Consider the following 111,347-nt stretch of genomic DNA (forward strand, 5'->3'; position numbering starts at 1 on the left):
ATCAAACCAACCAGATGAGCCAAACTTTCTCTTAGTTTAGGCTGCCTTTGGACCCAAAAACTCTGCCGACGCACAGTAACTTGCGAAGACATCGAACAATCCGTCGCCTTCTATGGCGGCGGATTGGGCATGGGAATTGTTCGCCTCGATGATGGACGTGTGGAAGTCATGTTTGGGGCGTGTAAACTTAACCTGCAACCTAAAGGCAAGAGGTATGGACCACTAAAAAATGCAGGCCGCAGATGGTCTGCAAATATTTGCTTTCTCGTAAAACAGGGTATTTCTGATGTAGAAGAGCTATTAATAGCGAGAGGTCTCCGTATAGAAGATGGACCGGTAGAACGGCGCGGTGCGCTTGGGTCCATAACATCCCTGTATTTATACGACCCGGACGACAATCTCGTTGAGATAAGTGAGTACCGGACCAATGCGGAAAAAATTTGACCTTGTGACTCTTGAACTGTTTGTGGCTGTCGCGACATTCAAGAGCATTGCACAAGCAGCGGCTTCAGAGAACATAGCAGCCTCGGCGATCAGCAAGCGGATATCAGATTTTGAAACCCAAGTCGGCACAGCTCTCTTTTATCGTCAACAAAAGGGTGTTGAGCTTACGCCTGCAGGCGAGGAAATGCTGCGGCATGCAAAGGATTTGCAACGTCTGTTAGATCGCATAGACAATCATATGGGGGACTTCGCTGCGGGTCTTCGTGGCACGGTCCGCATCGCGGCAAACACATCGGCAATTACCCAGTTCTTACCCGAAGATCTTGCTCTATTCGTCAGAGAACACCCGGATATGCGTATCGATCTGACGGAACAAACATCCGACGATATCGTTGCTGCCGTTCGCGATGGTATTGCCGATGTGGGGATATTTTCTGGATTGATTCCTGACCCTGAGCTCGATGTCTTTGTTTATCGTCGGGATACACTTGTTGTTGTGACACCCTATGGCCATGCATTGGGACGCGACGGCCCAGTCGCCTTTAGCGAATTTTCAAATCACGATCTTGTTGGCCTTCAAAAAGGCAGTTCGTTGCAAGCCTTCCTAGAGAAACGCGCGGCGGAACAGGGGCTAGAACTTAAAACCAGAGTAGAAGTGCTGAGTTTTGATGGGGTGCGACGCATGGTCGAAGCTGGACTGGGCATTGCCATCCTCCCGTTGGGAGCGGTTGAACCCTATCTTACGCCCGCCAACTTACGCATGGTTCCCGTATCAGATTCCTGGTCAGAGAGAACATTGAAGGTTGCTGTTCGAGATGTGGCCGGACTGGCAAAACCCATAAAAACGCTATTGGCGCACCTCGCCAGTGAATTCTCGGGCGCCATTTAAACAGACATAGGTAATCGCGATGGGCCCCGTCGCCAATCATCATTTGTTCCTCAAATGATCTATCATCTATCCTGACAAAAATTCAGGAGCTTATCACATGAAAATTGATCGAGTGGATCATTTCGTTCTTACCGTTGCCTCCATCGAGGCAACCTGCGATTTCTATTCAAGAGTTTTGGGAATGAAAATTGACGAGTTTGCGGGTGGCAGGAAAGCTCTAACTTTCGGGGCGCAGAAAATTAACTTGCACCAGCGGGGAAAAGAGTTCGAACCGCGGGCACTTTCTCCCACACCGGGCAGCAGCGATTTCTGCCTGATTTCGTCTGTCCCAATTGATGAGGTTGTTGCCCACCTTGAAGTATGTTGCGTTGAAATCGAAGATGGTATTGTACCCCGCACCGGGGCTACCGGACCAATCAAATCGATCTACCTTCGTGATCCGGACCAAAACCTCGTCGAAATTTCTGTCTATGGTTAGTAAGCGTTGCAAAATCACGGCTGGACTCAATCAGTATCATCCAAAATCAAACCCAAGGAGCGTAGGCAGGCCTCTGCCGTGAACGATGCTTTACGTCACATGTTGAGTGGTGACGGCAATCATTTCAAATCAAATACCGCGATTTGGACCCATAAGTGCTGACGTCAGACAAAAGGTTGATCAAGCTGGGCGTCGAGCCGTAACCATCATCAGCACGAGGCGACCTTCAGAAACGGCTTGCATGGAGTTGTTACAGCGCACCGGAATGTCATCAACCATGACCATGAAGCGTTCGAAACAAAGGGCGGGTTCCGGACCTTCGCTGCGGTTAGCTCCAACGGCAACAATGCGCAAGTTGTGTACTTTGCAATGTCGCGGCCATCACCACTGGCAACGGGTGCGACCGGCACATACCTGCCGATCATAACCATTGCGCCAAAGGGCCGGATCGAGCTTATCCAACGTTTTTGGCTTATTCACCTCAGCCAATCCACCGTAGTCATCTAGATCAAATGTTGTGTACTGCTCAGCTTCGCGATCATCGATATGCGCACCCCGCCTTCGCCCTTCCAACGAGGCACCGGAGAACTCGTCTAATCAGTGTCAACGCATCACAAATGGGTTGGCCATAGGGGTATCAGAGGTGCTGATCCAGGTTGTTTTGGTCCTGGTGTAATCTAGAACAGCCTCTATTCCAGCTTCGCGCCCATACCCCGATTGGTTGACGCCGCCAAAAGGAGCGATCGGAGAGACGGCCCGATAGGTGTTGATCCAACAAATACCAGCCTTGAGGCGGGAGGACACGCGGTGGGCGCGGGCAAGGTTTTGAGTGAAAACACCGGAGCCGAGACCAAAAGGGGTACCATTTGCGATTGCGATGGCCTCTTCCTCAGTATCAAAGGGGATCAGCGACATCACCGGGCCAAACATCTCAACCTTGAGCGTTTCGGTCTCCAGATCAGTGCATTCCACAAGGGTCGGGGCCATGTAGTTCCCCGGTTGGTCTAGCGGGGCGCCGCCAAAACGGATACGTGCGCCCTGTGCAACCGCGGTTTCAAGGGTTTCCTCGATCCGGGTGATCTGCGCGGTGGTGCATAATGGCCCGACATGGGTGTCTGCGGCCAGTGGATCGCCGACGGTGATCTGGGCCGCTTTGTCTGCAATCTTTTGGACCAGGTCTTCAAAAACCGGGCGGTGGATCAGGCCACGAGAACCGGCCACGCAGCTTTGCCCAGAGGCGCCAAAATTTCCGGCAATCAAGCCGTTTGCTGCGCCGTCGAGGTCGGCATCCTCAAACACCAGAATTGGCGATTTGCCACCCAGCTCCAGTGTTGTGACAGCAAAGTTTTCTGCCGAATTGCGGACCACGTGGCGTGCTGTGTCTGGCCCGCCGGTAAAGGCAATCCGGTCAACGACTGGATGGCGGGTGAGGGGGATCGCACAGTTTTCGGCGTCTCCGGTGATGACCGAAACCACACCGGGTGGAAATCCAGCCTGCTCACAAAGACGGGCAAACTCAAACATCGGTGCAGGCGCAATTTCTGACGCTTTCAGAACCACTGAACAGCCCGCCGCAAGCGCCGGTCCCAATTTGGTGGCCGTCAGGAACATCTGGGCATTCCACGGAACAATCGCGACAACGACGCCGATGGGTTCGCGTTTGGTAAAAACATGCATGTCCGGTTTGTCGATCGGCAAAACTGCGCCCTCGATTTTGTCTGCAAGCCCACCGTAATAGCGGTAGTAATCCGCGACATAGCGTGTTTGGCCAGAGGTTTCAGCCAGCAGCTTGCCACTGTCGGTGGTTTCAATCCGTCCTATATGCTCGGCATTCTCTTCGATGAGATCCGCCAGCCGGTACAGCAATTTACCGCGTTGGGTTTGGGTCATATCCCGCCAGGTGGGTTCATCCAGAACCCGCCGGGCCGCAGAAATCGCACGTTCGACATCCGCAGGTGCGGCACAGGCAAAGGTTGCCCAGCCGTCCCCGGTTGCAGGATTGTAAGTGGTCATGACCTGACCTGTGCTGCCCTCGGACCATGCACCGTCGATGAAGAGCTGGTAATGTGGATTTTGTTCCATTTTGTCCCTCACTTAAACGCAGGCATGACGTCATTGATGAAGCGCGCCAGTGACTCTCGTTTGCGCTCAAAACTCATGCCGCTGTCGATCCAAAAGGAAAACTCGTCATAGCCCAGGTCCTCGTACCGTTTGATCCGGTCAATGACCTCGGCTGCGGTACCTATGTTCAGATCGCGGCGCATATTGTCCGGTGCCATCATGGTGTTGGCGGCAATTTCTTCGTCTGACAGCGGTTCGATCAGCCCCTGTTTCACCGGGCGTTTGTTCTGGAACCAGGCCCCAAAATAGGAATAGAAGCGCGAAAATTCCTGTGCTGCCTGTGCTACGTCAGCTTCGTCAGCTCCAACAAAAGTGTGTTGCAGCAACATGATCTTCGGGCGTTTTCCACTGTGCGTTTCGCAGGCAGTGTTGAACCTCTGCATCAGAGTTTCAACCTCGGCCATGCCTTGCCACATCGGCGTAACCTGGATGTTGAAGCCGTTTTGCACACCAAATTCGTGGCTGTTGGGGTCTCGTGCGGCAAGCCAAATGGGCGGCCCGTTTTCTTGAAGTGGTTTGGGGGCCGAGGTGGTAGAAGGAAAGCTATAGAACTCTCCATCGTGCGCGCAATCACCGGCCCATAGCTTTTGCAGTAATGGCGTGGATTCACGCATACGCTGCCCAGCTTCCCAGGCATCCATCCCCGGCATCAAGCGTTCATACTCATAGGAATAAGCACCACGTGCGATCCCCAGTTCGATCCGTCCGCCCGTCATCACGTCTGCGGCAGCCGTTTCGCCGGCCAGCTTGATCGGATGCCAGAATGGCGCAATCACCGTTCCTGTGCCCAGTTGTATGTTTTTGGTGTGATGCGCCAGATCAACCAGTGTGAGCAACGGGTTCGGGGCTATGGTAAATTCCATTCCATGGTGTTCGCCGGTCCAAACCGCCCGCATTCCCCCTTCATCCGCCATTTTGCACAGGCTGATGAATTCATTGTGCAGCACATCATGGGGCTGATCCGGGGTGAGGCGTTCCATATGGGCAAAGAGTGAAAACTCCATGGGTCAGATCCTTTCAGAAGAGGGGTGAATGTCGCCGCGCTGTGCGTCGCCGAGGTACAGGGCAAAGCCTCCGGTGCGTGCCTCTAGGGCGAACCGCGCCATCATCTGCGCAATGGCGGGTGAGCTGTAGGCCAGGCCAGGCAGGTCTTGGATAGGCACGACTTGCAGCGTGTCGCCCGACGGGGCAGAGGTACTGGTTGCAAGGAAATAGGCGAAGTGCGTACCTGACTGCCGGTCGTCAAACACTGAATAAGCCTGCTCCAGCCGGAGCTCTATGCCGCGCGCTTCGAGCTCTTCGCATAGATGTCGACGGATCTGGCCCCGATCCGTGCTGGTAATTTGCGGAGGGCGGAACCCCTGCGGTGTCTGTTCCAGCAACACGTGGCCAGCGTCTTTGATAATTGCGCCACAGACTGCTGTTTCCAGCGTATCGTCCAACGCGGCGCGTTCCACTCCAAGGCTGAAATATTGCCCGCCAACGTAGCCAAGTCCGGGTGCGCCCGTGTGGGTATAGCCCTGAACCTGACCAATCAGGATACAGTGATCCCCAGCGGGCAGAATTTGGTGAGTAGTGCAGGAAAACTGAGCAATTGCACCATCTATCAGCGGGACACCATTTGGATCAAGGTGGTGGGCCACCTGTGCAAAACGATCCCCCTTGAAGCTGGAAAACGTGTTCGAGACCTCTTCCTGTCCCTCTGCCAGAACGTTGACTGCAAAATGCGTGCAATTGGCAAAGCTGTCATAGCTCGACAAAAACTTGCCCGGACAGACCAGCAGCAACGGCGGGTCCAGCGAGACCGAGGCAAAGGAATTGGCGGCAAAACCAACAGGTGTCCCGTCTGCGCTGCGCGCGGTCACAACCGTGACCCCGGTCATGAAGCTGCCAAAGGCGGTTCGCAGGGCGCGTGGATCTATTGTGCTCATTGTAAAACCTCCCGTGCAAACTCTTGAAGGGCTGTATTCACCTGTCGTGCGTGGGTCATCGGCATCATGTGGGCCGCGCCGTCGACCACGATGGCTCGGCCACGCGGAGCAAGTGCCGCCATGCTGCGCGACATACACGGGGTTGAGTTTGGTTCTTCGCTGCCGGTGACAAAAAGCGCAGGGCAGGGCAGGGACCTGAGGTGTGCTTCGCTTGGGCCGTCCTCGCTGGCGAAGACCCGATAGGCCATTGCGTACCCAGCAGGGTCGACATCTTGCAGCCAGCTACGGCAGGCTTCCCGTTCAGGTGTCAGCGCAGCCCCGAACCAGCGTTCAAGAGTTGCGCTGGAATCGGGTGTTGCCTGCCCATCAAGGCTTGCCGCCCGTGCCATTACCGCATCCCGCGCAGCAGCTGAGCGCTTGTAAATCGCATTCAGCGCGGCCAAACCGCGTACCCGATCTGGGAAGCGGGACGCCATATCGAGCGCTATCATGGCTCCCATCGAATGGCCGACAACCAGTGCCGCCTCAGGCAGGGCTGAGGCGATGGCATTGCTATAGTCGGCCAATGTCATGTCAGCGTCGGGCACCGGGCTGGCGCCATGTCCGGGCATATCGATGGCCATCACTGTGAATTCGGTTGAAAGGGCGTCGATCTGTCCGCACCAGGCGTCGGCCTGCAAGCCGACCCCGTGGATGAGCACAACCAGCGGGCCGTTGCCCGAGGTGACATAAGACAGATCATCCAGATCAAACCGCTGCTGGGTTGTCGACATCATGTCCCAAATCCTTCAGATCCTGATACCGGTCGCCAATGCGGTGATGCGGGCGGCCTCCTGTTGCGGCACCAAGCACAACAACGATTTCATCGTCGCGTGGCGCGTCAGGGATCGAAAACTGGATCGTCAGGTAATGTGAGCGACGGCCTGCATCATTTTTGTCCATCAGGGGCACCATGATTGGCGCGTTGGCCGGGCCACGGGTGTTGGTGAAGGCCAGATAGGATTTCGCGCTTACCGCTTCGCGATAGTGATTGCCAAACCGAAGTGTATGGATCAGTCCCGAGGCATGCTCAACTTCGCCATTCAACCCCACAACCGCGGCTTTGCCATAGGCTTCGATAGCGTCGCCACCACCTGCCAGACGGATCATCCGGTCGGTCATCATCTCGCCCAGAACCGGTCCATAGGCCTGAATTTCTGGCTTCAGGTCTTCGACAAACCGTCCCGCCCACGGGTTTCGGACCACGGCTGCAACCGCAAACATGCGCCACGGCGTGTCGGTTTTGCGAAAACCTTCAACCAAAACCTCTTCGTCATAGGTCACGATTTTTCGGATGTCGGGGTGCATTATCATTCTCCTGTTCGCTGCTGCGCGACTATCGGATCAGCTTGTTTTTGAGACAAACAAATGATTTATGTGCTAAGGTATTAGCAAGACTAATGGGTGACTTGATCAATGGCCAAATCCCTTCCGCCGCTCACGTGGTTCCGTGCCTTTGAAGCCGCTGCGCGCAACCTGAGTTTTACCGCCGCCGCAGAAGAAATTGGCCTGACGCAATCGGCCGTGAGCCAGCAGGTGAAATCATTGGAAGTTCGGCTTCGTGTTGCGCTGTTTATCCGGCAGGCGCGGGGATTGTCGTTGACCGATGATGGGCGAAGGTTGTTGCCGCAGGTCGCCGCTGCGCTGGACTCGCTTGCCGCTGCAACAGATCCATTTGATGTGGGGACACCAGAAAACTTCCTGACCGTTGCAACATCGGTCAGCATGGCCCAATGGGTCATCGCGCCCTATTTGCCAGATTTCTCCAAGCGACACCCGGACATACATCTGCGGATTCAAAGTGCCACTTGGCCAGACGATTTTCATTCAGCCCAGGCTGATGTGGAAATCCGGTTTGGATCACAAAAACAAGGCGGTAAGAATGCTGAGCTTTTGACACCAAACAGGTTGATTGCCCTCAAGTCGCCCGCGCTTCACGGAGATATCGAGGATCTTCCCCTGATCGAGGCCGTTGGGACATCTGGTGGCTGGAAGGCCTGGGCCGAAACCCATGGTGGTGGGCATCCCCCATCGTTTTTTGTGGACTCTTATGGCATGGCACTGAACCTGGCCGTTCAAGGCAATGGTGTTGCACTCGTCAGCGAACTTCTAGCCGATCATGCTATTCGCACGAACCAACTTGCACGAGCGCATGCAGCTTCAATCCCGGGCAAAGAAGGCTATTACCTGTCGATCGGAGAGGCCTCTCGGCCTGCGGTGTTGTTTCGGGATTGGCTGCTGGAACAGCTTTCTATTTAGGCTCGCCCGATACTAAATTCCCATATTGGTCAATGAATATTTACACTGTTGGCGGCGAATGACCACTCCTCGCCTTTCTTTCTTCAGACGTCTTCCTTGCTGCCCCGCGCACCAATGTCGTAGAAGGGCTGGGAGCCACCACTAGACGAAAACGCACCAAGGTCGGCTGTGGGCCATTCACGTCCCATCTGAGTGAGTTGCGGTCAGGCTTTGCAAATGTCGCTATCGGTGCTTTTCTACCGTTGGGGCTGACCGCAGCGAAGGACCGGTGCCAACGAGCCCATCAAGAGCCAGGGAGTCCGAAGAAAACTAAGGCAATCTCCAGCTTCGACAGTGCTCGGAAATTGCATTGACAGATTGGAGAGCAGAGCTGGCCTAAATAAGGCATTCGTTACGGCTAGTTCAGATAGAGCGGTCTATGCATCCGATGGTCTCAAAAGCACAGGTTAGTCGCTTTGCACAATGCTAATACTGGACACAGCAAGGTCTCCTCAGTGAAGGCTTTTGGCTTTTCGCCTACTGCCTGATGATCTGTCTAGATTGGCAGACCTGCCAACCGGGCGATCAGCTCCAGCGAATTGCGCGCCTCGAATTTTTCCAACAACCGTGCTCGGTGCACTTCGACAGTGCGTGGAGAAATGTCCAAATCTCTTGCGATCTCTTTGCTGGTCAGGCCCTCTGCCATCATCTTAGCGACTTGCCGTTCCCGTGCGGTCATATCTGCTATTGGTCGATGGTCCGAAATATCCGCGAAACTCCATACCGACCGTGCAAAAGGTGTTTGCGGATCCATCGACTGTCCGCGCACCCGGCACCAGAAATGCGCCCCGTCACGGCGACTCATGATCCGTTCGTCTTGATATTCACCAGAGCCATGCATCTTGCGTAGGCCCAGATTGCCAATGCGTTCATATTCTTCGATTGAAGGATAAAGCTTAGATAGGGAATGCCCGTCCAACTCGCCATTCCGATAGCCAAACATCTGAGCGAACCGTGGATTGCTCCGGCGGATCACACGGTTTTCAGCATAGATCAATCCAACTGGTGAATGATCAAAGACAAGAGTTTCGAGATCGTCTTTCATGGAAACCTACGTATTTTCACGGATCATCTTGTCGCACATGCCCCGCTACCCTGCAATCAAAGTAGTGGAGGGATCTATGGACGCAAAGATTGTTGGTTGGGGGCACACCCCCTTTGGCGCGCTGGATATGGGGTTCGAAGAGCTCATACAGACCGCAGCGGCAGAAGCGATAGAGAAAGCCGGAATAGATCCCGCTGAGATCGACGGAATCTGGCTGGGGCATTTCAACAGCGGCATGGTGCCGGATGCCTTTGCCTCCTCTCTGGTTCTGGGCTTGGATGATCGTCTGCGCTTCACCCCCGCAACCCGTGTTGAAAACGCATGTGCCTCTGGCTCGGCAGCGGTCTACGCAGCACGGGATGCAATCCGGGCGGGGTCCGCGCGGACAGTGCTTGTAATCGGTGTGGAAAAGATGACAACGCAGGATACCAAAGGCGTGACCAAAGCGCTCGCTGGGGCCTCTTATCAGGGTGAAGAGGCAGGCGTCAGCTTTCCCCAGATCTTTGGCCGTATTGCCGATGGGTATTTTCAGGCCTTTGGCGATCAATCCGAAACACTGGCCCGGATTGCGGTTAAGAACCACACCAATGCGCTGTCAAACCCGCTGGCGCAGATGCGTCGCGAGGTGAGTTTTGACTTCTGCAACACCCCAAGTGACAAGAACCCCTTGATCGCACCACCACTGCGTCTGACAGATTGCTCGCTAATCTCTGACGGGGCTGCCGCTCTGGTGATGGTGGCAGAGGATCGCGATGGCTTCGAGCATGCTGCAGGGTTTCGTGCGGCCCGTCAGGTCAATGATGTGCTGCCCATGTCTCGCCGTGACATGACGCAATTGGCTGGTGCGGCCCGAGCCTTTGAGCTGGCCTATGAAGAGGCCGGGATCACTGTGAATGACCTTGATCTGGCCGAGGTGCATGACTGTTTCACCATTGCCGAGCTGATGATTTACGAGGCCATGGGTCTGACCCCTGCGGGCCAAGGTTCCAAAGCCGTTACAGCTGGGACAGTGATGGCAGATGGCGCCTTGCCTGTGAACCTCTCTGGCGGGCTGAAAGCCAAGGGGCACCCTGTCGGCGCAACGGGGGTGTCCATGCATGTATTAGCGGCACAGCAAGTGACGGGACAGGCCGGAGCATTGCAAAAACTTGGTGCTGAATTAGCGGCTGTGTTTAATATGGGCGGCTCTGGTGTTGCGAATTACTGTTCGATCTTGGAGCCCCACTCATGAACCCAGCTGAATGGCTGCACCGCACTGCACGGGCGAAAAGGGACAGCCCCGCGCTGTTAACGGGTGAAACGCTCGACTTGGACTACGCCCAATTTCGCGACGCCGCAGCACGCCTTGGTGCGGGTTTGGCGGCGCGTGGCGTGTCCAAAGGCGACAGGGTTGCGATTTATATGGGCAACCGGATTGAGTATCTGATTGCTATGTATGGGGTATGGTTTGCAGGTGCTGCGGCCATTCCGATCAATGCCAAACTGCACCCGAAAGAAGCGGATTGGATCCTTGAAAACGCAGAGGCTACGCTGTGTTTGAGCGACGACAAACTTGGGCCTGACCTCACGACACAGGCGATATGCGTGGACGATCAGGACTGGGCTGCGCTTTTGGCCTCTGATCCGATGACGCGCCCTGTGCCACTCGACAGCAATGACATGATCTGGCTGTTCTACACCTCCGGCACCACCGGTAAGCCCAAGGGTGTGATGATGACTTGTGGCAATGTCGCATCGATGACTTATGGGTATTTCACCGATGTGGATGAAGTCTTTGCCGAGGATGCCATCCTCTATGCCGCGCCTATGTCGCATGGCGCAGGGATCTATAACTTCATGCATGTGATCCGTGGCGCGCGCCATGTGGTCCCTGAAAGTGGTGGGTTTGAACCAGATGAGATCCTGTCATTGGGCAAATCCATTGGCCGCATCTCAATGTTTGCCGCGCCAACCATGGTGCGCCGCCTGGTGGACCACGCCAAAGCGACAGGGCAAATCGGTGAAGGGTTGCGCACTATCAGCTACGCTGGTGGCCCGATGTATGAGGCCGATATCCTTGACGCGGTCGAAACAATGGGCGCGCGATTTGTGCAGATCTATGGTCAAGGCGAATGTCCGATGGGCATCACGGCCCTTACCCGCCATGATGTGGCCGACCGATCCCATCCTCGGTGGCGCGAACGGCTTAACTCCGTAGGCACGGCCCAAAGCGCGGTTCTGGTGCGCATTTTTGATGAAACCGGTCTAGAACTTCCGCCTGGTGAAACTGGCGAGATTGTGGTGCGCGGCGCCACCGTGATGAAGGGCTACTGGCAAAATCCAAAAGCTACGCTGAACACTATCCGTGATAGTTGGTTGTGGACGGGCGACATGGGATCAAAAGACGCAGATGGCTATATCACCCTGCAAGACCGCTCCAAAGATATGATCATCTCAGGTGGGTCAAACATCTATCCCCGCGAGGTGGAGGAGGTGCTGCTCTCGCACCCCGATGTAGCCGAAGTTGCGGTGGTTGGTCGCCCACACGCCGATTGGGGCGAAGAGGTTGTGGCCTTTGTGGTTGGCACGGCCGCTTCCTCCGCGCTCGACCAATTGTGCCTTGACCAGATCGCGCGGTTCAAACGACCCAAAGAGTATATCTATGTGCCGCAATTGCCGAAAAACAATTACGGCAAAGTACTCAAAGTAGACCTTCGTGCTCGTCTACAAGAAGGGACCACCACATGACAAACCTGACAGGGCACACAGCATTGGTCCCCGGTTCCCTTCGAGGGACCGGCTTCGCCATAGCGCTTGCAGGCGCCGGGTCGCGTGTGACGGTTCATTGTTTGGGATCCACCTAGGCCTTCCTGTTTAAATCCAGTTCCGTCCAGAGCCAAGGCTTGACGTTGCTCGCAGCTGTTTGGAACCGTGCCGCTTTTGCCATCCATATCCCAAGGTCGGTGCCAAAATCAGCAAGCCGCTAATTCGGCTGTTTGTTACAGATCAACATGACAACAAACTGTAGCACGGTTACTGCGCCCAGAATGGTTTGGGCGAGAGATATCATTACCGCGATTTGTCTGACGTCAGCACCTATGGGGCCAGATAGCGACATTTAAAAAAGGAGTGTTTCTGGCTCATCGTAACTACCGCGGAGTGGATGATGAGAAAGACAGCAGTACCAATAGAGTGTCCCCGCCCAAAGTAGAGTGTCCCCGCCCAAAGTGTACGCTTAAGAAGTTACCGCATGCAGAGCGGTAGGTTCCAAAAAACTGTCTTTGAGTGGGGAATGAAACCACCGAAATCCCGATTGACATCCAGCTTACCTTCATGCCACAACTTGCCGCGATGGTTCCCGGGCGTACAGCGCATTCCGGGATGAAAAGGGAATATGGTGAGGTGTAGCCAACAGGCGCCAAATCCGTAACTGCCCCCGCAACTGTAAGCGGTGTGCGTCCTCCGTAAGCCACTGGGCCAAAGGTCTGGGAAGGTGGGGAACGCCAACAGCCGCGAGTCAGGAGACCTGCCATCTTGAACGTTAACTCAACCCGGGCGGGGTGTCCCGGATAGGAGGCCAAGATGGCTTTTACGGCATTTGAATGCCCTACATTTAGGTTGACCTGTGCGTACCCCGCGACTTCGCGGAGGGCGATATGCACCGGACTACCACACATAGAATTACCGTCTGCACATCCTGCAAACATACTGGAGAGATCTGTCGTCCCGGCTATGCGTTGATTGACCGGCTGCGTGCCGCAATCGAAGCTGCCGGGGATAGTATTGCCGAAGATTTTGAGATTGCAGGGACAGCCTGTATGGCAGGATGCAGTCGGCCTTGTACCGTGGCGTATCACGCCACACGCAAAGCGTCTTATCTGTTTGGCGACATTGAGCCGGATGAAGATATCGGTGATCTCGTTGAATTTGCCCGTCAATACGCCGTGTTACATGACGGTTGGTGTAGTTCCGTAGACCGACCCGGAAAACTGCGCAAGACGACTCTGGCGCGGATACCCGCAGCTTTAATGGCGATCGAAGCGACGGACCAGGCAGTCTCATGAGCGCAACATCGTTAACACTAGAAGCCGTCACATGGGCGCCGCGTAAACGCGCACCACTGCTGCTAAACGAAATCTCCGTTGCCCTAGAGGCAGGAGAGGTGCTGGGAATTGTAGGCCCTAATGGAGCAGGCAAAACCACGCTTCTGCGGCTTATCTATGGGTTTAATCGGCCGATGAGTGGCAGAATCCTGATTGGTGAGCAGCCGATATCAACTATGCCGCCCCGCGCCCTGGCGCGCAAAGTGGCTGCTGTTTTGCAGGAACAACCGACTGATTTGACACTCTCTGTGCGTGAAATCGTTGCCTTGGGACGTATCCCCCACCGTATGGGGTTCTCTACGTCCGGCCCACGCGATGCAGAGCTGGTCGACGCTGCAATTGATCGTATGGAACTGCATGACTTGGCAGACCGCAGCCTATCAACCCTGTCTGGCGGCGAACGTCAGCGTGTCATGGTTGCCCGGGCACTGGCGCAGGATCCTCAGATATTGGTGCTGGATGAACCCACTAACCATTTGGATATCCGGCATCAACTGGAAGTTTTGCAACTGATCCGCGATCTCGACCTGACGATCGTGACATCCTTGCATGATCTGAACCTGGCGTCTGAGGTCTGTGACCGTGTCCTGGTCCTGAAAAATGGCACTCAGCAAAGCTTTGGCACGCCACAAGAAGCACTGACCGAACAGTTAGTATCTCAGACCTTTGCGGTATTTGCCCAACGAGATGAACTGACCCTGAGCCGCAAGACACACCTAACCTTTCAACTTCCCAACTAAAATCTTGAGGACATTATGAAATACACAACTCTGGCCCTAGGGCTGAGCCTGATCGCGAGTGCAAGCAGTGCAGAAACCACAGTCGATAGCTGCAACCGCCAGGTCACATTTGACACCCCGCCCAAGGCCGCCATATCCAACGATGTGAACCTGACCGAAATGATGCTGGCGCTGGGTTTGGCGGACCGAATGGTCGGCTACACCGGCATCTCTGGCTGGAAAACACTGGACGAAGAGATGCGCGCCGGTGTCGAGGCTTTGCCTGAACTGTCGGCCAAATACCCAACCAAAGAGGTGCTGATCGGCGCTGACGCGGATTTCTACTTTGCCGGCTGGAACTATGGCATGAAGGTCGGCGGCGAAGTGACGCCTGAAACTCTCGCCCCATTCGGAATTGATGTCTATGAGCTGACCGAAAGCTGTATTCACATCGGCGAGAAGCCCAAGGTCAGCATGGACGACATGTACAATGACCTGTTGAACCTTGGTAAGATCTTTGATGTCAAAGCCAAGGCCCAAACCCTCGTTGACGGGTATCAGGCTGAGTTGAGCGCCTTCACCAACGGTCTGGAAACCGGTGATCCACTGCGGGTGTTTGTCTATGACAGCGGCGAAGACACTCCGTTTACAGCCGGTCGTTATGCGATGCCAACCGCGCTGATCGAGGCTGCCGGTGGTCAGAACATTATGGATGACTTTGAGAAAAGCTGGGCTACTGTGACCTGGGAAGCTGTTGTCGAGCGTAACCCCGAAGTGGTGGTCATCGTGAACTACGGCAATGTCACCGCCGAAGAAAAACGTGCATTCATGATGAACAACCCAGCTTTTGCTGAAATGGATGCGGTGAAGAACGACCGTTTCGTCGTGCTGGAGTATGTCGAGGCCACCCCTGGGCCACGCAACATCAAAGCGGTTCAGAAACTGGCTGCTGGGTTCTGGGGCAACTAATATGGGCCAAGGGCAACGCCACACATTTCCGTTGGGACTGACCATCGTTCTGAGCCTTTTGGCGCTTGCGTTGTCCTTGTCCGTTGCAATCTCGGTGGGCGCGGTGTCTGTGCCCATCGAAACCGTCTGGGGTATTTTTTTCGACAAGATTGGAATGGGGTGGAGCGAGCCTAATTGGTCCAAAGGCCGCGCTGCCATCGTCTGGGACATCCGATTTCCGCGCGCATTATTGGCGGTTCTGGTTGGCGCGGGGCTTGCTATGGTTGGGGCGTCGTTGCAAGCAGTCACGCGCAACCCACTGGCTGATCCCCATCTTTTGGGCATTTCTTCGGGTGCAGCCTTTGGTGCAATCTTGGCACTGTTGCACACAGGATTGTTTTTGGGACTGCTGACGGTACCAGTTCTCGCCTTTCTGGGGGCGCTTGCAGCGACTGCCTTAGTATTGGTCGTGTCGCGTTTTGCTGACGCCACCAGCGCCGACCGCCTGGTTCTAACCGGCGTCGCTGTGTCTTTTGTCATTATGGCTGGTGCAAATGTTCTTATTTTCCTAGGCGATCCACGGGCTACGCATACGGTGATTTTTTGGATGCTAGGCGGACTGGGCTTGGCCCAATGGTCCCATCTGATCTATCCGCTAGCCGTTTTGCTGCCTTGTGCGCTTTGGCTGCTGGCCCAAGCGACGAGGCTCAATGCTATGACCATCGGTGACGAAACAGCTGCGACGTTAGGAATTCCCGTGACCCGGTTCCGACTTGCTACCTTTGTGATCGGCGCATCGATTACTGGCGTGATGGTCGCCTTTTCCGGCATGATTGGATTTGTGGGCCTTATGGTGCCGCACATCGTGCGCCTGATTACCGGCGGCGACTATTTGCGAGTTCTGCCGGTTTCGGCCTTGTTCGGAGGCATATTCCTATTGTGGGCTGATATTGCTGCACGCACCTTGATGGCCCCAGAGGACATGCCTATTGGCATCGTAACAGGGCTTGTCGGAGGAATGTTCTTTATCGCGATACTAGGGCGCAAGTGACGCGAAGACGAGCTATGTAGCGACGATGGTGAGTGACGGTGTTAGTTAAGAACTTGGACTCAGCTGTAATTGAGACTGTTTTCGCCTCCCAACCGCTGCTGTTTATGGTCGGGAGCACAGCGTCGGTGTTCGATTGGGGGAGGCTCAGCGGTTCAAGGTCGAATGCACCATTTGGCACACACATGTCAAAGACCGAAATGTTCTTCATAGCGGCTGTTGAGGATCGCTAAGTGGACACGTCCCAGCAAAGTTCACAAACACCATTTTCGCGACCGTGGCGCTAAATGCGCATCTTTCCCGATAGGCGGAGACTGATCATTAACGGCAGTTTGCATGAGCTGCGGGTATGCGTTGGTAGCAGAATCTGTAAAGCCGTGGACCACGCATGGTTGGCTGAGATGAAACGGCCAAGTGTGAATTTTGACTGCTACATTTCACTAAAGAATTGCCACCCACCTAAGGAAAAACTCACCGCAACAGAATTTGGAACGAGCGGGCCACTACAGCCCACCCGGATGCTTTGATTACTCGGCGGGTGCCGTAACTGCGGCGCTGTGTTTATCTCGCAGCCCGTCTCGATAAAGGGCTTTGGCAAGTGACACGCACATCAGGCCCATAACCATAGTGAAGGGCAGTGCACCGATGATCATCGCACTTTTTAACGCCTCCATCGGATCTGATCCGCCATTTGTTTTACCAGCGATCAGCAAAGTACCAATCACCAGCGTCAGGATCACGCCCCAAACAATACGGTGCTTGTGGCCTGTTTCCTGTTCGCCGCCGGACATAATGGTGTTCATAACCAAAATTCCTGAGTCTGCTGATGTTACCAGGAAGGTCAGGATAAGAACCACGCACATCACGGTAATCGCCGACAAGAAGCCACCTGACAGCATCTCGCTGAGGGTAACAAACAGCTTTGCTGTGTTCGACGCGCCGATGATCGCACCATCTGCGCCACCGCTCAATTCAAGGTCGATCGCGGTCCCACCCAATATTGCCATCCAGGCAAAACAGACCAGGGTTGGTGCAAAAACACAGCCAACAATGAATTCCCGCACTGACCGGCCTTTGGAAATTCGTGCAAGGAACAGGCCGACGAAGGGGGAGAACGCGATCCACCAAGCCCAATAGAACGTGGTCCAACCGGCCTGCCAGCCAAACTGACGTCCAGCGTTGCCTGCTTCGTAGACAGCTGCCAGTGTTGCCTCGGGCAGTTCTGCGGCGGCACCTTCAAGTCCCGATTTGAACCCGTCAAAGGATCCCCAGGCGTTGGTTGCACCCGCCATCAGATCACCAGAAAGGGGTTTGGCTGCTTCAGGTAGGGCCGCAGCAAAGGCATCCGCAGATTGTGGCCCATATGCGCCAAAGCTGAGCGAGACAAAGTGCAGGATGTAATCGACCAGTGCGGTTGCATAGGTGGTCATTGCGAACAGGAATGAGCCAAAAATCACAAAGGTCAGCAGCAAGATGATCGAAAGGACCAGGTTCAGGTTCGAAAGGTATTTCACCCCGCGGCCAACCCCGGACACTGCCGAGATGATCGACAGACCCATGATGACAACCAGCCCTGAGACCAGTCCTACAGTGCCCGGTGCCGGAGCATCTCCAGACATGTCCATCATCCACTCCATACCTGTGATTGCATAGAGCCCGTCAATGAACTGGCTGACACCAAATCCGATGGTCACTGATACGCCCAGAATCGTCGCAACGACACCCAGCACATCAACAATGTGACCAAACAAGCCGTTCACATATTTGCCGAACAGTGGCGTCAGCGCCGACCGGATCGTCAATGGCATGTCCCGTGTGTAGGCGTAGTAGGCCAGTGACAAGCCGGTCACCACGTAGATAGCCCAAGCATGGATGCCGTAGTGCAAGAAGGTGTAGCGGTAGCCCGATTGCAGCGCCTCTTCGGTATTGCCCGCAACTTCGCCAGCCACAACCACAGGGTTCGATCCCCAAAGGCCCATTGGTTCAGCGGTGGCAAAGACCATAAGCCCAACACCCAACCCGGCACCAAACATCATTGAGAACCATGAAAAATTAGAGAATTCAGGCGCTTCTCCTGCTCGGCCCATAATCCGTTTCCCAGTTTGTGGCAGGGCCGCGACGATAAACAGAAAGAAGGCAAATGCACCGACAATCACGATATAGAAGGCGTTGAAATCACCTAAAATACGCCAGTTCAGGCTGCCCAAGGCACTGTTGGCGTTGGCGGGCCACACAAGGGCCCAAATAACCAGCAAAGCCATGCTGATCTTACTGATGAGCGCAATCGGCAGACTGTATCCTTCATAGAATCCAGACCCCGCCTTCTTGATCTCCAGCTCCGTAAATGGAGGCTTGATTGACATTGGAACTCTCCCTTCCACTGTTGGCTCATTCGAGCATTTGGAACAGGCCTTATTCTGACCTGCCCAATTTGCCTGCCTCCCCCGGCAGGCATTCCCTTAACCGAGCAGTTGCTCGATCCGGGCAAGGGTTGCGGAGTTGACCGCAACGCCCTGTGTCTGCGCCAAAGCGCGTTTTTCACTGCGCCCGTCCCCTGGTAGATGGGCGCCTTCTTGCTCGTGCACCGCGTTAGCCAGATCCGTGATCCGTGAGGTGAACAGGCCGCCTGATGTTGCTTCCGGATCTATGGCCAAGAAGAACTGCCCTGTCTTTGGAGAGCCGCCTGCAGTTCCGGAAAATGGAGACGCATGGATGCCTAAAGAGGCACCGCTGAGAGCGGCTGCCATCATCTCGACCAGCAATGCGACTCCGACGCCCTTGTATCCACCCGAGGGAGCCATCGAACCTTTGAGCCCGACGTTCGGATCTGTTGTTGGGTTACCGTCGCTATCCAATGCCCAACCAACGGGTATGGGTTTTCCTTCGCGCGCATGTTTCATCACCTCACTCTTGGCGATGGTGCTGGCACTCTGGTCGATCAATATCGTCGGTTTTCCATCAATTCCCGGCGCGGCAATCGAAAATGGGTTGGTCCCAACGACGGGTTTGTATCCTCCCGATGGCGCAATCGAGGCTGGAGCATTTGTAAACCCAAGCCCAACCAGCCCCGCAGCAGCCAGCCGGTTGGTGTGGTATCCCAGAACACCGCAGTTATAGGAGTTGTGGATCGACAGTGCCGCTACGCCTTGCTCACGTGCCAGCGGAACTAATTTTTCAAACCCTTTGTCGATGGCAGAGTGGGCAAAACCCGTTGCCGCATCCACGGTGATTATTCCTGGGCGGGGATTTTCCAGTTTGGGAACAGCCTGGCCATCAACTTTCCCGCACTGCACATGCTCGGCATAGATCGGGATATAGGCCAGGCCGTGACTAGCCACGCCATCAGCTTCTGTAGCTGCAGTCGCAACCGCGAGCGGCCGCGCATTTTCGGGGGAGGTGCCTGCAGCAACAAGCGCGGCAAAGGATAACTCTTCGATTTCTGCAAGGCTGAGGGTTCGGGTATTAATCATACGTCCTCCAAATCAGTCATTATCGGATTGCCCTGCACCCGCCCCAAACCGACGTGATGCTTCGGTTGCGGGGGCGTAGGTCAGCGCGGCAAGTGAATTGAGTTTGTCTAAGACCAAGCTGTCGGAGTGGGCACGGACAGCCTTACGACCTGATTGGGGTGGCGACGGTGCCAAGGTGATTTCGACGTGTTCAACCTGTTCAGCATAAACGTTGCTGCCTGTTGAAACCGTGAGATCAGCGTAGTTCCCATTTGTCGTGACGGTTACGCCAGCCCAGTGCATTTGCAGATTGGAATTGGTCTTGCGCGCCGCTGCGGCGACGAAGGGAAGCACCAACAGTGGATGAGACAGATTGCGGATTTTGGCCCCATCCGTGCCGACCTGAGTTGCGCACTCTGACAGTGCAGCTCCAGTTCGCACCGGGCAAAGACTGCCGGTTGCTGCGTGCCATTCTCCATCTAGTGATTGTGGGCCGCCAGTGACGAGAGGTGCTGTCAGCAGGTTAGCCAACACGCGACAACCATCCAAACCTTGCGCGCAAAGCCAACGGGTTGCCTTGGCTGCCTCTTCGGCAAGACCCCAGTCCAGCCCAGCTCCTCGAGCAGAACGTTTGCTTAGGGCTTCAACCTCGTTCAAAGAGTAGCTCATGGAGTGTCCTCCACGTTGGGGTAAACCCAGAGGTCAGCATTCTCTTTGGTCAGATCCTGTGGGTAGGGCGCGCCCTGGAACATGCAAATGCGCACCCAGCGATCAGAGCGCGGATCAAAATGGGTGGCGCCAAAAAATGACAGTTTGGCGCGCAGCATGTCGATCGGCAGAATGCCTTCACCGATCGTGTTGTCCTGAATCTCGCTATAGGGCGCATTGGCACTGATTTGGCTGCGCCTGACAGTGTGGCGGTGTTCAGGGTGATGCAGCAAGAATTCTGAAACCGTCTTGTCGTGTTCCCATTCTCTTAGCGTGTCAAAGGCCCGTGCCGCATCACGTGCTGGCGCCAGGGGTTGTTCATAGGCGCTGATTGGTTCCTCAAATCGGGATCCGATACGGGGTTCCAGTTTTTCGGCAGAAACATACCAAGCCCGTTCACAGTTTTCAGGCGCAGACCAATCCAGGCTCAGAGCCCAGCCAAAACTGCTTTGGATCAACTCCGTTAAGGAACCGACTGTCATGTCGCCGTCGATCAGAAATGCATCTGAATTGTCATCCGACAACCCCCTCGACAGCTCATCCACAAGGTAACCATAGGGTTCCATGATGACCGAGTTCAAAAGCTCCTGGCCTTCTTCGCTTAGTGTGTCTTCGGACCAGCGAACCAGCTGATCCCAGAGGTAATCAGTTGAGAGGTCTAGCGTCGAAAGATGGCTGAACAAGGCGTCCAGATCGTTGCGGAGGGTATTGAGTTTTTCGACTTGGACAGGGTGTTCAGAGTGCCACTGGGCGACGGACTGAGAGCTCCGCTCCAGTATTTCCTTGAACTGATTGATCTCAACCTCTGCCGCGGTCTCGACTTTTCGGACACGCAACAAAGCCTCTTCGCGCACCATGATCCAGTTGTTGAACAGCACGGGATGGTTGACGATAAACGGTGCCATCCCAAGCCCGGTTGAATTGCCGATACCAAGCTTTCTCGCGATCTCGGGGTCTAGCTGAACTGCTGATTTACCCCCCTTTAGCTGAGCCGCATGTTCAACCAAATCGCGAACAAACGCGCGGGTCAGAAACACCGAAAGCATCTCCGCTTGGAAGGGCACAGAGAATTCGGGCCTGTCCGCAATCAGCTCGCGATCCGCTGCTCCAAATTTGCCAGACCCGTAGACTGCGGTTGTGCGCATCAGGTATCCGACTTTGGCGAGTTGATCGGCCTCGGGTTGCCGACCGCTGGCTAGCGCATCAACCACATGCTCCCACAGGCGCACTGATCGATTGGCACGCGACAGCGACAACTCGCTTTCGCTTATACGTCCGGCTTCTTGCAGGGGAACATTCTTTGACAATCGTGAAATGTCGTCAGCGGTTGGAACGCCGTCAAACAATGTGAACGTCGCATCCCAAGCCTCGGCGATAACCCGGTCTGACCGTAGTTCCGATGGCAAATCATGAGCAAAGGCTACCAGAGAGTAAGTGTGTTCTGGACCTTTTGCACAATAGACAGCGTGGCCTGTCCCATCAGCTGCGATGTCGAATACGGGGCAGGTGAATTCCCAAGCCTCCTCGGCCAAGCGCCGGGTCAGGATCCGCATAAAGCTGAGGCGGCACTGGTGAAGAGACCCTAAGCGCTTTAGTCGCATGACCTGGCTTGGGTCCCGACGGGTAAGGGGCTTAGAGGTCCGGCCAGCCATCACGTTACACCTGTGGGGTGAAGTTTGTGGCAAAGAACCGATGCCAGTTGTCACCAAGGATCCCAGAGATTTCAGCGCCGGACATTCCGACGTTGCGCAATCCGTTCTCTAGATTCCCGAAATCTCGGTTGTCTCGAAACCATCCAGGCATGTCCGGGAAACCTGGCTTGTCTGCCGAGCCTTCGCCATAGTCAATGTCTTTGGTCCATCGCCCAACCCGCATCCACTCTACAACAGAATCCGGTTGATCCTGACACAAGTCGCTGCCAATACCCAAATGATCGATACCAAAATTGTCAGCACAACGGGCGATCATTTCGCAAAAATCCTGCAACGAACAGGCCGACTTATTCTTCAGATGATGGGGATAGAGAGAAAAGCCAAACATGCCGCCGTTCTCGGTCACGGCTCTGATCACGTCTTTTTTCTTGTTTCGCAGCGCTGGCGCCCAATCATACGGGTTGGCGTGAGTGATGGCGATTGGGCGCCCGGATAGATCGGCCGCCTGTATGGTCGACCGATCGGCGGAATGGCTCATGTCGATAACAAGGCCGACCCGGTTCATCTCTTTGATGACCTGCCGACCCATACGGGTAACGCCTGTGTCTTCGCTCTCGTAGCACCCTGACGCCAGCAGCGACTGGTTGTTGTAGGTGAGCTGCATAAAGCGAGCACCAAGGCTGTGCAGGATTTCTATCAACCCAATGTCGTCTTCTATTGGGCTGGGGTTCTGAAAGCCAAAGAAAATCGCGGTGCGGTTGGTTTCGCGTGCCTTATCGACATCGCTGGCCCATTGCCCCTTCATGATCAGGTCAGGGTGCTGCTCGAACCAGCGGTTCCACTTCTCAAAGTTCAGCACCGTTTCCCGAAAGTTCTCGTGGTAGGCGACGGTAACATGTACCGCGTCCACGCCGCCCTCGCGCAGTTGCCGAAAGATCTTTTCCGACCAGTTGGCGTATTGCAGCCCGTCGATCCGCATCAGCTTGGTGACCCCGCGCTGATATAGGCCGTTTTGACGGTGGTGTAGAATTCAGCCGCTGATTTTCCCTGCTCGCGAGGACCGTAGGAACTGTCACCGCGTCCACCAAAGGGCACGTGGTAATCGGTGCCTGCGGTTGGCAGGTTCACGGTCACAACACCTGTGCGCGCGTTGCGGCGGAAATGCGTGGCTCGGGCCAGATTTTGGGTCACGATGCCTGAGGTCAGGCCAAAACGGGTGCCGTTGACGACACTCAGAGCTTCTTCATAGCTGTCCACTTTGATAACCGAGGTCAGCGGGGCAAACATCTCCTCACGGTTGATACGCATGTTGTTGGTGGTGTTCAGAAATACGCCCGGCGACATGTAAAACCCATCGTGCGGCATGTCCAAACGGGTACCACCGCAAGCCAGTTCAGCGCCCTCGGATTGCCCCAGATCAACATAAGCCAGATTTTCATTGAGCTGCTGCTGACTCACAACGGGCCCAAGTTGTGTTCCTTCTTCCAGCGCGTGACCCACCTTCATCGATTTGGTGCCAGCGATCAGTTTCTCGACGAAACTGTCGTGCACGGCGTGGTGGACCACAAGCCGGGAGGAAGCTGTGCATTTCTGACCAGTGCCGCCAAACGCGCCGCCCAGGGCGAGCGAGACAGCCAGATCCAGATCTGCGTCATCCATCACCGCCAAGGCGTTTTTGGATCCCATCTCCATCTGTACCTTGGTCAGGTTCTGGATCGCTGCGGTGGCAATGCCTTTGCCCACTGGGACCGAACCGGTAAAGGAAATTGCGTTTACCTTGGGGCTTTCGACCAGCTGTTGACCAATCGAGCGCCCAGAGCCCATCACAAGGCTGAACAAGCCCTTGGGAATGTCTTGTTTTGCGATGATTTCTGCCAACGCCACGGCCGAGGCCGGGGTGATATTGGCAGGTTTCCAAACCACTGCGTTGCCATAGCAGAGCGCCGGAGCAATTTTCCACGAAGCGGTGGCGGTTGGAAAGTTCCATGGGGAGATGATGGCAACAACCCCCACCGCTTCTCGGCGCACGTCGATTTCGACCCCTGCGCGCACCGAATCTGCATTTTCGCCAAGCTGGCGCAGGCACTCAGCTGCGTAATAAGTGAAAAACTGTCCGGCGCGATAAACTTCACCTTTGCCTTCGGCGAGGGGTTTGCCTTCTTCACGACTAAGCAAGGTCCCTAGTTCTTCGGCCCGCGCCATCAGCTCGTTGCCGATATTCATCAACACCGATTGCTTGCGTTCAATACCATAAGCCGCCCATTCGGCCTGCGCGACCTGCGCCTGATCCAAAGTGTCTTCCAACTGCTGGATGCTTGCCTGGGCAAACATACCGATCAAATCGCTCAGATCAGAAGGATTGCGATTTTCAACTTCGCTCTCTCCGGCAGTCCAGTTTCCAGCGATCAGGTTCAGTTTGGTCTCGGACATCAGTTTTCCTACATTTTGACTTGGGAAAAGCATGGACGTGTCGGATGATATCAGTCAAATTTAATTAACTTAATCAAATTTCAGGAATTTTGAAGTTATGGCGATCAAGATTGAAATGTTACGCTGTTTCAGTGCAGTAGCCGAGGCCGGGAACCTGTCAGATGCCGCAATCCGGTTAGGGAGAACCCAGCCAGCAATCTCGATGATGCTTAAACAGCTGGAAGAACATCTGAATCAGCGGTTGTTTGTGAGTGACAGAAAGAGCCAACTGACGCCTGTCGGGCATCAGATTTTTGAACTGGCCCGCACCGAACTACGCCAATTTGATGACACCATCAAAGCCATTCAGACGGCAGCGGTCTCACCTCAGGGGCTGGTTCGTGTGGCGTCGGTTCCGTCGGTTGCAGGGCTGGTCTTCCCGTCTATGGTCCAAAAATTTCAAAGTGTCTGCCCCGGTACACGAATTGAGTTGCGCGACACTGATTCACAGCAAGTCATTGATGCGCTGAGCCGGGGTAAAGCAGATATCGGTATTGCCTCTAATGACCACACCCTGAATGGAATTCAGCAGACTAAACTGTTTTCGGATCGTTTCGGCCTCGTCTGTTCTCCCCGGCACCGGCTTGCACTTGCGAAAGGGCCAGTCGAGTTGGCAGATGTGGTTACTGGTCAGTTCATCAGGAATGATCTGTGCTTATCGATTAAGTCTGCGACTTTTCAAAAGCTGACGTCTCACACAGATCTATCCGCGCGAAATACCCTGTCACTTATCGCGATGGTTCGTTCTGACAATTGGGTGACTATACTGCCCAAGGCCGTGTTGCATATTGCCCCTTCGGATCTTGTGTTCAGAGAGATCTCTGATCTGACCGCTTGGCGTGAGGTGAACTTGTTGTTGCGAGAAAAATCACCATTTCAGGAGTATGCTGAAAAGCTGAAGAACGTCATTCTTTCCGTAAACTGGGAAATGACAATGAACTCAGTTTGACAATCTGGGTAATGCAAACTGGATGCGTGCGCACCGTTTGTATTTCCTGCGCATGCCTTTACCCAAAGTAGTTCAGTCGGCCGTAATTTATGACAAACTTTTCGGGCTAGGGGCCCCTAATTGCATCTCCGGAATTCCGCTTTCCTAGTCATAAGGTAGCCCTTTTCAATAGGGGAGGCTCAACGCCGGATCAGGGAGACGGATATCATCAGTATGCGAGCTTGGGTCTATAGGTTTTTGCTCAACAACGGTTCTGCTTAGTAGCGAAACACTTGTTTGTTCGATCAATTTAAAGCCGGATGAGGGGCGCAAACGCTGCAGCTAGAAAAGTGACGGGCCGGGTTCTATGTGGACCGCTGTAAAAAAACTTACGTTAACTTCAAAAGAAAACGCAGCCGGGCTTGACCTCCATTTTTCTTTGAAATAGGACGTGCCTCAGTTGAGCGGGCGTTGTGTAGTGGTAAGACCTTAGCCTTCCAAGCTAATGACGCGGGTTCGATTCCCGCCGCCCGCTCCAACTATCTCCCAAAATTTCCGCTGAGTATAGATGGTGTTAGCTGTTGCTGTTTGATCGGCGAGGTCACCCCAACCCTTGCTGCAGTTTGTCTTTTTTGAGCTGAGTAGGAAGGGGAAGCGGCGAATTCTATCCCTCTAACTAAGGAGGCAATGTCGGCTATCCGGATCATGCTGCAGCTCGCTGCAGGTGCGACCTGGGTGCTCTCGCGCGTTAGCAATGCGCAGGAAGTTGGCTTTGCCCAATCATACTGGCGCTGCCAGAACAACAGGCCGCAGGCGACCCGCTGCGGACCTTCAGGTGCTGCGCTGCTTACGGCTGGTCAGAGCACTTGCCCTACCCGAGTTCACGTAACGACACTTGGCAGGGAGTTTATTGTTAACTTCGTGAATGTTGGTCCCATAAAAGATGACAGTGGGCGTGCGCAGTCCGTAATAACGCCACTAATTGCTCATAGGTAACCGTAGACCATTAACCCAAACATTGGAGAAAACAACGCGAGCATTCCAAGGGCTGGCCATCCAAACTTGGAATTCCGTTGCAGGCTTGCAGGATGGCTTTGGTTCAACTTGTTGACATGGGCCACGGCCGGCAGCCAAGCGAGCATAGACGCCATGGACAACAGAAACAGCCAATCAGGCGCCTCAGGTGTGTTGTTGTAGAAATAGTCGATCGTTTCTCCCAGCAAGAGAATAACAGCAAGTGGTATTCCTGCGTAGCTAAACCAATCATTTCCACCTGGTTTGCTGGCCATTCGTGGAAATAGGCTGAAATTGGTTAAGGACATAAAGAATGTGCGCCAGCCTGGTGAAATATCCTCTGAGCCAACCTGTTTAACCCAGCGCCAGTTCATGTAGGTCCAGAACAAAGGGTAAATTCCTAGTGTTATTGTGGCCATGACAGAAAATTTTGTAATTGAAACCGGATAGTAGATTTGCTCGGCCAGAGTGGCATCTTGACGCTGAGCTAATTTGAGCGCGACGATCAGCGACAAAAAGAATGCCCCAAAATACCAGAGAAGAATTGTCGTCTCGAGATCCTCATCCTCAGGGAGCCAAGTATCGACGGGATTGGCTTGGATACTGTTGTCAATGTTCAGCGATACGCCGACCAGGTTTCTGGCTTCCCGTATGGCAGCCATCGTTTCGCTGAAATCTTCAGCAGCAATTTCATTTGACCGGGTCTCGTAAGTGACAGCCATCGTGTAAATATTGTTGGTAAAATCGTCGGTCCGAGAAAACTTGAATGCAGGCTTACTGATGAGTTCAAATTCGTTGTCTATGGCCCAAGTGTCATCCAGTATATACTTCAGTGTTTGCCTGGTGCGTATCGGATGCGGAAATTTGTAAGGCTCTTTACGGGTTGCACCGATAAATGTTGGGATGTCCTGCAGCGCATCATCGGCTTGAGTATAGAAGAACTCAGTGTCAGGGGCATCCCCACTCTGCCAGGCATCTGGAATGCGATACTTAACCGTGAAAGCAACTTCACTGGTAACCTCATCTACTTCCAGCTTGAGTTTCCCCAATTGTTCGAGTTGAGGGAACGAATTCTGAAAATACTCCAAGAAGGATTTTTGAACAGCGGCCGCCCCATCACGAGAATGCCATGCCAGCATCCGATCGGCCTGACCCATACGGTATTTTGAAACACTGGTCAGCAATACGGCATCCGGCTCGCTGACAACATCGTAAGTGTCAGTGATATCCTTCCAAAATTCGGGCATTGGTACAGGTGCATCAATCAAACCAGGTCCGTGTTCGGCAACGACAACGCCCTTGCCGAAATCACCCTGTTGCAGATGGTCGAGATCGCCAAGCTGTACGCCACGCGTCGGATCAAGAATGTAGGTCCGTCCGTTCAGTGATGCGGAGACTACGATATGGTCAAAAGCACCGTGAGAGGGAATTACGGCATCAATCGCATCGGTGTTTTCTATATTGACAAGAAACGGGACCGCTTTGATGTCTAATTCAGCGAGAAGGGCAATCAAGAGAAGCGTCATGTCCTTGCAATCGCCAAATCGGTTGCGCAGCACCTCGTCGGGTTGGCGTGGAATGTACCCACCCTCGCCAAGTTCGATTCCAAGATAGCGAATTTCGCGCTGTACAAATGCTAATGCTGAGCGCAGTTGCGCCGCCGGATCTTTATGCTCCAACCGGATGTCAGAGGCGATTTTCTGGAGCTCTACCGAGTTCAGATTGGTAACGTCATAGAAAGGTGCAAAATAAGTGCCAACCGCCTGCCAGCTGTCGAAGGTGCTGAACAGCGTTGTAGGAAAAGAAAAATGTGATGGCGGAGTGTCGGATTCAGCCGACACAGACGCAACATTTTTTTGATCCCAGGCATATTCCGTCATTTGGCCAATTTGTGAAATACTGGGCGGCTCCGGTTCACCCAGTGTTTTGACGTGGATCTCATTTTCACTCGGAAACAGCACGCGTTGAAAATGATGTTGGACGGGAACTCCAAAACTATGTTGAAGGCCGCGCACATAGTGGGGCCCGATTGCTGGGTTCTTACCGCTCACCGTAAAGGAATAGTCTAGGATATCGCCCACTCTCACATCTGGAATCAGATAGGATAACTGCAGCGTCCCATTGTAAATGAGCTTTTCCCGGTCGGTCTCGATACGAAAGATGTCAAACCTAGAAGGATCAAGGATATCAGCTTCTACGCCGTCCCGAACGCGAAGCAGGCGGTGGAAGGTTACCGTTTGATAGTCAGGGTCAAAATCGACCGATATGGTCGAACTCCGTTCAACACCGTTAGGGGTCAATAGTTGATCGGCATAATGAGCGTATTTTTCCGCTTCTGTGTCACTGTACCTGGACTGCCTATCGACGAGTAGGTAATTTATATCTCTGTCACCACCCAACTCAAAATCTTGCGTCGGACGGTCGATCAATCTAACCCAATCCGCGCTTGGTCCAATGGCGAGATATTCGTTGATTTCCTGTGCCGTTGCCGACGACAAAAAAGTAATAGCGACGCTGAACGCCGCAATAATAAAATTGCGCAAATTCATTCCTCAAAAAGTGCTTGATCGCATCAATGCCAGATTCCCAATCACCAATCAATTCTCATATTCAGCGATCTCTTGATGGGAACTAGAGCTTCAATTGCAAGCACATAGCTTCCCGCCAGGCCGACGGCCGCGAACGTCAGTTCATTGTCCAAGCCGCTTCGCCTGCACTTTATCCCTACATAGATTACTTGGTTTCCGACCAAGAAAGCGATAATTTGTGTGCTATCATCTCGGGTTTTCACGGGCTGTTGGGGCTAGTCCAACAGCACAGGACCGCTGCGGCACATCAATAAATGCCCCGCAGCCCTGATCTGTCATGCCGAACGCAATGTGGCTTCCTGTACAATGCTGTGATGTAGAGCTTCTGAGATATTGCCAGCTGAAATGATCTGCCCATACTTGCGCACAACCTGGTCAATCCCGGCATCCAGATCATCCAAACTGCGACGCTCACCGCTTGTCCTTACCTGTTAAGACCTTTCATTGGCGGTTTGGTTCTCAATGCTTGGGACAACGAGCAGCACGGTAAACATTGCGCATCAATTGCATGCAAGCAATGAAATCTGGGGACCTGGCCGGAAGCCAGATGGTCAATTTATGTGGCACTTCGTGGGCTTGCTACTCGCCTCAATGTGGCAGGGGAAGCTAAAAATACAGACCTTTCATTCCGGCCAGTTTGAATGTGGGTCTACCATTAATTAATAGACAACAGCTTGCGCCGGCTTGTGGTTTTAAGCCGCGCAACGCCGTTTAGCAGGCGAAGTTTCCAGGCACGGAAGCCGGGCGCGGCACTTGGCCGCTTGACCTGCATCAATTGCAGGGTCATGAACCAATGCCATATGCAAGGCACGGCCAGCATGCCGACAAGATTGACTAAAGGATCCCAAATGGCGCGATCGCAAACCGCACCCAATGCCCAAGAAGAGCGGGAAGGTTCCAAGAAAATTGGCGTTCTGAGCGCCCTGTGGCCCTTCATGAAGCCGTATCGGCTGCTGATGACCCTGGCGACCTGTGCCCTGGTGCTAACCGCCAGCCTGTCGCTGACGCTGCCATTGGCTGTGCGCCGGGTGGTCGACAACTTCCGCCTTTCCGACACCGAGGTTCTGAACCAGTATTTCCTGGCGGCTTTGGCTATCGCTGCCTTACTGGCGGTGGGCACCGGGCTGCGCTATGCGCTGGTGACCCGACTGGGGGAACGCGTAGTGGCTGATATCCGCATGGCGGTGTTTGACCGCGTCATCGGCATGAGCCCCGAATTCTTTGAAAAGATCATGACTGGCGAAGTGCTCAGCCGGATCACCACCGACACCACGCTCATTCAGTCCGTTCTGGGCTCGTCGGTGTCGATTGCCTTGCGCAATATGCTCTTGTTCATGGGCGGTATGGTGTTGATGTTGCTGACCTCGGCCAAACTGACCGGTTTGGTGCTGTTGATCGTACCCGCGGTAATTGTGCCCATTCTGGTTTTGGGTCGTCGCCTGCGGGTGATCAGCCGTGAAAATCAGGACTGGATCGCCGCCTCGTCGGGCAATGCCGGCGAGGCTCTGACAGCTGTGCAAACTGTGCAGTCCTTCACTCATGAAACCGCCAGCCGTACCCAGTTTGCCGAGATGACCGAGACTGCGTATCAGGTGTCACAGCGCCGGATCAAAACCCGCGCTTATCTGACCGTGATCGTGATCTTCCTGGTGTTTTCCGGCGTTGTTGGCGTGCTTTGGATGGGCGCAAATGATGTCCGCGCCGGGCTGATGAGTGAAGGCACCTTGATCCAGTTTGTAATCTACGCGGTCTTGGTTGCAGGCTCGGTTGCCGCCCTGTCAGAAATCTGGAGCGAGCTGCAGCGCGCAGCGGGGGCGACGGACCGGTTGATCGAGCTGTTGAATGCCAAGGACAATGTCAAAGACCCAGCCACCCCCAAACCGCTTTCACATCCGGTACGCGGCGAGATCATTTTTGACGATGTGTCGTTCCACTATCCCTCACGCCCCGAAACCTCGGCACTGCAGGATGTCTCGCTTACCGTGAAGCCCGGTGAAACCGTGGCCTTTGTTGGCCCGTCAGGGGCTGGCAAAACCACCATCATTCAGATGATCCAGCGGTTCTATGATCCCATCCAAGGCGCAGTTAAACTAGACGGCATTGCCCTGCCAGATCTGCAGCGGGACGACTTCCGCAAAGCGATGTCGATGGTGCCCCAAGACCCAGTGATTTTTGCTGCATCCGCCAGTGACAATATCCGCTTTGGCCGACCAGACGCGACCGATGCCGAGGTCGAAGCCGCCGCCAAGGCCGCTGCGGCACATGACTTCATCACCGCACTGCCCGATGGCTATGACAGCTTTGTTGGCGAACGCGGCGTGATGTTGTCGGGTGGGCAGAAACAGCGCATCGCCATCGCCCGTGCCATTTTGCGGGACGCGCCGGTTCTGCTGCTGGACGAGGCCACCTCGGCACTGGATGCCGAAAGCGAACGTTTGGTGCAGGCCGCGGTTGAGAACCTGTGCCAGGGACGGACCACATTGATCGTGGCACACCGTCTGGCCACGGTGAAAAAGGCCGACCGGATTGTCGTGCTGGAAGAGGGCAGGGTTGCTGCCACGGGCACTCATGATCAACTGGTTGCCGAAGGTGGCCTTTATGCCCGTCTGGCCCGGTTGCAGTTTACCGAAGGTCTGGCGGCTGAATAGCCCAACGGACATGTGAAATTACCCAAGGCCCCGGAGTGATCCGGGGCTTTTTTGTTGACTGCTGGCAAATTGCGCAGCGTCACATCCCAGCTTCCTTTAGGTGAACTTCGCCCTATGCTTGCGCCTTTGTGCGTTTCCCCCCATCTTAGGCGCATAACGGACAGGCCCGCATAGACGGGCGCAGGGGAGGGACAACATGGCATTTGCCGGGTTTGAGGATCGCAACGCGATAGAAAGTGAAATGCCATTTACTGATCGGAACATGCCGGTCTCGTTATATGGCCTGTTGTCACGGACTGCTGGGAAGTACCCCAACAACAAGGCCGTCAGCTATCAAATCACCTCTGGCCCGACTGACAAAGCCGAAACGCTGACCTGGAGCCAGGTCAAGGACAAGGCAACCCAAGCCGCAAACCTGTTCCGCTCGCTGGGAGTCGGCGAGAAAGACGTGGTCGCCTATGTGCTGCCCAACTGTCACGAGACCATCCACACCCTGTTGGGCGGCGCGGTGGCCGGCATCGTCAACCCGATCAACCCACTGCTGGAGCCGGAACAGATCGCGTCGATCCTGCGCGAAACCAAGGCCAAGGTGGTGGTCACACTCAGACCCTTCCCAAAAACCGAAGTGGCACAAAAGGTGGCCGAGGCCGTGCGCCATGCGCCGGGCGTCAACACCGTGCTTGAGGTCGACCTGAACCGCTATCTGACCCCGCCCAAGTCCTGGATCGTACCGCTGATCCGGCCCAAGATGGACGACCGCGAACGCGCAGCCCATGCGGATTACAAGAACTTCAACAAGGAACTAGCCAAACAGCCCACCTCGCTCAGCTTTGCCGACAGCACCGAGGACCGGGTGGCCTGTTACTTCCACACCGGCGGCACCACTGGCATGCCCAAGGTGGCACAGCACAAGTATTCCGGCATGATGTACAACGGCTGGCTTGGCAACAAGCTGCTGTTTAACGAAAGCGACAACATCATGTGTCCGCTGCCGTTGTTCCACGTCTTTGCCTGCCACGTCATCCTGATGCCCACCATTGCCTCGGGCGCGCATGTTGTCTTCCCCACACCGCAAGGCTACCGCGGCGAGGGCGTGTTCGACAATTTCTGGAAACTGGTCGAGCGCTGGAAAATCACCTTTATCATAACCGTTCCCACCGCCATTTCGGCCAAGATGCAACGTCCAGTCGATGCGGATGTCTCCACTGTTAAAACTGCCTTTTCCGGTTCGGCCCCCTTACCGGTTGAGCTGTTTCACCGGTTTGAGAAGGCAACAGGCATTGGCATCGTCGAAGGTTACGGCCTGACCGAAGCCACCTGTCTGGTGTCGTGTAACCCGCCAGAAGGCGAGAAGAAAATCGGCTCGATTGGTATTCCGTTCCCCTATACGGATGTCAAAATTGTCAAAGGTACAGCGGATGGCCCCGTTGAGTCGGCAAAGGACGAGATTGGCGAAATCTGTGTGTCCAATCCCGGTGTATTCGCAGGCAACACCTATACCGAAGCCGCCAAGAACGCAGATCTGTACTACTTCGACAAATACCTGCGCACCGGCGATCTGGGGCGTATCGACGAAGATGGCTATCTGTGGATCACCGGCCGCGCCAAAGACCTGATTATCCGGGGTGGTCACAATATCGACCCCGCCGAGATCGAAGAGGCGCTGCTGGGCCATGAGGCGGTGGCCTTTGCCGGTGCCATCGGCCAGCCAGATGCCCACGCAGGCGAGCTGCCCTGTGCCTTTGTTGAATTGGTCGCAGGGGCCTCTGTCACGCCCGAAGAGCTGATGGAGTATTGCCAAAAACACGTGCATGAACGCGCCGCAATCCCCAAGCACATGACCATATTGGATGAGCTGCCCAAAACCGCCGTGGGCAAGGTGTTCAAACCGGATCTGCGCCGCAACGCCATCACCCGTGTCTACAACGAGGCCCTGTTGAAGGCCGGGCTGCCAACGCGGGTTGAAAGCGTTATCGACGATAAGAAACGTGGTCTGGTGGCCCAGGTCGCGGCCAACGGTGCTGATGACACCAAGATCGCATCGGTACTGGGCAGCTTCACCCGTCCGTGGGAGCATCTGCCTGCGGAATAGGCCAATCTACAGGGGTGTTGCGCACCCAGCGTACGCCCCTGTAACGCGAAATTCGCATTTGTATGGCAAAAACCCGTCATTCGCGAATACCGCCGGGCCTATCAACCCCGGCACTTGGAACAGGGTCCCATCATCACCGGGGCGCGCAGAGACAACGTTTAGCACGCGGGGTTTGATCCCCGTCCGTATCCGCTTGGCGGTACCGCCATTCTTAACTCTGACCAGACGACATATTATCTACACTGATCATCAACAACGATGACAACCGACAGGCAGCGGCCTTGTCGGTGTGAACCCACGTGCTTTGCCATGTGGGGATTTCTTTGCTTGGGGTTTGGGGCGGTTTTGATCTAGGCTCAGTCAAACTCGGTTTAGAGGTCTGGGATGGATTACGAAAAACTGATTGATGCCGAAACCTGGGCCTTTATTCGCAGGACCTGCGAAAGCTACCCGGATGACGCGGTTGATCTGAGCATCGACGAGCAACGCGTGGTCTATGACGCCATGTGCCGCGACTTTCATGCTGCACACCCAGCCGGGGTGGAAACCGAAGACCTGTCAGCAAACGGCGTTCCGGTGCGTCATTACTGGGCAGGTGATCCCACCCGGACAATTATGTATTTTCATGGCGGCGGCCTGGTCGTTGGCGGATTGGAGAGCCACGATGATGTCTGCGCTGAAATTTGTGCGCAGACCGGTTATCGCGTGATCTCGGTTGATTACCGGTTGGTTCCCGAACACAAACACCCGGCCAACTTTAATGACTCCTGGACTGCAACCCAGTGGGCGCAGGATCGGTTTGAACAGGGCCTTGTTCTGGTTGGCGACAGTGGCGGCGGGAATTTGGCCGCAGCAGTTGCCCATCACGCACGTGGAAAACTCCAGCGGGTGATGGGAATGGTGCTGATTTATCCGGGATTGGGAAGTGACTGTAACACTGGATCCTTCATCGAGCATTCGCATGCTCCAATGCTGACCCGCGAAGAATGTCTGTATTACCATGAACTGAGATTTGAGGGCTCACCACCGGAAGCAGACCCAACCAGCGCGCCGTTGAAGGATCGCGATTTCTCAGATCTCCCACCCACGGTGCTGGTCACCGCCGACTGCGACCCGGTACGTGATGATTCAAAGGTCTATGCCGAGAAGATTCACGAGGCCGGAGGTCAGGCGCACTGGATCAATGAACCCGGATTGGTGCATGGCTATCTGCGCGCGCGTCACACGGTGACCCGTGCCAGAAACAGCTTTGAACGGATTTCGGTCGCAATCGAGGCGCTGGGGCAGGAGCTGTGGCCCTACGACTAACCGCTACTGATAATAGCTCTGCAGCCGTTTAAACACCACGGTCTGACCGTTTCGGGTATCGGTGCTGGTCAGCGGCCAGCCGTAAGGGTCATCGGTTCTGTAGGTCTGTGAAATCAGCGCACCATCATCGGTATATGTGGTGATTTGATAGCCTTGGTCCTGAGCCTGCATGCTCTGCACACGGTCTTCGCGTCGCCCATCCGAATAGACCACTGTATAGCTGCATTGCCCCATCACGTTGGTACAGCCATGAGGCTTGTACTTTTGACTTCCACCATTCGCCTTGGTGGCCTTGATCAACTGGCCATCGCGATTGAACTGAAACCGGGCAAACTCGGTTTTCTGCCCGTCGGCAACTTCGAACACCGTCACGATGTTCTTGCCCAACCGGCCCTTGCTGAACACATGTTCCAGCACCAGCCCGGTATCGCTGCCAACCACCACAAAGGATCCCGGCGCAATACTGTCAAAGCGGTAACCCGGTTCCTGAGCCTGCACCATCGAGGCACAGCCCAGCAAAAGGAGGGGAAGGCAATACTTCATGAAACGGCTCCGCACTGATGACAGCTAAGAGCAGGCTAGGGCGCGCTCACCCTCAGGTCCAGCAACGATTGAAAAGCAGACCCCTAGCGTTGGGGCCTGTTGTTCGCTGGTTTCACCACAAAAACGGCTCAGCCTTCATGGTATCGGCAATTGGCGCGCCCATTCGCGACAGGATAGTGGGGGCCAGTTGCAGCTGGTTGATCACGGTATCCGCATCCGGGCCTTCTGCCGCGCCAAAGTAATACAGCGCGGTTTCCTGCTGCAGCGGGCTGCGCCCGCCGTGGTGGCCGCGTTCGTCCTGACCGTGGTCGGCGGTGACAATCACCTCATACCCCATCTGCCGCCAGCGCGGAATAAACGGCGCCAGCATCTCGTCCATCACAAAACAGGCGTGATCCATTTCCTCGCAGTCGTGGTAGAACCGGTGCCCCATGCTGTCGAGCGTGCAGGTGTGCAGCATGCCATAATCCAGCCCATGTCGCAGGCACAGGTTGGTCAGACTGGCAAACAGATCCACATCCGATGGCGTCATCTGGTTGACCTTGCCATAGCCGGTCATGCTGTGGAACCGACCGTGGTTGATGGTGGCGCTGTCCGGCTCGTCATATTCCACATCGCGCACATGGTCGAAGGGGGAGCGGTTGAAGAATTCCGACCAGAAGCTGTGCGCCACACCACCGGTCACGCCGCCGCCCTTGCGGACTTGGCTGAACACGTCATCCTCTTTCAGCCGAAACACATTGGCATTGCCAGTGCAGCCATGTTCTTGCGGCGTCACGCCGGTGTGGATCGAGGCATAACAGCTGGCCGAGGTCGAGGGCAGCACGGCGCGGTGTTTCCACACCCGTGCCTCACCACTGTCGACCCAGCCTTCCAGATTGCCGAACAGGCGGCGGAAATTGCGATACGGTACGCCGTCCAGAATGATGAGGAGAAGTTTACGGTCCATCGCGAGCTCCATTTTTCGCGGTCATGGTTTTGGCCCAACCTAGGGGTTGGCAGCAAGTAGGCTGGTCAGTTTGCGGCCAAGATGTAAGAAACCCGACAGGAATACGCCTGCGGAATAAAAGCGTCCTAACTAGGCGGTCTGAAATTACAGCGATCTCTTGCTTCCCGGTGCCGAGCCTGAAAGATTGCGCGTAAATTCCGGCCGTTACAATGCCAAGCTGGGCTGGACCATAAGGGGCAGGGCATGAGCGATCAGAAAATGAAGTGGAAGCTGGGCGGTACCACCTATCTGCGTGAGGTGCCCGATGGTCAGGTGAAACGCGATGCCTGCCTGTATGTGATGTATACTAATTCTATAGAGGGGTTTATCGGGCCAAAAAAAGTAACCAAGACTAAAATGTTTGGCGCTGGCCGAACTGGCTGGGCGCAAGACGGAGCGTTTCGGAAACGCCAAGACATGCCGGAAATCCCGTTTTGGCACTACGAGCATTTTGACTGTGATGCCAATGGTGCGTCTGAAATGCTGACGGACTATTTGATCACCGATGAGCGTGCCGATTGGATGACCGATATTTTTGCATGGAATCCCTTTAGCATCGTGCGGGAGAAGGTGCGGGATTTTCTGGAGGACACGGATCCGGGTGGGAACCTGTTTTTTCCAGTCCAGTTGATCGCTGAGACTTCGGGCAAAAAACTACCCGGAACATTTTATCGCTGGCTATCAAAGCGACGGTTATTTTTGTCACTGGATTTCCCGACAGATCATCAGAAAGAACGGGCATGGACCCCCTTTAGCCTAGAATTCGGCACCCGTAATGTCACTGCGGAATTCACCCATAACCAGCGCCTTCGTGAGTTTGCAGGTAGCCTGCCTTCGTTTGGATTGATTTTTGGTTTTCAAACAGCCTTTAACCCGGCCATGTTCCGGGCGCTGAAGGCTGAAAAATTCACAGGATTGGTTGAGCGGGAACACTATGAGCAGTTCAAGAAAGACAACAAGAACTGGAACGTCGGACATTTTGCATAGGGCAGGCGGGCGACCGCACGAGCGCTATTTTCAGATGGGCTGAGAAATGAAAATCCCGACCTTGATCACGAAGATCGAGGCCGGGATGAAGAGTGTCTCGATCAGCCAATCTTGGGGCCGGTCGAAAGGCCGGGCCGCGCCTGACCTTCCCCCCGGGAAGGCGCATTCGCACCTCCCCAAGGTCAGGCGCGACCCTTGTTTGTATTAGGCGAAGATCAGTTCCCCGCGCTCTCCATTTTGCGGTGGGCGATCACCTCTTCCAGCCAGCCCAGTTTCATCTCGGGGACCGAGCTGAGCAGCAGGTCGGTGTAGTCGTCAAACGGCGGGGTCAACACCTCGGTCTTGCCGCCATAACGCTGCACCTTGCCCTGATACATCACCGCTATATTGTCCGAGATCGCTTTGACTGTGGCCAGATCGTGGGTGATGAACAGATAGGCCACATCCTCGATTTTTTGCAGATCCAGCAGCAGCTTCAGAATGCCATCCGCCACCAATGGGTCCAGCGCCGAGGTGACCTCGTCGCAGATGATCAGCTTTGGCTTAGCGGCCAGCGAGCGGGCAATACAAACACGCTGTTTTTGACCACCGGACAGTTCCGCCGGATAGCGATCCAGGAACTCTGGTCCCAGCTCGATTTCCTCTAGCAGTTCCAGAATACGCTTACGCTTCTCAGCGCCGCGCATACCAAAATAGAACTCCAGTGGGCGACCGATGATAGTACCAACGGTCTGACGTGGATTCATCGCTACATCTGCCATCTGATAGATCATCTGCAACTCGCGCAGATCCTCTAACGAGCGGCCATCTAGATCAGATGACAGCTTGCGCCCAGCAAAGGTGATCTCACCCTCACGTGGAGGCAGCAACCCGGTGATGACGCGGGCGAGGGTGGATTTGCCCGAGCCGGACTCGCCTACTACGGCCAGCGTTTGACCGGGGTACAGATCGACGCTCACGTCATGCAGAACATCAAATTTGGTGCCCTTGTAGCGAGCGGTGATGTTCTTGACGCTGAGCACTGGTTCAGCTGTAGGGGCCTTCTCCTCGTGCTCGATCGAGCGCACCGAAACTAGCGCCTTGGTGTAGTCTTCCTGCGGGTTGTTGATGATCTGGTCGACATTGCCGTATTCCACGGTGTCGCCCATCCGCAGCACCATGATGTCATCACTGACCTGTGCCACAACGGCCAGATCGTGGGTGATATACAGGGCTGCGACACCGGTGTCTTGAATGGCCTCTTTGATGGCTTTCAGAACGTCGATTTGCGTGGTCACATCCAGCGCGGTGGTCGGCTCGTCAAACACCACCAGATCCGGTTCAGGACACAGGGCCAGCGCTGTCATGCAGCGTTGCAACTGACCGCCCGACACCTGGTGCGGATAGCGTTCACCAATATTGTCCGGATCGGGCAGACCCAGCTTGGCAAACAATTCACGCGCGCGGGCCTCGGCCTCTTTGCGCGAGAATTTACCCTGCACAATGGCGGCTTCGGTCACCTGCTCCATGATCTTCTTGGCCGGGTTGAACGATGCGGCGGCGGATTGCGAGACATATGTCACCTCGCCACCGCGCAGCTTGCGCACATCACCAAGGCCAGACTTCAGGATATCGCGCCCGTTGATCCAGACCTCGCCACCGGTGATCCTGACACCACCGCGGCCATAGGCCATCGCGGCCAGACCGATGGTCGACTTACCAGCCCCGGATTCACCAATCAGACCCAGCACCTTGCCAGCCGCCAGATCAAAGCTGATCCCATGTACAATCTCGATGTCATGGGGCTTTTCACCGGGCGGATAGACGGTTGCGCCGATCTTGAGGTCGCGGACTTTTACAAGTGTCTCAGACATTATCCACGTCCTCCTTTCAGGCTGGTGGTGCGGTTCAACACCCAGTCAGCAACCAGGTTCACCGAGATCGCCAGCGTGGCGATGGCAAAGGCCGGGATCAGCGCGGCAGGGATGCCATAGATGATACCATCCTTGTTCTCTTTCACGATGCCACCCCAGTCAGCCTCGGGCGGTTGCACGCCTAGGCCCAGGAAGGACAGGGTCGAGACAAACAGCACCGCAAAGATAAACCGCAGGCCCATCTCGGCGACCAGTGGCGACAGCGCGTTGGGCAGGATTTCGCGGAACACGATCCAGGCAAGTTTTTCACCGCGAAGGCGGGCAGCCTCGACATAGTCCATCACCGAGATATCAACAGCAACGGCACGGGCGAGGCGATAAACCCGGGTTGAATCCAACAGACCCATAACCAGGATCAGGGTTGGGATTGTCACCGGCATCACCGACAAAACCACAAGGGCAAAGATCAGCGTTGGGATCGACATGATCAGATCAACAAACCGCGACATCACCTGATCAAACCAGCCACCCAGTACAGCGGCGACAAAGCCCAGGATCGAACCGGTTGTGAAGGAAATGATCGTCGCAGCGGTGGCGATAAAGATGGTGGTACGCCCACCATAGATCATCCGGCTTAGCAGATCGCGGCCGATATTGTCGGTGCCAAGCCAGTAGTCAGACTCGGTAAAACCTTCTGGCGCGATCCCAAGCATGATTTCAATCTTGGACGGCTCCCAGACATCACCGACAACTTCGGCCATGCCATAGGGGGCGAGCAACGGCGCAAACAGCGCGGTGAGGAAATACAGGGCAGTGAAGAACAGCCCGATCATTGCAGCAAGGGGAATGTTCTTCATTTTGGATGCCTCAGACGCGGATTGGCCAGAATGGCAATGATGTCAGCGGTCATGTTCAAGCCGATATAGACGGCGGCAAAGATCAAACCACAGGCCTGCACCACTGGCACGTCACGTTTGACCACGTGGTCCACCAGATATTGGCCCATGCCTGGATAAACAAACACCACCTCGACCACTACAACGCCGACAACCAGATAGGCCAGGTTCAGCATCACCACATTGACGATGGGCGAAATGGCATTGGGAAAGGCGTGTTTGCGGATCACGGTAAAGGTGCTCAGGCCCTTTAGCTCAGCCGTTTCGATATAGGCCGATTGCATCACGTTCAAGATTGCCGCACGGGTCATCCGCATCATGTGGGCGAGCACCACCAAGGTCAGCACGATAATGGGCAGGGCGATTGAGTGCAGTTTCTCCAACAGGGTCATCGAGTCTGAAATCATCGCAACGGATGGGAACCAGCCCAGTTTCACCGCCACAACATACATCAGCACATAGCCGATCAGAAATTCAGGGATCGAGATCGAGGCAAGGCTGACGGCCGAGATCATTTTGTCGGGCCAGCGGTCTTTGTAGCGGACTGATAACAGCCCAAGGAAAATAGAAAGGGGGACAGCGACCACTGCGGCCCAGAACGCCAGGAACAGGGTGTTGCCTAGTCGGCCCTTCAGGCTGTCGGCGATATCGCGGCCATTGGTCAGGGCAGTGCCCAGATCGCCTTGCAAGGCGTTGAACAGCCAGCTGAAATAGCGTTGAAGCGCGGGTTCGTTCAGGCCCAGCTCTTCTCGTAGGTTGGCAAGGTTCTCAGGCGTCGCAGCTTGGCCAAGAAGGGATTGTGCTACATCGCCGGGGAGGATCATGGTGCCTGCAAAGATCAAGCCCGAAGCGGCGAACAGCAGGAGGATGCCCAGCGCAAAGCGCTGAGCAACAAGTTTAACAATAGGGTGCATCTATGCTGCCCCTATGCGTCCAGCCAGCAACGTACGCCGGCCATGCAGTTCATCAAGGTCAGGTTTGGATCTTCGACCCAGCCACCAACACTCTTCGACACACCTTCGACAGAGTCGTTGAACATTGGACAGATCAGGCCGCCTTCGTCACGCAGGATATTGGCCATCTGCGAGTAGATCGCCTTGCGATTGCCTTGGTCCAGCTCGTCACGGCCCGCGTACAGCAGCTCGTCGAACTTCTCGTTCTTGAAGCGGGTGTCGTTCCAGTCTGCAGTCGACAGGTACGCTGTGGTGTACATCTGATCCTGAACAGGACGGCCACTCCAGTAGGACGCACAGAACGGCTGCTTGTTCCAGACTTCCGACCAGTAACCATCGTTTGGCTCACGCTTGATTTCCAGTGGAATGCCAGCCGCCTGGGCCGACTGCTGGAACAGCGCTGCTGCATCAACCGCACCTGGGAAGGCGCCATCTGCAACGCGCAGAATGATCGGGCTGCCGTCGTGGCCAGACTTCTTGTAGTACTCGGCAGCCATAGCGGCGTCATACTCACGCTGAGGAATGGTCTCGTCAAACAGCGGGTAGGCTTTGTTGATTGGGAAGTCGTTGCCAACCGAACCATAGCCACGCAGGATTTTTTCGACCATTTCCGAACGGTTGATCGACAGTTTCAGCGCCATGCGCAGATCGTTGTTGTCGAACGGGCCGGTGTCGGCGTGCATGATGAACACGTAGTGGCCGGGGCCAGATACGGTTTTGACGTCCAGGTTGGGCGCGCGTGCTAGCAGTTTGGCGATCTTTGGCTCAACACGGTCGATCATGTGCACCTGACCGGACTGCAGCGCAGCGGTACGTGCTGTGGAATCGTTCAGCGCAATCACTTCGATCTCATCGGCGTGGCCGCGCGAGTCATCCCAGTAGTTGGCAAACTTCTTGAAACCGTGGCGGATGCCAGGCTCGTTGACTTCTACAGTATAGGCACCTGTACCGATACCCGCTGCCGGATCGTCAAAGCCACCATCGGGCTGGATCTGCAGGTGATAGTCAGCCATCAGGTATGGAAGGTCAGCGTTGCCGCCTTTCAGAGTGACCGAGAAGTAATCGCCATCAACCTTCATCGACTCGATGCCCTGCATGATGCCCAGGGCACCCGAGGTTGCATCTTCGTTCGAGTGACGCTGCATGGTTTTTAGCACGTCTTCTGGTGTCAGCGATTTGCCGTTGTGGAATTCAACGCCTTTGCGGATCTTGAAGTTCCAGGTCTTGGCGTCAGCCGAGGCTTCAACGCTTTCCGCCAGGCGGTGCTCGATGCTGCCATCGGCGCCCACGTTGACCAGACAGTCACCATAGTTACGCAGGTTGACGGTTGGAACGGTCGATGCCGCCAGTGCCGGATCCAGCGAGTTGGTGCTTTCGCCGCCCTGAACACCCATCTTCAGCGTGCCACCTTTGACTGGGCCCGATGCGCGAGCCGCATCGGCAAACATGCTGCTGGCGACAACGGCGCTGACACCCAGTGCCGCGGCCTTGCCCATAAATTCGCGGCGGGTCATCTTGCCGGCCGTCACACGGCTGGTCATGTGATCAAGTTGGTTATTCATAAAGGTCTCCCAGTTGAGTGAAACGCTGTGCGCGTCTTATTTTTTTGTTTGATGGTACAAGATTTGCGTATTTCTGGCACCCGGGCAAGAAATTTCGAAGACAGGCCCAGCGTTGTTTCAGACGCTAACACGTACTCTATCGGTTTAAGAGTCGTGTTCGTGAGGTATGGAGTCGTTTTTTAAGCGCAAACCGGGGTTTAGGACGGTGGATACGACCTGTTTATCCACTATCTGATACTCAACTTTTTTCTGAGCCGACCGAAATTGCTAAGCTGAAAGACAGCAAACTGTCTGCTTTTGCCCAAAAAAGCAGCAGATCATGTGAATCGTCTGACATTTAATGCCATTGGACTTAACTGATGATCGGTCGAGCTGATTCAGCTTCCGCAGCGTTGCCTTCGAGGGTTTAAAAGCGACATCATGACAAGCTCGTGGTGGCTTGGATCAGCTGTCTTCGGTATCCATCCAGATGGTCACCGGGCCATCATTCAACAGTCGCACCTTCATATCCGCGCCAAATTGTCCGGTGGCGACTGGCAGCTCCAATGCACCCAGTTTGGCTGCGAAATACTGATAGAGTTCCTCGCCAAGCGCGGGGCTGGCTGCGGTGGAAAATCCTGGTCGATTGCCGCGCCGGGTGTCGGCCGCCAGCGTGAACTGGCTAACCACCAGCACGCTGCCGCCAATATCCGCGACCGAGCGGTTCATCTTGTCATTGTCATCCTTGAAGATCCGCAGCTTTGCGATCTTGGCAGCCAGGTAATCGGCTTTCGCTTCGGTATCACCCTCCATAGCGCAGATCAGCACTAACAGGCCGGCCTCAATCTCACCAAATAACTGTCCATCCACGGTGACCGAAGCTTCGCTGACCCGTTGAACCAATGCGCGCATTTTGAAGGCATCCCTGTTTGATGATAAATTGCTTTAGGAGCTAAAGCACTTATGGGCCTGCTGGGCAATGGCGCACGAACTTGCCGGGATAGGCCCAAGCTACGTGAGGCAGCTCGGGCCTTGGGGGTTATGCCGGGGTCAGAACCTTTTCCCAGCTTTTGATATGGTCCTCGACCGAGGTCAGCGTCACGCCAAAGGTCTCTTCGATCTTGGCCAGATCGATCACCATATCGTCGTCTCCCATCTGGGCCAGGGCCCCATACAGGTCGCTTAAAGCAAAACCCGCGCCGGGGTTGTGGATGGCCTGCGCCACACGGTCGCCAAAATCAGTTGGCGACATCGGCTGGTATGTGACCAGCTTGCCAACCCAGCCCGACAAGAGCTCTGCCAGTTCATCGCCTGTCAGCGCTGCCGGGGTGCCGATCTCATAGCTGTTGCCAGCCAGATCAGGGCGCGACAGGGCGGCAACGGCCACCTTGGCTTGATCCAGATGTGAGGTCCAGGTGACCTTGATCGAGTTTGGCAGCGGCGGATAGTCTAGAATCCCGTCACTCTTCAACTGCGGCAGGAACAGATCCGGCTGCAGGTTTTCCAGATAGACGGTTGGCTGCAACACGATGGATGGAATGCCGCTGCCCAGCACCGCCTGCATCCCGGCGGTAGACCCGTCAATCATCGCAGATGAGGGGTAGCGTGACCCGGCGGTGCCGCTGGTGGAATAGACCAGCAAGGGCAGGGACACCTTGTGTGCGGCTGTAAACAGGGCTGTCATCCACTTTTGCGGGTCGTCTGGCGACTGCGGCATGGGCAAGTGGACAAAGGCAGCCTCAACCCCGTTCAGCGCAGAAATCAGTGCGTCTTGATCGTCGAGAGTGGCCGCAACGGCTTGCGCCTCGGGGTGCATCGCTTGGATCTTGGCGGCATCGCGCGCCACGGCGCGTACGGTCAGCCCCTTGGCAATGGCTTCGCGGACAACGGGGGCGCCCTGTGCGCCGGTGGCTCCAAAAATGGCTACTGTCTGGCTCATCGTGGTTCCTCATGATATGATGGTTACTGTTAGGAACCACACATAGGAGACCTGCTTTGACCGCAAAAGGAGGCATGATTTCATCTGATGGGCACACCGAAGTAACCACCTGCTCGGTGGATCAGGTCATTGATGGCGCTAATCAGTGGATCAAGAACGAGTTCAGCGGACCATGCCCGGTGCGCGATGTGTTGGACCGGGTTGGCGACAAATGGAGCGCCCTGGTGGTGCTGCGGCTGGGCCGACAGCCCGAACGATTCCGCGCCTTGCTACGCGCCGTCGAAGGCATCTCGCAGCGTATGCTCACCGTGACCTTGCGTGGGCTGGAACGCGACGGGCTGGTGCACCGCGAGGTGTTTGGCACAAGACCGCCATCGGTTGAATACAGTCTGACACCACTGGGTGTTTCCTTGTTGGATCACATCTCGGGGTTGGCGCATTGGGCGATGGCACACACAGATGAGATCAAGATCGCGCAGGCCGATTATGAGCAGAGGAACGGACAGCGTTAGCTTGATGTACGTGGCCCGCCTTGGGCCTGTAATATGACCTGTTGTTCTATTAAATAAGACCTGTTCGGAGCAGGTCTTGCGTCAGATCAAGGCGCAAATTGCCAGTCTATCCTATAATCAAGCCTGTAACGAAAGGAGGATAGACCATGGTAGAAAAAACCGAAACCGGAGGCTTCTGGCCATCTCTCTACGATCCGTTTCGCGGGTTTGGTTCCCGACTGGCGGATTGGCTCAGCCCGGCGACCGAAGCTTCGTCAGGTGAGGAATCCTATGACATTGCGATGGAGTTGCCAGGGGTCGGGCAGGAGGATATCGACCTGTCAGTGGACAACGGCGTGTTGACCATTCGCGGCGAGAAAAAGACCCAGTCCGAGAAGTCAGGCGATACATGGTTCTTTAGCGAACGCCAGTATGGCGCTTTTCGGCGGTCGTTCCGCCTGCCGGACGACGCAGATGGAGCAGCGGCATCGGCGCAGATGACCGAGGGAGTTCTGCATGTGATGGTTCCCAAAAAGGCGCTTGAGACACCGGAAACAGCCAAGAAAATCGAAATCGCGCAGAACTAGGCCTTGAAGATCAAGGTTCGGTAGAGTGGCCCGTGTTTGCCTGCACGGGCCGTTTCTTATTGTTGCGCCGCCAGATAGCCGATGCCTGCGGCAACAATCAGCCCCACAACCACAGCCCCTGCAATCTTCCATGCGGAATAGGGGCGTTCCCCCTGCACCCGTCCAGATTGGCCGTTGACCACAAACCGATAGGTCTTGCCGCGGTATTTGTAGGCCGCCAGCCAGACCGGAAGCAGCACATGCTTGAACGTCACATCGGTCACCGTAGTGCTGATGTCATGAATGCGCTGTCGGTCTCCGCCGATGTCAAATCGCACATCCCGTTCGATTACCCTGTCCATCTTGGAGCGGGCCTCGGTGTATCCGTCCTCTAGCTCCACCGCATAGGCCTCGGCCCGGAACCCGGCCAGATACTGTGGCTGATAGGGTTCCATTGACGACAGATCCCAGGGCTCCAGCGCTTCGGTGTATTTTTTGGGCAGGCTTTTAGAAGCCAGCACCAGCACATCATCAAACCAGCGCTTCACCCGGCCTGAGGCGGGCGTCCAGCGCACCTTGGCGACCTGCTGGCTGACGGTCTTGCCATCCACCTGCCGGGTTTCGGTGACGTAATAGACGGTACCACGTTGGCCCGAGTAACTGGATTTTGTATCAGCATCAAAGGTCCAGTAGGGCACATAGATGCCCTGCATCTTGCGGCCCTTGCGCGCATATTCCTTTAGTCCGTTCGGGGCGAACCACAACCGCCCCAACCAACTGGCCATTTCTTTATGGGCGCTGCGTTCATCGACGCCAAAGGGCAGCACGCCTTTGGGTTTGATATGCCGGTTTTCACCAGTGTCCACCACTACAGGCGTCGCGCAGAACGGACATTCCTTGGCGTGGGTTTGCGGGTCAAACTCTACCTGTGCTGCACAGCTGGGACAGGCCGAAACTCTTGTAACTTCGATCTCAGCCTCAGGCAGCTGGTGGGCAATGGCCGCCTCGAAATCCAGCTCACGCAGGCCTGCGCCTTCCCACGGCCCGCCCCCAATCTGATCCGTATGCCCACAATGATCGCAGGTCAGAGTGCGGTTTTGGGGGTCATACCGGTAGTCGCTGCCGCACTGCTCGCAAGGGAAAAGATGCCGCTCATCCGGAGCGGCGGGGCTGTCTGGTGATGCGGGTGGCGGTGGAGGTGTGGTCACGGCAGGTCTCGGATTTGCAAAGGTTCAAAAAATGAGGGTCACCCGCCGCCAAATGGACGTCGGGTGCTGACGTGGTGTTATCCAGCCGGGGGGGGCGGAGGTGGTGGCATGATGGTGAACAGCTGCGCCAGTTCGGCGACATCACCAGCGCGTTTCCAACCGTCCTGACCGGGGGTCCAGACATGGGTTTCGCGGGTCAATCCACCCTCAACAGCCATACGCCCAAGCCGGGCTTTGGAAAACGGTCCGGTGGTCTGGCCGTTTTCTGCTAGGTGCCAGACATGTTCCACGGGAGGTGGTGGTGGGGCAATTGGCGCAGCCGCAGGTGCCGGTTGCGCTGCCGGTGCGGCAGCAGCTGGGGCAGAGCGGGCGCCCCATGGACCAGCGGCCTGACCCGCTGCCATCTGTTGCGCCATGCCCATACCCATGCCCATGCCAAGACCGGCACCCATGCCACCATTTGGGTTTTGCGCTGCGGCGGTCATCGCCTCGGCGGCTGAAAATTGCGTGTAGCGGCCCAGGTCGCCAACAATGCCCATCTGGGTGCGCTTATCCATCGCTGCCTCAACCGCAGGTGGCAGCGAGATATTTTCGATATACAGCTCGGGGATCGACAGCCCGTACTCGCTGATGGTGCTGGAAATCTCGGCGGCAACCAGCTTGCCCAGATCTGCGGTATTCGCAGCCATGTCCAGCACTGGTAGGCCAGAGCCCGCCACCACGCGTGAAAATTCCTGCACGATGATATTGCGCACCTGGAACGAGATTTCATCCATGGTGAACTCACCATCGGTGCCAACAATCTCGGTCAGGAAGCGGGCGGCGTCGGCCACCTTGACCGAATAGGTGCCAAAGGCACGCAGGCGGATCGGGCCAAACTCGGGGTCGCGGCAGATGATCGGGTTCTTGGTGCCCCATTTCAGATCATTAAACCGGGTGGTGTTGACGTAATAGATCTCGGATTTGAACGGTGACTGAAACCCGTGATCCCAGTGCTGCAGCGTGGTCATCACCGGCATATTGTTGGTCTCGAGCATATAGAGACCGGGGGTGAAGACATCGGCCAACTGACCTTCGTGGACAAACACAGCGGCCTGACCTTCGCGCACGGTTAGTTTGGCACCATATTTGATTTCATGGTCTTCGCGTTCAAACCGCCAGACCATGGTGTCGCGGGTGTCGTCGGTCCAATGGATGACGTCGATGAATTCACCGGTCAGAAAATCAAAAATTCCCATAGTCAGGTCCTCTTATTAATAGGCACGGGGCATCGCTTCTGCGGGCACCCCCATCAATTCATTTGCAATGATACGGGCGATTGGGCGGGCCTGCTCGGCGCTCATCCCCGGTTGCAGCCGTCTGTCATATAACATGGATAGCAGTTTTTCGTCATGGCTGGTCAGCAGCGCAAATTCGTCGTCGTCGTTAAAGATAGACGGACGCGCGCGCGGGCTGTCATTACGCAGGCCCAGCCCCTGCGCCACTTCCTCGTGCACGCAGCTTTGCCGGACCAGATCCGGGTGCTCATCCCGGATCAGCGCCACCCCACGGGTATAGGACAGTGGATCTTGTTGCGGACCACCAGCCAGCACCAGACAGTAAAAACTGCGTGGCGGATTGGCAAAGACCTCAAGGTTCTCGGCACTGATGTTGGGCAAAATTTCCCGCACCCGCTTGCGGATGAATTCACCGTCATCCTTGCCCGCATAGATAACGTGGAAATTGCCGCGGGTTGATGAGGTGCTGACCGAATGCTCGGTAATCCGTGCTAGGCGTGCGGCGTAATTGGTCAGGAACTCGCGGTCTTGTTGTCGTCGATCTGCGGCAACCGACGGCCCGAATTCTGCCTGCAGCCGCACCGGCCCCGGCCAGCGGCTTAGCCCACCTGCGCCACCACTGCCACTGCCGGCGTATTCGTCATAAAAGGCGATGGCCTCAAAATTGCGAACCAGCTTGTCAGAGTCATAAGGCGTATCCGGCCCGCCGCCATCAGTACGCAACAAGCCGCGGGTCAGTAGATCGCGTTGCAGCACAGAATAGTAGCTCACCAATTGCTCGCTCTCAGCCGAACGCGGCGGTGGTGCCAAATCCTCAGGCCGCTCGCGCGGTGTAAGTGGCGGATTGTCTTGGGGAAAGAACGGCGTGCAGGCCACCAGAGCTGTCAGTCCGATCAGACTAACAGCACTACGTGGCAGATTGCGCAGCGTATCCAGCCCCCCGGCCTTCATTGCTTAAGCAGGCACCGAAGAAGAAGCAGTATCGCCGACACCATCCTTGCGGGCCTTGGCCGAGGCCAAGGTGTCGCGCAGCTCGCTCTCCATCTTCTTCAGTTCTTCTTCGGCAGCCGCACGTTTGGCTTTGCCTTCGTCGGCGATGGCCAGACTGTCTTGGATGGTGCCAATCAGATCAGCATTGGCCTGTTTCACCGCTTCGATGTCGAACACACCGCGTTCCATTTCTTCGCGCACCATTTTGTTGCTGGACCGCAGGTTGGCGGCATTGGCGGTCAGCAGCTCGTTGGTCAGGTCGTTGGCTTCGCGCACGGCTTTGGCTGCCTCGGCGCTGCGCTGGATGGTCACCGCCTGGGCCAGCTGGGTTTCCCACAGCGGCACGGTATTCACCAGAGTCGAGTTGATCTTGGTGACCAGCGACTTGTCGTTTTCCTGCACCAAACGGATCGAGGGCAGCGACTGCATGGTGACCTGACGGGTCAGTTTCAGATCATGCATCCGGCGTTCCAGATCATCGCGAGCAGCGCGGATGTCGCGCAGTTCCTGCGCCTGCATCACCTGCTCGCCTTCTGGTGCGGCGTTTACTTCGGCCTCTTTGGCGGGGATGGTGGTGCCATCCAGCTCAGTAAGCTTTTCCTGACCAGCGGCAATATACAGGCCCAGCTCGTCATAGAATTCCAGCGTTTTGGCATAGAGCACATCCAGCGATTTGATGTCCTTTAGCAGCGTGTGTTCATGACCCAGCAGGTTGTCGGTGATCTTGTCGATCTGGCCCTGTACGGTTTCAAAGCGGGCAGTGAACTTGGCAAATGGGGCAGCCTTGCCAAGGATACGCTCCCAAAAACTTGGCTTGCGGCGCACATCCAGTTCCGAGACAGAAAAGCCGCGAATGGTGGTGACAATATCGCGCAAGCTATCGCCCGCAGGGCCCACATCCTTGTTGCGCACATCTGCCAGCATCGCCTGCGAGATAACCTGCAGCTCTGCCTGAGCAGCTGATCCGAACTCGATGATCGAGTTGGTGTCTGCCATGTTCAGCTGATCCATGCGAACACGGATTGCTTCGCTTTGTGGCGCGTCAGCCTGTTCCAGCGTCTGGATCTCGGCCACGGGCTCAGGCAGTACAATCGCGGTGGTTTCCTTGACCAGAGTTTCTGCTTCGACGGCTTTCTGTTTTACAATCTCGGACATAAAGTCATTCCTTATATTAATCAGGTCAGATCCAGATGGACCCCTTCGCGCTGCAAACGATCGCGCAGCACGTCAATTTCAATGGTCAGATCGCTGCGATCTTCGAGCAGCATCTTGCGGTTGCGGGCGGCAAAGTTCTGTTCCAGATCATCCAGCAGTGACAGATAGTCGGTACGGGCCTGAGCGTCACCGCTGCGGCCATAGATATCGGCAAATTTCACCGTCGCATCACGCGCACCCTGCAAATACACGGTCATGTACTTGCGCGCGGCGGTCAGGTCACGCGGGTCTTCCTCAACCGTACGGAACAGGTCGCGGGCGACGGATTGGAATTGCTCAATGCGGGCCTCGACCTGACGGTCCTGGGCGCGCAGGGCGGCGTCCTTCATTTCAGCCAGATACTCTTCGGCATCATCCACCACACGGGCCACGCGGGATTGCTGAAAATCGTCAATGCCCTCAACACCTTTGTCTTGCATTGGGTCCAGACCAAACGACGCCATATGCAAACCCAGAGCCGCAGCTCCATAGGTGGCGGCGATCAAAATGCCGGGTTCGGCTTTCCAGGCGGCAATTGCGCCGCCAAGTCCGGTTAGGACGGAGGCGATGATCTTACGCGGCAGGGCCGGGCGTTTGGCCACGCGTCGGGCGTTATAGGCCGTTTCGGCACGCAGGCCTTCGCGCAACATCCAGGCAGCGGCGGTCCAGACGCCAGCGCCAACCAAACCTAACGCAAGGCCGCTGGCCCCATCCAGCAGGGAAAACAGCAGCAACACCGCAGGTGGCACAAACATCAGATTTGAGCGCAGGCCAATTGGGTCTGTTTGCGCATTTTTATAAGAGTTCTGCACAGGTGAATTCGCCTCGGCAGAGGTTCCATCGGGGCTGAATTGTCCGCCAAATCGTTTGGCCATGTGATTAAGCTCCCACAATCCAGCCGGTGCTCAGACCGAACATCAAGATCAATAGGGCCACAAAGGCAATTTTCCGCACGCGGGTTCTCCCGAAGACACTGTTCTGCCAAAGAAACTAAGGGATAGCAGGTCGTGTTGCTAGGGGGAACTCGCGCGCAATGCGATCATCTGCGGGGATTCTTGCCGACGGGTGTTGTTCATTGGCTGCAAAGAAGCAGCAGCAAAAATGCTAGATGTCTTCGTGCCGAAGGCACGGAAAAGCGATGCTAAGCCCGTGTTGGTTTGGGTATCGCTCCACCAAGTGGTCACACTCCGCCAAAGACGTTTCGGCAGGGAGGCAGACTGAAAGAAGAAAATATTTGCGTAGCCCTTCGAAGGTGCAGCTGAGGTTGGTCAACTGTTTCGAAAGGCTGTCAAATGCAGCATCATCTTTTACAGCCATCCAAATTGTCGTGTTTCCTGAGTGGCTAACAGGGGTGTGTCCGACAACTTCGCCATCAGCACTTTTCTGCAATTTCACGGCATCCGAGATGGCAGCCCCTTTTATGAAAAAGGGCGATGACAGAACACGAAAGACATTTTCTGTGCCGGTGCTTTCAACCCAAACATGTTCAATGTTGATGGGAGGCCAGCCCTCATCAACATCCAGAAGAGACGGAATTTGCAGCACAGAAACGTCCTTGAATGGGGCCGATCAGCGCGTACGGGGATTCTTGCCAACGGGCTTGCCACCTGAGCGCCCGCCAGAACGCCCATCGGGGCGTCGGCCGGGTTTACCCGTAGGCTTTCCACCGGATCGGCCACTGGGTTTTCCGCCGTCAGACCGACCCTGACCCTTGTTGGCAAAACGACGACCATAGGGCCGTTCATCCTCTTCGGGTGGCTTGGGTCGGCCAGGTCTGCCTGCCATGGTGCTGGGCTTCTTGCGCACCACGCGTCTGGCGTTCTTGGGCTTTTCCGGTTCCGGCTCAGCCTCAAGCCCCAGTTGGTCGCGCATCACTTTGCGGCGGATTTCTTCAACCGCGCCCAGTTTCAGCTGGCCCAGCTGGAACGGACCATAAGACACCCGCAACAGCCGGTTCACGGTAAAGCCGATGTCTTCGATGGCGCGGCGGATCTCGCGGTTTTTGCCTTCGCGGATACCGATGGTCAGCCAAGCGTTCGCACCTTGCTGACGGTCTAGCGCCACTTCCATCGGCTGGAAGCGTTCTCCGTCAATCACCATGCCCTTTCGCAGCGGCTCGAAGTCTTTTTCTTGCGGGCGACCATTGATCCGCACCCGATACTTGCGCAACCACCCGGTTGAGGGCAGTTCCAGCTGGCGCTTGATGCCGCCATCGTTGGTCAGCAATAGCAGGCCTTCGGAATTCAAATCCAACCGGCCCACCGTCATCACCCGTGGCAGATCCTCGGGTAGCTCGTCAAAAATGGTTCGCCGACCTTTTTCGTCGCTGTTGGTTGTCACCAGACCCGAAGGCTTGTGATACAACCACAGCCGCGCTGGTTCCGGATCACCCACGGGTTTGCCGTCGACGGTGATTTTATCCTGAGGCGTGACGTTCAGCGCTGGGCTATCGATCTGCTTGCCATTGACGGTCACAAGGCCAGCATTGATCATGCGTTCCGCCTCACGGCGTGAGGCAATACCGGCACGGGCCAGCACTTTGGCGATACGATCACCAGTTGGGGTGGCGCCGGCGGGAGGGGTCTGAGATTGGGTCATAACCCGCCCTTAGACCATTCTGAGCGGTTGCGAAAGCATACTTTCCAAGGCAATTAGAGGCATGGTTTTCAAATCTCATATGGAACAGGCGCTTAGCGAGGCGCGCGCGGCGGCGGATCGGGGGGAAGTTCCGGTGGGGGCGGTGCTGATCGACCCGCAGGGGCAGGTGGTGGCCGTGGCGGGTAATCGGACCCGTGAGCACTGTGATCCCACCGCCCATGCCGAAATTCTAAGCATCCGCGAAGCTTGCGCTGCTACTGGCTCGGAAAGACTGACGGGCTATGACCTGTATGTGACGCTAGAGCCCTGCGCTATGTGCGCCGCCGCCATTGCCGCCGCGCGAATTGGGCGGGTGTATTACGGTGCGTCTGATCCCAAGTCTGGTGGCGTGGCCCATGGGGCGCGGGTGTTCTCACACCCGCAAGCACATCACTCTCCTGAAGTTTATGACGGCATTGCTGAAGATGAAGCAGAGAAAATGCTGAAGGATTTCTTTGCTGCCAAGCGCTGAATTGCCCCTTTTCTGATAAGCCTAAATCTAAGTCGAGATGCGCATTAGGTCGATTGTCCTAATTTTGCCTTTTCATGTTAGGTCAATTGTCCTAGTTTGCGTGGAATCACTTTGGAGGGACATCTGGTGCCCAAGACCAGTACGCGGGATAAAATCGTCGAAGCTGCCGACCTGCTGTTTTATCAGCGCGGGTTTGAGCATACATCATTTGCTGACATTTCTGGCTCGGTTGGGATTTCGCGGGGCAACTTTTATCACCACTTCAAAACCAAGGATGAGATCCTGACGGCGGTGATTGATCTGCGGTTGGCCAAGACGCGCGCGATGCTGCGGGACTGGCAAGCAGAGGGGCAGGGCCCGGCAGAGCGCATCGGCTGTTTTATCCAAATCCTGATTGCCAATCAGGCCAAGATTGTCTTGTACGGCTGCCCGGTTGGCACGTTGGTGTCCGAGCTGGCCAAGCTGGATCATGCCTCGCAAGATCACGCAAACGCCGTGTTCACCTTGTTTCGGGACTGGCTACGAGCGCAGTTTACGCAACTGGGGCAGGGCGAAGAGGCTGATGCCTTGGCGATGCAGCTCTTGGCACGCAGCCAAGGCGTTGCCACTATGGCGACGGCCTTTCGGGATGCCGACTTTATCGAAGCAGAAGTCAGCCAGATGCGGGGCTGGGTACAGTCTTTGGCTGCGGCATAGATCTACAGAACAACAAAAATATAAGGAGTGCACCGATGTTCATCGTGCTGTTGAGATTCTCAAACAACAAAGACCGCGCCAGCGAATTGATGGAGGGGCATAAGGCCTGGATCCAGCGTGGGTTTGAGGCCGGGGTGTTTTTGCTGGTCGGCAGCATGAAGCCCATGGCGGGTGGCGGTGTGCTGGCACATAACATCTCGCTGGAAGAGCTACAGGTTCTGGTTGCCGAAGATCCCTTTGTTGTTGAGGGTGTGGTAACGTCTGAGATCATCGAGATCTCACCAGCGCGCGCTGACGAGCGCCTGAAGTTTTTGATGGATTAAGCAGGGAAAGCGCATTTTATGAGCAATATTACCACAGGCCCCGATGGTCTGGATCGTTGCAGTTGGAGCGGTTCGGTGCCGGAGTTTCTGCCGTATCACGACAATGAATGGGGCTATCCGGTTAGCGACAATATCCGTTTGTTTGAGAAGGTGTGTCTGGAGAGTTTTCAGTCGGGCCTCAGCTGGCGGACAATCCTGAACAAGCGCGAGAATTTTCGCGCGGCGTTTGATGGGTTTGACTACGGCAAGGTGGCGAAATACACCGAGGATGACGTGGAGCGGTTGTTGCAAGATGCGGGCATCATCCGCCATCGCGGCAAAATCAATGCCGTGGTCAACAATGCCAAACGCGCGCTGGAGCTGGAGGCCGAGGCCGGTTCATTGGCGGCGTTTTTCTGGAGCTTTGAGCCGGATCCCAAAGATTTGCCAGAGCCACAGACCCAGACCACCAGCCCCGAATCTGTGTCGCTGTCGAAAGCACTGAAAAAACGCGGCTGGAAATTTGTCGGCCCCACCACCGCCTTTGCTTTCATGCAGGCGATGGGGCTTGTGAATGATCACGCCCGGGGTTGTGTGTGTCGAAATAAGGCCCAGAAGGCGCGGCAGGCGTTTGTGCGGCCTGAGTGAAATGAACTAGTTATCATTGATGATTTTCAATGCCTGTTCGTGAGCCTTTTCAGTCAGCTCATATGGGAATAGGCATTCGCTGAGAGCATCAATGATCTCTTTTTACGTGGTGGCCAGCCCGGCATCTTTTATGTCCTTGGCGGCGAGGATGGCGGGGAAGAGTGGTTCAAGCTCCCAGCGTTCGGGTTCCTTGAAGCGATTGAAGACGGATTTTACACCGGGATCAGTTACTGGGGCCTCAAGGCAATGTTTGATTACTTTGTTGATTACTTCTATCCCGCAGAGGTCTCGTGACTTCTCAGATTGAAATTTCGCAGTAAGTAAAGTTGAAACGAGTTGCCATCGTTCCAAGTCGTTCAATTCAAGCATTTTATCACTCTATTTGTGCTGAGGGCAGCATTTGTTTGTGTCTCAATCGTTCGGGCAATTGGCCCGGACCGCGCCTGAACTTCGCCCCGGGAAGGCGCTTTGCACCTCCCAAAGGTCAGGCGCGGTCCTGCTCTTTAGATCTCGATCGCTTGCATCACTTCTGGCTCGATCACGTCAACATCTGGCAGGGCTTTGGTAAGAGTCTCGGCGCTTTGCTCCAGAATGGGGAAGCTTTTGTAATGGCAGGGGATCACGGTTTTGAAGTTGAAATACTTCTTGGCGGCAAAGGCTGCGCCGCGCATATCCATGGTGAAATGACCGCCGGCACATAGGATGCCAATATCGGGCTGATAGTATTCGCCCATCCAATCCATATCCGCCATGATGTCGGTGTCACCTGAGACATAGATCATGTGCCCCTCGGCGGCGATCATATAGCCGCATTCGCTGCCGCCAGCGCGAGGACCGTCTTCGGTTGCAAAGGTAGATGAGTGTGTGGCGTTGACCATCGAAACCTTAACCCCACCCAGATCAACCGTGCCGCCCTTGTTGAAGCCAATTGTTTTGATCTCTTGGGTTTCGGACCAATAGCCAATCAGGTCGTACTGACCGACCACTGTAAGACCCAGCTTCTTGGCCAGCGGCAGAACATCCACCACATGGTCAAAATGCACATGGGTCAGCAGGATATGCGTAGCCCCTTCGATGGCCTTGTCATGGGCGACCTCGGGTAGCACCGGGTTACCGGTGAGCCAGGGGTCGATCAACAGCACCTTGTCGCCGGTCTCAATTCGGAAAGAGCCATGGCCGAGCCAGATGATTTTCATGTCTAATTCTCCCGTTCACCGCTCTGGGTGGTTTTGTCCCAAACAACTGAGTGTGTTTGAGATCAAAGTGACCGCAGATCCGGCTTCCCGACAAGCCATTTTTGCTCAAAGGTCGATATCCGTTCGACCTAGGCTTGCAGCAGCGCGCCCAGAGCGGTAAATGCCAAGGCAACGTATATGAGGTTCCCATGTCGATTGACCAAAGCACCGCCGCCAAAGTGGCCAAACTGGCCCGGATTAAGGTAGAAGATGACGCGCTGCCTGCGCTGGCAGACGAGTTCAACACCATCCTTGGCTTTATCGAGCAACTGAACGAAGTTGACGTCGAAGGCGTTGAGCCGATGACTTCGGTCACGCCGCAGCGTCTGAAACGCCGCGAGGATGTGGTCAACGATGGCAATCAACAGCCCAAAGTGCTGGCCAATGCCCCCGACGCCCGCGAGGGTTTCTTTGCTGTGCCTAAGGTAATGGAATAAGAGCATGACTGATCTGAACAAACTGGGCCTGGCCGAGGCCCGCGACCTGCTGCGTAAAGGCGAAACCACTTCTGTTGAGCTGACCCAGTCCTGCCTGACGGCCATTGATGCTGCTGGCGCACTGAATGCTTTTGTCCACAAAACACCTGAGCTGGCACTGGAACGCGCTAGAGCAGCAGATGAACGCCTGAAGGGCGACGATGCGCCTGCCATGTGTGGCCTGCCGATTGGCATCAAAGATCTGTTCTGCACCAAAGGTGTCGACACCCAGGCTGGCAGTCGCATTCTTGAAGGTTTCAAGCCCGAGTATGAATCGACTGTATCGCAGAACCTGATCGACAATGGCGCGGTGATGCTGGGCAAGCTGAACATGGACGAATTCGCCATGGGCTCGTCTAACGAGACCTCAGTTTACGGCAATGCTGTCAGCCCCTGGCGTCGTGACGGCAGTGAATCTGAGCTGACACCGGGTGGTTCATCCGGTGGGTCTGCTTCGGCTGTGGCCGCTGATTTGTGTTTGGCCGCAACCGGCACCGACACTGGTGGCTCGATCCGCCAGCCTGCAGCCTTCACCGGCACTGTTGGCATCAAACCCACCTATGGTCGTTGCTCGCGCTGGGGCACTGTTGCCTTTGCCTCGTCGCTGGATCAGGCTGGCCCGATGACCAAGTCGGTGCGTGATGCTGCCATCATGTTGGAAGCCATGTGTGGCCATGACGCCAAGGATTCGACTTCGGCTGATCTGGCGGTGCCGAATTTTGAGGCGATGCTGACTGGCGACATTAAGGGCAAGAAAATCGGTATCCCCAAGGAATACCGCATGGACGGTATGCCCGGTGAAATCGAACAGCTCTGGGCCGATGGCACCGCGATGCTGAAAGCTGCTGGCGCCGAGATCGTTGATATCTCGCTGCCGCACACCAAATACGCGTTGCCTGCCTATTATGTGATTGCGCCAGCTGAGGCCTCGTCCAATCTGGCCCGTTATGACGGCGTGCGCTATGGCCACCGTGCCACGCTTGAGGCGGGTGACGGCATTACCGAGATGTACGAGAAAACCCGCGCCGAGGGCTTTGGCCACGAGGTGCAGCGCCGGGTGATGATCGGGACTTATGTTCTGTCGGCTGGTTTCTATGACGCCTATTACAACCGCGCCCGTCGCGTGCGTACGCTGATCAAGAAAGATTTTGAGGATGTCTTTGCTGCGGGTGTGGATGCGATCCTGACCCCTGCGACACCTTCGGCGGCCTTTGGTCTGGGTGAGATGACAGATGCGGATCCGGTACAGATGTATCTGAACGATGTCTTCACCGTGACTGTGAACCTGGCAGGTCTGCCGGGGATCTCGGTTCCGACTGGTCTGGATGCGCAGGGTCTGCCGCTTGGTCTGCAGCTGATTGGTAAGCCATGGGACGAGGGTGATTTGCTGAACACCGCCTATGCGCTAGAGAACGCAGCCGGGTTTGTAGCCAAACCGGGCAAATGGTGGTAAGCATCCGCGCAAACACGAGCAGAACCGGCAGGTAATAAATATGCGTAACTTTGTATCCCTCATCACTGTGGGCAGTGTACTGGCCTTGGCTGCCTGTACGCCGCCTATTCCCGATAGCGGGGCCGAAGCCGGTTTTGACACCAGTCCCTTTGACGCGCCGCTGCCAGCGGGGAGCACCATCACGGGTGAACCGTTGGTGCCGCCGATCAAGGTGGACAGCACACCGCTGACCACACCCACGGCTGCACCACGTAGCCCAGCCACAACAACTTCGGCTGGTACTCTTAGCGGTGCGGATATCGCCAACGAAACCGCAGCGGCGCTGTCGGCTGCGCAATCCAATTCCGGTCAGGCTCCGGTTGAGGCCAGCCCATCAAATCCGGCGCCAGTTGTGGTCGGCAATGCTGGCATTTCGGATGAAAATAGTTTTGACGCTGTTTCAGCTCGGCAAACCATTGAAAGTGATGCCGACAGGATTGAGCAAAACCGTTCACAGTATCAAGTGATCGAACCGACACCGGTTCCTGTTCGTCAGGGCACTGCTGGCCCCAACGTTGTAAGTTACGCGCTGAGTGCGACCAATCCGCTGGGCAATCGTATTTATACGCGTGCGGGTATCAATCTGCGGACCAAGGCCGAGCGCAATTGTGCCGGTTATCGGTCAGCCGACATGGCGCAACAGGCGTTTCTTGAAAATGGCGGCCCGCGCCGGGATCGTCTGACCCTTGATCCCGATGGCGATGGCTATGCTTGTGGCTGGGATCCATTGTTGTTCCAGCACGCGGTGCAGAACTGAGCGGCGCGGCAGATACCGCTGCAGCTTGCTGGCATCCAAGTCCGAATTTCGGGCCGCGCCGCGATGGGCTGACGCCCAAACTGATCGTGATCCACTATACTGCGATGGACAGCGCCGAGGCGGCGTTGCAACGGCTGTGCGCCCCTTCTGTCGAGGTCTCGGCCCATTATCTGATTGGTGCTGACGGGACTTGCTGGCAGATGGTGGCCGAAGATCAGCGCGCCTGGCACGCCGGTGCCGGGGAGTGGTGTAGGCTGGACGACATTAACTCTCGCTCCATTGGCATTGAGTTGGACAATCGCGGCGATCATCCCTTTGCCGAGCCGCAGATGGCAATGCTGGAACAGCTGCTGTCAGAGATCATGACACGCTGGGCGATCCCAAGCCAGAATGTGATTGGTCATTCCGACATGGCACCGGGGCGCAAGTTTGATCCGGGGGCTCGGTTTGACTGGTCTCGGCTGGCGCGTCGCGGTCTGGCACGACCAACACCAGCTGGCATTTCCGGGGCAGACCTGCCGTTTGTAGATTTGGCTTTGGCAGCTGGATATAGCTGCGCAGCCAGCGAAACAGAGCTATTGCGTGCTATTCGTGATCGTTACCGGCCCTGGGCCAAAGGGGAACCGTGTGAGGCGGATAAGTCGCTGGCACGTGCGCTGGCCCTTGACCCGCCCATCACTTCGACCTAACCACGCCCTGCGCAGAGGGCTGGATGGCCGCGGGGGGCGTAAGCCCCGCGAGGAAAGTCCGGACTCCATAAGGCATTGGTGCCGGGTAACGCCCGGGCAGGGCAACCTGACGGATAGCGCCACAGAAAACAGACCGCCGCGGCGTGTCAGAGGTTCGCCTTTGGCAAAACGCGGTAAGGGTGAAACGGTGGAGTAAGAGACCACCGCGCTGCTGGCAACAGGAGCGGCACGGCAAGCCCCACCAGGAGCAATGCCAAATAGGACCCCCGCGTGGGCTGATCCCGGCAACGGGATATCGCCGCTAGGTACGCTTTAACCGAGAGGGGTCGGGTTGGCAGCTTGAGGTTCGCAGCAATGCGCGCCCTAGAGGAATGGTCATCGAAGGGGGTAACCCCGGAACAAAATCCGGCTTATAGGCCCTCTGCGCAAATATCCCCACCGAATCCTATTGACTTGGGGGCTGGGGAGGGTACAAGCCGACCTCGAATAGAGATTTACCGGAAGGCCCCTGCCTTTTCGGACGCAGGAGAAGCACAATGGCGAAGCCTACCACAATCAAAATCCGCCTGAACTCGACCGCGGGCACCGGCCACTTCTATGTGACCAAGAAGAACGCACGGACAATGACCGAGAAAATGGTCATCCGTAAGTATGACCCGGTTGTACGCAAGCACGTCGAGTACAAAGAAGGCAAAATCAAGTAAGCCTTTTTTGTCAGGATTGACAGACAACAGGGTCTCGCAATTGCGGGGCCCTGTTTCGTTTTGCAGGAGCCCATCATGAGTTTTACCGTTCGTGCCTCGACCAGAGCCGATTTTGCTGCGGTTGATGCGCTATTGGCCCGTAGCTATCCGATCCTTCTTAAGCCAGACTATCCACCATCGGTGCTGGTAACGGCGTTGCCTATCATTAGCCGGGCCCGGCCCGAGCTGATTGAATGTGGCAGCTATTACGTTGCCGTGGAGGACAGTGATATTCTGGGGGCTGGCGGATGGACTCGGGATCGCCAGAGGGCGGACAAGGGGCATATTCGCCATGTGGTAACCGATGACCGGGCGCTGCGCCGCGGGGTAGGACGTGCGATCCTTGGGCATAGTATCAAAACGGCGCGTCAGTCGGGGTTGCAAGAGTTGGAATGTGCTTCGACGCTGACCGCGGTTGCGTTTTACCAGTCGGTGGGATTTGAGGTTGAAAAGCAAATTGATATTCAACTAGCCCCTGGTATTCATTTTCCTGCCGTTACGATGCGGCAGTTCCTTAGCTGAGCCAATTGCCCCACTCATGCCCCATTTGTCGCGTAGGCCTGCTGCATATGCTTGCTGCCAAACAGGATCGCCATGACACGTATATTTGCTCTGACTTCGCTAACTGTTCTTGTTCTGACATCTTGCGGCCCGGCGCCGCAGGGGGCAGGATTTACCGGGATTGGCAGTGAACCTGTTGGTCTGTCCTCTTCTGCGCCAAGTGCTGACGCGCGGCTGATGGCCTCGCAGTCCGGCTCTGCATCGACGTCGCTACCGCGCTACCAGGTTAGCAGTTCCTCGTATAATCAGGCTGAGCTGGCAAATCTGGCGATGGCTGCAGGGGGGGGCAGTGCCTCGTCTGCCAATTCGGTGCAACTTGCCGGGCACAAAATTATGGTTAGCATTGCCGAAGTTGGAGGTGAAGCCTTTCTGGTGGGGCGTGGGCCAAGATCTCTGGGGGCGGATGTGCTGGAGCCGGGTGCTGACAAAGCCCTGCTGGGCGGCGTGACACAGCTGACCGGCTGTCACCATCAGGGCAAGGTCTATCGCACGGGCCGGTCACAGGTCCAGCCCGAGGCCTTGGCGATCCCTCTGTCCTGCGGTTAAGCAGAAACACGGTCCTGACTAGAGTCAATTCCAGCTAAATTGCTGATAGAAACAGCGTTACCGTTAAAAGAATGGCATGGTCTTGCCGCAATCATCGCACAGCCTATCCTTGAGATGGAGGTGCGAGATGCAAGTTTGTTTGCGAGTGATGCGTGTATTGGGGCTGGCGATGCTGGCCCTGGTGATTGGCGCAATGCGATTTGATCCGGCCAATGCGCCCCAGCATGTAAGCGCCCCGCCTGCTGTGATCACACAGGACTTGGGGCCGCAGGGGTAATTGGCTGAGCTGGCGACCTTGTCAGGCGCGCCATTCCGCTATGGTCAGAATCGGGGCAAGCCCCATGCCTGCCATCAGCGCTGCTGAGGCTGCGTTGAAGGGCGCATAGGTGGTGGCAATGATCTCGATCCCCTTAGCTCGGACCTGGGCTTTCATCTCTGTCATCAACGCTTTGCCCACACCCATGCGCTGCCAGGGGGCCTGTACACTAATTTGATGCAACATGGCCCGTGTCTCGGCGGCCCGTACGGGCAGGGCGGGGCGGTGTTCAACTTGATAGATCAGATATCCAAGCAGGGCGCCAGTGGGGCTTTCAGCACCAAGCGCATATGTCTCATCGCTGCTGAGCCGGTCCTGCAGCCAGCTTGCCAGTTCTGGGTCGCTGGGATTGGCAGCAAAGCGGTTGGGCTGGTGTTCCACGTGCAGGGAATGCACGTCTTGCAGCAAGGGCACCAGACGCGCGGCTTCGGTTGCGGGGATATCGATGATCTTCATGACAGGTCTCACTGGTTCTAAAACGAGAAGGGGCGGATCACTGTGATCCGCCCCTTGCTAAACTTGGTATGGGTGGTGCGGTTATTCGCGGTTACCAAACAGCTGGAGCAGGAACATGAACATGTTGATGAAGTCCAGATAGAGGTTCAACGCGCCCATGATCGCGGCCTTGCCCAACCACTCCTGATCTCCTGAGTGGGCCATCTGCAGGTAAGTGGTTTTGATTTTTTGGGTGTCATAGGCGGTCAGGCCAGCAAAGATCAGCACGCCGATCGCCGAGATGGCAAACATCACGGCTGTAGATTGCAAGAAGATGTTTACGATCATTGCAACGATCAGACCAATTAAACCCATGATCAAGAAAGTGCCCATAGCGGACAGGTCTTTCTTGGTTGTGTAGCCATACAGGGACAGGCCCGCAAAAGCGATTGAGGTGATCAGGAATACCTGAGCAATAGAGAAACCGGTGAAGGCGACAAAAATCCAGCTAAGTGACAGGCCCATTACCGAGGCGAATACATAGAAGAACGTTTGAGCGCCTGCCGCGGACAATTTATTGATCATGCCGCTAAACAGGAAGATCATGCCAAGGGGGGCAAACATCACGATATAACCCAGGATATTGGGCTGCAGCGTCATAGGATCGCGGAAGATGCTCAACAGCTGAGGGTTGGAGCCAACAGCCCAAGCAACCGCAAAGGTGATCAGCATGCCGACGGACATGGTGCCGTAGACTTTGTTCATGTGGGCGCGAAGGCCCGCGTCGATCTCGGCAGCGCGGGAACCCGCGGCGGATCGGATAGTGTCAAATTGTGACATTTGTCTTGGTCTCCGTTAAAATCACTTGCATCGCCACGAATGGCTGCGCTCCCGCTAAATATCGGGTGAACGCAGTATATATTCAAGTATTTCGTAGTCAATTTGACGGAAAAACGCGAAAGGACGGGGCCATTCTGGGCTCCCGTCCTTTTCATCATGTATTTAGGCGGTGTTTTACCGGCTTAGCAGCGCCATGTCTGTGGTGCATCCCAGAAGGCACGGCGGGCTTCAGTGTTGGCTTCGCGGCGAGTCAGGCCGATGTCTTCCAGCGCGCTGTCATCCAGAGCTTTCAGGGCACGACGCTGTTTCCAAGCGTCCAAACGCGCAGTCAGGCCTGAGATCAGGGATGGGCGAGTTGCTGTCGGGGCGCAGGTGTTTGTGATATAGGTCATTGTCTTTGTCCTTTCCGGCGATTTTGATGTTTAGCGATCTGTTGATCAATTCTGTTGATGTATATGGCGGAATGTGATTGATATTGGAAACGAATGTTTTTGAACTGACTCATCAAGGATTGTGATCATGCGGAATCTCGACATCACCACCCTGCGATCTTTTGTAGCCGTGGCCGACAATGGCGGTGTGACACGTGCAGCTGGATTTCTGCATTTGACCCAATCGGCGGTGTCGATGCAGCTGAAGCGGCTTGAGGAACTGCTGGGGCTACAGCTGCTGGATCGCTCGGGCCGGACCATTGCGCTGACGGCCTCGGGCGAGCAGTTGCTGGCCTATGCGCGCCGTATGGTAGCGCTGAATGACGAGGTGATTGGACGGCTGACCGACCAGGTCTATGAGGGGGAGATCGTGCTGGGGGTACCGTATGACATCGTCTATCCGGCGATCCCCAAGGTGCTGCAACGGTTCAATGCCGCCTATCCCCGCGTGCGGGTGCAGATGGTCGCCAGCAATACCCGGCAGCTGAAAGAGCAGTTTGCCAAGGGGGAGTGTGACCTGATCCTGACCACCGAAAGTACCAGCAATGATGAAAGCGAAACCCTGGCCGAGCGTCCGCTGCGCTGGATTGGCGCGCCCGGTGGGGCAGCCTGGCGACAGCGCCCACTGCCGATGGCGTTTTGCCGCTATTGCACCTTTCGCCCCAAGGCGGTGGAACGGCTGGATAAGGCGGGGATCTCGTGGGATATGGTTGTCGAGACCGAGAGCGACCGCACCATTGAGGTGACCGTTGCAGCGGATCTGGCGGTGCAAACGATGATTGATGGCACCGAACCACAGCACCTGGTGCAGATCGACCATGGTGGCAGCCTGCCGGACCTGCCGGTACAAAAGATCAACCTGTACGGCGCCGAAGTAACCGGTTCTCATATCGTGGGTGAGATGTCTGAGTTCCTGCGGCAGGCCTTTAGCAGTGTGTCTACGCCACTTGCGCCTGCCCAGTGGCATGCGGCCTAGGGGTGATGGTCACGGCTGGTAGAAAAGCTCTGATGATCAGGGGCTGTGTTGAATAGTTGATTATTGGTGAGGTTATCTAACGCGTGCATACAACGGCAGCATTTCGGACTTTGCTGATATTTGGATTTGTTATTCAGAGGTCCGTTTTTCGTCGGCATTTCAATTTTCAAGAATACAAACTGGTGGATCCCGGAGTACCTTGACTAAGTCAAATACCGGGCTTCTTTTAAGCCGTTTTTGATGTACAAAACTACAAGCCAGCTAAGTGCCGAATGGAAGCCAAACAGATCTTCGCTCCTCTCTATTTCGTCGTCGCTTAGCCAAACACCAAAGCGCCAGCGGTTTGCGAACCATCCTTCTAAGGAAAGTGATCCGCTTTTTAGGCTGGCTAGAACATGATTTTGGTCGGCTTGGGAAGCTGTTCGCCAAGTGTCTTCTGCAACCTCTTCCAAAAACGCCTTCACTTCGATGGATGGCTCGTTGGTCTCCCGATCAAAAAAGTGCCATCTATCGATTGCATCAAGAAGTAAGGGCCTAGTAGGCATACCATCTGAATCAAGCAACTCCAATTCTCGGAGAATGGGTTCTAGCCTCGGATCAAAGACCATTGGATCAGATAGTGTTTTGCGCCAATTCCGTGGAAATGGTTGTTCATACTAAGTGCCACATCCAAGAAGACTTCGATGGAAGGAAGCGAGGTCAAACTCATTACATCTATCGCATGCTGGGCTTGAGAACACGTCACTGTTGGGCTGTAGCCCAACTCTGTCTTGCCTTGCGGATCGAAATGCAAAAGAAATTGGCATGCATGTTCCCACGTCGAGTCGAAATGATGGTTTAACGTACCCGAGCTTTCTACCGCTTTGGAATGAATGTAGCCAAAAAGACTGTTCATCGACCTGCGTTCTTCGGTTTCGGTAAGTCGAAATAGGGCCACTTGGAAATCTCACATAGTTTTTTTGGGGCGTACAAAGAGCAAGGGTGGTATCCCTCACCTCAAAGTTCAACCAGTTAGAATGGACACTAGCTACGGCGCAGCGTGGGTGACTTTGGGCGCCAAGCAGACATTGGCCAGTTTTGGAGGTTGATGAGCATGAGCGCAATACAGCCCCGCTCGCCAACACTAAACCAAACCCACTATCCCCCCATCGTAATCACCACCTTGCCAGTCGATTTGCGGCTGCGCAGCAGCTCCATGCCCTGTTCTACCTGTTCCAATGGCAGGGAATGACTGATGTGAGGGGTGATCCGGCCCTGAGTATACCAATCGAGTAAGGTGCTCATAGATTTGTGCACCACGGCGGGGTGGGACTTCAGATAGCCGCCCAGATAGAAGCCGATCACCGACAGGTTTTTAACCAACAGATGATTGGCCGGGATTTTGGGGACTTCGCCACCGGCAAATCCAATGGGCAGCAACCGGCCGCCGGGATTGGTGGCGCGAAAGGCGGATTTCCAGACGTCCCCACCAATCACGTCATAGACCACATCCGCCCCACCTAGCGCCTTGACCGTCTCGCGGAGATCTTCGCTGGCGTCCACCAGATGATCCGCCCCGGCAGCCTGCGCGACCTCGAGTTTTTCCGGGCCGCGGGCCTGGGCAATGACCCGTGCCCCCATCAACTTGCCAATTTCAACCGCCGTAAGACCCACACCGCCAGCGGCGCCGGTGACCAAGAGGGTCTCGCCGGGTTGCAGCCTGGCGCAGTGATCCAGTGCCAAGTGGGCGGTGCCGTAGGTAATCTGAAAGGCGGCGGCATGCTCAAAACTCATGTGATCGGGGATTTTCATCACGCGGGCGACGTCAAAACAGCCGAACTCAGCCAGGCCACCTTGGCCGCCAAAAACAGCGACACGATCACCAACAGCGAAGGTCGAAACCTGCTCGCCCAGAGCGGTGACCACCCCGGCCGGTTCCATTCCGAGCGTAAAGGGAAGGGGCGGTGTGTCTTGGTAGGTCATATTTTGCATTAGTAGATCTGCAAAGTTCAATCCACAGGCGAGTATCTTTATCTGAATTTGCCCCTTCTGCGGGTCACTGCAATTAATTTTAGCAAGCTGGGCTGGAGAACCTGAGGCAGGCATATGATAGGCAAGCATATTATAAATCCATATTTTTTCTTAGTTAGGGGGAATTTAGCGTTTCCTGTCAAATGAGAATCACGCTAATTCTGCCCTCGCTATTTTTGGGGAGGAGCGAATGCGCCGAATCTCGCCAGAAACGTGAAAAAAAAGACTGTTCAAATCAGTTATTTGGAATATTGGCACCGGAAACCGGGTGGTCTTGGGCTTGAATTCAACCTCGAAGAGCGTAGAGTTAAGAACAGTGGTTGGGTTCGGTTGATTGGATGGGGATGAAGCAGAGACAGAACGGTTTAGAATAGACCGGTTTTTGTTTCGATTTGGTCTCCCGAACACAAGACCCATTGATTATTATAAGGAGAGAAGCATGGCTCATCCCGTGGACGTGCATGTGGGAAAGCGGATAAGACACCGCCGTTGGTTGACTGGCATGACGCAGCAGCAGCTCGCCGAGCAGGTTGGCATCAAGTTCCAGCAAATTCAGAAATATGAGACCGGTGCGAACCGTGTCAGCGCTTCTCGGTTGTGGGATATCGCCGACTCGTTAACAGTTCCGGTGAGTTTCTTCTTTGAAGGCCTGGATGGCGAAGACAAGGACAGCGCTGAGGCTTCGGCGGTTCCAGCTGATCTGATGGGTGACAAAGAAGCACTCGATCTGGTTCGGTCTTACTACGCAATTCCGGAAAACCAGCGCCGTCGCCTGTTTGAACTGGCACGCGTGCTGAGTGACGTCGCCTGATACGCGACCTGCCTTAGGGCTTGCAATAAGCGCGGTTGAGTGGCAACCGATGGGGATGACCTTAACCGCGTTTACTGATCTTGAGATTGCCCACAAGCTGGCGGATGCCGCCCGTAGTGCAATCCTGCCCCATTTCCGCCGTTCCGACCTGAGTGCCGAGAACAAACTGGCGGATGGATTTGACCCCGTAACAATCGCTGACCGCGCCGCTGAGCAGGCGATGCGAAGCGTTTTGGCAGAACACCGCCCAGATGATGGCATTTGGGGCGAAGAATTTGGCCAATCGTCAGGGGTATCGGGGCGCACTTGGGTTTTGGACCCAATCGACGGCACCCGTGGTTTTATCAGTGGCACCCCAACCTGGGGCGTATTGATTGCGCTGTCTGATGACAACGGCCCGTTTCTGGGCATCGTTGATCAGCCTTATACCGGTGAGCGGTTTGTTGGCAGTGAAGATGTTGCTGAAATGACGGGTCCACTGGGGCGTTGTGCATTGAAAACGCGTACAACGGCGGACTTGGGTCAGGCAGTGTTGTTTACGACATTCCCCGAAGTTGGCACGCCTTCGGATCGCGCTGGGTTTGAGCGGGTTTCCAAGCAGGTCAAGCTGACCCGCTATGGTATGGACTGTTATGCCTATGCCTTGCTGGCTGCCGGGCAGGTGGATCTGGTGATCGAAGCCGGGTTGAACGCCTATGATATCCAAGGACCAATTGCGGTGATCCAGGCGGCGGGTGGCATTGTTACCGATTGGCAAGGCGGCCCGGCACATGACGGTGGACGGGCGCTGGCAGCGGCCAATGCGCAGATACATGCCGCGGCACTCGATCTTTTGAAAGACGCTTGAGCGGATCAAGGCTCTGCGCTATTTTGAAATGGCGCCGAGTCCTTTGCCCCTTCTGTCGGCCATAATCACACTTCGTACCGAAGCGGGCCTAAATGAAGTGTGAGGGGCCTATGCCAGAAATCCTTATTCAAAACGCCGATACAATTCTGACCATGGATGATGATGGTCGGGTGTTGCACGGTGCTGACTTGTTGATCCGTGACGGGGTTGTTGCCCAAGTCGGGCAAGGGCTGCAAGCCACGGGCGAGGTGGTCTCGGGGGCGGGCTGTGTGGTCACGCCCGGCTTGGTCAACACCCACCACCATCTGTATCAGAACCTGACCCGCGCAGTGCCAGGGGCGCAAGACGCACTGCTATTTGGCTGGTTGCAGCGGCTGTATCCGATTTGGGGCCGTTTTGGCCCGGACGAGATGTTTGTCTCGGCCCAGTTGGGGCTGGTTGAGCTTGCATTGTCAGGCTGCACGCTGAGCTCGGATCACCTGTATCTGTATCCCAACGGATCGAGGCTGGAAGATACCATTCACGCGGCAGCTAGTGTTGGATTGCGCTTTCAACCGACACGCGGCGCCATGAGCATTGGCGAGAGTGAAGGAGGCCTGCCACCGGATGCGCTGGTGGAGCGGGAGGAATACATTCTGAACGATATGATCCGGGTGGTGGATGCGTTCCATGATCCAAGTGAAGGCTCGATGTGCCGGGTTGGCCTAGCGCCCTGTTCGCCGTTCTCGGTCAGCCGCGACTTGATGCGCGATGCGGCGCTACTGGCGCGGGACAAGGGTGTGATGCTGCACACCCATCTGGCTGAGAATGACGAGGACATCGCCTATTCGGAAGCGCAGTTTGGTTGCCGCCCCGGCCAATATGCCGAAGAGCTGGGATGGACCGGTGATGATGTCTGGCACGCGCACTGTGTGAAGCTGGATGTCACCGAGATTGACCTGTTTGCCCGCACCCGAACTGGTGTGTCCCATTGTCCCTGTTCCAATTGCCGACTTGGCAGTGGCATCGCCCCAGTGCGGCAGATGCGCGACGCTGGGGTGCCGGTGGGGCTGGGGGTTGATGGATCAGCCAGCAATGACTCCGCCAACCTGATATCCGAAGCGCGCCAGACCATGTTGCTGCAACGTGTGGCCAACGGGGCTGACGCGATGAGCGGCTATGAGGCGTTGGAAATTGCCACTCGGGGCGGGGCGGATATTCTGGGCCGTCCGGACTGTGGACGATTGGCCGCTGGCAAACGGGCAGATATCGCGGTTTGGGATACCACTGGGGTGGCTTCGAGTGGCAGCTGGGACCCGGCGGCGTTGTTGCTTTCCGGTCCTACTCAGGTGAAACATTTGTTCGTTGAAGGGCGCCAGATTGTGCGAAGTGGTGAAATCACTACGTTGGAGCTACCGCAATTGCTGCATCGCCATGCAGCGTTGGCGCGGCGTCTGATGGAGAACTGATACATGATGCAGTTGAAGGCCCTGGTGCTTGGAACAATAATCTGGGCACTGCCCCTTTCGGGTGCCTCTGCCTTTGACCGCACTGCTGCAATCAACAGCCTTAATGCGTTGCGCGCCGACAAGAGATTGTCGGCGCTCACCTATTCTCCGCAGCTTGAAAAAGTGGCCCAACGCCATGCAAATGACATGCTGCGCAATGATTTTCGTTCACATACCGGCAGTGATGGCTCGACCATCGGCTCCCGGTTGAACGAAGGCGGTTATGGCTGGTGCGCGGCTGCCGAGAATATTGCCTGGGGACAGCGAAACCTGAACGAGGTGATGAACGGCTGGAACCAGTCTCGGGGGCACCGCAAGAACCTGCTGAACCGAAAAGTCAGCGAGTTTGCGCTGGTGCGGGTGGCGGGAGATATCTGGGTTATGGTGCTGGCCAAACCCGGCTGCTAGGCCTTGGTTTGCGTCATGCGATCTGGATAGGATTTGCCAAAAGCTTCAAATTGTATCGGCTTTACAGATGAGAAATCGGGGCAAATTTGCTACATTGGCCCGGTTGCTCTGGCCGTGGTCGCAATGATCACCTTGGCGCATAGGGCAGAAAACCAAGGGATCGTTATATGAAGCTGTTTTGTAGTCTGGCACTCTCTCTGATCCTCACGGGTTTGCCTTTGTCTGCGGCAAGTGTGGACCGTTCTGCGGCGCTCAGCAGCCTTAATAACTTGCGGGAAGACCGCAATCTAGCCTCGCTGCGCTATTCGCGTGCGCTGGAAAAGACTGCACTTCGACACGCCGAAGATATGGCCCGAAACGGGTTTGTCTCGCATACGGGCAGCGATGGGTCTGACGTGCCGACCCGACTGGCGCGCAGCGGCTATAACTGGTGCGCCTATGCCGAGAATATCGCAGCAGGTATCGACAGCCAGCGTGAGGTTATGAAAGCTTGGTACAAATCCCGCGGCCATCGTAAGAACTTGCTCAACCGGCATGTCAGTGAATTTGCGCTGGTAAAGACGGCAGGGGACATCTGGGTGATGGTACTGGCGCGACCGGGTTGCTAACCGGCACGTAAAACGCGCCATCCAGCGGATGACGCGTTTGATTTTCTTGTCAAAACGACTTCGGCAGGCGTGTTACGCGGCTTTGTTACCACCAATCCAGACCTCGGAAATGGCGCGGTCGTCGCCCATCATGATGGTTGGGAACAGGGCCTCCCACAGATCCTTGGCGCGGGTTGACCGCTGGGCAATGGCCGGGGTGGAGGCCAGATCCAGCACTACCAGATCAGCCTCCATGCCCGGTGCGATGTTACCGATCTTATCGTCCATGCGTAGTGAAGCAGCGGAGCCTTGGGTCGCCAGCCAGATCAGTTGCGCCGCATGCAGAGGCGTGCCGCGCAGCTGGCCAACCTCGTAAGCCGCCGCCATGGTGCGCAGCATCGAAAAGGACGAACCACCACCGGTGTCGGTGGCCAGACCAATGCGATGACCCTCAGCCATCAGGCCCGCCATGTCGAACAGGCCAGAGCCGATAAAGGTGTTTGAGGTGGGGCAATGGATCAGCGAGGACCCGTGTTCGCGCAGCCGATCCCGTTCACGCTCTTCCAGATAGATCGCATGACCATAGAGGCCGCGCGCGCCAAGCAAGCCAAATTCCTCGTAGGTATCCAGATAGTCGCGCGCCTGTGGGAACAGGGATTTCACCCATACGATCTCATCCGTCTGCTCGCTGAGGTGGGTCTGCATCAGACAGTCAGGGTTTTCGGCCCAAAGCGCGCCCATCGCCTGAAGCTGTTCTGGGGTCGAGGTCGGCGAGAAGCGCGGGGTGATGGCGTAAGACAGGCGGTCCACCCCATGCCATTTCTCTAGCAGGCGCTTGCTGTCGTCATATCCCGATTGTGCGGTATCACGCAGGCCCTCGGGCGCGTTGCGGTCCATGCAGGTTTTACCGGCCACCACGCGCTGGCCACGAGATTGGGCAGCGGTGAAAAAGGCGTCGACGCTTTCGGGGTGGATGGTGCAGTAGCTGCACACAGAGGTGGTGCCATTGGCGATGGTCAGATCCAGATAGCGGTTGGCGATCTCATCCGCATAGGCGCGATCCCCAAACTGCATTTCCTCGGGGAAGGTATAGGAGTTGAGCCAGTCAATCAGCCGCTTGCCCCAGCTGGCGATCATTGCGGTCTGCGGATAGTGGACATGGGCGTCGACAAAGCCAGCGGTAATCAACTTGTCGCCGTGATCCACCACTTGGGACGTGGGTTGCAGGGCGCGCATCTCTTCAAGTGTTCCAGTGCCAGCGACTTTGCCGTCACAGATCGCCACAGCCTCGGACACTTGGGCCGCATCCTGTGGATCGCCTTCACCAAAAGGCGAGCGGCCAAAGGAGAGTATTTGCCCTTTGAGGATGATTTCTGTGGTCATGGCGCGCGTCCTTTTGTTGCCAAACTGCATGACACAGGATAGCGGCCACAACAGTTTCGGTAAATTCAACCATTGTCATTGTTTTCCGGTAGCAGCTTCTTCTAGTTTGCGAACAATCAAGCGGAGGCAGCCCATGAACCCAGGTAGCGACCAAAGGAGCGGTGATCTGACCCGCGACGATGGATATGAGCTGGACCGCAGTGCGGTTGCGGCGATCCTTTATGCTGTCGACGTGGAAGATAAGGATCAGCTGACCAAGCTGATGGAGCCTTTGCATGCGGCCGACATCGCTGACCTGTTGGAGCAGATCAACTCAAACGACCGGGAACGGCTGATCCATCTGTATGGGCGCGAGTTCGATGGCGAGATCCTGACCGAGCTGGAAGAATCCGTTCGTGAAGATGTGATCCCCATCCTCAACCCGCAAGTTTTGGCCGAAGCGGTGCGGGATTTGGAAACCGATGATGTGGTCGATCTGGTTGAAGACCTGGAAGAGCCGCAGCAGGAAGCCATTCTTGAGGTGCTGGAAGACGCTGACCGGGTCGCGGTCGAACAGTCGCTGGCTTATCCGGAAAGTTCCGCTGGGCGATTGATGCAGCGCGAGGTGGTGATGGCGCCCGAGCACTGGAATGTGGGTCAGACCATCGATTTCCTGCGCGAGTCTGATGACTTGCCCGAGCAGTTCTATCACGTCATCTTGGTTGATCCACGGATGAAGCCGATTGGCAATGTCACCCTGGGTAAACTGATGGGCGCGCGCCGCGAGGTGCCTTTGGTTGATCTGCAGGAAGAGGTGTTTGAGGTAATCCCTGCCGACCAGGACGAAGAAGAGGTGGCCTATGCGTTCAACCAGTACCATCTGATCTCCGCCCCTGTTGTGGACGGCGATGACCGGTTGGTTGGGGTCATTACCATTGATGATGCCATGGTGGTGTTGGATGAAGAACACGAAGAGGATATTCTGCGTCTGGCAGGGGTTGGGGAAAGTGCCCTGTCGGACAGTGTAGCAGAGACCTCGAAGAAACGTCTGCCGTGGTTGGGGGTGAACCTGTTCACCGCAATCTGTGCCTCGCTGGTGATTTCTCAGTTTGAGGCCACCATTGCCGAGCTGGTGTCGCTGGCCATTCTGATGCCCATTGTCGCCTCGATGGGTGGCAATGCAGGCACCCAGTCGCTGACCGTGGCTGTGCGGGCCCTGGCGACTAAGGATTTGACCGGGGCAAACGTCTGGCGGGTGATCCGGCGAGAGCTGATGGTGGGGATGCTGAATGGGTTGTGTTTTGCGGTGGTGCTGGGTTTGGTTGGCATGCTCTGGTTCAGTTCACCCATGTTGGGTGCGGTGATCGGCACCGCCTTAGTGTTCAACATGATTATCGCGGGCTTTGCTGGTACGGTGGTGCCGGTGACACTAGACAAGCTGGGGATTGACCCGGCGCTGGCTTCGGGCACTTTTGTGACCACCACAACCGATGTCATGGGCTTTTTCATTTTCCTTGGGTTGGCGTCAAAGGTGTTGCTATGAGTGAGATTGATCTGACTGCAATAAAGGCGCAGGCCCGCAAAGAGGGGTTTGCCCGCCGTAAAGAGGCGTACGCGATGCACAAACCGGGCGTTGCGGGGCATCTGTCCGAGGTGCTGGCCGGCTATCGCGGTGTGCCGCTGTCGGGCTATATGCCGATCCGAACCGAGATTGACCCGCTGCCCGCCATGGCCGAGGCGACGGCGCATGGCAGGGTTGGTGTGCCAGTGATCCAAAGCGCGGGGCTGCCGCTGAAGTTCAGCCGCTGGCTGCCGGAGGCACCGCTGCGCGATGGACCCTTCGGGGCCCAGGTACCGCAAGTGGATGATTTCTTTGAACCGGAGATCCTGATTGTGCCGCTGGTGGCCTTTGACGCCCGAGGTGGGCGGTTGGGCTATGGCGGCGGTTTTTATGATCGTACGCTAGAAGGCCTGCGCGCCAAGCGTTCGACGCTGGCCATTGGGTTTGCCTTTGATGCGCAAGAAGCGGAAGATCTGCCATTGGAGGAGACGGATCAGCCGCTGGATATGCTGATTACGGAAAGCCGGGTGTTGCAGTTTGAGCGCTGAGCGTGCGCTCCCGCCCGTCGTTGACCTGCCGAGGCAGGTCTGCCGCCCGTTGGGCGTGGCGCCGTGCTGACGCACGGCGAAGGGAAGAGTTGCTGAGAGGCTCTGAGGAGCAAGTTTGCCCCACAGGAGCCATGTCGAGTGTTCTGTCCGTCACTTTGGCCTCAAGGGCGAGCCGCGCTTGCGCGCGGTCGCTATGCGACCCTTGACCCCAATGTGACGAACGGTTTGCAGTAGGGGGTTGTCCTAGCCTCCTACAGTGGCCTAAGGACTGAGATATGAGAATTCTGTTTCTAGGCGATGTGATGGGCCGCGCTGGGCGTAAGGCCATCACCGAGAACCTGCCGCGTTTGCGTGACGAATGGCGGTTGGATTTTGTTGTGGTAAATGGTGAAAATGCCAGCAATGGCATGGGGCTAAGTGGTGATCACGCCAAGGCCCTGCTGGAGGCTGGGGTGGATTGTCTGACCCTGGGCGACCATGCGTTTGACCAAAAGGACATGCTGCAGTTCATCGAGAAAGAACCGCGCATCATCCGCCCCTTGAACTATGCCAAGGGTGCGCCGGGCAAGGGGTATCGTTTGTTCAACGCACCGGGTGGGCGCAAGGTTCTGGTGCTGCAGGCACTGGGGCAGGTGTTTATGAAGCGCGCCTTTGATGATCCGTTTTCGGCCGTTGAAACCGTGCTTAAGGCGCATCCGCGTGGCGGGCTGGCGCAGGCGGTGATTGTTGACATGCACTGCGAAGCCACATCCGAGAAAATGGCGATGGGCCATTTCTGTAATGGTAAGGCGTCTCTGGTGGTGGGAACCCACACCCATGTGCCCACCGGCGATGCGCAGATTCTGGAGGGTGGCACTGGCTATCTGACCGATGCGGGTATGTGTGGCGATTACAATTCGGTGATTGGTATGGAAAAGGCCGAACCGATGCGCCGGTTTATCACCGGTATGCCCAAAAGCCGATTTACCCCGGCCAATGGCGAGGCGACCCTGTCGGGCGTATTTGTGAATACCGATGATCGCACCGGTGCTGCGAAAGAGATCCGCATGATTCGGGCGGGCGGGTTGCTGCAGGCAGCAGCACCATAAACCACAGCGTTCCCGCTGTCTGGGCGCTTGCACCAATTGGCAAAGCGGGTCAGGATAAAGTGCAATGAAGATGACGGACGGTGGCATGAATTTATTGAGTTTTTCGGACACCGGCAGCGCGGTTGCGACCCTTGTCGTTGTTGTTGTTATGTTCATCCTGTTCATGCGCGAGTCCTATCCGGCCGAAGTGGTTGCGATTGGCGGTGCTGCGACGATGCTGGCATTGGGCCTGTTGCCCTATGACGATGCCCTGCATGTGTTGTCGAACCCGGCCCCCTGGACCATTGTGGCGATGTTCATTGTGATGGGCGCGCTGGTGCGCACCGGAGCCTTGCAATGGTTTACCCAATTGGCCGAAGCCCAGGCTGACGCAAGGCCGGCGGTTGCCATTGGCGCACTGATGCTGTTTGTGGTGATTGCCTCGGCTTTTGTGAATAACACGCCAGTTGTTGTGGTGATGATCCCGGTGTTTGTGCAGCTATCGCGAAAACTGAACATCTCGGCCAGTAAGATGCTGATCCCGCTAAGCTATGCGGCTATCTTGGGCGGGACACTGACCCTGATTGGCACCTCGACCAACCTGCTGGTGGATGGTGTGGCACGGGCGCAAGGTCTGCGACCTTTTACCATTTTTGAGATCACACCACTGGCGATCATCCTGGTGATCTGGGGCGCGATCTATCTGCGCTATGTTGCGCCACGCCTGCTGCCGGATCGTTCCAGCATGGCAACGATGTTGTCTGGCAAGCACTCGATGAAGTTTTTTACCGAGGCGGTGATCCCGCCCGAAAGCAACCTGATTGGCCGCGAGGTGACTGGGGTGCAGCTGTTCAAACGCGCTGGCGTGCGCCTTGTTGATGTGATCCGCGGTGATGCCTCGCTGCGGCGCAATCTTGAGGGCGTTGAATTGCAGGTTGGCGATCGGGTTGTTTTACGAACAAAAATGACCGAATTGCTGAGCCTGCAGCGCAACAAGGAATTGAAGCGGGTTGATCAGGTTTCCGCCGTGGAGACATCGACCGTTGAGGTGCTGATTACTCCGGGATGCCGCATGGTGGGCCGGTCGCTGGGCGCACTGCGTCTGCGTCGTCGTTATGGCGTGTATGTCTTGGCGGTACATCGGCGTAACCAAAATATTGGTCAACAGCTAGATGATCTGGTGGTGCGGGTTGGCGACACCCTGCTGCTGGAGGGAGCCGAAAGCGATATTCAACGGCTGGCGGCTGATATGGACATGGTTGATGTCACCAAGCCGTCGGAACGTGCTTATCGCCGCAGCCATGCGCCCATCGCCATTGCCGCGATTGCGGGCATTGTGATCTTGGCTGCACTTGGTGTTGCGCCAATCCTGTTGTTGGCGGTGCTGGCGATGGCGACCGTTTTCCTAACCCGTTGTATCGACAGTGAAGAGGCGTTCTCATTCATTGATGGACGTCTGTTGGCGTTGATCTTTGCCATGCTGGCGGTGGCCACGGCGCTTGAAACCTCGGGTGCAATTGAATTGATTGTGCATGCTTTGGCACCGCTGATTGGAGATTTGCCGCCGTTCTTTATTGTCTGGGCGGTTTACCTGCTGACCTCAGTCTTGTCCGAGCTGATCAACCACGCGGTGGCGGTGGTGCTGACACCGGTAGCGATTGGTCTGGCGTTATCGATGGGGGTTGATCCACGGCCGCTGGTAATTGCCGTGATGGTGGCGGCCAGTGCCACCTTTGCCACTCCGATCAGCTATCAGACCAATATGATGGTCTATGGTCCAGGCGGCTATCGCTTTACTGACTTCATGAGGGTTGGCATCCCATTGAACCTGAGTGTTGGATTGCTGGCATCAGCCCTGATCCCGGTGTTCTGGCCACTGAACTAGCGCGGTCACGCGGCGTATTTATGCCGATCAAATCCGGCGCCTGATGTAATCTCTAATTCAATCCTTAGATGTCTGGGGATTGAGTTTGTTACGAGGCACAGACAATGGATTTCAAAACCGGTTTCATGACCCTGGTGCTTGCGGCGTCCACGGCAATTGCAGGGGTTTCAATGGCTAAGGCTGGAACAGTGGACGGCAGCGTTACCTATTTGCAGCGCATTGCGGTTCCGCCGGGGGCCGATCTTGTGGTTGAGTTGCGCGACGTGTCTCTAGCTGATGTACCCTCCAGATTGCTCGCATCTCAGACCTATGACCTGTCGGGTGTGCCGACTGACTATTCGCTCAGCTTTGACGACGGTGATATCGTTGAAAATCACAGCTATGCTGTGTCGGCTCGGATCACGCTGGATGGAGAACTCCTCTATATTACCGACACCAACTATCCGGTGCTGACCCGGGGTGCCGATGATACCGCAGATATGATTGTCAGACCGATCTCTGCATTGGCACCTGAGAGTGCTGACATGAAACTGGACAATACCAGCTGGACCCTGTTCGAACTAAACGGCACTGCCGTTGAGCTGGGGCGTGATCCTGGGTTTTCTTTCTCAGAAAATGGACAGTTTTCTGCTTCGGGCGGATGTAACCGGTTCATGGGACAAGCCGAGCTGGACGGCAACAAGATCAGCTTCCCGGACAAGATGGCTGGCACAATGATGGCCTGTGTGCCGGGGTTGGATCAGCAGGAACAAGATTTCCTGGCGACCTTGCCATTGGTCAAAACGATTGAGCGACAGGGACCGGTGCTGAAATTGCTGGCTGAAGACGGAACTGTTTTGATAGGGCTGACGCTGAAAGCCTAGGCCCCGCACAAGCCGCAGTTGTTGCTACATGGATTAACCGCCCGCCAACAGGCTGGGCGGTTACTTTGTCTAAGCAATCTCAACTGAGCGCCCAGCGTTGCGCCCCGAGAATATGCACCCGCCCAGAAACGAGCCCTCGAGCGCGTTGTATCCATGATAACCACCGCCGCCAAACCCGGCGGCTTCGCCAACCGCAAACAGACCAGGCACCACTGCGCCATCTTCACCAACTATCTGGCTATCCAGATTGGTCTGCAAACCGCCTAGTGTTTTGCGGGTCAGGATGTTCAGGCGTACCGCGATTAGTGGGCCGTTTCGTGGATCAAGAATGCGGTGTGGCTTGGCGGTGCGGATCAGCCGGTCGCCGCGGTAATTGCGCGCAGCGTGAATGGCGATGATCTGGGCGTCTTTGGCAAAGGGATTGTCGACTTGGCTATCCCGCGCCTCAATCTGTTGGCGCAGGTGGGGCTCGTCCAATGGGACCTCGGCAATCTGATTCATGCCCGCCACCAGTTCGCTCAGGTTATTCGCCACCACAAAATCGGCACCATGCTCTTTGAAGGCCTCGACCGGGCCCGGTGCCCGCCCACGCGACAGCAGGCGCGAGCGGATCACCTCTAGCCATTTGCCCGAGGTCAGGTCCGGGTTTTGCTCGGATCCGGACAGGGCGAATTCCTTTTCGATGATCTTTTGGCTTAGCACAAACCAGCTGTAGCCATGTCCAGTTTTCAGGATCTCTTTAAGCGTCGCCAGCGTATCAAAGCCCGGCAGGCAAGGGGCGGGCAGGCGGTCGCCCTTGGCATCGAACCACATGGATGACGGACCGGGCAGAATGCGAATGCCGTGGTTGGGCCAGATCGGATCCCAGTTACGCAGGCCTTCGCAGTAATGCCACATGCGATCGCCATTGATGACATGGCCGCCGGCGTCTTCCGCGATGGGGATCATGCGGCCATCGACGTGGAACGGGACACCTGACACCATATCCTTGGGCGGGTCACCCAAACGGTCGCGCGGCCAGTTCTTGCGCACCCGCTCCAGATTGCCACCAATCCCGCCCGAGGCCACAATGACCGAGGGCGCATGGGCTTCGAACTCTCCAATGATGTCTCGGTTGGTCTTGGCACCCTGAACCGCATTGTCATCCGCAAGAACTTTCCCAGCTACTCCGGTGGCTGCTCCATTCTGCATCAGAATGCGACTGGCACGATGACGGCTGCGTAGTTCGATTAACCCTGCCTCGATATATGCGCGGACCCGGTTGGCAAAGGGAGAAACCACACCGGGGCCGGTGCCCCAGGTGATATGGAAACGCGGCACCGAGTTGCCGTGACCCTCGGCACTACTGCCGCCACGTTCGGCCCAGCCCACCACTGGGAACCAGCGAAATCCCATGTCATGCAGCCAGGGGCGCATGTCTCCGGCCGCAAATTGCAGATAAGCCTCGGCCCATTTGCGGGGGTAGTGGTCTTCGGGCCGGTCAAATTGCGCGCTGCCCATCCAGTCGCGCCGGGCCAGATCAAGGCTGTCGCGGATGCCCATGCGGCGTTGCTCGGGGGTGTCGACCATGAACAATCCACCCAGGCTCCAATGGGCTTGGCCACCTAGAAAATGCGTGGGCTCCTGGTCCAGCAGGATCACCCGTTTGCCCCGGTCGCCCAATTCAGCGGCGGCCGCCAGACCGGCTAACCCGCTGCCTATGATAATCACATCTGCGCTGTCGCCCATTTCGTGCCCCTCTGATCCGGTTTCAGCCAGCCTAGAGCTGGGCATGGCGTTGGGGCAATCGTTTCGCGAGGTGTCGTCGCGGCAACCGTGGCTACATTGGCCAAAACACCAGGATCGCTGGGATGCTGACTGCCACAATCAAAACCTCTAGGGGCAGGCCAATCCGCCAGTAGTCACCAAACTGATAGCCGCCGGGCCCCAGGATCAGGGTGTTGTTCTTGTGCCCGATGGGGGTGAGGAAGGCCGCCGAGGCCGCAACTGCCACTGCCATCAGAAACGGATCGGCCGAGACCTGCAACGTATTGGCCATCTGGATACCGACCGGTGCTGCCACAATTGTGGTGGCGGTGTTGTTCAGCACATCTGACAGGGACATGGTCACCACCATCAGTACCGTCAAAATGGCCCAGGCGGGCAGGCCCTGGGTCAGCCCGATCAGGGCATCGGCAATTAGCGCAGTACCACCAGAACTTTCCAGCGCGGCGCCCAGTGGGATCATGGACCCCAGCAAAACCACCACCGGCCACTCAATGTGATCATAGATCTCGGCCACCGGCAGGATTTTGGTCAGCACATAGCCTATCACCACCAGACCCAACGCCACAGGCAGATACAGCAGTCCAACCGAGGCCGCCAATACGGCGGCAGCAAACATGGCAATGGCCAGCCAAGTCTTGTCATTGGCGGTAACAGCGAGGCCACGTTGGGCCAAGGGCAGGCAACCCAGCCATTCGGTGACATCTGTCGCTTGGTTGCGGGGGCAGAGCAGCAGCAGGATATCACCTGCCTCAATCTCGGTCTGGCGGATGTGGTGGGTGATCTGGCGACCTTGGCGCGACAGGCCCATCAGCACCGTGCTTTGCCGCCAGGCCAGCCCCATGGATTGGGCTGTGCGCCCGGTAATGCGGGCGGTTTCTGGCACCACAACCTCGACAATTTCCAGGCCTTCTCCTTCAGCGGTTAGCTTTTCCTGCCGGGCTTGATCGGAAAAATCCAGCGACAGCGCGGTGCGGAACTCGTCTAGTGCTTCGGGGGTTGCTTCAAGAACCAGCGCGTCTCCGGCCAGCAGGTGAGAGCCTGCGGCCCGGCCATACCGCCGCCGCCCCTCACGGATCAGGCCAAGAATGGCCACATCCGCCTTCTCGGCTTCATCGTCCAGCTCTCCCAGCCGTTGACCGATCAGGGTCGAGCCGTCTGGCACTGTCAGCTCGGCAATGTACTGCGCCAGTTGCGCCTCGGCAGATCCTGCGTCATCGCGGGACGGGATCAAACGCCAGCCAACCAGCGCAACAAAGGCTAGCCCAGCAATCGCAGCGATACCGCCCACCGGGGCAAAATCGAACATGTGAAACGGCTCACCAAAATTTTCGGCACGGATGGCGGCGATGATGATATTGGGAGGCGTGCCGATCAGCGTCACCATGCCGCCCAGGATGGTGGCAAATGACAGCGGCATCAGGCTAAGCCCCGGTGAGCGGCCCGCCTTGCGGGCGGTTTGGATGTCCACCGGCATCAGCAGGGCCAGCGCAGCAACGTTGTTCATAAACGCCGACAACACCGCGCCGATCCCACCCATCAGTGCGATGTGGCTGCCCAGCCCGCGCGAGGCATCCACAAGTGTGCGGGTGATCAGGAACACGGCGCCGGACCGGACCAAGCCAGCCGAGACAATCAGCACCAGTGCCACCACCAGAGTGGCCGGGTGGCCAAAGCCCGAAAAGGCATCTTTGGTTGGCACCACGCCCAGCACCACGCCAGCCATCAGCGCAGCAAAGGCCACAAGATCATAGCGATACCGCCCCCAGACCAGCAGAGCAAATACGGTGGCGAAGAGCGAAAATAATATGGTTTGATCTAATGTCATAGGGGCACTTTAGACGCTGGAGGGGCTGGAACAAGCACGGATCGCCCAGCAGTGCTTGAAAGCCATGCCCTGTCGGGGCTATATGTGCGCCAAACATGTAATCAGCATAGGGATGGACCATGGCAGGCCACTCAAAATGGGCAAACATCCAGCACCGTAAAGGTCGCCAGGACGCCGTTCGCTCGAAACTGTTCTCGAAACTCTCGAAAGAAATCACCGTAGCCGCCAAAATGGGCGACCCGGATCCTGAGAAAAACCCACGTCTGCGTATGGCTGTCAAAGAAGCCAAGTCGCAATCCGTGCCCAAGGATGTGATCGACCGCGCGATCAAGAAATCAGCCGCCGGTGAAGGCGACGATTACGAAGAAGTGCGCTATGAGGGCTATGGCCCGAACGGCGTTGCTGTCATCGTTGAGGCAATGACCGACAATCGCAACCGCACCGCATCTACCGTGCGTTCCACCTTCTCTAAGAACGGTGGCAATCTGGGCGAAACCGGCTCGGTTGGTTTCATGTTCGACCGCAAGGGCGAAGTGACCTATGGCGCTTCGGTGGGCGATGCGGATGCTGTTTTTGAAGCCGCTATCGAAGCGGGTGCCGAAGATGTGGAAAGCTCGGACGAGGGCCACACCATCTATTGCGAAGACACCGATCTGAACGAGGTGTCAAACGCGCTGGAAGCAGCTTTGGGCGAATCTGAAAGCACCAAGCTGGTGTGGAAGCCAACCACCACCACCGAGATGGATCTGGTTGCGATGGAAAAGCTGATGAAGCTGGTGGATGCATTGGAAGATGACGATGACATTCAGCGTGTCACCACCAACTTCGAGGCCTCGGACGAGGTGATGGAGCAGCTGTAAAAGCCGCTTCATGTAAATGATTTAAGGCCTGCCAATTGGCGGGCCTTTTTTATGCGCAAGTGAGTTGCCTTTAGGGGCTGTATGCGGGCTGCGAGGCGGAACCGTCAAATCTCAGATACTCGGGCGAGATCAGTGCACGGGCGACTGGATCTGATATGGACTCCCCCTGAAACACCGGCCTATTGAAATCAAAGCCCTTCAATAGCCGAAACAGCATGCGCCGCCGCAAAGCGACCTCTTCGTACTCTAGTCCGTCTAGCATTGTGTCGGGTCCCCACGTCTTCGCAAGACGTTAAGGTGCCAGACAAGTGCAAAGATTAGGTTTCAGAATTCATCTGCATGGTTCTAAAAATTTACGATATTTTATTGGGAAAAATGGCGCGTTTGGCTCGGCTCGACAGCTATTGCGTTAGCAATCCGGCCTCTAAGGCCTCTTGGCGGCTGGGGTGCCACAGTTCATTGCTGGGTTCATCAAACATCTTTGCCAAAAAGGCTTCACTCACGCCTTGGCCGCGGAAGAAACTGCGGTCTTTGTCCTGTTCCTTTTGCAGGTCAAGGTTTGGCAGGGCTGATCCAAATTCAAGCGCATAGCTGTGGAAGCCTAGTTGGGCGCCAGCAGCCAGCTGTCTGTCTTGTCCGGCGATGAACAATAGGGTGCAGGCTGAACTGCAGTCCTCGGTTGCAATGGTGTTCAGGCCTGTGTTGCGGATCAACTGGGCAAAGCCGCGTGCCTCATAGATGTGGCCACCGGCACCGGCTAAGCTGACCGCGACCAATTGGGGATTTGTGGCTAGCAAGGCCTGTGTCCGTTTGGTCAGGCCAAAGGTGATGGTACCGCTGAAGTGCAGGATCTGTTTGTCTTCGGACAGTGAAAGCTCATAGCTGGCGGCGTGTTCGCGGTCCATGCGGTCGGTGAACAGTTCCGGGTTGTCAGGCTGGCTGGCAAATAGAAATGCCCCCCACCACAGCGAGAGCGACGCAAAGCCGCCAACAAGGACCGCCAGATAGCCGCCCCAAACCGGGGCCATATTGCCGGTGCTGCGCAGATGATCATCAGCGCTGGCCTGAAATCGCAGGAACTGCCAGATGAATAGCGCAGCATCTGCCGCCAGCAGGGTGTAGAGCAGCGGGACCGGGGTTTTGAGTAAAGAGCCGAGGGCCGCCAATAGCGCCAACACCATAAGGCGTGGCAGAACAAGGTGCAGACAGAAGCTGCTAAATAGGGGGCGCACGGTTTGGGTGGTCATGCCGCAGCTTGGCGGATCTGGTGCTGTGGATCAAGCCTGCACCAATTGCCGTCGCCCCGAGGCCAGTACCGCACGGGTGACTTCGGCCAGCGCCGGGGCCATGACCCGGCTGACTTGCCAGGTGAGCGGCACGGATAGCTCGGTTTTTGGTAGCAGCGGCACCAGTTCACCACTCTGCAACAAGGGGGCAACCAGATGCAGCGGGTTCATACCCCAGCCCATCCCAGCCAGCGCCGCATCCACAAAGGCATGGGTAGAGGGGATAAAATGCGCAGGCGGCGACAGGTTGGGCGCGACATTGAGATCCAGCCACCGACGTTGCAGAGCGTCCTTGGCATTGAAGACCAGACAGGGGGCTTGCCTAGCGGTGTTTGGTGTCACACCATCTGGGAAGTAGCGCGCCACGTAGGCCGGACTGGCGCAGGCGACATATTGAAAGGCTCCCAAGGTGTGGGCATCGCAGCCGGTGACAGGCCGGTCATGGGCGGTGATCGCCGCTGAAACCTCGCCGCGTTTCAACCAATTGGCGCTGTGGTCCTGATCGTCGATCACCAAATCGAACATGACGCCGTCCACCGCCGCCATCGCCTCGACAAACCAAGTGGCCAGACTGTCGGCGTTCACCGCCACCTTGAGCCGCGCAGTGCTGCCCGATGTGTCCAGCGACAGGGTTCGGGTCAGTTGCGCCTCAAGCAGGCCAATGTCCTCGGCATGTTTGGCAATACGGACCCCGGCCTCAGTCCCGGTACAGGGCGGGCCGCGCCGTATCAGTGTGGTGCCGGTTTGGTCCTCTAGTGCCTTGACCCGTTGCGATATGGCCGAAGGTGTCACCGACAGCGCCGCTGCGGCCCCCTCAAAACTGCCAAGGCGCAGAACCTGTGACAGGGCCTCTAGCTGATTGGGGTGAAAGTGCATTAGCAAAACTTAATCTGGGTTATGATCTTTAATTGGATTACGCTGATGCAGCGGTGTAGTCAAACCTCAACACGAAAAGAGGACCAGACATGCCGCCTAGTTTATTCGCCGGATTTGCCCTTGGCTTTAGCCTGATCATGGCCATCGGCTCACAAAATGCCTTTGTTCTGCGGCAGGGGCTGCGGCGGCAACATGTGTTCTGGATCTGTCTGACCTGCGCCACGTCGGACGCGATACTGATTACAGCGGGTGTGATGGGGTTTGGCGCGCTGATCTCGGCCAATGAATGGGTGTTGACCCTGGTGCTTTATGCCGGAGCAGCGTTCTTGTTTGTCTATGGTGCGATGAACTTCAAGGCGGCTTTTACAGGGGGCGGCAAGCTGGAGGATAAGGGGCGCACAGCAGGCAGCCTGGTAGCGGCCTTTACAACCTGTTTGCTGCTGACCTGGGCCAATCCGCATGTCTATTTGGATACGGTGATCCTGCTGGGCGGGATTTCGGCGCAATATGATCCGTCTTGGGCCTTTGGTCTTGGCGCGGCCATCGCAAGTTTTACATTTTTCTTCAGCCTCGGCTTTGGCGCGCAACTGTTGCAACCGTTGTTCACCAGCCCACGGGCCTGGCAGGCTCTGGACGGTTTGGTTGGCTTGACTATGTGGGCTATCGCGCTCAGTTTGTTGTTGAAAGTTTGATTGAGACGGGGCTGAGAATGCTAAAGAAATTACTGGCAACTATCGCCGCGATGACCCTTCCTGCAAGTGTTTGGGCAGATTGCACACCGTTTGAATCCGATGCGTCGATTGCGGAGAACCAATGGCTGGTCATCTGGCAGGATGACGAACCATATGCGGTGAGCAAAACGCACACCTCTGCAAAACTGCCTCTGTTCATGCACTCGCCGTCCAAGCCGCAGTTGCTGCATTTTGATCTACCCGTCGCAGGCAAGCCAAACGTGGCGAGGCTGGTCTATTACGCGGGCTCGCCTGGCACCTCGGTCTTGGTGCCGATTGTAGAGCAAGTGGTTTTTGATCTTGCCAATGGTGGCAAAGAGATCCTGCGCGGCATCTATAGTGAAGACTGCGAGCGCGTGGAGTGGAGCTGGAGCAAGGACATGATTGCGGTGGATGACCCTATTATGGGGTATCAGGAAGCCAAGCTTCCGTGAGCCTGCGCACATGAGATGTGATTGCGTGATGGGTTTGTGCATCAGCTAAAAGCTCATATCTTCTTGGTAGCAAAGCAAGGAGACCATCATGAGCTGGAACCCAAGCCTGGAACCGCAATGCCCGGATGCGGGCAATCTGGATGATATCGAGACGGTGATTATCCCACGCGCCCGCGATCTTGGCGGGTTTGAAGTGCGCCGCGCCCTGCCAGCGCCACGCAGACAAATGGTGGGGCCCTTTATCTTCTTTGATCAGGCGGGCCCGGCTGAATTTCTGACCGGGCAGGGGATTGATGTGCGACCGCACCCCCATATCGGGCTGGGCACTGTGACCTATCTATACGACGGCGAGTTTGAGCATCGCGACAGTCTGGGCACCCATCAGATGATCTATCCGGGTGAGGTGAACTGGATGGTGGCGGGCCAAGGTGTGACCCATTCCGAGCGTACTTCGGCGGCAACCCGGCGCGGTGAAAGCAAACTGTTTGGCATCCAGACCTGGATTGCGCTGCCCGACAGCCACGAGGACACACCGGCCAGCTTTGAACATCACGGCAAAGGAGCGCTGCCGCTGCTGGAAGGTGAAGGCAAAGAGGTGCGGCTGATCTTGGGCACGGCTTGGGGAGAGACAGCGCCTGCGACGATGTATTCGGAAACCTTCTATGCAGATGTGGTCTTACAGCCCGGCGCCAAGCTGCCGCTCCCTGATGATCACGAGGATCGCGGACTGTATATCACCCAGGGTTCGGTAGAAATTGCAGGGGACACCTTTGAAGCCGGTCGGATGATGGTGTTTCGCCCCGGTGATGCGATCACGGTGACGGCAGGACCACAGGGTGCGCGTTTGATGGCGCTGGGCGGTGAGACGATGAATGGGCCGCGCCATATCTGGTGGAACTTCGTTGCCTCCTCCAAGGAGAAGATCGAAGAGGCCAAAGCGGCCTGGGCTGCTGGAGACTGGGAGCAGGGGCGGTTTCAACTGCCGCCGGGTGACGATCAGGAGTTTATTCCACTGCCCTGAGCAAAAGGCTTTGCAGGGTAAAACAGCACCGCCGCCCACCCCTGTTCCGCCCTGCAAAGCCGGGTGGTGCGTGGTTTCGAAAATGATTGCCATGTGAAGGGTTGTCACGTCGGCTGTTTGGGTGTTGGGTCCGGATATGACACAGAATCCCCAATATCAGCCTGTGATGGGCGTTGTCTGGATGCTGCTGACGGGGTTGTGCTTTGTCGCGGTGACGGCCTTGGTGAAATATCTCGGTACCCGTATTCCGCCCGCTGAATCCGCCTTTTTGCGCTATCTGCTGGGGCTGGTTTTTCTGGTGCCGATGCTGGGCGCGGTGCGCCGCACCAATCTGACACCTAAACTGTGGGGGCTGTTTGCCGGTCGCGGCTTGGTGCACTCATTGGGTGTGATCTTGTGGTTTTACGCGATGACCCAGATCCCGTTGGCCGAGGTCACGGCGATGAATTACCTGTCACCGGTCTATGTGACGCTGGGTGCAGCCCTGTTTCTGGGCGAACGTCTGGCCCTGCGCCGGGTTGGTGCGATTGTGGCGGCTTTGATCGGCGCGCTGATCATCCTGCGGCCTGGATTTCGCGAAGTCTCACCGGGGCACATCGCCATGTTGTTTACTGCCATGGCCTTTGGTGCGTCATATCTGCTGGCCAAATTCACCGTGGATGGCACCAACCCCACGGTGGTGGTGGCGATGTTGTCGATCTGGGTGACGGTTGGGCTGACGCCTTTTGCCATTGCGGTCTGGGTGACGCCGACACTGGGTGAGGTTGCGATCCTGTTTGGCGTGGCCTGTTTTGCCACAGCGGGGCATTATGCGATGACGCTGGCCTTTGCTGCAGCCCCGATGACGGTGACCCAACCGGTGACGTTTCTGCAACTGGTCTGGGCTACGGCGCTGGGCGCACTGGTTTTTGCCGAGCCGGTGGATATCTGGGTTGTTTGTGGAGGCGGGCTAATTTTGGCGGCGGTGAGTTTTATAACCTGGCGCGAAGCTGTGCTGAAACGCCGTGCCATCACACCACCGGATATGGCGACCAAAGTTTAGAACCTGTTGAACAGGGCTTGAAACACTAAGGGCAGTGCCGGCCGAGGTGGGGGCAAAGCACCCGCCGTGGGGGCGGGCGGGTGCTGCCCGGCGTTCCGCCGGACGAAACAGTTCTAGGAAACGAACCAAGTCAAGATAACACCAGGTCCACAACCCGGTGCGCCGCCGTTCGTGCAATTCGTGGATCCAACGGGCGCTCAGACAAGGCGGCCTGCAACCAGGCCCCGTCCATATAGCTTTGCAGGGCTTGGCGCGCGGTTTCGATTTCTTCGGCAGGCAGTAGGCGACGCAATTCAGCGCGGAAATGGCTGCGTACGCGCGCGCGGTTCAGGTGGTGCAGACGGGCGAGATGCTTGGAGTAGGGCGCATTGGCCCAGAATTGCATCCAGATGCTGCATTGCTCGACCGTGAACAGCTGATCCGAAAAATTGGCATCCATCACCGCATAAAGACGCTCGGTTGGAGTTTCGGCCCGGCCATAGCCGTTGATCATTGCGGCCTGCAGTTTACGCAAAAGATGGCGCATGGTGGCTTCCATCAGGCCTTCTTTGGAGCCAAAATAATAATTGATTGAGGCCGCCGAAGCCCCGGCCACCTGGGCAATATCTGCCATGGTTACAGCGCCATAGCCGTGTTTATGCACGGCGATGATGGTGGCCTCAATCAGCTCTTCATTACGAATATCACGAATACGTTTTCTGCTCATGCCGCATGATTGCCGAGCTGGCCCGGGGTTGCAACTCTTGTTGTTTGGAACAAGAAAAACTTGTATAGCCATTTAAAAAACGGTTTTAGTAGTCAATAAGCGCTTCGAAGCGGGCATGATGGGCTGTCTGCGATTAGGCTGAGCGCGGCTGGAGAGACAAGATGAACGCGGATTATGTGGTTGTTGGGGCCGGTTCGGCTGGCTGTGCGCTGGCCTATCGGCTGAGCGAGGCTGGTCATCAGGTGCAGGTGATCGAGCACGGCGGCAGTGATGTCGGGCCGTTTATCCAAATGCCGGCGGCCCTGAGCTACCCGATGAATATGGGGATGTACGACTGGGGATACAAAACACTGCCCGAGCCACATCTGGGTGGGCGGCAACTGGTGACGCCGCGCGGCAAGGTGGTTGGCGGATCGTCTTCTATCAACGGCATGGTTTATGTGCGTGGTCACGCGGGCGACTATGACCACTGGGCCAAAAGCGGCGCGCAGGGCTGGAGCTATGCCGATGTACTGCCCTATTTCAAACGGATGGAAACCTGGCACGACGGCGGCCACGGGGGCGATTCTGACTGGCGCGGCGGCGACGGCCCGCTGCATGTGTCGCGTGGTCCGCGTAACAATCCGCTGCACAACGCCTTTGTCGAGGCTGGGCGTCAGGCCGGGTATCCGGTGACGGATGACTACAACGGTCACCAGCAAGAGGGTTTTGGCCCGATGGAGCAGACGGTCTACAAGGGCCGTCGTTGGTCTGCGGCCAATGCCTATTTGAAGCCCGCACTTAAACGGGAAAACTGCTCGCTGACCCGTGCCTTTGTGCGCCGCGTGGTGATCGAGGAAGGCCGTGCTGTTGGGGTTGAGGTTGAGAAGGGCGGTAAGATTGAGGTGATCCGTGCCAACCGCGAGGTCATTATCTCTGCCAGCTCGCTGAACTCGCCCAAGATCCTGATGCTTTCTGGTATTGGACCTGCGAAACATCTGGCGGAACATGGGATTGATGTAGTCGCAGACCGTCCCGGCGTGGGGCAGAACCTGCAAGATCATCTGGAACTTTATCTGCAAATGGCCTGTTCCCAGCCAATCACCCTGTTCAAACACTGGAACCTGTTCAGCAAGGCGATGATCGGGGCGCAGTGGCTGTTCACCAAGACCGGTCTTGGTGCGTCAAACCAATTTGAATCGGCTGCCTTTATCCGCTCGCAGGCGGGGGTGGATTACCCGGATATCCAATATCACTTCCTGCCAATGGCTGTGCGTTATGATGGCAAGGCCGCAGCCGAGGGGCACGGGTTCCAGGCGCATGTAGGGCCGATGCGCTCGCCCTCGCGCGGCGAGGTGACGCTGGCCAGCAGTGACCCCAAGGATGCGCCGAACATCCTGTTTAACTACATGTCGCACGAACAAGACTGGCAGGACTTCCGCCGCTGCATCCGCCTGACCCGCGAGATCTTTGAGCAGGATGCCTTCAAGCCATTTGTGAAAAGCGAGATCCAACCGGGTGTTGATATGCAAAGCGATGATGAGCTGGACAGTTTCATTCGCGAACATGTCGAAAGTGCGTTCCATCCCTGTGGCACCTGTAAGATGGGCGCAGCAGATGACAAGACCTCGGTGGTCGATCCCGAATGCCGTGTCATCGGGGTGGAGGGGCTGCGGGTTGCCGACAGCTCGATCTTCCCGCGCGTGACCAATGGCAACCTGAATGGGCCGTCGATCATGACTGGGGAAAAGGCTGCGGATCATATTTTGGGGCGCCAGTTGCCTGCCTCTAATGCCGAGCCGTGGTTCCACCCTGAATGGCAGGAAATGCAGCGGTGATTTGATCCCGGTCAAAGTGTCCGAGTCGTAGCTGAACTAGCCTGTGTTCGACCCAAGAAATAAGGAGCGAACACATGGCAAATACCCCGCATGAATTGGCCGAGGAATTCCCGGATAAGGTTGGTGAAATCAGCACGCTGAAGCAATCGGATGCGCATTTTGCCAAGCTGGCGGATGAGTATCACGAGGTGAACCGTGCGGTACACCGGGCTGAGACAAATGTGGAGCCGGTTGCAGATCTGGCCGAAGTGGACCTGCGCAAAACGCGGGCTGCTCTAAAGGATGAGATCTGGGGTATTTTGTCTAAGGCTTAGATAGGGACAACATGGGCTGTGGCGCATCGCGGCACGGCCCGCGCCAGACCTGGAAGGAGCTTTGCACCTCCCCAAGGTCAGGCACGTGCCTTGGCCGAACAGAAAATCGTCCGCGTTAACTCACTTCATAAGGCAAAACGCCACGTGTATTGGTGTTGATGGTCAGCCGCCGTTCCAGCGGTGGAACCGATCGTTGATGGCAATGCTGGCGTTCGCAAATGCGACAGGAAATCCCAATCGGTTCATAAGCGCTCTCGTTATCTACCCCCATGTTGTCGGCATAGACAATCGAATCCGCATGGCGCACCTCGCAGCCCAGAGCAATGGCGTAGCGCTGCACGGGGGAGCCAAAAGAGCCGCCGGGTTTTGAGACATCCCGCGCCAGTGAGATATAGCGCACGCCGTCTGGGGTTTCGGCCAGCTGGCGCAGAAATCGGCCTGGGGTTTCAAAGGCGCGGTGGACATTCCACAGCGGGCAGGCGCCACCAAAGCGGGCAAATTGCAGCCGCGTGGCCGAGTGGCGCTTGGTAATTGTCCCGGCCTGATCCACCCGCACAAAGAAAAACGGAATACCCTTGGCGCCGGGGCGTTGCAGTGTCGACAAACGGTGTGCGACCTGTTCGATCGAGGCGCCAAACCGGGTCGATAGCAGCTCCAGATCGTGGCGACACTCCTGTGCAGCGGCCAGAAACGCGCCATAGGGCATTAGGGCCGCTCCAGCGAAGTAATTCGCCAGGCCGATCTTGGCGATCGATCGGGCCTCGTCGCTGTTGAAGCGGGCAAAATCCAGCGTGGCCTCCAGGAGCTTGTTCTGGCGCAACAGAGCCACCTGCAGCAACAGTTGAAACACCTGCGTTTGCGGCACGGAGCGGTTTGACAGGTGCAAGGTGCGGCTGTCGCTGTCATAGTGGCGCAAGCTGTCCAGGTTGCTTTCCTGAACGGTGATGCCGGCGGCCTTGAGTGCTGAAATTGCAGCCTTGCGGCCATCGCCGACATTGGCGAACTTCTCAGCCGCGCGATCCACCGCATCAATGTAGTTGTCGCAATAGTGAAAAAAGTCACGCACCTCTTCCCAGGGGCTGGCCTGAATGCGTGAATCCTCGCGCCCCAAGGCCTCGTCGAGCGAGGCCAGACGTTCGTGGGTTTGGCGGTAGGCACGGTGCAGCTCGAGAAAGGCGCGGGCGAGCGCTGGGGCGTTTGACGCGGTTAGGCGCAGATCTGCCAGCGGCGGGGCATCATCGGCAAAGACCGGATCGGCCAAAGCCTCGCGCATGTCGCTGACCAGGCGTTCACTGTCGCCGGTGCTCAGCTCGGTGACATCCAGACCAAATTCCTGCGCCAGTGCCAGTACCACCGTGGTGCTGACGGGGCGATTGTTGTTCTCCATCTGGTTCAGATAGGGCAGCGACACGCCAAGTTTTGCGGCAAAGTCCTTTTGCGTCAGCGCCAGCCGGGTGCGCATCTCGCGCAGCTTGGCACCGGCATAGAGTTTTTGAGGGGCCATAAAGCTGCCTTTGCAAATCCGAGTTGTGCGAACTGTAGAATTGCAAAGTCGACGCCGCAAGGGGCAGGGCGTCGCACCCTTTGCGCGTTATTGCAGGGCCAACTTCTTCTCGCGTGAAATGACCAGCATGATTGAGGTGATGCCAAGGACCGCAGTGACAAGCATGATCACCAGCAGTGGCGTGGCAGTTGAACCTGCGCCCAGCACCCAGCCGGCAAAGGCGCTGAGTGCGGCGCCAAGGCCCAGCATCAGTGCGCCACTCAATCCCGAAGCCGTGCCGGCCAGATGTGGACGGACCGACAGGGCACCAGCGGTTGAGTTGGGAATTGCCATGCCGTTTCCAACGCCGACAAACGTCATAAAGCCAAAGAAGGTGTAGACGTTATCCAGACCAGCAAAGGCCAGTGCCAGCGATAGGGCAACGCCAATCCCATTAATCCAGCAGCCCCAGAACACCATGCGGTTGATGCCAATCCGCATCGAATATCGGCCAGACAGGAAGTTGCCTGCGAAATAGCCAATTGCTGGAGCCGAGAAGTAAAGGCCGAGTTGTGCGGTGCTCAAGCCATAAATCTCGGTGCCGACAAAAGGTGCGCCGCCAAGGTAGGCAAAGAACGAACCTGATGACAGCCCCGAGGCCAGTGAGTAGCCCCAAAAGCGAGGGGAGCGCAGAAGTTCCGGGTATTCGCGAAACTGCGCCACCAGTGTCTTGCCGCTTTTGTGGGCGGTTTCGCCAAAATCAAAATAGGTAAAGGCCAGGATCAGCAGGCCCATACCAAACAGCAGCCAGAAGTTGGCGGTCCAGCCAAAGGCCTGATCCAACGCGCCACCAATAGCGGGGCCAATCATCGGCACCACGGCCATACCCATGGTGACATAGCCAATCATGCTGGCCGCCTGGTCTGCATCATACAGATCGCGCACAGCGGCACGGCTGAGCACCATGGCGACGGCAACAACGGCCTGGGCCATGCGAAAGAGCAGGAAGATCTCGGCCGTTGGTGCCATAATGCAGCCCAGCGTTGCCAGAAGGAAAAACACGATCCCGGCCAGGATCACCGGCCGGCGCCCCACTTTGTCGGAAATCGGCCCGACAATGATCTGTACCACTGCATTCACAGCCAGATACAGTGCAACAGATAGCTGCATCAGGCGATAGTCAGCCTCAAAATACACCGCCATACCGGGCAGCGATGGCAGGAACACATTCATCCCTAGAGCAGATATGCCTGCTAGCAGGATCAGGGTTGAGATATGAGGTGGGCTGTTGCGTTTGAAAAAACGGCGCGATGAACTCTGCATGTGGTCTGGCTTAGGTCAGATGGGCACTCTTGTCCATTGCTCGGCACAAGAAAATCTAAGTACACCTATTAGCATATTTGCAGTTTGCGACGCTGCCTCTGTATTGAATTTGCAAATTTGCGAAAATTGCCTTGGGTCCGCCCGTTGCGCAAGATAAGGTCGCGCCAAATCAATAGGGGATATGGGCCATGAAAGATATTCTTGCTGAGTTGGAGAGCCGCCGTCAGGAAGCGCGATTGGGGGGCGGTCAGCGCCGTATCGACGCGCAACATGGTCGCGGCAAGCTGACAGCTCGCGAGCGTATCGAGTTGCTGTTGGACGAAGACAGTTTTGAAGAGTTTGACATGTTTGTCGCCCACCGCTGCACCGACTTCGGTATGGAAGAGCAGCGCCCAGCCGGTGACGGGGTTGTCACCGGTTGGGGCACCATCAATGGTCGCATGATCTATGTGTACTCTCAGGACTTCACCGTTTTTGGTGGATCGCTGTCGGAAACCCACGCGCAAAAGATCTGCAAGATCATGGATATGGCGATGCAGAACGGCGCGCCTGTCATCGGCATCAATGATTCCGGAGGGGCGCGTATCCAAGAGGGCGTTGCCTCGCTGGCTGGCTATGCCGAGGTGTTCCAGCGCAACGTGATGGCCTCGGGCGTGGTGCCGCAGATTTCGGTCATCATGGGGCCATGTGCCGGTGGCGCCGTGTACTCGCCAGCGATGACCGACTTTATTTTTATGGTCAAAGACACCTCATACATGTTTGTCACTGGCCCGGACGTGGTGAAAACCGTGACCAATGAGACGGTAACAGCCGAGGAACTGGGGGGCGCATCAACGCACACCAAGAAATCCAGCGTTGCCGATGGTGCCTTTGAAAACGATGTTGAGGCGCTGGCCGAAGTGCGCCGCTTGGTCGACTTCCTGCCGTTGAACAACAAAGAAAAGCCGCCCGTGCGCCCGTTCTTTGATGAGCCGGGCCGGATCGAAGCCAGCCTCGATACTCTGATCCCTGACAATCCCAACTCGCCCTATGACATGAAGGAGCTGATCCACAAGGTCGCGGACGAGGGGGATTTTTATGAAATCCAGGAAGACTTTGCCAAGAACATCCTAACCGGCTTTATCCGTCTTGAGGGGCAGACCGTGGGTGTGGTGGCCAACCAGCCAACTGTTCTGGCAGGCTGTCTGGACATCGACAGCTCGCGCAAGGCGGCACGGTTTGTGCGCTTCTGCGACTGTTTTGAAATTCCGATCCTGACCCTGGTCGATGTGCCCGGATTTCTGCCCGGTACATCCCAGGAATATGGCGGCGTTATCAAACACGGCGCCAAGCTGCTGTTTGCCTATGGCGAAGCCACGGTGCCCAAGGTCACTGTGATCACCCGCAAAGCATACGGTGGGGCCTATGACGTGATGTCGTCCAAACACCTGCGCGGCGATTTCAACTATGCTTGGCCCACGGCCGAGATCGCAGTGATGGGGGCCAAAGGCGCAACCGAGATCATCCACCGCGCGGATCTGGGCGATGCCGACAAGATCGCGCAGCATACGGCCGATTACGAAGACCGCTTTGCCAATCCGTTTGTCGCGGCCGAGCGAGGGTTTATTGATGAGGTGATCCAGCCCCATTCCACCCGCCGCCGTGTCAGCCGCGCCTTTGCCTCGTTGAGGGGTAAGTCGCTGAAGAACCCGTGGAAAAAGCACGATAATATTCCGTTGTAGGAGGCGTTCTGATGGTAGATGTCGTTTACGTTCTAACCAATCAAGCAATGCCGGGTTTGGTCAAAGTCGGGCTTACTTCGTCCAGCGTGGAGCGCCGGATGAAGGAGCTTGACACCACAGGGCTTCCTTTACCTTTTGAGTGTTTTTCAGCTTGGGAAGTGGAAAATGCTCTTGTCGCAGAGAAGGCCCTGCACGTTGCCTTTGGTGACCATCGAGTGAGAGAACGTAGAGAGTTTTTTCGAATTTCTCCTGATAAGCCCACAGCTATTCTCAAAGCCTTTGGTCTCAGAGATGTTACGCCTAGAGAAGACGTTATCGACGATCAAGACGATGCACGAGCGTTGGAACGTGCGCGCGCACGGCGTCCAAGATTCACGTTTGACATGGTGCCAATCGTTGAAGGCTCTCAATTGCACTCAGTCTTTGACGATGACACTACCTGTGTCGTCGGCCCTGCTAACAGCGTGATTTTCCGTGGCGAACAAATGAGTTTGAGCCAAAGCGCGATGATTGTTGCCCGAGAGACAGGGCGAAATTGGAAAACGCTTGCAGGCCCGGACTATTGGAAGTTTGAGGACGAAACTTTGACCAATCTGAGAAACGCTGAGGAATCAGCGGGATGATGCAGGTTTGGAAAGATCAGACGTTTGGGACCTCCCATGCGGGCTTTAGCAACCCCCTCGATCTCATATGGAAGTCGCTCAATCCAAACTCACTAATTGACATGTGCAGTAAATTCACATCATGATCCGCCGCAGCCGACATAGAACAGCGCGCGCCACTGGCGCAGCGCCAGCAGCCCTACCCGGAGGAGCCCACTTGTTTGGGGGGTGGGGCTGCGGATGTCTGGCCCTTTTGCTCAGTCTGACAGCCCCCGCGATGGCGGATGAACCCTTTCCTGTGCCCTCGGGCCAGGATGTCACTCTGACCGAGGTGCTGCTGGACGAAGCCCCGGGTGAGCTGTGGGCTCGGTTCCGCTTTATTGCGCCTGCGATCACCCGTGAAACCGGCAGTGTCAGCTATGATCTGGCCGGACCGGATATGGATCACTTGTGTGACGAACTGGCAATGCCCTATCTGGCCAGCCACCAGATTGCCCCTGTGCGCGTTGTGATCTCACTGATGGATCGACATGTGAGCTTTGGCGATCTTGACCCGGATGCCACCCAGTTTTTTGAGAGCTACACCCCTGACGGCAGTCGCTGTCTCTGGGAGGAGTTCTGATGTCTCCTCAATATCTTGCCAAACTTGGCTTATCTAGGCGGAATGTTGCGGCTTTGCGGCCACATGCCCCGCTGATGCCGCGATTTGGATGTAATCTGGCTGAAATACACGTTAACATGGCACCGAGCTGCAATTTCGCAACTCGTCATATGAGGTCGGAACCACTGGCAATCCAATGCCAGGTTGGTTTCTATATTTCAAACAGGAGACAGAAATGTCCAAGAGCATCAAACTATTCGCTATGGTTGGCCTGCTGGCCGCCGTCGCTGCCTGTGGGCAGCAAGAAGAAGAATTTGTCATTGTCGAACCCGAGCCCATCTCGGAAGAGCCAGTATACACCGGCAAATACAAGTAATACCAATTGGGGCCCGGCCCTGCGGTCGGTCCCCATATCTCCGCGCAGCGCCGGGCGAAAGGCGCTATCATGCTAAAACATCGCGGATTCCCCGGCCGACTGCCGGGCACAGATTTCCAATTCACAATTCGACGGCCAAACCCCAAAGGGGTCACTTCAATATCGCGACGCGAGCGGTACCATGACCGGCGCCCGGCTGATCGCCGTGCCGATGCCGGATTTATCAAGGCATTGTGGGAACAGTTCGGCGATCAGCCTTTTGAGCGTGGTAACCTAGACGCCGGCCGCATCAGCTGGCTGTTTGAGCGCGAAGTTCTGCCTGCCGAAGATCCATTTGATCCGGAAAGCTATGACGCACTGCTGGTGCTTGACCTGCGGGCGGCTGCGCTGTCGTTTCCGGACGTCTTTGGGGAGTGATTGGCCAGATGTTGCAGATGCGGTTTAATAACCACCCAGAGATGGCCCTGAAGATGGCGGTTTCTTGCGCGTGTGGCAATGTTAAGCCGACCTGCGATGTTGTGCGGCCATCATTGGCGAAAGGTTGCCAGCGTAAGTCTCTGTTTGGGCGTCATTTTGCGCATAATATTCAAGCTGCCCTGATGGTCTTGAATACCCAGTGCTGGCAAGCTTTGACCACCGTCAAAGCAATGTCTCAGCATAAGGGAAGACAGCAATGCGGGCAGTTAATATCACGATCACACTTGGCTTTTGCGCAGGTTTGGCCGCCTGTGGCAGCACCACAGGTGAACAGGTTGCATACGGCGCAGGGGCAGGGGCACTTGGCTCGATCCTACTTGATGGCAACCCGGTCACGGGTGCGGCCGTTGGCGTGGCGACCAACCTTATCTACTGCAAAGAAAAACCCCGTAACTGCTAGTTGGGTTAGCTGGCCTTTTGGGCTGGCTGTTCAGCCCGCAATTACCGCCTTGAACACATCGCAATCACCGCACCCGGCACCTGACCGGGATGCGGTGTTTTGCGTTCCGACATCCAGAAGACAAAGGACTGCCCATGTTTAACAAGATCCTGATCGCCAACCGCGGCGAGATTGCCTGCCGCGTTATCAAGTCCGCGCGCAAGATGGGTATCCAGACCGTCGCCATCTATTCGGATGCCGACCGCAACGCGCTACATGTGGAAATGGCAGACGAGGCCGTGCATATCGGCCCGCCACCCGCCAATCAGTCTTATATTGTCATCGACAAGGTCATGGATGCGATCCGCCAGACCGGCGCACAGGCGGTGCATCCCGGCTATGGTTTCCTGTCGGAAAACTCCAAATTCGCCAGTGCCCTGGCGGCCGAGGGCGTCGCCTTTGTAGGCCCGCCAGTGGGTGCGATTGAAAAGATGGGGGATAAGATCACCTCCAAAAAGATCGCTCAGGACGCTGGCGTGTCTACGGTTCCGGGCCACATGGGCCTGATCGAGGACGCTGACGAGGCAGTGAAAATCTCGAACGAAATCGGTTATCCGGTGATGCTCAAAGCTTCAGCCGGTGGCGGTGGCAAAGGTATGCGGATTGCCTGGAACGATGACGAGGCCCGCGAAGGCTATCAATCTTCCAAAAACGAAGCCGCCAATTCCTTTGGGGATGACAGGATTTTCATTGAAAAGTTCGTCACCCAACCGCGCCATATCGAAATTCAGGTTCTGTGTGACAGCCACGGCAACGGCATCTATCTGGGCGAGCGCGAATGCTCGATCCAGCGCCGTCAGCAAAAAGTTGTGGAAGAGGCGCCAAGTCCGTTCTTGGACGAAGCCACCCGCAAGGCGATGGGAGAACAGGCCGTCGCGCTAGCACAAGCGGTGGACTATGCCTCGGCTGGGACCGTGGAGTTCATCGTCGATGGCGACAAAAACTTCTATTTCTTGGAAATGAACACCCGCCTGCAGGTGGAACACCCGGTGACCGAGCTAATCACTGGTGTGGATCTGGTCGAACAGATGATCCGAGTTGCCAATGGCGAAGAACTGACCATCAAGCAGGAAGACGTAAAGCTGAACGGCTGGGCGATTGAAAACCGCCTGTACGCCGAAGACCCGTATCGTGGTTTCCTGCCCTCAATCGGGCGTCTGACCCGGTATCGCCCTCCATTCGAGGTGGTCGAGGAGAGCCACGTGGTACGCAACGACACTGGCGTTTATGAGGGCGGCGAGATTTCGATGTATTATGACCCGATGATTGCCAAGCTCTGCACATGGGCGCCAACCCGAGGGGAGGCCATTGAGCACATGCGCAATGCGCTGGACGGGTTCGAGGTCGAGGGCATTGGCCACAATCTGCCATTTCTGTCAGCAGTGATGGATCACCCGATCTTTATCGCGGGTGAAATGACCACTGCCTTTATCGAAGAGCAATACCCAGACGGCTTTGATGGTGTTGAGTTGCCGGAAAAGGCTCTGCGCCGCATTGCAGCGGCCTGTGCAGCCATGCACCGCGTTGCTGAAATTCGCCGTACCCGCGTGTCGGGGCGCATGGACAACCACGAGCGCCGGGTTGGTGTTGAATGGGTCGTGTCCTTGCAAGGTGAAGACTATGCGATGACTATTGATGCAGATCGTGACGGGTCGACTATTGTCTTCGCCGACGGCATCGAAAAACGCGTCACCAGCAGTTGGAGCCCCGGCGACCAACTGGCCGAGTTGGATGTGGACGGCGAGAAGCTGGTGCTGAAGGTTGGCAAAATCTCCGGTGGTTTCCGCATCCGGTCCCGCGGGGCAGATATGAAAGTGCATGTACGCACCCCGCGTCAGGCAGAACTGGCCAAGCTGATGCCTGAAAAGGTTGCGCCGGATACATCCAAACTGCTGCTCTGCCCAATGCCCGGCCTAATCGTCAATGTGGCTGTGCAGGTGGGCGACGAAGTGCAAGAGGGCCAGGCCCTGTGCACCGTTGAGGCGATGAAAATGGAAAACATCCTGCGTGCCGAGAAAAAGGGCGTGGTGTCCAAAATCAACGCCGCCGCGGGCGATAGCCTGGCGGTGGATGATGTGATCATGGAGTTCGAGTGAGCCTCTGGCGCTTCATAGTTGCACTCTGTGCTGCGGTCCCCGCCTTTGTGGGCGGGGTCTATTTGGCCGGGCGGGCGTGGAAGTTTGTTGTGGGTCAGCTGCCAACGTCCGTAGAGAAAATTTCTATTTTGATCTTCGTGGGTGGTTTTTTGTTTGCTTGGCTGGCGCTCTGGTTGGTTACTAAAAAACGCCCCAGTTTTGGTTTGTTTTTCGTGGGCGGAGCCATTTGGACTTTGGTTCTCTACATCATGGAAAAGTCCAATCTAATTTCGATACTGGAAACAGATCATTGGACCAGCTTGCTCCCTGTAATGCTGATCCTCTCAGCCTTTGCTGTGTTTTGGCTATCTGCGGTTGTCTACCGAACCCAGATTCGCCATGCAGTGAAGGTTTCGCTGGCATCTGGCGCAATTGTCCTGATGGGGGCCGGATCAATCGCAGCCAAAACCTATGCCTTTTATCATCCTCCGCTTCCCCGGCCTGATTGGAAAATACCCACCGGAGTACCCGACCATCTGTCTGTTACCTTGGCGAGCCTGAACGAACGGGCAGACCGGGTTCGAACGCCTTGCAGCTACCGATTTGGCTTCTATCCTCTGACCAAGATCAGCGGACAGCCTGACCTATTGTTTCTTGATGTGAGTGATCATGGAGAGGATCATATCAAATGGGCGGTTGATATAGCGGTTCTGACAACGAGCGGGGACTGGATCTGTAAGTCCACCCTTGGAGAAGAACTGACACTTGGGGGAGCTGATCAGGGATTCGACCCGCACGCAGTTTACGTCAGGACATCGGTCGAGGCATCTATGCCGGGTGCTGTTGGGACTTTACAGTTTGTGGCGTGTCCTACTGAAACCATCTGTTCTCTAAATGCGCAGACGTCTCAATGACTAGGGCGCAACCATACCTCCGGCTCGCAAAGGCACTATTGGCGGGGCTGCTCCTGACAGCTCTGACCGCTTGCGCCATGGACAAAGAGAGTGAGGTGCGCGCGCGTCTTGCTGATTGGGTGAACCTCGGTGATACCGCTTATTTCAAATCCTCGATGAGCTGTACCGCAGCCGTTTTTGAGGTTGAAGAGCTTCGCGTTAAGTCGCTGATTTCCAAAGCGCGTTCTATTGCTACCGGTATGGTCCTGTTGGATGACGGCAAGCCCGTTGCGTTTGACGTTAAGGGGCTTTCGCCCAATGCGGTGTCCGAACAAATCATGTCCAAGGACCTGCCGCAGGGATTGGGTGTGCTGTCCTCAGGTGTGGCGGGTAAAGATTGCATGAGTGACGAGATCAAGGAGGCCTACCTGCGGGCGCTACTCGATCCCAATTCGGTGCTGATGTTTGACCCCAACGGTAATGTGATGGCGGTGCTGGATCGGGCCAACGAACAACTCTTCTTTTCCCGGGGGACGGTGTGATGGCTCAGCTGCCGCGCCGTTCCTCGATCTCGCGTATCCGCGAGGGGAATTTATCGATGGTGCGGGTCAGCTCGCGCACCGTCCATGGGCTTGGCTTGCGTAATTTAACACCGCCATCCTTGCCCACCAGAACCAGCATGAACCCGCGTGGCCGCAGCTTTTGGCGCAGCGCGGAATTGGCGCTGGGATCAGTGTCGACCAGAACCACCACATCGCGTTCAAACAGCGCCTCGACCCCTTGCGACAGGCGGTCGATCTGCTCATGGAAACGCGGGTCATCCGGGCTGTCGGCAAAGACAACAATGGGCCGGTTTTTCCACAAAAACTCGCTCAGATCGCTGTCAGTTCCAGGCTGTATAAATGCTGGGATAACCGGATTGGCGGTTTCCTGTGCAGTAAGGGGTGCTGGGATTAATGTCGCCAGAACAAGGGCTAGGAATGGTTTCATTATGTCTCCTGTCCCGATGAATATATGCACCTCAGCGGAAATTGCGATGGGAGAATCGCCACTTAGCAGCAAAAAAACATTCAACGTTAATCGGTTTGAGAGGGTCTGTAGGTAATGATCTTGCAGTTTTCTTCAAATCGGCCGCTTTGTGTGGCCCGTGGCCATAGGACGGGCAAATCGATGAACGTGTTTTTGCATATTGGGGCACACCGCTGCGCCACCACTAGTTTTCAGGAATATCTACAGCTGAATTCTGACACATTGCGGATGCGCGGAATTGAGGCTTGGGGGCCAGATCGGACCCGAAATGGTCTGTTCAACGGGATCTTACCGGGGCCAGCTGCTGCCACGGGTCGTGATCCACAGCGCCGAGGCGAGGGCCGTGTACAGATGCATTTGGCCCAAGCTGCGGAGCAGGGGTTGGATCATCTGTTGATCAGCGATGAAAATATGATGGGCACCGTGCGCGAGAACCTGCGACTGGGTGAACTGTACTGTGGCGTTGGCGAACGGATGGCGCGCTTTGCTCAGGCTTTTGACGGGCAGGTTACGGATGTTGTCGTCAACTTGCGCAGCCTCGAGAGCTATTGGGCGTCGGCGCTGGCTTACGGTGTGTCACGTGGCCACCGGGTGCCAAGTGCCGCGATGCTCGATCGGTTGGTGACCAGTCCACGCAGTTGGCGCGATGTTTTGACCGATGTGGCCTGCGCAGTACCTGGCGCCCAGATCTGGGCGATGACGTTTGAAACATTCGGCGGCCGCCCCGAGGCGCAGCTGACTGCAATGGTCGGAGAAGAGATGCCAAGCAGCAATGCGCGCATCCGGCTGAATACGACGCCTCAACTGCCAGAGCTGCGCAACCAATTGCAAAGCTCAGTGGCCAGTCAACTGCCACAGGGCGAGGGGCGCTGGCAGCCCTTTGACGAGGTGCAGATTGCGGCGCTTCGCGAAGCCTATGCCGATGATTTGATGTGGCTCGCCGCCGGTGGCGACGGGTTGGTGCAGTTGAAACAAGATCCAGACAAAGCAGGGCAGGGCACGAACCCAGCTCGCACAGACCTGACAAGAGGAAGACCCCATGACGACCAAGACAGACGAATGGCGGGCGCTGGCTGAGAAAGAACTGCGCGGCCGCGCCGTTGAAGACCTGAACTGGCAAACCCTCGAAGGGATCGAGGTCAAGCCGCTCTATACTGAAGACGACACCGCAGAGCTGCCTCACATGGGCTCTGTCCCCGGGGTAGGCCCCTTCACCCGTGGGGTGAAAGCGACAATGTACGCAGGCCGCCCCTGGACCATCCGGCAATATGCCGGTTTCTCTACCGCCGAAGAGAGCAACGCCTTTTACCGCCGTAATCTGGCCGCGGGTCAGCAGGGTGTTTCTGTGGCGTTCGACCTTGCCACTCATCGCGGATACGACAGCGACCACCCCCGCGTGGTTGGTGATGTGGGCAAGGCTGGCGTGGCCATCGACAGCGTCGAGGATATGAAAATCCTGTTCGACGGCATCCCGCTCGACAAGGTCTCGGTTTCGATGACCATGAACGGTGCTGTTGTGCCAATTTTGGCCAGTTTCATCGTCGCCGGTGAAGAGCAGGGCCACGATAAGTCACTGTTGGCTGGCACCATTCAGAACGACGTTCTGAAAGAGTTCATGGTCCGCAACACCTATATCTACCCGCCGGAACCCTCGATGCGGATTGTGTCGGACATTATTGAATTTACCAGCAACGAGATGCCCAAGTTCAACTCGATCTCTATTTCCGGCTACCACATGCAAGAGGCCGGGGCGAACCTGGTGCAGGAGCTTGCCTATACGCTGGCCGATGGCCGCGAATATGTCCGCGCCGCGATCGAGGCCGGCATGGACGTCGATAAGTTCGCTGGCCGTCTGTCCTTCTTCTTTGCCATCGGCATGAACTTCTTTATGGAGGCTGCCAAACTGCGCGCCGCCCGCCTGTTGTGGCACCGCATCATGACGGAATTCGGCGCTAAATCCGAACGCTCCAAAATGCTGCGCACCCACTGCCAGACCTCGGGTGTTTCGCTGCAGGAACAGGACCCCTACAACAACGTTGTCCGGACCGCGTACGAGGCGATGGCGGCCGCCCTGGGTGGCACCCAGTCCCTGCACACCAACGCATTGGACGAGGCGATTGCCCTGCCAACTGATTTTTCGGCCCGCATCGCCCGCAACACCCAGCTGATCCTGCAAGAGGAAACCGGCATCACCAATGTGGTCGATCCTCTGGCCGGATCCTATTACGTCGAAAGTCTGACTGCCGAGCTGGCCGACAAAGCCTGGGCCTTGATCGAAGAGGTCGAGGAAATGGGCGGCATGACCAAGGCTGTGGCCTCAGGTATGCCAAAACTGCGTATCGAAGAAAGTGCCGCCAAGCGTCAGGCGATGGTCGACCGTGGCGACGAGGTGGTTGTGGGCGTCAACAAGTACAAACTGGACGAGCAAGACCCGATCGACATTCTGGATGTCGACAACGTGGCCGTACGCGAAAGCCAAGTTGCACGTCTGGAGCAAATCCGCGCGACGCGGGATGAGGATGCCTGTCAGGCCACATTGGATGCCCTGACAACCTGCGCCAAGGAAGGTGGCAACCTGTTGGCTGCCGCTGTTGAGGCCGCCCGCGCGCGGGCCACAGTTGGAGAGATCAGCATGGCGATGGAGAAAGAGTTTGGCCGTCACCGGGCTGAGGTGAAAACCCTGGCGGGTGTCTATGGTTCCGCATATGAAGGCGACGAAGGCTTTGCCGCCATTCAGCAGAGCATCAATGAGTTTGCCGAAGAAGAAGGCCGCCGCCCGCGTCTTCTGGTGGTAAAGATGGGCCAGGACGGTCACGACCGTGGCGCCAAAGTGATTGCCACTGCCTTTGCCGATATCGGCTTTGATGTCGATGTTGGTCCGCTGTTCCAAACCCCGGCCGAGGCGGCTCAGGATGCGGTGGACAACGATGTGCATGTGATTGGCATCTCGTCACAAGCGGCCGGGCATAAAACGCTGGCACCGCAGCTGGTGGCCGAGCTGAAAGAGCAGGGCGCCGAGGATATCATCGTGATCTGCGGTGGGGTGATCCCACAGCAGGATTATGATTTCCTCTATGACAATGGGGTAAAGGCGATCTTTGGCCCCGGTACCAACATCCCCGAAGCGGCGCAGAACATTCTGCAACTCATCCGCGACGCGCACGCCTAACGTTTGCAACAAACACAACGTCTGCCCTCCCACGATGTATGGGGAGGGCAGGTGTGGTGACCTTAAGGTCTTGGCGGATAGATGCCTTGGATTGCGACGCACCAGTTCATGGCGAGACGGGGGCCCTCAACATTAAAGGGTATCCCGCCCGCGTTATTGGCAATGACCCCCGGATCCATTTGACGGGTTGGCGGGCCGTCAGCATAAATGTTGAGTTCACTTCCATCGGCGTGGTATGGGGCGGCTAAATAATCAGCGCCTGGACCGTGTTTTGTTGCCGCTGCATTGGTTCCATTTACCAAGTGACTGTGCGCACCAACCTCCGCCGCCGTTTGGAGGTGATTTGCCTCTCCATATCTCTTGCCGATAGGATGGGTCCCTAGGCCAGGGCCGGTACCCATAGCGACCGGTGCCCTGCCGCGCAGGTCAGGCAAGGCAAATGTAGTGCGCCCATCCCCGCCATAGATTGAACCATAAAGAGAGAACAGGGCTTGGTAATCGCGGACAGCCATGAGGCGCCCATCCGCCGGGAACCAGCCCCCAGGGCAGAAATTGAAGCCAAATAGGCTCACCTGGCCAATGTAGGGGTCTGCTGACGCTTTTGTGGTGCCAAGGGTCAACGGCAAAGCCAATGCAAGTGCCGAGAATATGCCCGTTATAGATTTTAATTTCAAAGAAGCCTCCATAGGAAAGGGTAGTGGTATTCGCGGGTTAATGACCAAAGAAAATGGGCTGAGCCAATTGGTAGCAGAAATTCATGTTTTGTCAGAATACTTTTTAAGTTGTTATTCAAACTCATGGGAGTAATTATCTTGGGTTGATTTATAGTATTTAATATCCTCTTTTGGGCGTGCTGGGTCAGATGGTGTCACCTTTTTTCTATGTGGTTTGCAAATGGAACAATTAGCAAAGAGCCGTTGTTGAATTACTCCTAAAAATAATGAAAGTGGTTTTGACTTGTGGGCAAGAAACCTGGTTTTAGAGTGTGCTCTAGAAAAGGAATGTTTAACTGGATACTGGTTTTGACTTGCACGATGCGGCCCACCGGGGCACCTGTATTGCCATCATAAAGCGGAGGGTGTGTCTTGGGAAAACGCAATAAAATCGCGCTGGGAATGGTCGGCGGGGCCCTTTGGGGGGTACTGCTGGTTGGCGGACCGCAGTGGTTGGGGGTTAAATACATTCCAACTCCAATGGCCTTGCCCTTTGCCTTTGTTGCGCCGGGGCTGTTCCTGGCTGCGGTAATTGGGTTTCTGGCACAGCGGCGTTTCTTTGATGATGGCATCATCGACGGCGAAGCTTTTGCCCCCGGTTCCTCAAATGAGATCGCGCAACGGGTTTTGTCCAACACAGTTGAACAGCTGGTTCTTGCTTTGGCCATTTGGCCCCTTGCAGCCGTGTCACTAGGTGGCGCTGTGGCAATATCACTGGGGCTGGGTTTTGCCGCCATGCGTGTGCTGTTCTGGATTGGTTACTTGGTCTCGCCACCGTTGCGAGCATTGGGGTTTGCCGGAACGTTTTATCCGACACTGGTGGCTGCAGTCTGGTCCATTTGGGTTTGGGCATAACTGGTGATCTAACTGAGTTTAGGACGGGACATGTTTGTCAGCGGGCCTGTTAACGAGTTACATGTATTCAATAGCCCATGGCTGTCTGATCAAACTGGCAGCCCTGTGTCGGCGAAATGTCGTGGTGCTGTCGTGGCCGTTTTACTGGCCCAGTGGCAGTGAGTGTTTATGAACTGCAGGACGGTATTCAGTGATCATTAGAAAACTCCGCTTGGACAAAGGCTATTCGCAGGAACAACTGGCCAGCATGGCTGGTGTGAGCACGCGAACATTGCAACGCATCGAACGTGGCGCAAACGCCAGCCCCGAAACACTGAAATGTCTTGCTGCGGTTCTGGAAGTCGACTTCATGAGCTTGAGCAAGGAACACACCATGTCCGTAGAAGATACCCAAACAGTGCCGGAACTGGCTGCTGAGGAACGTGAGGCCATGGAATACGTGCGTGATATCAAGGCTTTTTACATGCACGCCATTCAATACGGCATTGTTATGACTGGGTTAACCATTTTGAATCTTGCCACAAGTCCCGACAACTTCTGGGTAGTCTGGCCTGCACTTGGCTGGGGGATTGGCCTTGCATCTCATGGGCTCAACGTCTTTGAGATCGTCAACTTCTTTGGCGGCGATTGGGAGAAACGCCAGATCGAACGCCGTCTGAAGCGCAAGTGACGACCGGGCGACACATCTACATCAACACCTATGGCCCAAGGCATTTAGCTCAGCACCAGCTCCATTTTGGGCAATACCCGCCCTTTGATTGATCCAGACGGGACCTCTCCAACAACTGCAAGCCCCATCGCGGTGTAGAATGGAACCGCAGCGGGTTCCGACGCCAGTGTGAGCGATTTTAGTCCAAGGCTGTGGGCCTGTGTCACAATCTCTTGCCACATAAGGCGACCAATGCCCTGGCGTTTTAAAGCCGGGTCAATAAAGAAAGAGGTCACTTCAGCAGTGCCCGTGTCTGGCTCAACGTCCAGTCCAATGAGGCCACACACCTGACCGCTCTCAGCCACCCAATAGTGTTTATGTTCAATGTCTTCTGGCTGGATCTTGAGCTCGTCTCGGCAGGCTTCCATGAAGGCATCATCATATCCGGCCGATTGTTTGGAGCGCATTGAGATGTCGGTTAGAATTTCAGCTTCGTCGGGCCTTGCTTTGCGAATTTGAATAGTCACCTAAAATTTCCCGTTTTCATTCTTCCACTCACTGCGTGGGGCGATCTTTTCGGTGGTGTCCCAATGCTCTACCAGCTTTCCGTTATCGATACGGAACAGATCATAAAAGGCACAATGATCCGTGCCCCGATATCCCTCGCTCACCGACAGGACAAAATTCCCCTGTGCTAGCACCCAGTACAGGGTCTGGTAATCAATGCGCTGATCGCTGCCCTGATTTCCTCCTAAACGGATCCGCAGAGCAGTTAGGCCATCCTCGGAATCTGGATTGTGCTCAATGAAATCCTCGGCAATGAAGTCAGGTAACTGATCCAGTTTTTCGCCCACCAACACTGTGCGTATAAAATCACGCACCAATGCCCGGTTGTCTTCGGTACGGTCCAGATCGGTAACCTCGGTGGCGCCATCCACCATGCTGCGCCCCGAGGGGTTTGGGGTTTGGCGTTCCTGGATGTTGTCCCAGTGCTCCACTGCTTGACCATCCTCAAACCGAAACACCTCGAAACAGATCTTGCGGCTGGAAAAATCGTATTCCATCTGGGCAAAGACAAAATCGCCATCTTCAAACCCGCGCACCATGTTCACCTTGGGGCCGGTTTTTGACAGGCGTGCAAAGAGTTGCGCCAGACCTTCGCTACCCTCATGGGTTTGGGGGTTGTGCTGGATATAGCGATCCTCGTTGACCACTGCGACTGCAGCCGCGTCGCCGGTCTCGATGCTTTTCAGCAAAGCGTTGATTTGTTCAACTTTTCTCATACAGGTGATGCCTCCTTAGTTTTTAATGTCAGGCAGGCAACTGAACTTGTTATTTCAGCAAATCACCAACAATTCCAACCGCATCGACGACTGTACTCAGATCATCAGAGACTTCAAGAATATCATCTCCGACACGAATGTAGCGGTTACCTTGCCCTGGTGGTTTGAGCTTCCACTTCGATAGATCTCCAATGTTTTCAAAGTTTAGATCGCCTGGGAGTTTTGCCCCGCGTGTATAGCGCCTGATCTGTCCTGGGGGTACGGCTTTGGGTCCATTCCCCGGCTTAACGATTTTTGCGTTGTTGGGCTTGTTGCCTCTGTCTTTGGCATAGGAATCAATTGGGAAACTTAGCGCCAGGGCCACTGCTGCGCCGATTGGAATGAAGCTCTTCATGTTGCACCTGTTCAAACGTTTACGGAACCAATGGCTTCATTAAAACTGTGAAAGGGTTCGAAGGCAAGAAATAGCGGAAAAGCGGGCGGGTCTGGGCATCGTTAGTCCAGAGCGATCACAACAGCCACCGCCTCACCATGCACAGGTCTGGCTCCATGGCCTTTGCCAGTGGTGTCTTCCATCAACAACCTGTCTCCCGGTCTGAAAATGCGGGTCTCGCCAGTGCTGGTCCAGCCTTCTACGGCTCCTTCCAGAACGATGAACAACTGCCGACGAGGCGACGGATGTGCGGCGTCTTCCCAATCTGCGGGAAAGCGAAACCAGAAGACCTGATTGGCTGCTGTTGGCGCCGAGACATCCAAAGCCGGAGCGGGTGGGGCGTATTGCACCGAGGCCATATCAATCTCGACATCCTCAAAATGACTCTCACCGGCGCTGTCGGCAAACAGCCGGGCGCATTTAACTGGGCTTGGCATGGAACTCCGATCACGGTTGGGATGTGTTCGACCAACCATCAAACCGGCAGGTCGATGTGTCAAGCGCCGCTTTCTCGGGCAATTGCAAGGGGTTTCATAGCTTTGACTGTGTTTGTTCTTGTACGCCAAGGACGCGGGGATAAGGTGGCCCCAAACAGAGGAGCGCGTGATGGAACTGGATCATCTGGCAGTGGCTGGCGAAAGCCTTGAGGCGGCGACGGCCCATGTAGAACAGGCCCTGGGGGTGCCGATGCAGGGTGGTGGACAACACGCGATGTTTGGCACCCACAACTATCTTCTGGGGTTGGCAGACGGTTTGTACCTAGAGGCCATTGCCATTGATCCTGACGCAGAACCGCAACGCAGCCCGCGCTGGTTTGATTTGGATCGCTTTTCTGGCTTGCCGCGGATCAGCAACTGGATTTGTCGTTGTGATGATATGGTCGGCGAGTTGACGGGCTTGCCAGATGGGGCAGGTCACCCGGTTGCCCTGACCCGTGGAGATTTGCGCTGGGATATGGCGGTGCCAGCCGGTGGTATCTTGCCCTATGACAATGTTTTCCCTGCACTGATCCAGTGGCATTGCCCACACCCAGCCCCAAAACTAACCCAACAGGGGGTACGTTTGGAGCGTTTGACCCTGTCGCATCCCAAGGCGGATGAATTGCAGTCCCTGTTATCCTTGCAGGATGATCGGGTGGCCTATGAAAGTGGCGAGGCTGGGTTCGAGGCTCGTTTCGCCACCCCACATGGGCGGCGGGTTCTAACGTGATCATCCGTCGTGCGCTGGCAACAGACGCCCAAGCTGTGGCGGGCATCCATGGTCACTATGTCCGCAACACGCTGATCACATTCACCACCGTTGAAAAACCGCTCAGCGATTGGGAGGACGTGATCCAAGCTGATCTCCCGGTCTTTGTGGCCGAGCAGGATGGCCTGATTTTGGGCTATGGCTTCTACGGCAGTTTTCGCGGTGGTCCCGGCTATGCGCATACAGCCGAGCATTCGATTTATCTTGCACCCGATGCGCAGGGAATTGGGGCAGGGCGCGCGCTGTTGGCAGCCGTCGAAGAGGCCGCGTGCGCAGGCGGCATTCATGTGCTGGTGGCCGGCATCAGCAACGCCAATCCTGTTGGTTTGAAGTTTCATGCCGCCATGGGCTACAGTGAAACCGGTCGGTTGCTTGAGGTTGGATTTAAGAACGGCCAGTGGTTAGATACGATATTCATGCAGAAATTTCTGTCGCCCAGGTCGCAAGTCGCGCCTGACGGCTCGGACAAAAAGGGTTAACCTCGTCATATGTCACTCTGGTCACGCATATCCGACGCGCTCGCCGCGCTTGCCAAAGGCGAAGGCCTGTCGCAGGTCTTTGAGCACCTGCGGGGCTCACCCGAGAAATCGGTGGGTTTTGCCATCGCGGTGATTGCGTTGGGGGCCAAGATGGCCAAGGCGGATGGGCATGTCACCCGAGACGAGGTCACAGCCTTTCGCGAGGTGTTCCAGATTGCCCAGAATGACGAGGCGGGTGCTGCGCGTGTGTTCAACATGGCCCGCACCGATGTGGCGGGCTTTCGCGAATATGCCCGCCGTATTCAGGCGATGTTTGCCGATGATCCCACCACCCTAAGCGACCTGATGGAAGGGTTGTTCCACATCGCCATGGCGGATGGGTTCTATCACCCCAATGAAAACGAGTTCCTGCGCGAAGTGTCGCAGATTTTTGGACTGGAATTAACGCAGTTCCGGGCTCTTCGCGCGCGTTTTGTGCCGGATGCGCCGCAGGATCCCTTTACCATCTTGGGTGTAAGCCCCGATATGCCGCGCGATGAAATCCGCAAACACTGGCGCCAGCTGGTGCGCGAAACCCACCCGGACGCGATGATCGCGCGTGGTGTTCCCGAAGAAGCGGTACGACTGGCGGAAAAGCGGATGATCGATATCAACCGGGCTTGGGACCAGATCAACGGATGTGCAAAATATGCGGCTGGTCAGCTATAATGTAGAGTGGTTTGCGTCCCTGTTTGACGAGCAGGACCACCTGATCCTGGATCAGGAACCCTCGGGGCGGCATGGCATTGACCGCTATACCCAAGGCCAT

The 111,347-nt window shown here is 56.3% G+C and carries 115 protein-coding genes, 1 tRNA gene, 1 other RNA gene, 1 pseudogene and 1 riboswitch (1 of these 119 running past the window's edge); of the genes and pseudogenes, 66 read left to right on the forward strand and 52 right to left on the reverse strand.

The window, feature by feature from the left end; all coding sequences use genetic code 11:
* Positions 1 to 129: 129 nt before the first annotated feature.
* The 3 genes from AC2T28_RS13560 (at position 130) to AC2T28_RS13570 (ending at position 1,811) form a co-directional block, all read left to right on the forward strand.
* A complete protein-coding gene (locus AC2T28_RS13560; protein WP_486748941.1) occupies positions 130 to 444 on the forward strand; it encodes a VOC family protein in 315 nt (104 codons plus the stop codon).
* A complete protein-coding gene (locus AC2T28_RS13565; protein WP_486748940.1) occupies positions 428 to 1,333 on the forward strand; it encodes a LysR family transcriptional regulator in 906 nt (301 codons plus the stop codon). The genes AC2T28_RS13560 and AC2T28_RS13565 overlap by 17 nt, the downstream gene beginning before the upstream one ends.
* Before the next feature lie 97 nt (positions 1,334 to 1,430).
* The gene (locus tag AC2T28_RS13570; RefSeq protein ID WP_486748939.1) at positions 1,431 to 1,811 is read left to right on the forward strand and encodes a VOC family protein; all 381 of its coding nucleotides are present in this window, start codon (positions 1,431 to 1,433) and stop codon (positions 1,809 to 1,811) included.
* Between the two features lie 603 nt (positions 1,812 to 2,414).
* Here the strand turns inward: AC2T28_RS13570 and AC2T28_RS13575 are convergent.
* Genes AC2T28_RS13575 through AC2T28_RS13595 form a run of 5 tightly spaced genes read right to left on the reverse strand, consistent with a single transcriptional unit; the run spans position 2,415 to position 7,210 of the window.
* A complete protein-coding gene (locus AC2T28_RS13575) occupies positions 2,415 to 3,893 on the reverse strand; it encodes an aldehyde dehydrogenase (RefSeq protein ID WP_486748938.1) in 1,479 nt (492 codons plus the stop codon).
* 8 nt (positions 3,894 to 3,901) lie between these two features.
* Positions 3,902 to 4,936 (reverse strand): LLM class flavin-dependent oxidoreductase, encoded by a 1,035-nt coding sequence (locus AC2T28_RS13580; protein ID WP_486748937.1) that lies wholly within the window; start codon positions 4,934 to 4,936, stop codon positions 3,902 to 3,904.
* A gap of 3 nt (positions 4,937 to 4,939) precedes the next feature.
* The gene (locus AC2T28_RS13585) at positions 4,940 to 5,863 is read right to left on the reverse strand and encodes a flavin reductase family protein (protein WP_486748936.1); all 924 of its coding nucleotides are present in this window, start codon (positions 5,861 to 5,863) and stop codon (positions 4,940 to 4,942) included.
* Positions 5,860 to 6,639, reverse strand: coding sequence for an alpha/beta fold hydrolase (locus AC2T28_RS13590; protein ID WP_486748935.1), 780 nt, complete (start codon positions 6,637 to 6,639; stop codon positions 5,860 to 5,862). Before AC2T28_RS13590 ends, AC2T28_RS13585 begins: the two co-directional genes overlap by 4 nt.
* A complete protein-coding gene (locus AC2T28_RS13595; protein WP_486748934.1) occupies positions 6,611 to 7,210 on the reverse strand; it encodes an amino acid synthesis family protein in 600 nt (199 codons plus the stop codon). The genes AC2T28_RS13590 and AC2T28_RS13595 overlap by 29 nt, the downstream gene beginning before the upstream one ends.
* 108 nt (positions 7,211 to 7,318) lie before the next feature.
* On the opposite strand from AC2T28_RS13595, the gene AC2T28_RS13600 reads away from it, so the two are divergent.
* Complete coding sequence (locus AC2T28_RS13600) at positions 7,319 to 8,161, forward strand: LysR family transcriptional regulator (RefSeq protein ID WP_486748933.1); 843 nt, start codon at positions 7,319 to 7,321, stop codon at positions 8,159 to 8,161.
* Positions 8,162 to 8,696: 535 nt separating this feature from the next.
* Here AC2T28_RS13600 and AC2T28_RS13605 read toward each other — a convergent pair.
* Positions 8,697 to 9,245: a response regulator transcription factor gene (locus AC2T28_RS13605; RefSeq protein WP_486748932.1), complete on the reverse strand. Its 549-nt coding sequence runs from the start codon at positions 9,243 to 9,245 to the stop codon at positions 8,697 to 8,699.
* 76 nt (positions 9,246 to 9,321) lie between these two features.
* Here AC2T28_RS13605 and AC2T28_RS13610 point away from each other — a divergent pair, with 76 nt between their 5' ends.
* Positions 9,322 to 10,476 carry an acetyl-CoA acetyltransferase gene (locus AC2T28_RS13610; protein WP_486748931.1) on the forward strand — a complete coding sequence of 385 codons (1,155 nt, stop codon included), beginning with the start codon at positions 9,322 to 9,324 and terminating at the stop codon, positions 10,474 to 10,476.
* Complete coding sequence (locus AC2T28_RS13615; RefSeq protein ID WP_486748930.1) at positions 10,473 to 11,972, forward strand: class I adenylate-forming enzyme family protein; 1,500 nt, start codon at positions 10,473 to 10,475, stop codon at positions 11,970 to 11,972. The genes AC2T28_RS13610 and AC2T28_RS13615 overlap by 4 nt, the downstream gene beginning before the upstream one ends.
* A 112-nt stretch (positions 11,973 to 12,084) precedes the next feature.
* Here the strand turns inward: AC2T28_RS13615 and AC2T28_RS13620 are convergent.
* Positions 12,085 to 12,303 (reverse strand): annotated as a pseudogene (locus AC2T28_RS13620) (DUF4389 domain-containing protein); the annotation flags it as partial.
* Between the two features lie 256 nt (positions 12,304 to 12,559).
* A riboswitch (cobalamin riboswitch) is annotated at positions 12,560 to 12,772 on the forward strand.
* A 108-nt stretch (positions 12,773 to 12,880) separates the two neighbouring features.
* On the opposite strand from AC2T28_RS13620, the gene AC2T28_RS13625 reads away from it, so the two are divergent.
* From AC2T28_RS13625 to AC2T28_RS13640, 4 genes are read left to right on the forward strand one after another with little or no spacing between them, the layout of a single operon-like run.
* Entirely contained in the window at positions 12,881 to 13,288 is a 408-nt protein-coding gene (locus AC2T28_RS13625) for a DUF1636 family protein (protein ID WP_486748929.1), read from the forward strand.
* On the forward strand, positions 13,285 to 14,067 hold the full coding sequence (locus AC2T28_RS13630; RefSeq protein ID WP_486748928.1) for an ABC transporter ATP-binding protein: 783 nt from the start codon (positions 13,285 to 13,287) through the stop codon (positions 14,065 to 14,067). Before AC2T28_RS13625 ends, AC2T28_RS13630 begins: the two co-directional genes overlap by 4 nt.
* Positions 14,068 to 14,082: 15 nt before the next feature.
* Positions 14,083 to 15,015, forward strand: a complete 933-nt coding sequence (locus AC2T28_RS13635) for an ABC transporter substrate-binding protein (RefSeq protein WP_486748927.1) — start codon at positions 14,083 to 14,085, stop codon at positions 15,013 to 15,015.
* Between the two features lies 1 nt (position 15,016).
* Complete coding sequence (locus AC2T28_RS13640) at positions 15,017 to 16,045, forward strand: FecCD family ABC transporter permease (RefSeq protein WP_486748926.1); 1,029 nt, start codon at positions 15,017 to 15,019, stop codon at positions 16,043 to 16,045.
* Positions 16,046 to 16,569: 524 nt separating this feature from the next.
* Here the strand turns inward: AC2T28_RS13640 and AC2T28_RS13645 are convergent.
* From AC2T28_RS13645 to AC2T28_RS13670, 6 genes are all read right to left on the reverse strand, one after another.
* Positions 16,570 to 18,405, reverse strand: a complete 1,836-nt coding sequence (locus AC2T28_RS13645) for a BCCT family transporter (protein ID WP_486748925.1) — start codon at positions 18,403 to 18,405, stop codon at positions 16,570 to 16,572.
* 96 nt (positions 18,406 to 18,501) lie between these two features.
* Positions 18,502 to 19,512, reverse strand: a complete 1,011-nt coding sequence (locus tag AC2T28_RS13650; RefSeq protein WP_486748924.1) for an Ldh family oxidoreductase — start codon at positions 19,510 to 19,512, stop codon at positions 18,502 to 18,504.
* Positions 19,513 to 19,524: 12 nt separating this feature from the next.
* A complete protein-coding gene (locus AC2T28_RS13655) occupies positions 19,525 to 20,160 on the reverse strand; it encodes a DUF3726 domain-containing protein (protein ID WP_486748923.1) in 636 nt (211 codons plus the stop codon).
* Entirely contained in the window at positions 20,157 to 21,851 is a 1,695-nt protein-coding gene (locus AC2T28_RS13660; RefSeq protein ID WP_486748922.1) for a hypothetical protein, read from the reverse strand. The genes AC2T28_RS13655 and AC2T28_RS13660 overlap by 4 nt, the downstream gene beginning before the upstream one ends.
* A gap of 4 nt (positions 21,852 to 21,855) precedes the next feature.
* Complete coding sequence (locus AC2T28_RS13665; RefSeq protein WP_486748921.1) at positions 21,856 to 22,830, reverse strand: membrane dipeptidase; 975 nt, start codon at positions 22,828 to 22,830, stop codon at positions 21,856 to 21,858.
* The gene (locus AC2T28_RS13670; protein ID WP_486748920.1) at positions 22,830 to 24,281 is read right to left on the reverse strand and encodes an aldehyde dehydrogenase family protein; all 1,452 of its coding nucleotides are present in this window, start codon (positions 24,279 to 24,281) and stop codon (positions 22,830 to 22,832) included. The genes AC2T28_RS13665 and AC2T28_RS13670 overlap by 1 nt, the downstream gene beginning before the upstream one ends.
* Positions 24,282 to 24,378: 97 nt before the next feature.
* Here AC2T28_RS13670 and AC2T28_RS13675 point away from each other — a divergent pair, with 97 nt between their 5' ends.
* Both AC2T28_RS13675 and AC2T28_RS13680 read left to right on the forward strand, forming a co-directional pair.
* Positions 24,379 to 25,269: a LysR family transcriptional regulator gene (locus tag AC2T28_RS13675; protein ID WP_486748919.1), complete on the forward strand. Its 891-nt coding sequence runs from the start codon at positions 24,379 to 24,381 to the stop codon at positions 25,267 to 25,269.
* Positions 25,270 to 25,712: 443 nt separating this feature from the next.
* Positions 25,713 to 25,786 (forward strand) — tRNA-Gly (locus tag AC2T28_RS13680).
* A gap of 448 nt (positions 25,787 to 26,234) precedes the next feature.
* Here the strand turns inward: AC2T28_RS13680 and AC2T28_RS13685 are convergent.
* A complete protein-coding gene (locus AC2T28_RS13685) occupies positions 26,235 to 28,805 on the reverse strand; it encodes a DUF3857 domain-containing protein (RefSeq protein ID WP_486748918.1) in 2,571 nt (856 codons plus the stop codon).
* A gap of 320 nt (positions 28,806 to 29,125) precedes the next feature.
* Positions 29,126 to 29,251 carry a hypothetical protein gene (locus AC2T28_RS13690; RefSeq protein ID WP_486748917.1) on the reverse strand — a complete coding sequence of 42 codons (126 nt, stop codon included), beginning with the start codon at positions 29,249 to 29,251 and terminating at the stop codon, positions 29,126 to 29,128.
* A gap of 447 nt (positions 29,252 to 29,698) precedes the next feature.
* On the opposite strand from AC2T28_RS13690, the gene AC2T28_RS13695 reads away from it, so the two are divergent.
* The 3 genes from AC2T28_RS13695 (at position 29,699) to AC2T28_RS13705 (ending at position 34,898) form a co-directional block, all read left to right on the forward strand.
* Positions 29,699 to 31,498: an ABC transporter transmembrane domain-containing protein gene (locus tag AC2T28_RS13695; protein WP_486748916.1), complete on the forward strand. Its 1,800-nt coding sequence runs from the start codon at positions 29,699 to 29,701 to the stop codon at positions 31,496 to 31,498.
* Positions 31,499 to 31,694: 196 nt separating this feature from the next.
* Positions 31,695 to 33,590, forward strand: coding sequence for an acyl-CoA synthetase (locus tag AC2T28_RS13700; protein ID WP_486748915.1), 1,896 nt, complete (start codon positions 31,695 to 31,697; stop codon positions 33,588 to 33,590).
* A gap of 384 nt (positions 33,591 to 33,974) precedes the next feature.
* Positions 33,975 to 34,898: an alpha/beta hydrolase gene (locus tag AC2T28_RS13705; RefSeq protein WP_486748914.1), complete on the forward strand. Its 924-nt coding sequence runs from the start codon at positions 33,975 to 33,977 to the stop codon at positions 34,896 to 34,898.
* A 3-nt stretch (positions 34,899 to 34,901) separates the two neighbouring features.
* Here the strand turns inward: AC2T28_RS13705 and AC2T28_RS13710 are convergent, their stop codons facing one another.
* On the reverse strand, positions 34,902 to 35,441 hold the full coding sequence (locus AC2T28_RS13710; protein ID WP_486748913.1) for a hypothetical protein: 540 nt from the start codon (positions 35,439 to 35,441) through the stop codon (positions 34,902 to 34,904).
* A 112-nt stretch (positions 35,442 to 35,553) separates the two neighbouring features.
* A complete protein-coding gene (locus tag AC2T28_RS13715; RefSeq protein WP_486748912.1) occupies positions 35,554 to 36,390 on the reverse strand; it encodes an alkaline phosphatase family protein in 837 nt (278 codons plus the stop codon).
* A 243-nt stretch (positions 36,391 to 36,633) separates the two neighbouring features.
* On the opposite strand from AC2T28_RS13715, the gene AC2T28_RS13720 reads away from it, so the two are divergent.
* The gene (locus AC2T28_RS13720; protein WP_486748911.1) at positions 36,634 to 37,416 is read left to right on the forward strand and encodes a hypothetical protein; all 783 of its coding nucleotides are present in this window, start codon (positions 36,634 to 36,636) and stop codon (positions 37,414 to 37,416) included.
* 215 nt (positions 37,417 to 37,631) lie between these two features.
* Here AC2T28_RS13720 and AC2T28_RS13725 read toward each other — a convergent pair whose 3' ends face one another.
* The 6 genes from AC2T28_RS13725 to AC2T28_RS13750 form a co-directional block, all read right to left on the reverse strand.
* The gene (locus AC2T28_RS13725; protein WP_486748910.1) at positions 37,632 to 39,269 is read right to left on the reverse strand and encodes an ABC transporter ATP-binding protein; all 1,638 of its coding nucleotides are present in this window, start codon (positions 39,267 to 39,269) and stop codon (positions 37,632 to 37,634) included.
* Positions 39,269 to 40,126, reverse strand: a complete 858-nt coding sequence (locus tag AC2T28_RS13730) for an ABC transporter permease (protein WP_486748909.1) — start codon at positions 40,124 to 40,126, stop codon at positions 39,269 to 39,271. The genes AC2T28_RS13725 and AC2T28_RS13730 overlap by 1 nt, the downstream gene beginning before the upstream one ends.
* Positions 40,123 to 41,079: an ABC transporter permease gene (locus AC2T28_RS13735; protein ID WP_486748908.1), complete on the reverse strand. Its 957-nt coding sequence runs from the start codon at positions 41,077 to 41,079 to the stop codon at positions 40,123 to 40,125. The genes AC2T28_RS13730 and AC2T28_RS13735 overlap by 4 nt, the downstream gene beginning before the upstream one ends.
* Before the next feature lie 11 nt (positions 41,080 to 41,090).
* Positions 41,091 to 42,680, reverse strand: a complete 1,590-nt coding sequence (locus AC2T28_RS13740) for an ABC transporter substrate-binding protein (RefSeq protein WP_486748907.1) — start codon at positions 42,678 to 42,680, stop codon at positions 41,091 to 41,093.
* A gap of 444 nt (positions 42,681 to 43,124) precedes the next feature.
* The gene (gene dtd / locus AC2T28_RS13745; RefSeq protein WP_486748906.1) at positions 43,125 to 43,571 is read right to left on the reverse strand and encodes a D-aminoacyl-tRNA deacylase; all 447 of its coding nucleotides are present in this window, start codon (positions 43,569 to 43,571) and stop codon (positions 43,125 to 43,127) included.
* Between the two features lie 127 nt (positions 43,572 to 43,698).
* On the reverse strand, positions 43,699 to 44,598 hold the full coding sequence (locus AC2T28_RS13750; protein WP_486748905.1) for an SDR family oxidoreductase: 900 nt from the start codon (positions 44,596 to 44,598) through the stop codon (positions 43,699 to 43,701).
* A gap of 56 nt (positions 44,599 to 44,654) precedes the next feature.
* On the opposite strand from AC2T28_RS13750, the gene AC2T28_RS13755 reads away from it, so the two are divergent.
* The gene (locus AC2T28_RS13755; RefSeq protein ID WP_486748904.1) at positions 44,655 to 45,110 is read left to right on the forward strand and encodes a winged helix-turn-helix transcriptional regulator; all 456 of its coding nucleotides are present in this window, start codon (positions 44,655 to 44,657) and stop codon (positions 45,108 to 45,110) included.
* A gap of 146 nt (positions 45,111 to 45,256) precedes the next feature.
* Positions 45,257 to 45,676 (forward strand): Hsp20/alpha crystallin family protein, encoded by a 420-nt coding sequence (locus AC2T28_RS13760; RefSeq protein WP_486748903.1) that lies wholly within the window; start codon positions 45,257 to 45,259, stop codon positions 45,674 to 45,676.
* Between the two features lie 56 nt (positions 45,677 to 45,732).
* Here AC2T28_RS13760 and AC2T28_RS13765 read toward each other — a convergent pair whose 3' ends face one another.
* From AC2T28_RS13765 to AC2T28_RS13795, 7 genes are all read right to left on the reverse strand, one after another.
* Positions 45,733 to 46,863, reverse strand: a complete 1,131-nt coding sequence (locus AC2T28_RS13765; protein WP_486748902.1) for a TFIIB-type zinc ribbon-containing protein — start codon at positions 46,861 to 46,863, stop codon at positions 45,733 to 45,735.
* Positions 46,864 to 46,940: 77 nt separating this feature from the next.
* On the reverse strand, positions 46,941 to 48,101 hold the full coding sequence (locus AC2T28_RS13770) for an SPFH domain-containing protein (protein WP_486748901.1): 1,161 nt from the start codon (positions 48,099 to 48,101) through the stop codon (positions 46,941 to 46,943).
* A 15-nt stretch (positions 48,102 to 48,116) separates the two neighbouring features.
* Entirely contained in the window at positions 48,117 to 49,091 is a 975-nt protein-coding gene (locus AC2T28_RS13775) for a DUF2927 domain-containing protein (protein ID WP_486748900.1), read from the reverse strand.
* Between the two features lie 3 nt (positions 49,092 to 49,094).
* Complete coding sequence (locus tag AC2T28_RS13780; protein WP_486748899.1) at positions 49,095 to 50,285, reverse strand: toxic anion resistance protein; 1,191 nt, start codon at positions 50,283 to 50,285, stop codon at positions 49,095 to 49,097.
* 20 nt (positions 50,286 to 50,305) lie between these two features.
* Positions 50,306 to 51,199 (reverse strand): 5-bromo-4-chloroindolyl phosphate hydrolysis family protein, encoded by an 894-nt coding sequence (locus AC2T28_RS13785; RefSeq protein WP_486748898.1) that lies wholly within the window; start codon positions 51,197 to 51,199, stop codon positions 50,306 to 50,308.
* Between the two features lie 229 nt (positions 51,200 to 51,428).
* The gene (locus AC2T28_RS13790) at positions 51,429 to 51,869 is read right to left on the reverse strand and encodes a DUF4265 domain-containing protein (RefSeq protein ID WP_486748897.1); all 441 of its coding nucleotides are present in this window, start codon (positions 51,867 to 51,869) and stop codon (positions 51,429 to 51,431) included.
* A 24-nt stretch (positions 51,870 to 51,893) separates the two neighbouring features.
* Positions 51,894 to 52,922, reverse strand: coding sequence for a pseudouridine synthase (locus tag AC2T28_RS13795; RefSeq protein ID WP_486748896.1), 1,029 nt, complete (start codon positions 52,920 to 52,922; stop codon positions 51,894 to 51,896).
* A 61-nt stretch (positions 52,923 to 52,983) separates the two neighbouring features.
* On the opposite strand from AC2T28_RS13795, the gene AC2T28_RS13800 reads away from it, so the two are divergent.
* The 4 genes from AC2T28_RS13800 (at position 52,984) to AC2T28_RS13815 (ending at position 55,079) form a co-directional block, all read left to right on the forward strand.
* Positions 52,984 to 53,433, forward strand: coding sequence for a nucleoside deaminase (locus AC2T28_RS13800; RefSeq protein ID WP_486748895.1), 450 nt, complete (start codon positions 52,984 to 52,986; stop codon positions 53,431 to 53,433).
* Positions 53,434 to 53,559: 126 nt separating this feature from the next.
* The gene (locus tag AC2T28_RS13805; protein ID WP_486748894.1) at positions 53,560 to 54,129 is read left to right on the forward strand and encodes a TetR/AcrR family transcriptional regulator; all 570 of its coding nucleotides are present in this window, start codon (positions 53,560 to 53,562) and stop codon (positions 54,127 to 54,129) included.
* 35 nt (positions 54,130 to 54,164) lie between these two features.
* Positions 54,165 to 54,452, forward strand: a complete 288-nt coding sequence (locus AC2T28_RS13810; RefSeq protein ID WP_486748893.1) for a YciI family protein — start codon at positions 54,165 to 54,167, stop codon at positions 54,450 to 54,452.
* 18 nt (positions 54,453 to 54,470) lie between these two features.
* Entirely contained in the window at positions 54,471 to 55,079 is a 609-nt protein-coding gene (locus tag AC2T28_RS13815; protein ID WP_486748892.1) for a DNA-3-methyladenine glycosylase I, read from the forward strand.
* 102 nt (positions 55,080 to 55,181) lie between these two features.
* On the opposite strand, the gene AC2T28_RS13820 is transcribed toward AC2T28_RS13815, so the two are convergent.
* Together AC2T28_RS13820 and AC2T28_RS13825 are read right to left on the reverse strand one after the other, a co-directional pair.
* On the reverse strand, positions 55,182 to 55,448 hold the full coding sequence (locus AC2T28_RS13820; RefSeq protein ID WP_486748891.1) for a hypothetical protein: 267 nt from the start codon (positions 55,446 to 55,448) through the stop codon (positions 55,182 to 55,184).
* Between the two features lie 134 nt (positions 55,449 to 55,582).
* Positions 55,583 to 56,275, reverse strand: coding sequence for a metal-dependent hydrolase (locus tag AC2T28_RS13825; RefSeq protein WP_486748890.1), 693 nt, complete (start codon positions 56,273 to 56,275; stop codon positions 55,583 to 55,585).
* 188 nt (positions 56,276 to 56,463) lie between these two features.
* On the opposite strand from AC2T28_RS13825, the gene gatC reads away from it, so the two are divergent.
* From gatC to AC2T28_RS13870, 9 genes are all read left to right on the forward strand, one after another.
* Entirely contained in the window at positions 56,464 to 56,751 is a 288-nt protein-coding gene (gatC, locus tag AC2T28_RS13830) for an Asp-tRNA(Asn)/Glu-tRNA(Gln) amidotransferase subunit GatC (protein ID WP_167682559.1), read from the forward strand.
* Positions 56,752 to 56,755: 4 nt separating this feature from the next.
* Entirely contained in the window at positions 56,756 to 58,243 is a 1,488-nt protein-coding gene (gatA, locus tag AC2T28_RS13835) for an Asp-tRNA(Asn)/Glu-tRNA(Gln) amidotransferase subunit GatA (RefSeq protein ID WP_486748889.1), read from the forward strand.
* A 40-nt stretch (positions 58,244 to 58,283) separates the two neighbouring features.
* Positions 58,284 to 59,039 (forward strand): hypothetical protein, encoded by a 756-nt coding sequence (locus AC2T28_RS13840; RefSeq protein ID WP_486748888.1) that lies wholly within the window; start codon positions 58,284 to 58,286, stop codon positions 59,037 to 59,039.
* Positions 59,036 to 59,728 carry an N-acetylmuramoyl-L-alanine amidase gene (locus AC2T28_RS13845; protein WP_486748971.1) on the forward strand — a complete coding sequence of 231 codons (693 nt, stop codon included), beginning with the start codon at positions 59,036 to 59,038 and terminating at the stop codon, positions 59,726 to 59,728. The genes AC2T28_RS13840 and AC2T28_RS13845 overlap by 4 nt, the downstream gene beginning before the upstream one ends.
* 11 nt (positions 59,729 to 59,739) lie before the next feature.
* An RNA gene (rnpB, locus tag AC2T28_RS13850) (RNase P RNA component class A) lies at positions 59,740 to 60,157 on the forward strand.
* Between the two features lie 107 nt (positions 60,158 to 60,264).
* Entirely contained in the window at positions 60,265 to 60,432 is a 168-nt protein-coding gene (gene rpmG, locus AC2T28_RS13855) for a 50S ribosomal protein L33 (RefSeq protein ID WP_008206879.1), read from the forward strand.
* A gap of 75 nt (positions 60,433 to 60,507) precedes the next feature.
* On the forward strand, positions 60,508 to 60,993 hold the full coding sequence (locus AC2T28_RS13860; protein ID WP_486748887.1) for a GNAT family N-acetyltransferase: 486 nt from the start codon (positions 60,508 to 60,510) through the stop codon (positions 60,991 to 60,993).
* A 72-nt stretch (positions 60,994 to 61,065) separates the two neighbouring features.
* Positions 61,066 to 61,578: a hypothetical protein gene (locus AC2T28_RS13865; RefSeq protein ID WP_486748886.1), complete on the forward strand. Its 513-nt coding sequence runs from the start codon at positions 61,066 to 61,068 to the stop codon at positions 61,576 to 61,578.
* Between the two features lie 127 nt (positions 61,579 to 61,705).
* On the forward strand, positions 61,706 to 61,855 hold the full coding sequence (locus AC2T28_RS13870; protein WP_486748885.1) for a hypothetical protein: 150 nt from the start codon (positions 61,706 to 61,708) through the stop codon (positions 61,853 to 61,855).
* Positions 61,856 to 61,876: 21 nt separating this feature from the next.
* Here AC2T28_RS13870 and AC2T28_RS13875 read toward each other — a convergent pair whose 3' ends face one another.
* The 3 genes from AC2T28_RS13875 to AC2T28_RS13885 form a co-directional block, all read right to left on the reverse strand.
* On the reverse strand, positions 61,877 to 62,350 hold the full coding sequence (locus AC2T28_RS13875; RefSeq protein ID WP_486748884.1) for a GNAT family N-acetyltransferase: 474 nt from the start codon (positions 62,348 to 62,350) through the stop codon (positions 61,877 to 61,879).
* An 81-nt stretch (positions 62,351 to 62,431) separates the two neighbouring features.
* Positions 62,432 to 63,169, reverse strand: a complete 738-nt coding sequence (locus AC2T28_RS13880) for a Bax inhibitor-1/YccA family protein (protein WP_486748883.1) — start codon at positions 63,167 to 63,169, stop codon at positions 62,432 to 62,434.
* A 182-nt stretch (positions 63,170 to 63,351) separates the two neighbouring features.
* Positions 63,352 to 63,561, reverse strand: a complete 210-nt coding sequence (locus AC2T28_RS13885; RefSeq protein WP_486748882.1) for a DUF1127 domain-containing protein — start codon at positions 63,559 to 63,561, stop codon at positions 63,352 to 63,354.
* 127 nt (positions 63,562 to 63,688) lie between these two features.
* Here AC2T28_RS13885 and AC2T28_RS13890 point away from each other — a divergent pair, with 127 nt between their 5' ends.
* Positions 63,689 to 64,576, forward strand: a complete 888-nt coding sequence (locus AC2T28_RS13890) for a LysR family transcriptional regulator (protein ID WP_486748881.1) — start codon at positions 63,689 to 63,691, stop codon at positions 64,574 to 64,576.
* A 203-nt stretch (positions 64,577 to 64,779) separates the two neighbouring features.
* Here AC2T28_RS13890 and AC2T28_RS13895 read toward each other — a convergent pair whose 3' ends face one another.
* Positions 64,780 to 65,184 (reverse strand): hypothetical protein, encoded by a 405-nt coding sequence (locus tag AC2T28_RS13895; protein ID WP_486748880.1) that lies wholly within the window; start codon positions 65,182 to 65,184, stop codon positions 64,780 to 64,782.
* Between the two features lie 529 nt (positions 65,185 to 65,713).
* Entirely contained in the window at positions 65,714 to 66,661 is a 948-nt protein-coding gene (locus AC2T28_RS13900) for an NADPH:quinone oxidoreductase family protein (protein ID WP_486748970.1), read from the reverse strand.
* Between the two features lie 364 nt (positions 66,662 to 67,025).
* On the opposite strand from AC2T28_RS13900, the gene AC2T28_RS13905 reads away from it, so the two are divergent.
* The 5 genes from AC2T28_RS13905 to AC2T28_RS13925 all read left to right on the forward strand — a co-directional run bounded on the left by AC2T28_RS13905 (position 67,026) and on the right by AC2T28_RS13925 (position 70,747).
* Entirely contained in the window at positions 67,026 to 67,397 is a 372-nt protein-coding gene (locus tag AC2T28_RS13905) for a helix-turn-helix domain-containing protein (RefSeq protein ID WP_486748879.1), read from the forward strand.
* Between the two features lie 55 nt (positions 67,398 to 67,452).
* Positions 67,453 to 68,244, forward strand: coding sequence for a histidinol-phosphatase (gene hisN / locus AC2T28_RS13910; protein ID WP_486748878.1), 792 nt, complete (start codon positions 67,453 to 67,455; stop codon positions 68,242 to 68,244).
* Positions 68,245 to 68,354: 110 nt separating this feature from the next.
* Positions 68,355 to 69,692, forward strand: a complete 1,338-nt coding sequence (locus AC2T28_RS13915; protein ID WP_486748877.1) for an 8-oxoguanine deaminase — start codon at positions 68,355 to 68,357, stop codon at positions 69,690 to 69,692.
* 3 nt (positions 69,693 to 69,695) lie between these two features.
* Positions 69,696 to 70,139, forward strand: a complete 444-nt coding sequence (locus AC2T28_RS13920) for a CAP domain-containing protein (RefSeq protein ID WP_486748876.1) — start codon at positions 69,696 to 69,698, stop codon at positions 70,137 to 70,139.
* Positions 70,140 to 70,306: 167 nt separating this feature from the next.
* Positions 70,307 to 70,747, forward strand: a complete 441-nt coding sequence (locus AC2T28_RS13925) for a CAP domain-containing protein (protein ID WP_486748875.1) — start codon at positions 70,307 to 70,309, stop codon at positions 70,745 to 70,747.
* A gap of 72 nt (positions 70,748 to 70,819) precedes the next feature.
* Here AC2T28_RS13925 and guaD read toward each other — a convergent pair whose 3' ends face one another.
* Positions 70,820 to 72,109, reverse strand: coding sequence for a guanine deaminase (gene guaD, locus AC2T28_RS13930; protein ID WP_486748874.1), 1,290 nt, complete (start codon positions 72,107 to 72,109; stop codon positions 70,820 to 70,822).
* Between the two features lie 133 nt (positions 72,110 to 72,242).
* On the opposite strand from guaD, the gene mgtE reads away from it, so the two are divergent.
* From mgtE to AC2T28_RS13955, 5 genes are all read left to right on the forward strand, one after another.
* Entirely contained in the window at positions 72,243 to 73,631 is a 1,389-nt protein-coding gene (gene mgtE / locus AC2T28_RS13935) for a magnesium transporter (RefSeq protein WP_486748873.1), read from the forward strand.
* Positions 73,628 to 74,197, forward strand: a complete 570-nt coding sequence (locus AC2T28_RS13940) for a 5-formyltetrahydrofolate cyclo-ligase (protein ID WP_486748872.1) — start codon at positions 73,628 to 73,630, stop codon at positions 74,195 to 74,197. Before mgtE ends, AC2T28_RS13940 begins: the two co-directional genes overlap by 4 nt.
* Positions 74,198 to 74,472: 275 nt before the next feature.
* Positions 74,473 to 75,285: a TIGR00282 family metallophosphoesterase gene (locus tag AC2T28_RS13945; protein ID WP_486748871.1), complete on the forward strand. Its 813-nt coding sequence runs from the start codon at positions 74,473 to 74,475 to the stop codon at positions 75,283 to 75,285.
* Positions 75,286 to 75,370: 85 nt separating this feature from the next.
* Positions 75,371 to 77,149 (forward strand): SLC13 family permease, encoded by a 1,779-nt coding sequence (locus tag AC2T28_RS13950; protein ID WP_486748969.1) that lies wholly within the window; start codon positions 75,371 to 75,373, stop codon positions 77,147 to 77,149.
* 104 nt (positions 77,150 to 77,253) lie between these two features.
* Positions 77,254 to 78,012 carry a YbaY family lipoprotein gene (locus AC2T28_RS13955; RefSeq protein ID WP_486748870.1) on the forward strand — a complete coding sequence of 253 codons (759 nt, stop codon included), beginning with the start codon at positions 77,254 to 77,256 and terminating at the stop codon, positions 78,010 to 78,012.
* Between the two features lie 69 nt (positions 78,013 to 78,081).
* Here the strand turns inward: AC2T28_RS13955 and AC2T28_RS13960 are convergent, their stop codons facing one another.
* Positions 78,082 to 79,785 (reverse strand): FAD-binding dehydrogenase, encoded by a 1,704-nt coding sequence (locus AC2T28_RS13960; protein ID WP_486748869.1) that lies wholly within the window; start codon positions 79,783 to 79,785, stop codon positions 78,082 to 78,084.
* Between the two features lie 46 nt (positions 79,786 to 79,831).
* A complete protein-coding gene (locus tag AC2T28_RS13965; RefSeq protein ID WP_486748868.1) occupies positions 79,832 to 81,604 on the reverse strand; it encodes an SLC13 family permease in 1,773 nt (590 codons plus the stop codon).
* Positions 81,605 to 81,723: 119 nt separating this feature from the next.
* On the opposite strand from AC2T28_RS13965, the gene AC2T28_RS13970 reads away from it, so the two are divergent.
* Positions 81,724 to 82,464, forward strand: a complete 741-nt coding sequence (locus tag AC2T28_RS13970) for a YebC/PmpR family DNA-binding transcriptional regulator (RefSeq protein ID WP_486748867.1) — start codon at positions 81,724 to 81,726, stop codon at positions 82,462 to 82,464.
* 70 nt (positions 82,465 to 82,534) lie between these two features.
* On the opposite strand, the gene AC2T28_RS13975 is transcribed toward AC2T28_RS13970, so the two are convergent.
* The 3 genes from AC2T28_RS13975 to AC2T28_RS13985 form a co-directional block, all read right to left on the reverse strand.
* Positions 82,535 to 82,726 carry a peptidyl-tRNA hydrolase gene (locus tag AC2T28_RS13975; protein WP_486748866.1) on the reverse strand — a complete coding sequence of 64 codons (192 nt, stop codon included), beginning with the start codon at positions 82,724 to 82,726 and terminating at the stop codon, positions 82,535 to 82,537.
* A 139-nt stretch (positions 82,727 to 82,865) separates the two neighbouring features.
* Positions 82,866 to 83,711, reverse strand: coding sequence for a COG3904 family protein (locus AC2T28_RS13980; protein ID WP_486748865.1), 846 nt, complete (start codon positions 83,709 to 83,711; stop codon positions 82,866 to 82,868).
* Between the two features lie 30 nt (positions 83,712 to 83,741).
* Positions 83,742 to 84,626 carry a LysR family transcriptional regulator ArgP gene (locus AC2T28_RS13985; RefSeq protein ID WP_486748864.1) on the reverse strand — a complete coding sequence of 295 codons (885 nt, stop codon included), beginning with the start codon at positions 84,624 to 84,626 and terminating at the stop codon, positions 83,742 to 83,744.
* Between the two features lie 89 nt (positions 84,627 to 84,715).
* Between AC2T28_RS13985 and AC2T28_RS13990 the strand changes: the two genes are divergently transcribed.
* From AC2T28_RS13990 to AC2T28_RS14005, 4 genes are all read left to right on the forward strand, one after another.
* Positions 84,716 to 85,318: a LysE/ArgO family amino acid transporter gene (locus AC2T28_RS13990; protein WP_486748863.1), complete on the forward strand. Its 603-nt coding sequence runs from the start codon at positions 84,716 to 84,718 to the stop codon at positions 85,316 to 85,318.
* 17 nt (positions 85,319 to 85,335) lie between these two features.
* Complete coding sequence (locus tag AC2T28_RS13995) at positions 85,336 to 85,791, forward strand: hypothetical protein (RefSeq protein WP_486748862.1); 456 nt, start codon at positions 85,336 to 85,338, stop codon at positions 85,789 to 85,791.
* An 88-nt stretch (positions 85,792 to 85,879) separates the two neighbouring features.
* Complete coding sequence (locus tag AC2T28_RS14000; protein WP_486748861.1) at positions 85,880 to 86,812, forward strand: pirin family protein; 933 nt, start codon at positions 85,880 to 85,882, stop codon at positions 86,810 to 86,812.
* 136 nt (positions 86,813 to 86,948) lie between these two features.
* The gene (locus tag AC2T28_RS14005) at positions 86,949 to 87,854 is read left to right on the forward strand and encodes a DMT family transporter (protein WP_486748860.1); all 906 of its coding nucleotides are present in this window, start codon (positions 86,949 to 86,951) and stop codon (positions 87,852 to 87,854) included.
* A gap of 130 nt (positions 87,855 to 87,984) precedes the next feature.
* Here AC2T28_RS14005 and betI read toward each other — a convergent pair whose 3' ends face one another.
* Positions 87,985 to 88,560, reverse strand: coding sequence for a choline-binding transcriptional repressor BetI (gene betI, locus AC2T28_RS14010; RefSeq protein ID WP_486748859.1), 576 nt, complete (start codon positions 88,558 to 88,560; stop codon positions 87,985 to 87,987).
* A 161-nt stretch (positions 88,561 to 88,721) separates the two neighbouring features.
* Between betI and betA the strand changes: the two genes are divergently transcribed.
* Together betA and AC2T28_RS14020 are read left to right on the forward strand one after the other, a co-directional pair.
* Positions 88,722 to 90,377 (forward strand): choline dehydrogenase, encoded by a 1,656-nt coding sequence (gene betA / locus AC2T28_RS14015; protein WP_486748858.1) that lies wholly within the window; start codon positions 88,722 to 88,724, stop codon positions 90,375 to 90,377.
* 74 nt (positions 90,378 to 90,451) lie between these two features.
* Complete coding sequence (locus tag AC2T28_RS14020; protein ID WP_486748857.1) at positions 90,452 to 90,691, forward strand: HP1242/YdcH family protein; 240 nt, start codon at positions 90,452 to 90,454, stop codon at positions 90,689 to 90,691.
* Between the two features lie 115 nt (positions 90,692 to 90,806).
* On the opposite strand, the gene AC2T28_RS14025 is transcribed toward AC2T28_RS14020, so the two are convergent.
* Together AC2T28_RS14025 and AC2T28_RS14030 are read right to left on the reverse strand one after the other, a co-directional pair.
* On the reverse strand, positions 90,807 to 92,195 hold the full coding sequence (locus tag AC2T28_RS14025) for a helix-turn-helix domain-containing protein (protein WP_486748856.1): 1,389 nt from the start codon (positions 92,193 to 92,195) through the stop codon (positions 90,807 to 90,809).
* Positions 92,196 to 92,282: 87 nt separating this feature from the next.
* Entirely contained in the window at positions 92,283 to 93,497 is a 1,215-nt protein-coding gene (locus AC2T28_RS14030; RefSeq protein WP_486748855.1) for a multidrug effflux MFS transporter, read from the reverse strand.
* A gap of 188 nt (positions 93,498 to 93,685) precedes the next feature.
* Here AC2T28_RS14030 and AC2T28_RS14035 point away from each other — a divergent pair, with 188 nt between their 5' ends.
* From AC2T28_RS14035 to AC2T28_RS14075, 9 genes are all read left to right on the forward strand, one after another.
* Positions 93,686 to 95,218: an acyl-CoA carboxylase subunit beta gene (locus AC2T28_RS14035; RefSeq protein WP_486748854.1), complete on the forward strand. Its 1,533-nt coding sequence runs from the start codon at positions 93,686 to 93,688 to the stop codon at positions 95,216 to 95,218.
* An 11-nt stretch (positions 95,219 to 95,229) separates the two neighbouring features.
* On the forward strand, positions 95,230 to 95,841 hold the full coding sequence (locus tag AC2T28_RS14040; protein WP_486748853.1) for a GIY-YIG nuclease family protein: 612 nt from the start codon (positions 95,230 to 95,232) through the stop codon (positions 95,839 to 95,841).
* A 121-nt stretch (positions 95,842 to 95,962) separates the two neighbouring features.
* Entirely contained in the window at positions 95,963 to 96,442 is a 480-nt protein-coding gene (locus AC2T28_RS14045) for a DUF6497 family protein (RefSeq protein ID WP_486748852.1), read from the forward strand.
* Between the two features lie 214 nt (positions 96,443 to 96,656).
* The gene (locus AC2T28_RS14050) at positions 96,657 to 96,797 is read left to right on the forward strand and encodes a hypothetical protein (protein WP_486748851.1); all 141 of its coding nucleotides are present in this window, start codon (positions 96,657 to 96,659) and stop codon (positions 96,795 to 96,797) included.
* A 69-nt stretch (positions 96,798 to 96,866) separates the two neighbouring features.
* On the forward strand, positions 96,867 to 97,214 hold the full coding sequence (locus AC2T28_RS14055; RefSeq protein WP_486748850.1) for a hypothetical protein: 348 nt from the start codon (positions 96,867 to 96,869) through the stop codon (positions 97,212 to 97,214).
* A gap of 256 nt (positions 97,215 to 97,470) precedes the next feature.
* Positions 97,471 to 97,674, forward strand: a complete 204-nt coding sequence (locus AC2T28_RS14060; RefSeq protein ID WP_486748849.1) for a hypothetical protein — start codon at positions 97,471 to 97,473, stop codon at positions 97,672 to 97,674.
* Between the two features lie 134 nt (positions 97,675 to 97,808).
* Positions 97,809 to 99,809 (forward strand): acetyl-CoA carboxylase biotin carboxylase subunit, encoded by a 2,001-nt coding sequence (locus tag AC2T28_RS14065; protein WP_486748848.1) that lies wholly within the window; start codon positions 97,809 to 97,811, stop codon positions 99,807 to 99,809.
* Between the two features lie 311 nt (positions 99,810 to 100,120).
* On the forward strand, positions 100,121 to 100,702 hold the full coding sequence (locus AC2T28_RS14070; protein ID WP_486748847.1) for a hypothetical protein: 582 nt from the start codon (positions 100,121 to 100,123) through the stop codon (positions 100,700 to 100,702).
* A 77-nt stretch (positions 100,703 to 100,779) separates the two neighbouring features.
* On the forward strand, positions 100,780 to 101,223 hold the full coding sequence (locus AC2T28_RS14075; RefSeq protein ID WP_486748846.1) for a hypothetical protein: 444 nt from the start codon (positions 100,780 to 100,782) through the stop codon (positions 101,221 to 101,223).
* A 4-nt stretch (positions 101,224 to 101,227) separates the two neighbouring features.
* Here AC2T28_RS14075 and AC2T28_RS14080 read toward each other — a convergent pair whose 3' ends face one another.
* Complete coding sequence (locus AC2T28_RS14080) at positions 101,228 to 101,671, reverse strand: DUF4174 domain-containing protein (RefSeq protein ID WP_486748845.1); 444 nt, start codon at positions 101,669 to 101,671, stop codon at positions 101,228 to 101,230.
* A gap of 180 nt (positions 101,672 to 101,851) precedes the next feature.
* Here AC2T28_RS14080 and AC2T28_RS14085 point away from each other — a divergent pair, with 180 nt between their 5' ends.
* Both AC2T28_RS14085 and scpA read left to right on the forward strand, forming a co-directional pair.
* Entirely contained in the window at positions 101,852 to 102,787 is a 936-nt protein-coding gene (locus AC2T28_RS14085) for a hypothetical protein (RefSeq protein WP_486748844.1), read from the forward strand.
* Positions 102,750 to 104,879 carry a methylmalonyl-CoA mutase gene (scpA, locus tag AC2T28_RS14090; protein WP_486748843.1) on the forward strand — a complete coding sequence of 710 codons (2,130 nt, stop codon included), beginning with the start codon at positions 102,750 to 102,752 and terminating at the stop codon, positions 104,877 to 104,879. The genes AC2T28_RS14085 and scpA overlap by 38 nt, the downstream gene beginning before the upstream one ends.
* A gap of 62 nt (positions 104,880 to 104,941) precedes the next feature.
* On the opposite strand, the gene AC2T28_RS14095 is transcribed toward scpA, so the two are convergent.
* Positions 104,942 to 105,553, reverse strand: a complete 612-nt coding sequence (locus AC2T28_RS14095; RefSeq protein WP_486748842.1) for a phage tail protein — start codon at positions 105,551 to 105,553, stop codon at positions 104,942 to 104,944.
* 411 nt (positions 105,554 to 105,964) lie between these two features.
* Between AC2T28_RS14095 and AC2T28_RS14100 the strand changes: the two genes are divergently transcribed.
* Both AC2T28_RS14100 and AC2T28_RS14105 read left to right on the forward strand, forming a co-directional pair.
* The gene (locus tag AC2T28_RS14100) at positions 105,965 to 106,447 is read left to right on the forward strand and encodes an MAPEG family protein (RefSeq protein WP_486748841.1); all 483 of its coding nucleotides are present in this window, start codon (positions 105,965 to 105,967) and stop codon (positions 106,445 to 106,447) included.
* A gap of 190 nt (positions 106,448 to 106,637) precedes the next feature.
* Positions 106,638 to 107,117, forward strand: a complete 480-nt coding sequence (locus AC2T28_RS14105; RefSeq protein WP_486748840.1) for a 2TM domain-containing protein — start codon at positions 106,638 to 106,640, stop codon at positions 107,115 to 107,117.
* 44 nt (positions 107,118 to 107,161) lie between these two features.
* Here AC2T28_RS14105 and AC2T28_RS14110 read toward each other — a convergent pair whose 3' ends face one another.
* The 4 genes from AC2T28_RS14110 to AC2T28_RS14125 all read right to left on the reverse strand — a co-directional run bounded on the left by AC2T28_RS14110 (position 107,162) and on the right by AC2T28_RS14125 (position 109,249).
* The gene (locus tag AC2T28_RS14110; protein WP_486748839.1) at positions 107,162 to 107,623 is read right to left on the reverse strand and encodes a GNAT family N-acetyltransferase; all 462 of its coding nucleotides are present in this window, start codon (positions 107,621 to 107,623) and stop codon (positions 107,162 to 107,164) included.
* The gene (locus AC2T28_RS14115) at positions 107,624 to 108,379 is read right to left on the reverse strand and encodes a nuclear transport factor 2 family protein (RefSeq protein ID WP_486748838.1); all 756 of its coding nucleotides are present in this window, start codon (positions 108,377 to 108,379) and stop codon (positions 107,624 to 107,626) included.
* A gap of 49 nt (positions 108,380 to 108,428) precedes the next feature.
* Entirely contained in the window at positions 108,429 to 108,773 is a 345-nt protein-coding gene (locus AC2T28_RS14120; RefSeq protein WP_486748837.1) for a hypothetical protein, read from the reverse strand.
* Positions 108,774 to 108,874: 101 nt separating this feature from the next.
* The gene (locus AC2T28_RS14125; protein WP_486748836.1) at positions 108,875 to 109,249 is read right to left on the reverse strand and encodes a cupin domain-containing protein; all 375 of its coding nucleotides are present in this window, start codon (positions 109,247 to 109,249) and stop codon (positions 108,875 to 108,877) included.
* A gap of 169 nt (positions 109,250 to 109,418) precedes the next feature.
* Between AC2T28_RS14125 and AC2T28_RS14130 the strand changes: the two genes are divergently transcribed.
* The 4 genes in view from AC2T28_RS14130 to AC2T28_RS14145 are tightly spaced (at most 9 nt apart) and all read left to right on the forward strand, a layout consistent with a single transcriptional unit that may run on beyond the window.
* Positions 109,419 to 110,021, forward strand: coding sequence for a VOC family protein (locus AC2T28_RS14130; protein WP_486748835.1), 603 nt, complete (start codon positions 109,419 to 109,421; stop codon positions 110,019 to 110,021).
* Positions 110,018 to 110,539 (forward strand): GNAT family N-acetyltransferase, encoded by a 522-nt coding sequence (locus AC2T28_RS14135; RefSeq protein ID WP_486748834.1) that lies wholly within the window; start codon positions 110,018 to 110,020, stop codon positions 110,537 to 110,539. Before AC2T28_RS14130 ends, AC2T28_RS14135 begins: the two co-directional genes overlap by 4 nt.
* A gap of 9 nt (positions 110,540 to 110,548) precedes the next feature.
* Positions 110,549 to 111,247, forward strand: a complete 699-nt coding sequence (locus tag AC2T28_RS14140; protein ID WP_486748833.1) for a TerB family tellurite resistance protein — start codon at positions 110,549 to 110,551, stop codon at positions 111,245 to 111,247.
* Positions 111,228 to 111,347: the 5' portion of an endonuclease/exonuclease/phosphatase family protein gene (locus AC2T28_RS14145; RefSeq protein WP_486748832.1), read on the forward strand. The gene runs 876 nt beyond the window's last position; the window shows 120 of its 996 coding nt (coding positions 1-120); the start codon lies at positions 111,228 to 111,230; its stop codon lies beyond the right edge, outside the window. Before AC2T28_RS14140 ends, AC2T28_RS14145 begins: the two co-directional genes overlap by 20 nt.

The organism is Parasedimentitalea nitratireducens (assembly GCF_057444295.1).

Excerpts from the sequence above, each read along its gene's own strand:
- AC2T28_RS13560 (WP_486748941.1), top strand. The coding sequence starts at position 130 with ATGGGAATTGTTCGCCTCGATGATGGACGTGTGGAAGTCATGTTTGGG.
- AC2T28_RS13565 (WP_486748940.1), top strand. The coding sequence starts at position 428 with ATGCGGAAAAAATTTGACCTTGTGACTCTTGAACTGTTTGTGGCTGTC.
- AC2T28_RS13570 (WP_486748939.1), top strand. The coding sequence starts at position 1,431 with ATGAAAATTGATCGAGTGGATCATTTCGTTCTTACCGTTGCCTCCATC.
- AC2T28_RS13575 (WP_486748938.1), bottom strand. The coding sequence starts at position 3,893 with ATGGAACAAAATCCACATTACCAGCTCTTCATCGACGGTGCATGGTCC.
- AC2T28_RS13580 (WP_486748937.1), bottom strand. The coding sequence starts at position 4,936 with ATGGAGTTTTCACTCTTTGCCCATATGGAACGCCTCACCCCGGATCAG.
- AC2T28_RS13585 (WP_486748936.1), bottom strand. The coding sequence starts at position 5,863 with ATGAGCACAATAGATCCACGCGCCCTGCGAACCGCCTTTGGCAGCTTC.
- AC2T28_RS13590 (WP_486748935.1), bottom strand. The coding sequence starts at position 6,639 with ATGATGTCGACAACCCAGCAGCGGTTTGATCTGGATGATCTGTCTTAT.
- AC2T28_RS13595 (WP_486748934.1), bottom strand. The coding sequence starts at position 7,210 with ATGCACCCCGACATCCGAAAAATCGTGACCTATGACGAAGAGGTTTTG.
- AC2T28_RS13600 (WP_486748933.1), top strand. The coding sequence starts at position 7,319 with ATGGCCAAATCCCTTCCGCCGCTCACGTGGTTCCGTGCCTTTGAAGCC.
- AC2T28_RS13605 (WP_486748932.1), bottom strand. The coding sequence starts at position 9,245 with ATGAAAGACGATCTCGAAACTCTTGTCTTTGATCATTCACCAGTTGGA.
- AC2T28_RS13610 (WP_486748931.1), top strand. The coding sequence starts at position 9,322 with ATGGACGCAAAGATTGTTGGTTGGGGGCACACCCCCTTTGGCGCGCTG.
- AC2T28_RS13615 (WP_486748930.1), top strand. The coding sequence starts at position 10,473 with ATGAACCCAGCTGAATGGCTGCACCGCACTGCACGGGCGAAAAGGGAC.
- AC2T28_RS13625 (WP_486748929.1), top strand. The coding sequence starts at position 12,881 with ATGCACCGGACTACCACACATAGAATTACCGTCTGCACATCCTGCAAA.
- AC2T28_RS13630 (WP_486748928.1), top strand. The coding sequence starts at position 13,285 with ATGAGCGCAACATCGTTAACACTAGAAGCCGTCACATGGGCGCCGCGT.
- AC2T28_RS13635 (WP_486748927.1), top strand. The coding sequence starts at position 14,083 with ATGAAATACACAACTCTGGCCCTAGGGCTGAGCCTGATCGCGAGTGCA.
- AC2T28_RS13640 (WP_486748926.1), top strand. The coding sequence starts at position 15,017 with ATGGGCCAAGGGCAACGCCACACATTTCCGTTGGGACTGACCATCGTT.
- AC2T28_RS13645 (WP_486748925.1), bottom strand. The coding sequence starts at position 18,405 with ATGTCAATCAAGCCTCCATTTACGGAGCTGGAGATCAAGAAGGCGGGG.
- AC2T28_RS13650 (WP_486748924.1), bottom strand. The coding sequence starts at position 19,512 with ATGATTAATACCCGAACCCTCAGCCTTGCAGAAATCGAAGAGTTATCC.
- AC2T28_RS13655 (WP_486748923.1), bottom strand. The coding sequence starts at position 20,160 with ATGAGCTACTCTTTGAACGAGGTTGAAGCCCTAAGCAAACGTTCTGCT.
- AC2T28_RS13660 (WP_486748922.1), bottom strand. The coding sequence starts at position 21,851 with ATGGCTGGCCGGACCTCTAAGCCCCTTACCCGTCGGGACCCAAGCCAG.
- AC2T28_RS13665 (WP_486748921.1), bottom strand. The coding sequence starts at position 22,830 with ATGCGGATCGACGGGCTGCAATACGCCAACTGGTCGGAAAAGATCTTT.
- AC2T28_RS13670 (WP_486748920.1), bottom strand. The coding sequence starts at position 24,281 with ATGTCCGAGACCAAACTGAACCTGATCGCTGGAAACTGGACTGCCGGA.
- AC2T28_RS13675 (WP_486748919.1), top strand. The coding sequence starts at position 24,379 with ATGGCGATCAAGATTGAAATGTTACGCTGTTTCAGTGCAGTAGCCGAG.
- AC2T28_RS13695 (WP_486748916.1), top strand. The coding sequence starts at position 29,699 with ATGGCGCGATCGCAAACCGCACCCAATGCCCAAGAAGAGCGGGAAGGT.
- AC2T28_RS13700 (WP_486748915.1), top strand. The coding sequence starts at position 31,695 with ATGGCATTTGCCGGGTTTGAGGATCGCAACGCGATAGAAAGTGAAATG.
- AC2T28_RS13705 (WP_486748914.1), top strand. The coding sequence starts at position 33,975 with ATGGATTACGAAAAACTGATTGATGCCGAAACCTGGGCCTTTATTCGC.
- AC2T28_RS13710 (WP_486748913.1), bottom strand. The coding sequence starts at position 35,441 with ATGAAGTATTGCCTTCCCCTCCTTTTGCTGGGCTGTGCCTCGATGGTG.
- AC2T28_RS13715 (WP_486748912.1), bottom strand. The coding sequence starts at position 36,390 with ATGGACCGTAAACTTCTCCTCATCATTCTGGACGGCGTACCGTATCGC.
- AC2T28_RS13720 (WP_486748911.1), top strand. The coding sequence starts at position 36,634 with ATGAGCGATCAGAAAATGAAGTGGAAGCTGGGCGGTACCACCTATCTG.
- AC2T28_RS13725 (WP_486748910.1), bottom strand. The coding sequence starts at position 39,269 with ATGTCTGAGACACTTGTAAAAGTCCGCGACCTCAAGATCGGCGCAACC.
- AC2T28_RS13730 (WP_486748909.1), bottom strand. The coding sequence starts at position 40,126 with ATGAAGAACATTCCCCTTGCTGCAATGATCGGGCTGTTCTTCACTGCC.
- AC2T28_RS13735 (WP_486748908.1), bottom strand. The coding sequence starts at position 41,079 with ATGCACCCTATTGTTAAACTTGTTGCTCAGCGCTTTGCGCTGGGCATC.
- AC2T28_RS13740 (WP_486748907.1), bottom strand. The coding sequence starts at position 42,680 with ATGAATAACCAACTTGATCACATGACCAGCCGTGTGACGGCCGGCAAG.
- dtd (WP_486748906.1), bottom strand. The coding sequence starts at position 43,571 with ATGCGCGCATTGGTTCAACGGGTCAGCGAAGCTTCGGTCACCGTGGAT.
- AC2T28_RS13750 (WP_486748905.1), bottom strand. The coding sequence starts at position 44,598 with ATGAGCCAGACAGTAGCCATTTTTGGAGCCACCGGCGCACAGGGCGCC.
- AC2T28_RS13760 (WP_486748903.1), top strand. The coding sequence starts at position 45,257 with ATGGTAGAAAAAACCGAAACCGGAGGCTTCTGGCCATCTCTCTACGAT.
- AC2T28_RS13770 (WP_486748901.1), bottom strand. The coding sequence starts at position 48,101 with ATGGGAATTTTTGATTTTCTGACCGGTGAATTCATCGACGTCATCCAT.
- AC2T28_RS13775 (WP_486748900.1), bottom strand. The coding sequence starts at position 49,091 with ATGAAGGCCGGGGGGCTGGATACGCTGCGCAATCTGCCACGTAGTGCT.
- AC2T28_RS13780 (WP_486748899.1), bottom strand. The coding sequence starts at position 50,285 with ATGTCCGAGATTGTAAAACAGAAAGCCGTCGAAGCAGAAACTCTGGTC.
- AC2T28_RS13785 (WP_486748898.1), bottom strand. The coding sequence starts at position 51,199 with ATGGCCAAACGATTTGGCGGACAATTCAGCCCCGATGGAACCTCTGCC.
- AC2T28_RS13795 (WP_486748896.1), bottom strand. The coding sequence starts at position 52,922 with ATGACCCAATCTCAGACCCCTCCCGCCGGCGCCACCCCAACTGGTGAT.
- AC2T28_RS13800 (WP_486748895.1), top strand. The coding sequence starts at position 52,984 with ATGGTTTTCAAATCTCATATGGAACAGGCGCTTAGCGAGGCGCGCGCG.
- AC2T28_RS13810 (WP_486748893.1), top strand. The coding sequence starts at position 54,165 with ATGTTCATCGTGCTGTTGAGATTCTCAAACAACAAAGACCGCGCCAGC.
- AC2T28_RS13815 (WP_486748892.1), top strand. The coding sequence starts at position 54,471 with ATGAGCAATATTACCACAGGCCCCGATGGTCTGGATCGTTGCAGTTGG.
- AC2T28_RS13820 (WP_486748891.1), bottom strand. The coding sequence starts at position 55,448 with ATGCTTGAATTGAACGACTTGGAACGATGGCAACTCGTTTCAACTTTA.
- AC2T28_RS13825 (WP_486748890.1), bottom strand. The coding sequence starts at position 56,275 with ATGAAAATCATCTGGCTCGGCCATGGCTCTTTCCGAATTGAGACCGGC.
- gatC (WP_167682559.1), top strand. The coding sequence starts at position 56,464 with ATGTCGATTGACCAAAGCACCGCCGCCAAAGTGGCCAAACTGGCCCGG.
- gatA (WP_486748889.1), top strand. The coding sequence starts at position 56,756 with ATGACTGATCTGAACAAACTGGGCCTGGCCGAGGCCCGCGACCTGCTG.
- AC2T28_RS13840 (WP_486748888.1), top strand. The coding sequence starts at position 58,284 with ATGCGTAACTTTGTATCCCTCATCACTGTGGGCAGTGTACTGGCCTTG.
- rpmG (WP_008206879.1), top strand. The coding sequence starts at position 60,265 with ATGGCGAAGCCTACCACAATCAAAATCCGCCTGAACTCGACCGCGGGC.
- AC2T28_RS13860 (WP_486748887.1), top strand. The coding sequence starts at position 60,508 with ATGAGTTTTACCGTTCGTGCCTCGACCAGAGCCGATTTTGCTGCGGTT.
- AC2T28_RS13865 (WP_486748886.1), top strand. The coding sequence starts at position 61,066 with ATGACACGTATATTTGCTCTGACTTCGCTAACTGTTCTTGTTCTGACA.
- AC2T28_RS13870 (WP_486748885.1), top strand. The coding sequence starts at position 61,706 with ATGCAAGTTTGTTTGCGAGTGATGCGTGTATTGGGGCTGGCGATGCTG.
- AC2T28_RS13875 (WP_486748884.1), bottom strand. The coding sequence starts at position 62,350 with ATGAAGATCATCGATATCCCCGCAACCGAAGCCGCGCGTCTGGTGCCC.
- AC2T28_RS13880 (WP_486748883.1), bottom strand. The coding sequence starts at position 63,169 with ATGTCACAATTTGACACTATCCGATCCGCCGCGGGTTCCCGCGCTGCC.
- AC2T28_RS13885 (WP_486748882.1), bottom strand. The coding sequence starts at position 63,561 with ATGACCTATATCACAAACACCTGCGCCCCGACAGCAACTCGCCCATCC.
- AC2T28_RS13890 (WP_486748881.1), top strand. The coding sequence starts at position 63,689 with ATGCGGAATCTCGACATCACCACCCTGCGATCTTTTGTAGCCGTGGCC.
- AC2T28_RS13895 (WP_486748880.1), bottom strand. The coding sequence starts at position 65,184 with ATGGTCTTTGATCCGAGGCTAGAACCCATTCTCCGAGAATTGGAGTTG.
- AC2T28_RS13900 (WP_486748970.1), bottom strand. The coding sequence starts at position 66,661 with ATGCCTGCCTCAGGTTCTCCAGCCCAGCTTGCTAAAATTAATTGCAGT.
- AC2T28_RS13905 (WP_486748879.1), top strand. The coding sequence starts at position 67,026 with ATGGCTCATCCCGTGGACGTGCATGTGGGAAAGCGGATAAGACACCGC.
- hisN (WP_486748878.1), top strand. The coding sequence starts at position 67,453 with ATGACCTTAACCGCGTTTACTGATCTTGAGATTGCCCACAAGCTGGCG.
- AC2T28_RS13915 (WP_486748877.1), top strand. The coding sequence starts at position 68,355 with ATGCCAGAAATCCTTATTCAAAACGCCGATACAATTCTGACCATGGAT.
- AC2T28_RS13920 (WP_486748876.1), top strand. The coding sequence starts at position 69,696 with ATGATGCAGTTGAAGGCCCTGGTGCTTGGAACAATAATCTGGGCACTG.
- AC2T28_RS13925 (WP_486748875.1), top strand. The coding sequence starts at position 70,307 with ATGAAGCTGTTTTGTAGTCTGGCACTCTCTCTGATCCTCACGGGTTTG.
- guaD (WP_486748874.1), bottom strand. The coding sequence starts at position 72,109 with ATGACCACAGAAATCATCCTCAAAGGGCAAATACTCTCCTTTGGCCGC.
- mgtE (WP_486748873.1), top strand. The coding sequence starts at position 72,243 with ATGAACCCAGGTAGCGACCAAAGGAGCGGTGATCTGACCCGCGACGAT.
- AC2T28_RS13940 (WP_486748872.1), top strand. The coding sequence starts at position 73,628 with ATGAGTGAGATTGATCTGACTGCAATAAAGGCGCAGGCCCGCAAAGAG.
- AC2T28_RS13945 (WP_486748871.1), top strand. The coding sequence starts at position 74,473 with ATGAGAATTCTGTTTCTAGGCGATGTGATGGGCCGCGCTGGGCGTAAG.
- AC2T28_RS13950 (WP_486748969.1), top strand. The coding sequence starts at position 75,371 with ATGAATTTATTGAGTTTTTCGGACACCGGCAGCGCGGTTGCGACCCTT.
- AC2T28_RS13955 (WP_486748870.1), top strand. The coding sequence starts at position 77,254 with ATGGATTTCAAAACCGGTTTCATGACCCTGGTGCTTGCGGCGTCCACG.
- AC2T28_RS13960 (WP_486748869.1), bottom strand. The coding sequence starts at position 79,785 with ATGCCCAGCTCTAGGCTGGCTGAAACCGGATCAGAGGGGCACGAAATG.
- AC2T28_RS13965 (WP_486748868.1), bottom strand. The coding sequence starts at position 81,604 with ATGACATTAGATCAAACCATATTATTTTCGCTCTTCGCCACCGTATTT.
- AC2T28_RS13970 (WP_486748867.1), top strand. The coding sequence starts at position 81,724 with ATGGCAGGCCACTCAAAATGGGCAAACATCCAGCACCGTAAAGGTCGC.
- AC2T28_RS13975 (WP_486748866.1), bottom strand. The coding sequence starts at position 82,726 with ATGCTAGACGGACTAGAGTACGAAGAGGTCGCTTTGCGGCGGCGCATG.
- AC2T28_RS13980 (WP_486748865.1), bottom strand. The coding sequence starts at position 83,711 with ATGACCACCCAAACCGTGCGCCCCCTATTTAGCAGCTTCTGTCTGCAC.
- AC2T28_RS13985 (WP_486748864.1), bottom strand. The coding sequence starts at position 84,626 with ATGCACTTTCACCCCAATCAGCTAGAGGCCCTGTCACAGGTTCTGCGC.
- AC2T28_RS13990 (WP_486748863.1), top strand. The coding sequence starts at position 84,716 with ATGCCGCCTAGTTTATTCGCCGGATTTGCCCTTGGCTTTAGCCTGATC.
- AC2T28_RS13995 (WP_486748862.1), top strand. The coding sequence starts at position 85,336 with ATGCTAAAGAAATTACTGGCAACTATCGCCGCGATGACCCTTCCTGCA.
- AC2T28_RS14000 (WP_486748861.1), top strand. The coding sequence starts at position 85,880 with ATGAGCTGGAACCCAAGCCTGGAACCGCAATGCCCGGATGCGGGCAAT.
- AC2T28_RS14005 (WP_486748860.1), top strand. The coding sequence starts at position 86,949 with ATGACACAGAATCCCCAATATCAGCCTGTGATGGGCGTTGTCTGGATG.
- betI (WP_486748859.1), bottom strand. The coding sequence starts at position 88,560 with ATGAGCAGAAAACGTATTCGTGATATTCGTAATGAAGAGCTGATTGAG.
- betA (WP_486748858.1), top strand. The coding sequence starts at position 88,722 with ATGAACGCGGATTATGTGGTTGTTGGGGCCGGTTCGGCTGGCTGTGCG.
- AC2T28_RS14020 (WP_486748857.1), top strand. The coding sequence starts at position 90,452 with ATGGCAAATACCCCGCATGAATTGGCCGAGGAATTCCCGGATAAGGTT.
- AC2T28_RS14025 (WP_486748856.1), bottom strand. The coding sequence starts at position 92,195 with ATGGCCCCTCAAAAACTCTATGCCGGTGCCAAGCTGCGCGAGATGCGC.
- AC2T28_RS14030 (WP_486748855.1), bottom strand. The coding sequence starts at position 93,497 with ATGCAGAGTTCATCGCGCCGTTTTTTCAAACGCAACAGCCCACCTCAT.
- AC2T28_RS14035 (WP_486748854.1), top strand. The coding sequence starts at position 93,686 with ATGAAAGATATTCTTGCTGAGTTGGAGAGCCGCCGTCAGGAAGCGCGA.
- AC2T28_RS14040 (WP_486748853.1), top strand. The coding sequence starts at position 95,230 with ATGGTAGATGTCGTTTACGTTCTAACCAATCAAGCAATGCCGGGTTTG.
- AC2T28_RS14045 (WP_486748852.1), top strand. The coding sequence starts at position 95,963 with ATGATCCGCCGCAGCCGACATAGAACAGCGCGCGCCACTGGCGCAGCG.
- AC2T28_RS14050 (WP_486748851.1), top strand. The coding sequence starts at position 96,657 with ATGTCCAAGAGCATCAAACTATTCGCTATGGTTGGCCTGCTGGCCGCC.
- AC2T28_RS14055 (WP_486748850.1), top strand. The coding sequence starts at position 96,867 with ATGCTAAAACATCGCGGATTCCCCGGCCGACTGCCGGGCACAGATTTC.
- AC2T28_RS14060 (WP_486748849.1), top strand. The coding sequence starts at position 97,471 with ATGCGGGCAGTTAATATCACGATCACACTTGGCTTTTGCGCAGGTTTG.
- AC2T28_RS14065 (WP_486748848.1), top strand. The coding sequence starts at position 97,809 with ATGTTTAACAAGATCCTGATCGCCAACCGCGGCGAGATTGCCTGCCGC.
- AC2T28_RS14070 (WP_486748847.1), top strand. The coding sequence starts at position 100,121 with ATGCTGATCCTCTCAGCCTTTGCTGTGTTTTGGCTATCTGCGGTTGTC.
- AC2T28_RS14075 (WP_486748846.1), top strand. The coding sequence starts at position 100,780 with ATGGACAAAGAGAGTGAGGTGCGCGCGCGTCTTGCTGATTGGGTGAAC.
- AC2T28_RS14080 (WP_486748845.1), bottom strand. The coding sequence starts at position 101,671 with ATGAAACCATTCCTAGCCCTTGTTCTGGCGACATTAATCCCAGCACCC.
- AC2T28_RS14085 (WP_486748844.1), top strand. The coding sequence starts at position 101,852 with ATGAACGTGTTTTTGCATATTGGGGCACACCGCTGCGCCACCACTAGT.
- scpA (WP_486748843.1), top strand. The coding sequence starts at position 102,750 with ATGACGACCAAGACAGACGAATGGCGGGCGCTGGCTGAGAAAGAACTG.
- AC2T28_RS14115 (WP_486748838.1), bottom strand. The coding sequence starts at position 108,379 with ATGAGAAAAGTTGAACAAATCAACGCTTTGCTGAAAAGCATCGAGACC.
- AC2T28_RS14120 (WP_486748837.1), bottom strand. The coding sequence starts at position 108,773 with ATGAAGAGCTTCATTCCAATCGGCGCAGCAGTGGCCCTGGCGCTAAGT.
- AC2T28_RS14125 (WP_486748836.1), bottom strand. The coding sequence starts at position 109,249 with ATGCCAAGCCCAGTTAAATGCGCCCGGCTGTTTGCCGACAGCGCCGGT.
- AC2T28_RS14130 (WP_486748835.1), top strand. The coding sequence starts at position 109,419 with ATGGAACTGGATCATCTGGCAGTGGCTGGCGAAAGCCTTGAGGCGGCG.
- AC2T28_RS14140 (WP_486748833.1), top strand. The coding sequence starts at position 110,549 with ATGTCACTCTGGTCACGCATATCCGACGCGCTCGCCGCGCTTGCCAAA.